A 115,343-nucleotide genomic window follows, 5' to 3' on the forward strand; every position below is an offset into this window, starting at 1 on the left:
GGCCAGCGCCGACCGGCCAGAGCCCTGCAGCCCGCCGACGCCGAGCACCTCGCCGGCCCGCAGCTCGAGGTCGAGCGGCCGCAGCCGGGCGTTGCCGGCGCCGGTCAGCGTGACCAGCGCGGGCCCGGCGCCGTCGGTCTTGGGCGGGTAGTAGCTGGCCAGCTCGCGGCCGACCATGTGCCGCACCAGCGCCTCGGGCGTCGCGTCCGCGGTCCGCAGGGTCGTCACCCGGCGGCCGTCCTTGAGCACGGTGATCCGGTCGGAGAGGTCGAACACCTCGGCCAGCCGGTGTGAGACGTAGAGGATGCCGATGCCGCGGGCCTGGAGGCGGCGGACCAGCGCGTAGAGGAGCTCGACCTCGTGGTCGGCCAGCGCGGCCGTCGGCTCGTCCATGATCAGGATGCGAGCGTCGAGGGAGAGCGCCTTGACGATCTCGACCACCTGCTGCTGCGCGATGCCGAGCTGGCCGACCCGGTCGGTGGGGCGGACCGTCTCGGCGCCGACCGCGGCGAGCAGCTCGCCGGTGCGCTCCCGCATCGCCCGGCGGTCGACCAGCCCGCGGCGGGTCGGCTCGCGGCCCAGGAAGACGTTCTCGGCGACCGTGCGCTCCGGCAGGAGGTTGAACTCCTGGTGGATGATGCCCACGCCGGCGGCCTGGGCAGCGCGCGGGTTCGGCAGCGTGACCGGTTGGCCGGCGATCGTCAGCGTGCCCGCGTCGGGTTGGTGCACACCCGAGGCGATCTTCATCAGCGTCGACTTGCCTGCGCCGTTCTCGCCGACCACGGCGTGCACTTCGCCGGGATGCACGTCAATGTCCACATTGGACAATACGGACACACCGTAGAACGACTTGCCGACGCCGGCCATCGCCAGGAGCGCGTCCGGTGGTTCAGGTGAGTCCATTGGTGATCACCAAAACTTTCGCTTGCCAGGCTTGAGCTTTTGCTGAGCCGACCGAAAGCGCCGTTGGCGTCGCATCGTAAGCGGCTGACGACAGACCGATCAAGACCGTAACTTGCCTGAACCGATCACAGTTCGGCATTGATTCATTGCCATTCGCGATTGCTCGACCGTTGACGCGCCGAAGGGTTCCGGCGCAGACTCATCTGCGTCGATGCTCAGTCGCTCGACCACGCGTTTTTCGGCGGACGCGTTGCACCGCAAGCCTCCTGCACGCCCTCGCACGGCATCTCGAAGGAGACCGCATGCGCCGCCGCAGACCTGTCCTTGCCCTGCTCACGATCGCCGTCACGCTGCTCGGACTTGGCATCGTGCAAGCCCCAGCCCAGGCCGCACCGGCCTTTCGCGCCTTGGTGTTCAGCGAGACCGCCGGCTACCGGCACGACTCGATCGCCGCCGGCGTCACGATGTTCAACCAGCTGGCCGCGGCCAACAACTTCGAGGTGGTGTTCAGCGAGGACTCCACGGTGCTGAACACCGCCAACCTCAACACGTTCGACGTGCTGGTGATGTTCCAGACCTCGGGCATGGTGTTCGACAACGACGCGCAGCGCACCGCGGTGCAAAATTACCTGCGCTCCGGCAAGGGGATCGCGGCCATCCACAACGCGACCGACATGGGCATCGACACGACGTTCCCGTGGTGGGACCAGACGATCAACGGCGGCGCCCACATGCCGTCGCACTCACCGGGCTCGTTGCAGGGCTTCGCCCGCGTCGCCGACAAGGTGCACCCGTCCACAGTGGGCCTGCCGGACAACTGGCAGCGCACCGAGGAGTGGTACAACTTCGACGTCAACGCCCGGGGCAACGTGCACGTGCTGGTCACGGCCGACGAGCGCACCTACAACCCCGGCTCCGACGCGATGGGCATCGACCACCCGATCTCCTGGTGCCGCGAGACCGAGGGCGGCAAGGTCTGGGCGACCGCGATGGGTCACGACATCGCCTCCTACAGCGAGACGAACTTCCGCAACCACATCCTCGGCGGGGTGCGGTACGCGGCCGGCAACCTGGCCGGTGACTGCGGCGGCACCGTCTGGGGCAACTTCGAGAAGGTCAGCCTCGACTCCAACACGGTGGACCCGATGGCGCTGGACATCGCGCCGGACGGCCGGGTGTTCTACGTGCAGCGGGCCGGTCAGATCAAGATCTTCAAGCCGGCGCAGCAGAGCACGGTCACCGCGGGCACGCTGTCGGTCTACACCGGTGGCGAAGACGGCCTGGTCGGGATGGCGCTGGATCCGAACTTCGCCAGCAACGGTTGGATCTATCTCTACTATTCGCCGTCCGCCTCGTCGACCGACGTCAACCGGCTCTCGCGCTTCACGGTCAGCGGTGACACGGTCAACCTGGCCAGCGAGGTGGTGCTGCTGAACGTGCCGGCCTACCGCGACCGGACGTACCCCGAGCCCGGGCACACCGGCGGTTACGTCGCGTTCGGGCCCAACGGCAACCTCTACCTGTCGACCGGCGACGACACCCCGCCCAACCTGGACCCGGCCTGGCAGGGCTACGCGCCGCTCGACTGGCGGTCCGGCAAGTCCTACCTGGACGCCGCCCGCAGCGCGGGCAACACCAACGACCTGCGCGGCAAGATCCTGCGGATCCACCCCGAGAGCAACGGCACGTACACGATTCCCAGCGGCAACCTGTTCGCGCCCGGCACCGCGCAGACCCGGCCGGAGATCTACGCGATGGGCTTCCGCAACCCGTTCCGGTTCGAGGTCGACAAGCAGACGGGGTGGATCAACCTGGCCGACTACGGGCCGGACCGCGGCGCGCCGACCACCAACCGTGGGCCCGAGGGACTGGTCGAGCTCAACGTGATCAAGCAGGCGGGCAACTTCGGCTGGCCGTTCTGTCACGGCAACAACCAGGCGTACGCGCCGTACAACCCCGACACGGGTGTGGTCGGCGCGAAGTTCAACTGCAACGCGCCGGTCAACGACTCGCCCAACAACACCGGCTTGCGGGTGCTGCCGCCGCTGGTGCAACCCCAGATCTGGTACGGCTACGGCGCCTCGCCGCAGTTCCCGGAGATGGGCTCGGGCGGCGCCGCGCCGATGGGCGGGCCGGTCTACCGCTACAACGCGGCCAGCACCTCGACCACGAAGTTCCCCGCCTACTACAACGGCGTGCACTTCTTCTACGAGTGGGCGCGGAACTACGTCCAGGAGATCCATTTCGACTCTTCGGGTGGTTTGGTCAAGATCAATCCGTTCCTGCCCGGTGAGTTCTTCAACAAGCCGATGGCCATGCGGTTCGGGCCCGACGGGTCGCTCTATCTGCTCGAGTGGGGCGCCAACTTCGGTGGCGGCAACAACGACTCGGGGCTCTACCGCATCGACTACGTCAAGGGCGGCCGGGCACCGGTCGCGGTGGCCACGGGCACGCCGACCAACGGGCTGGCCCCGTTGACCGTGCAGTTCTCCAGCGCCGGGACGCACGACCCGGACACCGGCGACACGATCAGCTACGCGTGGGACTTCGAGAGCAACGGCAGCACCGACTCGACGGCGGCCAACCCGTCGAAGACGTACACCGCGAACGGCAATTATGTGGCGAAGTTGACGGTCACCGACAACACCGGCCGGTCGTCGTTCGCCAACGTGCCGATCACCGTCGGCAACAACGCGCCGGTGGTCACGATCACCGGTCCGCCCAACGGCGGCATGCTCGACTTCGGGCAGAACGTGTCCTACTCGGTGTCGGTGACCGACGCCCAGGACGGCACGGTCAACTGCCAGCAGGTGTTCACCAACCCGGCGCTCGGGCACGACGACCACGAGCACGGCACGACGGACCTGCCGGGCTGTTCGGGCACGGTGTCGACCGGCAACCTCGGCGGTCACCCCGACGGCGCCAACCTGTTCTATGTGCTGAACGCCCGCTACCAGGACAACGGCAACGGTTCGGTGGCCCGGCTGACCGGCTACGCCAAGGCGATCCTGCAGCCCAAGCACAAGCAGGCGGAGTACTACACGGCGCAGTCCGGCGTCCGGATCGTCGCGCAGGGCGGCGCCGAGAGCGGCGGCCGGATCGGCGACGTCAGCAACAACGACTGGATCATGTTCGACCCGATGAGCCTGCAGGGGATCAGCACGGTCAGCTACCGCCTGTCATCGCCGAGCGGTGGCGGCAGCATCGAGCTGCGGGCGGACTCGCCGACCGGCACGCTGCTGGCCACCAACCCGGTGGCGGCGACCGGCGGCTGGGACACCTACGTGCAGCAGGCGGCGGTCAACGTCGCGGCGCTGTCTGGCACCCACAAGCTCTACATGGTGTTCAAGACCAGCTCGAACAACAGCTTCGACGTCGACTCGTTCACCTTCGGTGGCAACGGGGTCGGCAGCACGCCGTCGGGCGGGATCGCCGGCCGGACCTACACGCTGACCGCCAACCACAGCGGCAAGCTGGCCGACGTCAACGGAGTGTCGACGGCCGACAACGCGGTCGTGCACCAGTGGGCCGCGACCGGCGGCGCCAACCAGCGCTGGCAGGCGGTCGACGCGGGCGGCGGCAACGTTTATCTCAAGGCCGTCCACAGTGGTAAGTGCATGGCGGTGTCCGGTGGCTCGACCGCCGACGCGGCCGGGGTGGTCCAGCTGACCTGCAACGACCAGGCCAACCAGCAGTGGACGCCGGTGGCCGGGTCGGGGGTCTACCAGCTCCGGGCCGTGCACAGCGGCAAGTGCCTCGACGTCAACGGCGCCTCGACGGCCGACGGCGCGGCGCTCATCCAGTGGCCGTGCCACACGGCGACCAACCAGCAGTGGCGATTGATCCAGCAGTGACGTCAGTAGCCCGCACGGCGGCGTAGGCCCGGCGTGATGGGCATGTCGAGCCGGATCGGTTCGGCCCCCGGGGCGGCGAAACCCGCCGCGGCCAGGCCGACCGGTTCCGGCTCGGCGGCCGTCACGGTCGCCGGACCTTCGCCGCCGAACTCCTCGGTGGTCATCGCCTGCAGCGCCACGGTCGCCATCACCGTCATCGTGACGGCGGAGACCAGGGCGACGGCGACGATCAGCCCCAACGGGCGTACGCCCTCGACGCTCGCGAGGCCCGTCAGGTCGAGCCGCACGCCGACCGCGGCCATCGCGATGTAGTGCATGCCGCAGACCCCGGCGGCCAGCAGACCCGAGGCGATGGCGATCGGCAACCGGCCGTCGACGGTGACACTGCCCCACAGCGCGCCGGTGGCCGCGACGACCGCGATCAGCGCCGACAGCGCGACCAGCTGCGGCTGGTAGACGATCTCGCCGGCCACGTCGATCGCGGCCATCGCGGTGTAGTGCATGCCGAGCAGGCCGGCCGCGGTGATCCCGCCGGCCCTCAGGATCTGCGCGGTGCTCGGCTCGCGGTAGCCGACCAGGAAGAGGCCCACGCCGGTGGCGCCGAGCGAGAGCGCGAGGCTGGCCGCGGTCAACCCCGGGCTGTAGCGCACCGGGCTGTTGACCACGTCGAAGCCGAGCATCGCGGTGAACTGCGCGAGCCAGATGCCGGCGCCACCGATCGCCACGGTCGCGATGGTCAACCACTTCACCCGGGCGGCCCCTTCGCGCAGGCTCCGGGCGCGGGCGGTGCAGTAAAGGCCGATCAGGGCGCCGATCACCGAGACGGCGTACGCGAAACCGGGGTTGAGCCAGCCGTGCGTGAAGTGGTGGACCTCTGCCATGCGGAGAGTACGCCAGCTGGATACGGTTAGGAGTCGCACATCTCGTCCGTCACTCACCCGATCGAGGTGGCTTGTACTAGATGTCCTTTTGGCCCGTTGACCCGCGCAAGTGGCCGCGCCTACGGTCGCTCGCCGTGGGACGTTTCAGGTACGGCTGGCCCTTGACCGCAGTGCTGGCCGGCGCGGCGGTGATCGCACTGGCGGGCACGCTCGCCGCGCACGCCGACCGGTCGCCGGAACGCACCGGCACGGGCTGGAGCTCCGAGGACGGTGGCTGGTCGCAGCCGGCGACGCCGCCGACCGGACTGTCGTCGACGACGCGCCCGGCGCCGCCCGCCGCGCCGCAGCGGTTCCGCACGCTGCCGCCCGGCGCGGCCCTGCCGACCGGCGCGCAGTGCGCGACCTGGGTGCGAGAGCGGCCGTCGCCGGAGAACAAGCGCATGAACCTGATGGCCAACGCGGCGACCGGACACAAGATCGGCCCGGACATCCTGGCCGACAGCCGGGCCAACGCCACCTTCGCGCCGCGGGTCGACGGCGCCTTCACGGGCTCCACAAAGGACATCCTGCGCTGGGCGGCCTGCAAGTGGGGCGTCGACGAGGACCTAGTCTTCGCCCAGGCGGCGATCGAGAGCTGGTGGCGCCAGACGGTCTTCGGCGACTACACGTCGGACCCGACGCGCTGCGCCCCGGGCCACGGGTTGGGTGTCGACGGGCGGCCGGGCCAGTGCCCGGAGAGCTTCGGCATCCTGCAGGACCGGCACCCCTATCAGAAGTCGGCCTGGCCGGGCGTCTCCCGCTCGACGGCGATGAACGCGGACCTGGCGTACGCGATCTGGCGGAGCTGCTTCGAGGGCCACGAGGGCTGGCTGAACGACGAGGAACGCGGGCGGCCGTACGTCCCCGGCGACCAGTGGGGCTGCGTCGGGCGCTGGTACAGCGGGCGCTGGCACACGCCGGACAGCGAGGACTACATCAACCGGGTCAAGGACTACCTGAACCGCCGCATCTGGGAAACCCGCGACTTCCAACAACCGTGACAGAAGCCGCGCCCGGGGTAAGGGATGGGCTATGACTGTCGACGACGTCACCCTCGACGCCGCGGTGGAGCCGCTGGTCGTGGCGGTTGACATCGGGTCGACCGCGACCCGTGGCGGGGTTCACGACGGGTCGGGCCGGCGGGTCGCGGGGCTGCAGCACAAGGTGCCGCACGCGTTCACGGTCGCGCCGGACGGCACCTCGGTCATCGATCCCGAGCAGGTGACCGCGGAGGTCGAGCAGGTCCTCGACGCGGTGACCGGGCACTCGCGGCTGCGGACCCGCGTCGCCGGCGTCGCGATCGACACCTTCGCCGCCTCGCTCATCGCGGTCGACGCGGCCGGGCGTGCGCTCACCCCGTGCCTGACCTACGCCGACTCGCGCAGCGCCGACGCGGTAGCGGCGCTGCGGAAGGAGCTCGACGAGCACGCGATCCAGCAGCGCACCGGCACCCGCCTGCACACCAGCTACCACGCCCCGCGGCTGCGCTGGCTCGCGGCCACGCAACCGCGCGTCGTCGCCGGGGCCGCGGGCTGGTGGTCACTGGGCGAGTACGTGCTCGCCCGGCTCGTCGGGCAGCCGCTGGCCGGGACGTCCACCGTGGCCTGGACGGGCCTGCTCGACCGGCGCACCGGCGAGTTCGACACCGAGCTGCTCACGGCCGCCGACATCGCCCCGGAGCAGCTGACCCCGCCACTGGACCCGACGCGGCCGCTGCCGTTGGCCAGACCGGCGCGCTGGCCCGCCCTCGCCCGGGCGGCCTGGTTCCCCGTCATCACCGACGGCTTCGCCAGCAACATCGGATCCGGGGCGACCGACGCCACGGTCCTCACCGCGGCCACGGCCACCAGCGGCGCCCTGCGGGTGCTGCTCGACGGCCCGGCCGACCCGCTGCCGTTCGGCTTGTGGAACTACCGGGTCGACGGGGGACGCACGCTGCTCGGCGGGGCGATCAACGACGTCGGTCGCGCGTTCAGTTGGGCGCAGGACTCGTTGCGGGTGAGCGGGACGCTCGCCGACGTGCTGACCGCGCCGCCGAGCGACGCCACGCCACTCGTGCTGCCGTACCTCACCGGTGAACGCGCGCCCGGCTGGGTCGGCGGCGCCCGCGCCGTGTTGGGCGGGGTCTCGGCCGCCACGGACGCCGACGCCCTGTTCCGCGGGATCGTCGAGGGCGTGGCGATGACCTACGCGCGCGTCGCCGACGAGCTGGGGCCGGCGGCCCCGCAGGTCGTCGAGGTCGCGGCGGCGGGTCGGGTCAGCAACGACCAGCCCGAGTGGCTCCAGGTCCTCGCGGACGTGCTCGGCCGGCCGGTCACCCACGTGACCCGGCAGCGCGCCACACAACGCGGCACGGCCCTGCTCGCCCTCGACGTGCTGGCGCCCGAGGTCCCGCGCGCGCCCCGCAGCACCGGGGCGACCTTCGAGCCGCGACACAAAGACCACTACACGGCCCGCCGAGCCCGCTTCGCCGACGTCTACGACGCCCTCCTGCGTGGCTGAGGCGCGGGCCGGCCAGTTCAGCGCAGCGCCGTCGCGACCAGGGTGGCGAACGAGCGGGCGGCTTCTGGGTCCGGCCGGCGGGCCGGGCCGTTCATGTGGCCCAGGAACGCGTGTTGGAAGCAGGCGCCGACGAGGAGGGCGGCGGCCGCGACCAGGTCCGCGTCCGGGCGGACGGCGCCGCGGTCCTGCTGCAGGCGCAGGTAGTCGACGACCGCCTCGTTGACCCGGTGCGGGCCGGCGCCGACCTGGCGGAGGCCCGCCGTGTGGGCCGCCAGGATCGACGGGTCGCCGAAGATCGAGGCGAGCATCGGGAACGCCTCCGTGTAGAAGGCGATCGCGGCCGTCGCGATCGCGGTCAGGCCCGTCGGCAGGTCGTCGTCCAGGACGGCCAGGGCGCGGTTGAGTCTGGCCAGGCCCGGTGAGCGCTCGCGGAGCACCTCGACCAGCAGCTCGACCTTGCCGGTGAAGTGCTTGTAGAGCGTGGCCTCCGAGTAGCCGGCCGCTTTCGCGATCTCGCGGGTCGTGGCGTTGGCCATGCCGCGGCTGCGGATGACCTCGGCGGCGGCGTCGAGGATCACGTCCCTGGTTCCCACTGCGGCTCCCCTTGACAGGTTAGTAAGCGTTCACCATCCTAGAGGTGAGTGAGCACTTACTAACCACACGGGTGGAGGCAACTCATGAAACTCACGGTGCTGGGCGCGACCGGGGGGACCGGGCAGCACGTCGTGCGGCGGGCGCTCGACGCGGGCCATCACGTGACCGCGGTCGTACGCGACCCGGCGCGGCTGACCGTCGCCGCCGACCCGCGGCTCGAGGTGGTGGTCGCCGACGTGTTCGACCCGGAGTCGATCGCGGCCGCGGTCACCGGCCGGGACGCGGTGATCGACACGCTCGGACCGCGGCCGGGCACCGAGCCGACGGTCTGCTCGCGTGGCGCGCAGGCGGTGGTGGCGGCGGTGGCCGCCAACAACTCGGCGGCGCGGCTGCTGGTGGTGACCGGCAGCGGGCACGCGCGGGACGCGGGCGACGGACCGGTCACCCGCTACCTGCTCAAGCCGCTGGTCGGCGCGCTGGCGCTGCGCAAGCAGTTCGCGGACTTCGGGCGGGCCGAGCGCGCGGTCTTCGACAGCCGCCTGCGGTGGACCGTGCTGCGCCCGCCGCAGCTCACCGACGGCGGGCGCAAGCCCTACCGCACCGCGCTCGACCGCAACGTCCGCGGCGGCTTCCGGCTGTCCCGCGCGGACCTGGCCGACGCCATCATGGTCGCCCTCGACGACCCGAAGACCGTCGGCCACGTCATCGGGCTCGGCTACTGAAGCTACTGAGAGCCGTAGGTGTCGCGGTAGTAATGGGCCAGCCGGTCGCGGTAGTCGGGCGCGTCAGCGTGTTCCGGTGCGTCCTTGATCTGGTCCTTGGTGCGGTCGACGTGCACCGTGCGGGACTGGTGGTCGACCCGGTCGACGACGCCGGCCGGCAGCAGGACGGAGCGGCCGAAGATCCAGGGGCCGGTGTCGACCACCAGGTCCGTGTCGGTGGCCTTCTCGACCTTGCCGATCTCGCCGTCGACCGCCGCTACCGCGTAGCCGGTCAGGTCGATCGAGAAGCCCGGACCGCCCTCGTCGGCGGCCTCGACCGTGCGGCTGCGGGCACGGTCGAGATCCGGGTCGTCGGGGTCGCGGTCCGGCGTGGTCTGGTCGTGGCCGCCCCCGAGGGCAGGAGTGCGCCACGACCACGCGTTGAAGACATCCACGCCTTCGCGTTACCCAGGAATCACCACGCCAGAACCCCGTTCTGGTCGCCCTCGAGGGTGATCAGGTGGCCCCAGAGCAGGCCCGACGGGCCGTCCGCGGGCAGCGTCGCGAGGTGCACGTTGACGGCGGCGGCCTGCTCGGGCGTACGGAAGCCGTGGTGGTCGTTGAAGTCCGTCGCGGTGTAGCCGGGGTTCGCCGCGTTGACCTTGATAGCGGTGTCGCGGAGCTCCTTGGCGTACATCGCGGTGATCATGTTGAGCGCCGCCTTCGACGCCGGGTACGGCACGGAGGTCAGCACGAACAGCGGGCTCGCCGGGTCGGTGAGCGAGGTGATCGAGCCGACCTCGCTGGACACGTTGACGATCCGGGCGGCCGGGGCGCGGCGCAACAGCGGCAGGAACGCGTTGGTGACCGTGACGACGCCGTACACGTTGGTCTCGAAGACCTCCCGCAGCGTGCCGATCGTCGTGCGGCTCGGCTCGCCGGCGGCGCCGTCGGCGCGCAGGATGCCCGCATTGTTGACCAGCACGTCGAGCCGGCCGAACTCCTCCTCGACGAGGTCGGCGGCGGCTCGCACGGTGGCGGCGTCGGTGACGTCCAGCAGCACGAACTTGGCGTCCAGCCCAGCGCCGGAGAGCTCCTTCGCCGCCGTCCGGCCGCGGTCGGCGTCCCGGGCGGCGACCAGCACCGTCATGCCCCGCTCGCCGAGCGCCCGCGCTGTCGCGTACCCGATGCCCTTGTTGGCGCCGGTGATCAAAGCGATCTGTGTCATGCGGTCGAGCCTGCCGGCGCCCGGGCGGTCGGCGGCAGGACCGGTGTTGCCTGGTACCGGCCGTACCACCCAGGTCGGCGCGGGTTGCGGCACCCTTGAGTCGTGACGGTCAACCGGCAGGAGCTCGCGGCCTTCCTGCGCAGCCGGCGCGCCCGGCTGCGGCCCGGCGACGTGGGCCTGCCGGCGGGTGGCGCCGGCCCCCGCCGCACGCCCGGCCTGCGCCGCCAGGAGGTGGCCGAGCTCGCCCGGATCTCGATCGACTACTACATCCGGCTCGAGCAGGGCCGCGGTCCGCAGCCGTCCCGGCAGGTGCTCGGCGCGCTGGCCCGGGCGTTGATGCTGACCGCCGACGAGCGCGAATACCTGTTCCGGATGGCCGGCGAACCGCCGCCGGTGGTGGTCGGGCCGAGCCGTGAGCTGCTGCCCGCGATCCGGCACCTGCTCGACACCATGCCGCTGACCCCGGCGTACGTGGTCGACGCGAAGTACGACCTGCTCGCCTGGAACGCCCTGGCGACCCGGTTCATCGGGGACCTGTCGGCGCACCCGCCGGCCGACCGCAACATGCTGCGCTGGATGTTCCGCCAGTCGGTCGACGACCCGCACTGGCGCGACGAGGACGCGCTCGCCTTCACGGCCGCCTCGGTCGCGGACGTACGCGCGGCGTACGCCCGATATCCCGGCGACCCCGGCATCGAGGCGCTGGTGACCGAGCTGCTCGGGCTCTCGCCGCAGTTCGCCCGGATGTGGCACAGCCACGACGTGGCAGTGCGCCGCGGCGTACGCAAGCGCGTCGTCCACCCCGACGTCGGCCCGCTCGAGTTCGAGTGCCAGGTGCTGCACATCAGCGACAGCGACCAGCGGATGATCGTCTACTGTGCTGAGCCCGGCTCCCCGACCGAAGCCGCCTTCCGCCGCCTGACCGAACTCCCCGCCCTGCGACCCTAGAGCGCCAGCAGCCGGCGCAACCCCTGGTCGACCTGGCTCATCAGCGCGGCCGACAGCCGGGCGTGCCGGTGACCGAACGCCGCCGGGTCGGCGTACCGGATGCGGGACAGGTCGATCGTGCCGCCACCGGCGATGTCCTTCGGCAGCGGCAGCAGGATCCCGGGCACGTCGCCGTCGGCGCGATCGTGCACCAGCACGATCACCGGATAGTCGGCGCTGAACGTGTTGGCGCTGACCACCAGCACGCGGACCCGGCGGCTGCCGATCGTGTAGTCGAAGACGTCGCCGCGCCTCACCATGTGGCGTCGAAGTCGGCCAGCGCGGCCGCGTCGTCACCCTCCAACGAGGCGTGCCAGGCCTTGGCGGCGGCGATGTTGCGCCGGTCGAGATATTCGCGGATGGCCTCCGCGACCAGCGCGGACCGGTTGCCGCCGCCGACGGCGGCATTGAGCGCCTGCGCGAGATCGTCGTCGAGCGTGATCGACATGGCCGCCGTCATGCCGGGGACACTATCAATGATCGTATTGGGGATGTTGTCACTGCCGGCGTGTCGATGCTCGGCGTGTCGGATCAGCCGCTGGTGGTCGCGCCCCAGTCCTCGGGCTTGGTGTCGCGGAGGTGTTGGCTGAACATCCAGCGATGCCCTTCCGGGTCCTCGACCCGGTAGCTGCGCACGCCGTAGGGCTGGTCCTCCGGCCGGCTGAGCAGCCGGGCGCCCGCGGTCTCGGCCCGGGCGGCGTGGGCGTCCACGTCGTCGACGTAGATCATCACGCCGTTGATCACCCAGGGCTGTTCGGTCCAGCGCATCGCGATGGTGCAGTGTTCGCGGTGGTGTTTCGGGCTCTCGTAGCCGATGCCGGCCGGCATGGCGATCGCGACGACCGCGTCGCCGAGGGCGAGCTCCGCGTGGCCGATCGAGCCGTCGTCGGCGGTCAGTCGCATGCGCTCGGTGAAGCCGAACGCGTCGCGCAGGAAGTTGATGGCGGCCACGCCGTCCTCGTACGCCAGCATCGGCACGATCGCGGCCGGATAGTCCGCGGGCCGGGTGTTGCGTTCGGGCCCGGCGTCGATGTCGTTGGTCATGTGACCGACCGTATCGACGCGCGCCGCGCTCCGCTTGGACAAATGGGAAGGCGGCGCAACCCGCGCTCCGTCCGCGCGTTAGCCGAGGCGTGGGTGTGGCCGGCACGCTGACCGCGCGCCTGGTCGAGGTGGTCCTCGCCGTGGGCGGGCTGCTGTTCACCGTCGTGGGCAGCGAGAGCGAGCCGGTCGTCGTGCTCTTCCTGCTCTTCTGGGGCCTGCTCGCGTTCGCCTACCTGCTGGTCGGCACGGTCTGGGTGCGCCGGGAGCGGTTCATCGACCCGCACCTGCCGCCACCGCCGATGACCGGTTGGAACGCCCGGCTGACCGGCCGCCGGTTCAGCTTCTTCTTCACCGCCGCCGCGAGCATCACGGGGCTCGGCGCGTCGCTGGACGTGCTCGCGGTCGACGAGAGCAGCGACTTCAGCGGTCTGGTGCAGGGGCTCGGCGCGTTCGTCACGTTCTGCGCGTGGCTGTTGCTGCAGGTCGGGTACGCCCGCTTCTACGCACAGTGGACCGGCTGGCGGTTCCCGAAGTGCCCGTACCCCCGGTTGATCGACTTCCTGTACTTCTCGGTCACGGTGGGCGTCTCGTTCGCGGCGTCCGACGTGGAGGTGCAGGGTCGGGTGGTCCGCTATCACGTGATGGTGCACAGCGTGATCAGCTTCTTCTACAACGCGATCGTGCTGGCCATCGCGGTCAACATCATCACTGGATAGTTGTCCTCCGATCAGGGGATTCCATTCGGGCTTATTGGGTGTGTTCCGGCATACCGGTCGGTTGACGAGTATGACTGTCCGGTGACGTCAGAACCCCCCAAGACGCCCAAGCCGAAGCCCACACCTGAACCCGAGCCCGTCCCGGCGCCAGGAAAGCCCTGCGCACGGGTGGTCGGCGGCTGCTACGAGCTGGTCGAACAGATCGGCGGCGGCGCCAGCGGCACCGTCTGGCGTGCCCGCAGCCAGGCCACCGGCGAAGCGGTCGCCGTCAAGCTGCTGCGCGACGAGCTGGTGCCGCAACCCAAGGCCGTGATGCGCTTCGTGCAGGAGCGCGCGATCCTCGCGGCCCTCGAACACGAGAACATCGTGCCGGTGCGTGAGCTGCTCACCATCGGCGACTCGCTCGGCCTGGTGATGGAGCTCGTCGAGGGTGGCAGCGCGCGGGCGCTGCTGCGGGAGCGTGGCACGCTGACCCCGGCTGAGGCCGCCACGGTGATGGCCGGCGTGGCCGACGGGCTGGCGCACGCGCACCACCTCGGTGTCGTGCACCGCGATCTCAAACCCGACAACATCCTGGTGGGTACGCCCGAGGCGCTGGACAGCGATCCCGGTGTGCGCCTGACCGACTTCGGCATCGCCCGGGTCGTCGACGCGCCGCCGCTGACCACCACCGGGGCGCTGCTGGGGACGCCGAACTACCTCGCGCCCGAGGTGATCAACGGTGCCAAGCCGTCGCCCTCCTCCGACGTCTACGCGTTCGGCATGGTGCTCTACGAGCTGCTGACCGGGCGGCCGCCCTACGCGGGCCACACCCCGCGCTCGGTGTTCCGCCGGCACGTGGAGACCCGGCCGCGGCGCAACCCTGGCATCCCCGACGTGCTCTGGCGCATTGTCTCGTCCTGTGTGGACCGCAACCCCGCGTGCCGGCCGTCGGCGGCCGGGCTGGGCGAGGCGCTGCGCCTCGCCGCCGTGCGGTTGGGCGCCGCGCCGGCGCTGCCCAAGCCGCCCCGGCTGCCGATGCAGTCGGCGCTGACCGGCCGCCCGTGGATACCGACCCAGCGTCGCCGGGTGCCGGCCTGGCACGCGATCACCACGGTCGTCTCGGTGTTCGTGCTGCTGACCGTCGCGTTGGTGGCGCTGGACTGGCCGGGCGGCGGCGACGGGCAGCGGGCCGACGCGAGCCGGCCGACCGCGTCGCCCGGACCGTCCCGCAGCGGTGGTGGCGGCGCCAAGCCGCAGCGGGCCGGCCGGCCCGCCTCGACCGAGATCGCCGAGTTGACCGCCAACCGGATGGCCAAGCCGGCCCCGGCCAAGGCCGCCCGCCCGTCGGAGGCCAAGGTGGCGCCGGTCCCGACGGCGTACGGTCCGGTCAAGTGCACCGGCTACCAGTGGAAGTTCCTGCAGCCGGCGTTCTCCAACACGTGCTTCGCGACCGGCCCGGGGATCCGCGTGTCCGGGGGGCTGAAGTCCAAAGAGGTGCTGGCCGACATCACGCTGACGCTGAAGGACACGGCCGGCAACCGGGTCGGGCAGCCGTACACCTGCCCGGGTCTGCGCTTCGGTCCGGAGATGTCCGAGCGGGTCTGCGGCGCTTTCGAGCTGACCCCGCCGCGTGGCCGGCGCTACGTGCTCGTGCAGAGCTGGCGGGTCTACGACGGCGACGGCACGGCGATCCACGGCGAGGCCAAGAGCGCGGAGTTCGCCTACTGACGAGGGGCAGCGAGCGGCGGTGGCTTTCGCTATCGTCGGCGCTCTTCCGTCGTCGTGAGGAGTTCTCGCCGTGCGCCGCATCCTGGTCGCTGCCGTTGCTGTTTCCGCCCTGGCCCTCGCCGCGTGCGGGTCCTCCGACGACGACGCCGGCGGCGCGGGTGCGGCCCCGGCCGGCGCCAGCCCGACCGCCGCCGCGGCAGCCGGCGGGTCCGACGACACGACCGTCTGCCGGGAAGCCGTGCAGATCAGCAAGGACGGCGCCGCCGGCTTCGGGGCGGGCGTGGAGAACCTTTTGAAGCTCGCCATCGAGGGCGACGAGGCCAAGGTGGACGCGGCGGAGAAGGAGTTCCGCGGCACGTTGGGCGCGTGGTCCGACAAGCTCGCCGAGCTGTCGGGCAAGCAGGTGTCGGCCGAGGTCAAGTCCGCCCTGACCGAGGGCGCGGCCACGGTCGAGAAGATCGCCGACCCCGCGGACAACACCCCGGTCAACGCGGCCAAGGAGGCCCTGACCGGCGTCGCCGACAAGGTGCGGGCCGCCTGCTCCTAACTTTTAGCGGCGGCTCGTGGTCAGGTCGCGTTGCGCCAGCCAGCGGGTGTATTCCGTGCGGTCCAGCGGGTTGCCGTCGGTGCGGGCGCGGTGGGGTGGGCGGCCCTCGACCGGGCGGTCCCCGGCCGGGGTCGAGGTCCAGAGGCCCTCGCCGTTGGTCAGGTCGGGCAGCCGGCGCTGCGCCTGCGTGACCGCGCGGGCGGGGATCGAGCCGGCGATCCGCCAGCTCTCGCCGGCCGGGGTGGTCTCGTCGACGCGGCCACCGAGGTGCGCCAGGGCGCCGGTGACCGGGCCGAGGGCCGTGGCCGGCACGTCGACCTCGAAGCGGTGGCACGGCTCGAAGACCCGGGTGCCGGCCGCGGCCAGGGCCTGCAGCAGCACGTGCGGCGTGAGGTCGCGGAAGTCGCCGGCCACCGTGATCGGCGACCAGTAGCCACTGTGCGTCAGCGTCACCCGCACGTCGGTCACCGGCCAGCCGCACAGACCCTGCTCCAGCGCCTGCACGACCGTTTCCTCGATCGCCTTGTGGTAGGCCAGCGGCAGGGAACCCAGTTCGACCGCGAGGTCGTACTCGATGCCGGTGCCCGGACCGACGCGCAGCCCGACGGTGCCGAAGAAGCCGTTCCCGATGATCTCGACGGCGGTGCCGACGCCGGTGGGGCGTTCCAGGTGGACGAGCTGGCTCGGCGCGAACTCGGCGGCGATGCCGAAGGTCTCCGCCAGCGTCGAGGCGATGACCTCCTTCTGCACCTCGCCGTAGAGCCGCACGCCGGTCTCCCCGGATGCGGTCACCCGGGTGTGGATCAGCGGGTCCTCGTCGGCCATCCGCAACAGCGCGGCGTGCAGGTCGCCGGCCGGTCCGCCGTCGCGCCGCCGGACCACCGCCTCGAGGCTAGGGCGCGGGAAGTGCGCGTCCACCGCCAGGCCGTCGGCCGCGCCGATCTGGTCGCCGATCCGCACACCGGGCAGGCCCTGCACCGCCGCGATGTAGCCGGCGGTCAGCGCGGGCGCCGCCGGATCGCCGACCACCGCGACGCTCGTCGGCTGCGCACGATAGGACTGGACCCGGCCGTCCGCGCCCCGGCGGAACACCTCGACGCGCTGGCGGGCCGCGAGCGCGCCGCCGTAGGAGCGGGCGTAGGCCACCTTGCCGCCGCCTGGGCCGCGGCTGATCGCGAAGACCCGGGCCCGCGTCGCCGGCTCGGCGTTCGGCGCCGCGGGCAGCAGGTCGCGGACCGCGCCGAGCAGCTCGGGCACGCCGGCGCCGGACATCGCCGACCCGAACAGCACCGGATGCGCCAGCCCGGCGGCGGTCTGCGCGCGCAGCGCGGCCCGCAGCTCCGGGGCGGCCACGGGACGGTCCTCGACGTACGCCGCCAGCAGTGCCTCGTCGTGCTCGGCCAGCACCGGCAGCCAATCACCGGCGCCGGCTTTCACCGCGGCGCCGGCGGTACCGATGCCCGTGACCGTCCCGAGCGGCGCGATCGACGGCGTCAGGAGGCGGCGGATGTCGGCCAGCAGGTCCGCCTCCCGCGCCCCGGCCCGGTCGATCTTGTTGACGAAGAGCAGCGTCGGCAGCCGCATCGCCCGGCACGTGCGCATCAGCAGCCGGGTGTGCGGCTGCACGCCTTCGACCGCGGAGAGCACCAGCACCGCGCCGTCGAGCACGGACAGGGCCCGTTCGACCTCGGCCATGAAGTCGCGGTGGCCGGGGGTGTCGATCAGGTTGACCTGGCGGTCGCCGGTGCGGAACGCCGTGACGGCGGACCGGATCGTGATGCCGCGCCGGCGCTCGATGTCGCCGGTGTCGGTCTGGGTGGTGCCCGAGTCGACGCTGCCGAGCCGGTCGATCACCCCGGTGTCGAACAGCAGGCGTTCGGTCAGGCTGGTCTTACCGGCGTCGACATGCGCCAGGATCCCGATGTTGACGGTTGACAGAGACATAGGCGGAGGCGTCCTCGAAAACTCGCACGGATGGGCGGAAGTTTTCGCTGCCTCGCATTGCCTCGCTCCTGTCGTCGGGTGCGCCTGACCCGCCCAGCCTCCCACGCCGGACGGGTCGGGCCCAGCGAATTAACCTTGGTCGGCCACCCACGCGCCGACGAGGCCGCGGAAGTGCGCCAGGAACCGCTCGTGCTCGTTCTCCGGGTACGTCGTCCGCACCGTCTCCACGAGCAGGTTGTCGAACTCCGGCGAGCGCACCCAGTCGTAGACCATCTCGTCGACGTGGCCGAGCCGGGAGGCGCAGAAATCGGCGTACCGCTCGGTCTCGAAGTATTCGTCGGCGAGCTTCCGGTAGGCGGCCAGCTTCTCCCTGTAGGACAGGTCGGTGCGGTCGGCGATCTCGAAGTAGCGCCGGGTGTTGAGGTCGACGTTGAACCGCCGGTCGGTCACCACGCAGAACGTGGTCCACCGCAGCAGCGCCTTCATCGCCCACGGGAAGTAGTAGTGCAGCGAGGTCAGGGCCACGTCGGGGCAGGCGTTGGCGTAGTCGATCGGGTAGACCTCGGTGCCGCGGACCAGCGACTCGCACGAGTTGAACTCCCAGCCGAAGAACGCGTTGACGAGGCGCGAGATGGTGACCACCTCGTCGCCGGTCTCGGCCGACAGGAACCCGTGCTCGACGGCGTACCGGTCGTGCATCGGCAGCTCGGGCCGGAACTTCATCACCATCGTCTCGGGCCCGATCGACAGCGACCGGCTGAACACGTCGTAGCCCTCCACGGACTGCTGCAGGTGCATCAGCCGCTCGCCCGACGCGTCGTAGGCGGCGTGCAGCTCGGCGCTGTCGCGGATCTTCGAGACCCCGACCCAGGCGCCACCGTCGTACGGCTTCATGAACAGCGGATAGCCCAGCTCGTCGGCGATCGCGTCGAGGTCGAACGTCTGGTTGTAGCGGGCGGCCGTGTAGGCCCAACGCGAGTTCTCGACCGGGTGCTTGTAGGGCACGAGCACCGTCTCGGGCACCTTGAGCCCGAGCCGCATCATCGCGCAGTACGCCGCGTGCTTCTCCATCGACTGGAAGGTGAACGGGCTGTTGAGCAGGTAGACGTCGTCCATCATGGACACTTTCTTGAGCCACTCGCGCGGGTGGTAGTACCAGTACGCGAGCCGGTCGATGACCAGCGAGTGGCGCGGCTTGTCACGCAGATTGAACGGCTCGATGGTGACCCGGGCGGTCTTCAGCCGGTGCTTGCGCCCCGCGCCGTCGACGACCGGACCGAGCCGGTCGACCAGCGCCTCGTAGGCCCGCGGCCAGTCGTCCTCCGTGCCCAGCAGCATCCCGATGATGTGTTCCACGTCGGCCACGTGCGAACCTCCCCAGTCAGCAGAAACGCGGCAGGTGATGCGCCCATTGCGCCCGCCACGACGGCCAGTCGTGCGGCACGTCGTAGCCCCACAGGTCCAGCTCGTGCCGGATCCCTTTTGCGGCAAGCAGTCCGGCCACGTGCCGCGTCGAGTCGAGAGCACCGGTGGTGTCCTCCCACTGCCCCTGGCCGCAGACCAGGAGCACGGACAACCGGGTGCGCAACCAGTCGAGGTGGTCGCCGTGCAGGTGTCCCAGGTAGTCGGCGGGGCTGTTGAAGTAGGCGGCGTCGCCGCGCTCGCCCCAGCCGTGCCAGGCCGACGGGTCGTAGTTGCCCGAGAAGCACATCGCGAGCGGGAACAGGTCGGCCCGCTTGCACGCGAAGTTGAGCGCGTGGAAGGCGCCCATCGAGCAGCCGGCCACCGCGATGTCGGCGCCGTCGCCGCCCTGGTCGTCGTGGATGAAGGGGACGACCTGGTCGACGATCCACGACTCGAACGCGCCGTGCCGCCGGGCCCGTTCCTCCAGCGGCAGGTCGCGGGAGGCCCAGGAGGCCGCGTCGTAGGAGTCGACGCAGAACAGCTTGACCCGCCCGGCGTCGATGAGGTCGGCGACCGCGCCCACCATGCCGTTGCCCGCGAAGTCACTCGCGCGGCCCTGCTCGGACGGGAACACCAGCACCGGCCGGCCGTAGTGGCCGTAGCGCACCACGGAACCCGCCGTGCCGATGGCCGGGGAGAACAGCTCGACCCAGTGTTCCCGCACGCTCAGCCTCCCGACTGCCCACGCCGCCACGGCCCCGGGCCCCACGAGCCGAGGCTCCAGGACCGCTCTCCCCACGACCGGGCCAGCAACCGGGTCAGGTGCGGGTCGAACGCGTCCCGCCAGGCGGTGAAGTGGTGCCCGTCGGGCACCTCGACGAGCTCGGCCGGATAACCCTGCCGCGCCAACGCCTCCGCCATCTCCCTGTTGTTGGCCAGGTTCTCCTCGACGGTGCCACAGGTGAGCAGAGTCGGCACGGGATGCGCGGCGAACGCGGACGCGACGACCGGCTCGGTGAAGCGGGTGATCCGGTTGAAGTAGGGGAAGCCGGACTCCTGCGGGTCGAGCCGCGGCCGGAAGAAGCTGGCCGACTGCAGGAACAGCCCGCCGAACGCGGCCGGCGCCCGGCGTTGCGCGTGCAGCATCGCGAGCCCGCCGAGACTCGCGCCCATCCCGGTGACTTTCCCGGTGAAGCCGAGCTCCGCGCGCAGCCGTTCGAGCACCGGGCCGGTGAGGGCCGCCATGTAGGCGTTGTTGGCGGAGTACCAGTCGTCGCGGTTGCCGGGGCCGAGCAGCACCAGGTGGAACGGCGGCAGCGAGCCGGAGCCGACCATCGCCGCCGCGTAGTGACCGAGGTCGGCCAGCTTCTCGAACTCGGGACCGTCGTGGGCGATCAGCACGCGGTCGCCGGCGCCCGGTGGCGACCAGGTCTGCGCGGTGACCTTGGCGCCCAGCGTCTGCGCGGGGACGGTCAGCTCGCGCCACGTGCCACGGGCCGCCGGCAGGTCGAGCCAGAGCGGCTCCGTGTAATCGGCGCGGTGCAGCACCGACTTGTCACCGAACGCGCCGCCGACCCGGGCCGGGTTGTCGGGGTCGTTGACCCACTCCCGCCCGCCGTCGAGGTGCCGGAGCTCGAACTGGTATTCCAGGCGCCACGCCGCCGGGGCCGGCACGTCCAGGATCCAGGCGCGGTCGCGGTAGGTGAAATTCAGCTGGTCGCCGGGCAGACCGGCATGCTGCGCGAGGCGTACGCCGGCCAGCCGCTGCTGCGGATCGGCGTAGCGGAACGTCAGCCGGCCGTCGACCCATCCCATCGGAGAACTTTAACGGCGGTCATGGTCGCACCGCGAGGAACACGAACGCGGCCAGCAGAGAAAGGTGCACGCCGCCCTGCAGCGGATTCGCCCGCCCCGGCACGACGGTCAGGATGCTGACCAGCACGGTCAGGGCCAGCAGCACGAGCTGGGTCGCCGGCAGGCCGAGCGTGAGCGGACCGTCCAGCCAGATCGACGCGACGGCGATCGCGGGGATGGTCAGGCCGATGCTGGCCATCGCCGACCCGTACGAGAGGTTGAGGGCGGTCTGCACGCGGTCGCGCAGGGCCGCCCGGACCGCGGCGAGCGTCTCCGGCAGCAGCACGAGCAGCGCGATCACCACGCCGACCACGGTGGGCGGGAAGCCGACCGCCGCGACGCCGCGCTCGATCGTCGGCGACACCGACTTGGCGTTGCCGACGACGGCGATCAGGGCCACCACGAGCAGGCTGAGGCTGATCAGCGCGGCCCGGGTGCTCGGCGGGTCGGCGTGCTCCTCGGCGTCGACGACGTCGCCGCTGGTGGTGATCGGCAGGAAGTAGTCGCGGTGCCGGACGGTCTGCACCGCGACGAACAGGCCGTAGAGGCCGAGCGAGGCGACGGCGGCGAAGGTGAGCTGGGCGGGGGAGAACTCCGGGCCGGGCTCGCTGGTGGTGAACGTCGGGAACACCAGGCTGAGCGTGGCCAGGGTCGCGACGGTGGCGAGCGCGCCGCCGGTGCCCTCGGGGTTGAACACGGCGACCCGGCGGCGCAGGGCCCCGACCAGCAGGCAGAGGCCGACGATCCCGTTACAGGTGATCATCACGGCTGAGAACACGGTGTCGCGGGCGAGGGTGGCGGTCTTCTCGGGCGTACCGCTGATCATCAGGGTGACGATCAGCGCGACCTCGATGAAGGTGACGGCGACGGCGAGCACGAGGGAGCCGAACGGCTCACCGACGCGAGCGGCGATGACCTCGGCGTGGTGCACGGCAGCGAGGACGGCGCCGGCCAGGCAGACGGCGACCACCCCGACCATCCAACCGGCGAGGTCGCGGTTCCAACTGAGGAAAAGCACGACCAGCGCGATGACGGGTACGCTGACCGTCCAGTTTGTCAGGTATGTGCGTCTGGTAACTCCTGCTGCCATGCGTTCAAAGGTGCCAGACGTTTCACGTTGCCTTCGGCGTCGGCGCCTTCGGCCTCGTCAGCATCGACCCGATGAACCGGAAGGCGTCGGGGATCTCGCTCCGCCAGTAGCTCATGTTGTGGCCGCCCTCGTCGTAGCCGCCGGCGATCGGGGGCAGGGGTAGCGCCAGCTGGAACGCGCGGACGTTTTCCAGGAGCCGGTCGTCGAGCCCGCACCAGAGGCCGAGGGGGTGGTTGCGCAGCCGGCCGACGCCTTCGAAGACGTCGTCACCGGGCGCGATGGCCGGGGAAAAGGCGGCGGTCGCGCGGACGAACCCACGGAAGGTCTGCGCCAGCCGCAACGCCCCGGCGCCACCCATCGACCAGCCCCACACCGCGAGCCGGCTGATGTCGAAACCGCGTTCGGCACACCAGTTCGGGATCTCCTCGTACGCCATCCGCTGTGGATCGTCGCCCTCGTGCGGCCGCCAGCCGCGCCGCCCGCCGTCGGCCCCCGCCAGCACGAACGGCGGCGCGCCTTTCTCGACGACCCGGGTCAGCGCGCGCCCGAACCCGAGGTCGGCGAAGTCCTCGGGCCGCCGCGAGGCCCCGTGCAGCACGATGCAGACGGGCAGCCCCTTGCCGTCGCCGTGCCCGGCCGGGACGGCGGTGTAGAAGTCGACGGCCTTGCCGCGGGATCTGGACTGCCTGCGCTCGAGCCGCTCATCCCCGGCGGCGGCCTCGGCCTGGGCGGTGCCGGCGCTGGAAAGCCCACTCACCGCCGCCACCCCGATCCCGGCAGCGGAGGCCACAACACCTTTGAACAACGTCCGACGTCTCACATCACTGATCAACGCCTCGCCATGAGGTGCCGTTATGCACCGATTTGGACGGTCTCGCGGGAAGGCCGAGTGCACTGAAACGGCGTCGACATCACCGGCCGAGTCGGGCCAGCTAGGAATGCCGGTCGCGAAGGAGAGATGCGCCAAAAGATCGTCGGTCGTATCTGAACGGGACGGAAACTGCGACGTGCTGGCCAACCGATCGGGCGTAGGTGCCTGTGTTCGTCCGTTGGTCTCGACTCGCATAATGCGGCGATGGAGCGCAAGGTCAGGATGTTGGAAGTGTTTCGCTACGCCCAGGGCGCCAATCGCATCGATGTGCTCATCGACGGCTACCCGAATCATCACTTCGTCACCGCCAGCCCCGGGGTCTCGCAAGCCAAGATCATGCTCGAGCGGGGCATCAACCCCTCGGCCAGGATCACCGGCCCCGACGGTATACGTCGTCCGGTCATCGCCATCCGGTCGAGCCCATGGAAGGCAGGACACGCGACCAATCCCTGGCATGACGAGTTCGACCTCGACCACGGGCACGTGCGCTACTTCGGCGACCACAAGCCAGGCATAGTCGGCATGCCTGGCGTCACGGCCGGCAACGGAGCGCTGCTGCAAGCCTGGGAGCAACATGGCGCGCCAAGCGAAGCGGAGCGCCGACTAGCCCCGCCGCTCCTGCTCTACCGGTCAATCACGGTGTAGCGGGGCGGCCAGTCCGTGCCCAAGGGACACGTCGAATTCTGCGGTGTCGCTGTCATCGAGCGACTCGAGTACGTCATCCAGCGTGACGCTGCAAGTGGATCAAGCTTTCCGAATCTCGTACTCGATCTCGCGGTTCTGGACCTGGCCGATCGGGGGGACGGTATGGATTTCCGCTGGATCGACGATTACCGCAACCCCATCCTGACGTCCGTCGAAAGGTTGCGGCATGCTCCGGAATCCTGGAGGCGCTGGGTCGTCGAGGGGCGTGGCGCGATACCGCAGATCAGACGTCGAGTTGTCAGCTCACGAGTGAGGTCGACAAGTGACCAGCTGCCACTGCCCGGGTCCAAGGAGGAGGCCATCCTCGAGAAGCTCTATCACCACTTTGACGGCCGCAAGCATGCCTTCGAGCTGCTTGCCGCGCGGCTGGCGTCGCGGATTCTCGGGGGCTCGGGGGCGGTGTACCGCGACGGCTGGCTTACCCGGTCCGGTGGGGACGGCGGAGTTGATTTTGTAGGTCGCCTTGACGTCGGGACGACTGGCAGCAACACTCCCTTGGTCGTGCTTGGGCAAGCGAAATGTGTGTCTTCCAAGACTTCGATCGGCGCTGATCAGGTTGCTCGCGTGGTGGCGCGGCTGCGTCGCGGGTGGATCGGCGTCTACGTGACGACCGGCGTCTTCTCCAGGCAGGCCCAGATCGAGATCATCGATGATCAGTATCCGTTGGTGCTTGTCAACGGCCGCGAGCTGGTGGAACAGGTGGTTCAGCTCGCGGCGACCGACCACGGCACCGACATCGACGCATTGCTCAGCCGCATCACCGACGAGTATGAAGGTGCGGTGACCCACCGCCGGCCTGAGGAGATCCTGTTCGCCTAGGGCGGGATGTCCCTAAACTCGACCCTTCACCTGACCCTCATCGGGAGCTTTGAGGGTTCAGCCCGCGTCTATGCGGACCATAGTCTGCCGTCCATGTTGGGCATCCCTCGTGCCGGGCGGCGTCGCTCGGCGGCTGCGCTGGTCGCTGCGGCGACCCTGTCCGCCTTCACCTTGACCAGCGCGCACGCGCAGGCCGCACCACCCGTGGCGGCCGCGGCGGCGGGCGCGCCGACGCAGACCTATCTCGTGCAGACCACCGACGCGCCGGCCGCCACCTACAACGGTGGTGTGGCGGGCCTGGCGCCCACCCGCGCCGCGGCCGGTGGCAAGCTCGACGCCACCGACAAGAGCGTGAAGGCGTACCGCCAGCATCTGGCGCAGGCCAAGAACCGCGTGCTCGACCGGGCCGGGGTGAGTGCCAGCAAGGTCAAGTTCGACTACACGCTGGTGTTCGCCGGGTTCTCCGCCGAGCTGACCGCGGCCGAGGCCGAGCGGCTCAAGCGGACGCCGGGGGTGGCCCACGTCTGGAAGAACGAGATCGTGCACGCCGAGACGTTCACGACGCCCGAGTTCGTCGGGCTCGACGGGCGTGACGGGGCCTGGCGCAAGCAGTTCGGGAGTCCCGAGCGGGCCGGCGAGGGCATGATCATCGGCGTCATCGACTCCGGCTTCTGGCCCGAGAACCCGAGCTTCGGGCCGCTGCCGACGCCGCGCCGCGACCAGGCGACGATCGACGCCAAGTGGAACGGCAGCTGTGACCCGGGCATCGAGCGGCCGGTGTCCTGCAACAACAAGGTCATCGGCGCCCGGTGGTACGCGTCCAACAACATCTCCAAGGCCAACCCGGGTGAGTTCGACTCGCCGCGGGACTACTACGGCCACGGCTCGCACACCGCCAGCACCGCCGGCGGCAACCACAACGTGACCGCGACCATCAACGGCGCCGTCGCCGGTGTCATCTCCGGCATGGCCCCGGCCGCCCGGCTCTCGATCTACAAGGTGTTGTACGCGAACGCGGCCGGCACCCAGTCCGTCGGCAACAGCGTCGACATCGTCAAGGCGATCGACCAGGCCGTGGCCGACGGCGTCGACGTGATCAACTACTCGATCGGCGACAACAACGACAGCTTCGGCGCCGTCGAGCTCAGCTTCCTCAACGCCGCCAACGCCGGTGTGTTCGTCGCGGCGTCGGCCGGCAACAGCGGGCCCGGCGCGTCCACTGTCGACAACGGCATGCCGTGGACGACGACCGTCGCGGCCGGCACCCACGACCGCTCGGCCACCAAGACCCTGACGCTGGGCAACGGCGAGGTCTTCGACGGCGTCGGCACCGGTCCCACCGCGGTGACCGCCCCGGTCGTCGACGCCCGCGCCAGCGGCCTGCCCGGCACCGCCGAACTCGCGGCGGCGCAGTGCATCAGCACCCCGCCCACGCTCGACCCGGCCAAGGTGACCGGCAAGATCGTGCTCTGCGAGCGCGGCAACAACAACCGCGTCGACAAGAGCCTCGCCGTCAAGAACGCCGGCGGCGTCGGCATGATCCTGTTCAACCCGACGCAAAACACGCTCAACGCGGACTACCACGCGGTGCCGTCGATCCACGTCGACCAGAACGCGGGCGCGGCCGTCAAGGCGTACCTCGCCGCCGGTGGCACCCCCACCGCCACCATCTCCGCGGCCAGCAACGCGAAGGTCCGCGCCCCCGTGGTCGCCACCTTCTCCAGTCGTGGCCCCGGCACCTCCAGCGGCGGTGACCTGCTCAAGCCCGACATCATGGCGCCGGGCGTCGACGTGGTCGCCGCGACCGGACCCGACAGCCACAACGGCAACCTGTGGGACACCAACAGCGGCACCTCGATGGCCAGCCCGCACATCGCCGGCATCGGCGCGCTGATCAAGGCCAAGCACCCGAACTGGTCGCCGATGATGGTCAAGTCGGCGCTGATGACCACGGCCGGCGTGCGCGACAACGAGGGCCAGCCGATCCAGGACGAGGCCGACAGCAGCGACGCCAACCCGCTGGAGATGGGCGCGGGCCAGGTCGCCGCCAAGAAGGCGTTCGACCCCGGCCTGGTGTACGACTCGGGGCTGACCCAGTGGCTGCAGTACTCGTGCGGCATCGGCGTGCACCTCACCTCGGGCGGCCAGGACGTCTGCCCGAGCGTCGGCACCGTCGACCCGAGCGACTTCAACAGCCCGTCGCTGGCCGTGGGCGACCTGGCCGGCAAGCAGACCCTGACCCGCACGGTGACCAACGTCAGCAAGCTGCCGGCCCTCTACCTGCCGACCGTGCAGGCGCCGGCGGGCTTCAAGGTGGACGTCTCGCCGAAGATCATCGCGCTGCTGCCGGGCAAGAAGCAGACGTTCAAGGTGACGATCACGCGTACGACCGCCGCCTTCGGTGAATGGTCCTTCGGCTCGCTGCGCTGGCGCGACCTGCTCGGCCACGACGTGCGCAGCGCCATCGCGGTCCGGCCGGTGCCGGTCGCGGCGCCGCTGGAGGAGAGTGGGACCGGCGTCTCCGGCCAGGTCACGCTGCCGGTGACGGCGGGCTACTCCGGCACGCTCGAGGCGGCCGGCCACGGCCTGGTCGCCGCGAAGGTCGACCAGTGGAACCTGACGCCGAACCCGGCGACGGCGTTCAACGTCAACGCGCCGGCGACGGCGAGCGACACCGTCTCGGTGACGGTCGACGTGCCGGCCGGCACCAAGGTCGCCCGGTTCGCGACGTTCGACGCGGACTACCCAGCCGGGACCGACATCGACGTGTTCGTCTACCAGCAGGGTGCCAACGGCGCCCTGACGCTGGCCGGGCAGAGCGCGAGCGGCACGTCGGAGGAGTCGGTGACGGTCACCGAGCCCGGCACGTACGTCGTCTTCGTCGACCTCTTCGCCGCACCCAGCGCCGTCGACGTCAAGCTCGACAGCTGGGTCGTCCCGTCCGGCAACGCCGGCAACCTGACCGTCACCCCGCCCAGCCAGCCGGTCACGGTCGGCGGCGCGGCCACGGTCACGGCGTCGTGGAGCGGCCTGTCCGCGGGGCAGCGCTACCTCGGCGTCGTCGAGTACACCGACGGCACCACCATCTTGGGGACCACCAATCTCCTAGTAGTGGCGTAGCCCAGGGTGCGAAAGGACGCCCCGGTTCTCCGGGGCGTCCTTTCGCTTATACGGTTCTTCGATGGCGCTGGACATCTCGATCGCTCGCGACGCCGACGACGCGTTCGTCAACCGCGTTGCCGAGTTGGTCAATCAGGTTTACGCCGATGCCGAGAAAGGGATCTGGCAGCCCGGTGCGCTGCGCACCAGCGTCGCCGAGATGGAGTCGGTGGTGCGGGCCGGCGAGCTGGCCGTCGCCCGGCTCGACGGCGAGCTGGTCGGCGCGGTGCGGCTGCAGCGGCTCGACAGCGGCGAGGGCGAGTTCGGGATGCTGGTCGCCGACCCGGCGCACCGGGGTCTCGGGATCGGGCGGGCCCTGGTCGCCTTCGCCGAGGACTGGGCCCGCGACCGCGGCCTGCCCACCATGCAGCTCGAGCTGCTCGTGCCGCGCGGCTGGACCCACCCGGTCAAGGAGTTCCTGCGCGACTGGTACACCCGGCTCGGCTACCGCGCGGTCCGCAGCGACCCGTTCGAGGAGGCGCACCCGGCGCTCCAGCCGCTCCTCGCCACCGGCTGCGACTTCGTCGTCTACCACAAACCGCTGCGTTGACCACTGCCGGCGAGGTGGGCGGCTACCGCTGGCGAAGGCGGCGGCTAGCCGGTGCGGAGGCGGCGGACCAGGGGGAGGGTGGCCGCCACGATGCGTTCGCGGTCATAGCAGACGCCCGCTTCGAAGCCGCCGTCGGACTCGCGGGCGAAGACCCCGCTCGCGTAGTGGCTGCCGATGAAGAGCACCGAGCGTTCGTGCGCCAGCGGGTCGTCCGCCGCCAGTGGTACGCCGCGGACCCGGCCCGCCGGGGCCACCGGCACGTCGCGGCCGAGCACGTAGACCTCGACGCCGCGGGTGGTGATGTAGCCGTACCGCAGCCGGGCCTCGTCGTCGAGGTTGCGGGCGTCCGCCAGGTTGACGACGAGGATGGCCGAGTCGTCGGTGTGCAGCGCCTGGTTCTCGATGTGGCCCGTCATCGCCGTGAGCAGCGCCTCGGTTATCGGGTTGGTCGGGTCCGTCTGGGAGAGCATCTCGAACGGCGTCGCCTCGGGCACCATCCGCGGCGTGACCCGGACCAGCTCGACGGACGTGGTCGGCACCGACGTGGGCAGCGGTCCCGGCACACCGAAGTGGTAGCCCTGGGCCAGCGTCGCGCCGAGGGAGCGGGCGATCTGGAGGTGGTGCTCGTCCTCGATGCCCTCGGCGAGGATCTGCGCGCCGCTGCGGGCGGCCTCGTGCAGGACGGCATTGACCACATGGGACACCGCCCACGTCGGGGAGTGGGCCTGCACCACCGTACGATCGATCTTGATGATGTCGGGGTTGACCAACGGCATCGCAGCCAGGCTCGACGGTTCGATGCCGACGTCGTCGAGCGCCACCCGGGCCGACAGCCTGCGGGCCTGGATCACGGCGTCCATCAGCGCCGGCGGGTCCTGGGTCACCGCCCGCTCCGTGATCTCGATGACCACCTGACGCCGTTGCATGAGGTCCGCCAGCACGTCCAGCAGGCGCTGCCGGAACGGACCGCGCAGGGTGAACGGATCCATGTTGATGAACAGCGCGGCGTCGCCGAGGTTCGCCTCCAGGAAACGCTCGGCCGCCACGCCCGCGCACAACCAGTCGAGGTCCGGTGAGCGGCCCAACCGGGCCGCGGCGGCGAACAGGGCCGGCGCCGACTCGAACTGGCCGCGCGGACCCCGCGCCAACGCCTCGAAGCCGACCACACTCCCGTCGGCGATCGAGACGACGGGCTGGAAAACCGGATAGATGGAGCGGTCCCGGAGGATCGCCTCGAACACGTCGTCCGGTGACGGCTGCGCACCCATGGCGACCAGGCCCCCTTGCGCGCCGGTGAAGACCTTCGCACTGGCGACGCTACCCAAGGGCCAGCCGCGGGTCCGGCGAATGGCTATGCCGGTGGTGAGCCGCCGAGCGCCCGGGTGAGCTGAGCCCGGTTGCGCACGCCGTGCCGCCGGTAGAGGCGGGTCAGCTTGGCCTCGATGGCCTTCACGGACAGGTGAGTGGCCCGGGCGATCTCCCGGTTGGTCGCCCCGCCGAGCACGAGCTCGACGATCCGTCGCTCGGTATCGGAGAGCCCCGGACCCTGGCCGCCGTCGAGGCGGGCCAGCTCGGCCTCGGCCTGTGCCAGCCACGGCGCCGCGCCGATGGCCGCGTACCCGGCGACCGCCTCGACCAGCGCGGACCGCGACGCGCCGCGGCGGTGCGCGCGGCGCTCCAGCGTCGCGAGGGTGTGCCAGGCCCGGGCGACCTCCAGGGGGTACGGGTGCTCGCCCGCCTCGGCCAGCGCCTCCGCCAGCCCGATCGCCGCCTCCCGGGGCTCACCGCTCGCCGCCCGCACCAGCGCGCCGGCCCGGGACAGTCCGAGTTGGACGACATCGCGGTTGAACGAGGTGGCGACGGCGCGGGTCTCGGCCAGCACCTCGCCCGCCTCGGCCAGCTCGCCGACGGCGGCCAGGGCCTCGACGAAGTCGGCGTGCCAGAGGAAGATCGCCGGGTCGTTGCGGCCGTGCCGGCGTTCGAGCTCCTGCGCCTTGCGGAATTCGGTCACCGCGGCCTCGGGGGCGCCCTGGAAGAGCAGCACCTGACCGTGCGCGGCGTGGCAGAGCCGGAGCCAGTCCTCGTCGCCGGCCGCCGAGCACGCCTCGATCGCCTGCCCCAGCAGGCTGGCCGCCACCGCGGGCGAGCCGGCCAGCATCTCGCCGAGCGCGCCGACCACCAGGCCGTGCCCCGGGGTCGCCTCCATGTCGAGGATCAGCCGCATGCCCTCGCGGCCGGCCCGCAGCGCGTCGGGGCCGCGGCCGGCGCGGAAGTAGATCGACGCCGACGCCAGCAGCACGCTGGACAGGTCGCGCAGGGTGCCCGAGCGCAGCACCGCGTCGCGCTGGGCCTCGATCACGCGGGTCGCCTCGCCCACGTCACCGGCGTACGCCCGGCCGCGCGCGTAGGTCGCCGCGGCGTGCACGCTCTCGGTGCTCGGCGGCAGGTCGGCGGCGAGCGACGCGGCGTGGCTGAGCAGCCGGACACTCTCGGGGTCGTGCGCGCCGCGGATCAGCGACCGGGTGGCCAGCAGGGACACCAGCTGGTCGGTCGCGCCGGCCTCGCGGGCCTCCTCCTCGCCCCGCTTGAGCTCCGCGTCGGCGAACTCGATGTCGCCGTCGTAGTAGGCCTTCAGCGCCCGGTAGTGCCGCACCCGGCAGAGCAGCGCCGGGTCGTGGCCGGCGTCGGCGAACGCCGCGTCGAGCACGGGACCGACCGCGGACTGGTCCTGGCCGGCGAGGTCGACGATCAGCAGCCGCCCGCCGACGCGTACCGCCGGGTCGTCGGAGGCCGCCAGCGCGGCGGAGGCGAGCCGATGCGCGTCGGCGGTCAGGCCCGCGGCGTGCGCGTGCTCGGCGGCCGCGTAGCGGCGTGCGGCGCCGACCCCCCGCAGTTTCGCCGGCGTGCGCTCGGCGGCGCGCTCGGCCAGGTCGGCGGCGACGGCTGGGGCGCCGCGCATCCGGGCGGTGGTGGCCGCCTCCATCAGCTGGTCGGCCAGGTCCTCGTCGGCGTGCGGCCGGGCCAGGGCCAGGTGGCGGGCCCGCTCGACCGAGTCGTCGGTGTGCGCGGCGATGTGCTCGTGCGCGGCGGCGCGGGCGGCCGGGGTGGCGTCGGCGTAGACCAGCTCCCGCAGCAGCGGATGGGCGAACCGCACGGTCTCGTCGGGGCCGGCGGTGGCCAGGCCGGCGTCCATCGCCGCTTCGAGACCCGCTTTGGCGTCGCCGTCGCGGCCGATCAGCGCGACCGTGGGGCGGGCGGCCGCCGCGGCCCGCAGCAGCACCGGGCCGCTGTGCGCGGGCAGGCTGGCCAGCCGCTGGGCGAGCAGCGGGCGGAGCCGCTCGGGCACGGGGAGGGGCTGGTCGACGCCGATCGTGCCGCCGCGGGCGACCAGGGTGCGGCCCAGCTCGACGGCGAGCAGCGGGTTGCCCTGGCTGGCCTCGTGCACGCGGGCGATCGTCGACAGCGACAGCACCGGGCCGAACTGCTCGCGGAGCAGGTCGGCGGTGTCGTATTCAGTCAGCGGGGCCAGCAGCAGCTCGGTGACCGGCGCCGGGCACAGGTCGGTGTGCCGCGGGGCGGCCGACTCGACGCGCTCGGCGCCGAGCACCCGGACCCGGGCGCCGCCCAGCCGGCGCGCCACGAACCGCAGCACGCCGGCGCTGTGCGGGTCGACCCACTGGAGGTCGTCGACGAGCAGCAGCACGGTGCGGTTGGCGGCCAGCCGGCGGAGCACCTCGAGCGTGGCGAGGCGCACGGCCAGCTGGTCCTGTGCGGTGACCGGGGTGGCGCCGCGGAGCAGCGCGCCGTCGAACGCGGCACGCAGGTGGCGCGGGAGGCCCTCGCCGCTGACCCCGTCGAACAGGTCGACCAGCGTCAGGTAGGGCAGGCCGGACTCGACCTCGGCCGCGTTGGCCCGCAGCACCAGCGAGTCGCCGGCCCGCGCCGGGTAGGCCGCGAGCACGGTGGACTTGCCGATGCCGGCCGGACCGTAGACGACCACGCTCTCGCCCGTGGTGAGCCGGGCGTGCAGCTGGTCGAGCACGTCGGACCGGCCCACCGGTGCCGGGTCGCGGTTGACTGCCACGCAAGCGAGTCTGCCTTGCGTTTTGCGCGCTGTCGGTCGGCGGTCCGGCCTTTTTTGCGAAAGCGAAACCTTGCCCCTAACGGCGATCTTGGATGGTCACGCAGTTTCCCGTTTCGTAGCCACCCTCGGTGTCCTTGACGAGAACGTCGGCGGCGTCCGCGATCCGGGCGCAGACCTTGGGGTTGTCGCCGATGACGTCGCGATAGTTGCTGCCGTCGACCGCGCGGACCGACGGCTCTTTGTCTTCGAGATAGAAACGCCCTGGCTGGTCGGACTGGTTGCCCATCTGCGCGGCCGGCGGGTTCTGGCCGTCACCGCCGTAGATGTGCAGATGGAATCCGCCGCTGTTGCGTGGGGCGGCGCCTTTCCATTGGGCGTCGTATTCGACGACGAACTTCTCGTCGTCGACGAACGCCTGGGTGATGCAGACCCAACGCTCGTTGGCCTGGATCGCCGCGGTGCACTGCTCGTCGGGCGGCAGCGGCGGCGCGGTGACGCCGGCGGCGTTGGTCGGGTTCGTCGGGTCGGCGCTGCCGAAGCCGAAGTTGTCGCGGTTGACCCACAGCGCGGCGCCGGCGAGGGCCAGCACGACCACCACGGCCGCCGTGACGAGCAGGGCACGGTTGCGCGGCCGCGGCGGTGCTTGCGACGGGGCGGCCGGATACGCGTATTCGACCCGGTGCGGTCGCGGCGCCGGCGAGGTCGGTGCGGCCGATCCGGCCCGGCCGGGCGCGAAGACCTGCTGGGGCATGCGGGCGGTGGGCTCGTCGGCCGGCGCCGTGACGGGCGACCGGTGCGGCTGCGCGGGCGGCGCGGAGGCCGGCCGGACCGGCGCGCCGGAGGTCGGACGGCCGGTGGGCGGCGCAGCGGCGGCCCGGGCCGGCGGCGCGGAGGTGGGCCGGGCCGGTGGCCCGGAGGTGGGCCGCGCGGGTGACGGGCTGACCGGCGCGCTCGGCATCGGCGTGGGGCTGACCGGCGCGTTGGACATCGGTGGGGCGCTGACCGGGGCCGAGCCGGTGGCCCGGGTCGGCGGGTGGTGGATGACCACGGTGGCGGAGCCGCGGGCCGCGCCGGCGTCGGGCGCCTGCCCGGTCAGGCCCGCGCCGGCCAGCCGGGCCGCGCCGAGGGCCACGGCGTGCTTGGGGTGGGCGTCGACCGCGACCGGCCGGTTGAGCTCCGCCGCCACGAGCTGGGCCACGATCGGCATGCGGGACGAGCCGCCGACGAGCAGCACCGAGTGCAGCTGCTCGGGCTCGACCCCGGCCGAGCGGACCGCCCGGCGCAGCGCCTCGATCGAGCCGTAGAGCGCCGGCCGCACCATCGCCTCCAGCTCACCGCGGGTCAGCCGGATCTCGGTGGAGATGGTCGGCAGCAGCACCGGGATGGAGACGTCGGTGTCGGCGGAGAGCGCCTCCTTGGCCGCCACGCACTCCTCGCGCAGCCGGGCCACCGCGGCGATCGCCGTCGGGTCGTCCTCGTCGAGCTCGGCCAGCTTGCCGCCGAGGGCCTGGGCGACGTGGTGGAAGACGGCCGCGTCGAAGTCGATGCCGCCCAGCCGCTCGATGCCCTCGGGCTGGCCCAGGATCTCGAAGCCCTGCGCGGTCTTGCGCAGCACCGCGGCGTCGAACGTACCGCCACCCAGGTCGTAGACCGCCACCACGGCCCCGGGGTCGATGCGCTGCTGGCTCGCGTAGAACACCGCCGCCGCCTCGGGCTCGGTGATGAACGAGACCGGCTCCTCGATCCCGGACAGCCGCACGGCCTGCCGCAGCAGGTCGGTCTTGTAGGGACCCCAGTTGGCCGGGTGCGAGACGGTGATCGCCCGCGGCGCACCGCCCTCGCGGCTGGCCACCTCGTCGAGCGTCCAGCGCAGCAGGCGGCCCATGAGCGCCTCGGCGGAGTACGGCACGCCGCCCAGCAGGATCGGCGTGGTGTCACCGAACCGGCGCTTGAACTCGCGCGCCACCCGGTGCGGCTCGGTCAACCCGCGCCGGTTGGCGGGCTCGCCGGTCAGGAACGTCTCATCCTCGCGCAGCAGCACCACCGACGGCACCGCGGCCGCTCGGCTGCCCAGCGAGGCGATCTCCGCATGACCGGTGCGCCAGGTCGCGGCCGCCGTGAACGTGGTGCCGAGGTCAACGCCGAGTGCGTACATCGCGGTCGCTCCGGTGATCGTGGGCAGGTGCTGGATCGAGTTTTCTTGATGGCACGACGGCGCGCCGGTTCCTGTCGGGAGTCCGACCACGCGCGGGTTGGGGGATGGGCACGGGGAAGTCCCCGACGGCGCGGGCGCGCCGCCGCCCTAGGGTGAGGACATGGACGCGCGACCGCTCAAGGACGTTCTCACCGACCTCGTCGGTGACCCGTCCGCGGCCGCCGACGCGCTGGCCGGCGCCGGGCACGATCTGCCGCCGGAGCTGGTGGCCGAGGCCGTGGTGAGCTTCGCCGGCACCGCGCCGGCGGAGGTGGCCGAGCATCTCGCGCCGTTCGTCACCGCGCACAGCGGCGTCCCGGTGGAGTCCGAGCTGGACGCGCCGGCCGACTGGTTCGAGTTGCTGGCGACCGCGCCCGAGACCGGCGCCGAGCTCGACGAAGGGCTGGCCGCGGCGCCGGACAGCGCCGACGGGCCGGGCCTCGGCGAGTTGGACTTCGGTGCCGGCGCCGATGCCGCCGACGCGGACCTCGACCTCGACCCGAACCCCGGCGGCGACCTGGACGACGAGCCGGTCGCCGCCGGCGGGGTCGACGAGACCGACCTGGCAGAGCCGTCGACCGACCTGGACCAGGTCGACCCCGACCCGACCGACGCCGGCTTCGACGACGGCGACGCTGACGAAACTGACCTCGACGACCTCGACGGCTGAGCGGCGGCGCGACATCAGCGGCCCCGGCCGTTGAGGTCGGCCAGCAGGCCCTCGCACGACCGCACCGCGACCCGGGCCGCCACGGCCATCTCGTGCGCGGTCATCGGGTTCTCCGCCCGACGCTGCCAGCGCATCAGCGCATCGGCGGCCGCGGAGCGCAGCTGGCCCGCGGCGGCGTCCGGCGGCAGGTCGAGGCGGACGTGCGGGGCGGTGCCCGTACCCCCGATGACCCGTTCCAGCTCCTCCACCACCGCCGGCTTGCCGCCCAGCCAGCCGGCCCGCAGGGTGGCGAGCACGCGCAGCTCGTTGAACGGATGGGCGGACGCGACGATCTCCTCGACCTCGGCCGCCACGGTCGCGCTGCCGGGCCGGGGCCAGCCGCGGGCGAGGGCGTCGAGGGCGAGCAGCGCCGAGCGGGCCTTGAGCACCTCGCGCCGCTCGAAGAACAGCGAGCCGAGCACCTCCTGCAGCTCGGTCAGCCCGCTGCGCTCGGTCAGCTCGCGGGCCAGCCCGGTCGCCGTGACCTGCGCGTCCTGGCGCAGCAGCGTGCTGGCCAGCCGGATGCCGTAGAGGCCGAACCGGGCCAGCAGCGACTCGCGCTCGATCGAGGTCAGCCCCAGCTCCGGCAGCGTGTTGACGAACCGGTCGGCGGTCAGCAGCAGCTCCTCGGCCGGCTTGACCTCGAGCCCGGCGACGGCGCGGAGGTGGCGCACCTCGGTCTCGGTCAGGGTCGCGGCGGTCTCGGCGAGCAGACCGGCCACGGGTACGACGGTCTGCACCACCCGCCGCACGTTGGCGTCACCGGCCAGCCGGCCGGCGATCCGCCGCGCCGAGGCCATCGCGTCCAGCCGCCCCACGCCGATCTCGTCGGCCCGGGACAGCACGCCGATCGCGTTGACCGGGTTGGGCCGCGACACCTCGGTGTCGTGGAACGCGTGCAGGAACTCGAGGTCCTTGGCGTGCAGGTGGCGCATCAGATAGAGCACCGCGTCCGCCGGCGTCTCCTCGTCGTCGGGCGCGAGCAGCTCCCAGGCGCGCCGCGAGACCCGCTCCGACAGCGAGCCGATGCCCGGTGTGTCGATCAGTGTGGCCTTGCGCAGCGCCTGCGACGGCCAGGTGATGTCGAGCGAGTGCACGTCCTGCGGCGCGGTGCCGCCGAGGTCGACCTCGATCGCGCCGTCGTCGCGGGTGAACCGCAGCTGCCGCGGGGCGCCGGAACGGGGGTGCAGGGTGACGCGGTAGGTGTGGCCGTCCCGGTACCAGGTGACGATCCGGGTGCACTCGCCCGCGTCGGTGGGCGCCAACCGGTCGGCGACCAGCGCGTTGAGCAATGTGGACTTGCCGGACTTGATCCGCCCGGCGATCGCCACGCGCAGCGGCTCGTCGAGCCGTTCCCGCACCTCGGCGATCCGGGCGTCGAACCCGCTGCCCCGGTAGACCCCGGCGGCCCGCGTCAACGCCGACCGGGTCCGGTCCACGAGCGTCATGCGGCACCGAGCTTGAGCGCGCGGTCGCGGAGCTGGCCCAGCCGGGTGAGCTCGGCCTCGAGGTCCTTGAGCCGCTTCTGGCGGTCCGCCTGCGAGCGCTTGGCCGTGTCGGTGGCCGCGGCCAGCGCGGTCGCGGTCGACCGGTTGAGCTCGTCGGCGAGCTGCGTGTAGTGGTCGCGCAGCTGCCGCTGCACCCGGCGCACGGTGTCCCGGCTGTCCTTGCCGGTCACGAAGCTGATCTCGTCGCAGTAGCGGCGCATCGCGTTCTTGCCCTGGGCCCGGCGCCTCTCCAACTGCCGTTTCTTCTCGTCCTTGAGGCCGCGATGGCCCATCACGACGCCGATGCCGATGCCGATCGGACCCAGCGCGACGCCCATCAGGCTGCCCAGCATGGTGAACATCAGGGCGCCGCCGTACGCGCTCTTCAAGGCGACCATCACCTGCTTGCCCGCGGTCATCTTGGCCAGCTCGATGCGGTGCTCCACGTCGCGTTCCTCGACGATCGGCGTCGGGTTGTAGACCTTGAGCATGCCGATCGCCTCACCGGAGGCCTCCTGGAAGTGCTCGGCCACCTGCTCGCTCAGCTCGGTCGCCCGGCGGCGCAGGTAGGTGTAGTTGCCGAGCAGGTCGTAGGAGATCCGGGCGCGCAGCCACTCCTCCATCTCGGGCCACATGTCGGCCGGGTCGACCTCGTCGATCGCGTCGTCGGCCTCGGTGGTGATCTTGCGGATCCGGTCGCGCAGGTCGAAGTCGACGTCGGCGGTCAGGTCGGCGGTGCCGTCGTTGAGCGTGACGCTCCACCGGGCGGCGGCCGTCTTCAGCTCCTCGACCCGGCGCTTGGCCGTGTTGAGGTCGTCGACGATCCGCTGGGCGTTGGCGGGGTCGGCGAGCGTGTCCCGCTCGGCGGTGAACTGCCCGCGCAGCTGGTCGCAGACGGCCAGCACCTCGGCCGCGGCGTCCTTGGTCCGGCGGGCCGCGGCGCCGCCGCCGACCCGTTCCTGCACGAACTTGACCAGGTCGGGGAACCCGGACTCGACGTTGAGGGCCTGGTTGTTGGCGCGCACGGCACGGGCGCGCAACGGCGACGAGACCGGCAGCAGCGGGATCTCGCCGACCATCCGGAGGTGGCCGGCGTTGAGGTCGCGGATCCGTCGCCAGGCCGGATAGAAGTCGATTTTGGTGAGTACGCAGACCACGGTGGAGCACAGCTCGCGGGCCTGCCGGAGGAACTCGACCTCGCTGCGGGTCAGCTCCTGCGCGGCGTCGGTGACGAAGAGGACGGCGTCGGCCAGCGAGATGGCGGCCAGTCCCGCGGCGGCGTGCGCGGAACCGAGGCCACCGACGCCGGGGGTGTCGACCATGACCAGGCCGCCGCTGAGGATCTTGCGCGGGACGGTCACGTCGACCCGGGACGCCCGGGCGCCCTCGTGTCCCTCGACCACGTGCCGGCGCAGGTCCGCGAAGTCGACCTGCTCGCGGCGGGGCGGGTTGCCCTCGTGCACCACGGTGGCGGTCTTCTCCGCGCCGTGCCGCACGAACGTCGGCACCGCCGTGGCCACGTCGTCGTCGACGGGGCAGACCGCCGTGCCGAGCAGCGCGTTGATCAGTGAGCTCTTGCCCTGCTTGAACTCGCCCGCGACGACGATGTGCACCGCCGGGTCGGCCAGCCCGGCCTGGAGCCGGCCCAGCCGCGCGGCGAGGTCCTCCCGCCCGTACGCCGTGCACGCCTTGATCCCCAGGTCGACCAGGGCGGTCGCCGGGGCGGTGGCGGTGGCTGGCTCGGTCATCGCTGCGTCCCTCCGGTGTGGACGGCGCAGCGGGCCGGCCGGGCCTAGTGGCCCGACCGCCCGCTGTCGGCGAGTGGTGTGTAGTTGGGTGGATGGATCAGGCGGGGGCGTCCTCGGGCTCCGGCTCGCGCATCGAGGGCTCGTCGTGCTCCTCGAGGGTCCGCGGCGGCGGGACGCTGAAGTCCTGGTCGAAGTCGGCGTCCTGGTCGCCCGGGCCCTGCTCCGTGTTGACCACCGAGTCCTCGGCGTTGACGTTGGTGTTCTCCGTGATCGTGGTGTCGTTGTCCTCGTTGGTGGTGTCACCGTCGCCGAGGCCGATCGCGGAGTCGTCGTTGTCGGCGATGTTGGTGCCGGAGCCGACGTTGGAGTTGTCGAGCGTCGAGTCGTTGACGTTGTTGACGTCGCCGTCGCCGAAGTTGATGACGCCGTCGTTGTCGCCGTCGACGTCCACGTCGTTGGCTTGCTGGTCGTTGTTGTTGCCGACGATCGAGTCCTCGACGTCGCCGTCGGCCACGATGCCGGTGTTGGTGCCGGTCACCACGGGCGCCTCGAGGTCGCCGTCGACCGAGACGGCGCCGTCGCTGTTGAACAGGTTGTCGCCCTCGATGTCGCCGTCGACGACCTGCGAGTTGGCCCCGGTGGCGGCGTTGACGTCGTCGGCCTCGCCGACCGCCACGGCGCCCGCGCCGGACGCGTTGGCGTTGTTGCTGTCGATGTCGAGCTCGCCGTCGAAGTCGTCGCCGACCTCGACGTTGGTGCTCTGGTCGACGATCTCGTTGATGATGTCGTTGTCGTTGGTCACCTGGTTGACGTAGGTCAGGTGCTGCACGACCTGCTCCATCGACTGCGGCCCGGAGGTCACGTGGTGGGTGGGCGGGGTGTAGCCGCCGCCACCGCCGCCGCCGCTCGTGTAGCTCTGCAGCGCCCGCGCCGCGTCGGCCGGGAAGCCCGGCTCGCCGCAGGCCTGCTGCACGATCGCCGGCATGTCGAGGCCGGACAGGTCGTGCTCGGTGATGCCCTGGGCGACGAGCTCGCCCTGGGGGTTCTGCGCGAACTGCAGAGCCTTGGTCGGGTCCGTCGCCAGCTGCTTGACGAGGTTGACCAGGAGGTTGGTGAGCTCGAGATTCTGCATTTCCCTTGCCTCCTTCTGAGGAGTTCTCCCGGCCTGTCTGGCGGGTGTGCATACAGCGTCGCCGTCGGCCCACCCCCCGGACATCGGGAAGACCCCCCTGGTTGGGGGGAGGGGATAGGGGGTGCCGGCCGGTACACAGCAGACCGCGAAACAACCCGCTGATGACGCGGAGTGTCAGGAATTGAGCAGGGATTTCAACGCGGCGACGAATTCCGCCCGGTCGGTGGCGCCGACCTTGACGCGGATCCGGGCCACGTGATGCTCGACGGTCTTCGGCGAGATGAAGAGCTGAGCCCCGATCTCCTTGTGGGTACGCCCGTCGAGCACCAGCCGGGCCACCTCGACCTCCCGTTCGGACAGTCCGGCCGCGTTGCCCTCGCCGGCCCGCTCCGGCTCGGCGCCCGACAGCTCGCGGGCCACCTCCAGCAGCCGGCGGGCGGCGGTCGGGTCGGTGGTGCGGATGGCGGCGTGCCCCGCCAGGCGGGATGCCTCCCACGGCAGTTCGGCGGCGCCGAGCGCGTCGGCCGCGGCGAGGACGGCGTCGAGGTCGACCGCGCCGGCCAGCGAGCGCGTCCACGCCGCCGCGGCCGCCGCCTGGGCCCGCTGCCGCTCGCCGCCCGCGCCGGCCGACCCGACCGCGTCGGCGGCCGCCTTGACCGCGGTCGGGTCGTCGGCCGCGACGCCGATCTGCAGCCGGATCCAGGCGAGGGCGACGGTCCAGGCCGGCGGATGGCCGAGCCCGGCGACGACGCCGTCGAGCGCCGCCAGCACCGGCGCGATCCGTCGTGGTTGCCGCAGCCGGGTCGCGGCCACGGCCAGCTCCTCCACCTGCTCCAACTGGAACAGGTCGACCGCCTGCCGGGCCAGCACGGGCTCGACGCTCACCCACGCCTCGCGCAGCTTGGCGATGTCGCCCGACCGGCGGGCCAGCCCCGCCCGCAGCGCGGCCGCCAGCAGCACCTCGCGGCCGGGCAGCCCGTCGCCGAGCCGGCGCAGCTCGGCCAGCGCGGTGTCGTAGCGACCCGTGCGCAGCCGGGTCCAGGCCAGCAGCAGGCGGTGGCGCTGGGTGAAGACCGGGCCGCCGACGCCGCGGTCGAGGGCGCGGTGCAGCAGGTGCTCGGCGGTCCCCGCGTCGCCGGCCGTGACGGCGACGATCGCGGCCAGCGCGTGGGGCGTATCCGGCAGCACCACCGTGGGCGGCGTGCGCTCCACGGCCTCGGCGGCCTCGATCAGCAGCGGCACCGCCGCCCCCGGCTCGCTCGCCGCAGCGACCACTGCTTGCGCAAGAAGGAACGGCCCGTTGTTAACGCTTTCCGCAGAGGAACGGTCCGTTCCTAACGCGGCGCGGGCGTCGGCGAACCGGCCGAGGGCGACGAGCGACGGCACTGCGAGCAGCGGCCCGGGCGAGGCTGCGGTGGCGGACGGGGCGGCCGGGTGGCCCGACCGCCCGTCGGCGGCGGCGAGCGTTTCGACGGCGCGAGCCGGCCGGCCGTCGTGGGCCGCGACTGCGCCGGCCACCAGGGCGAACCGGTGTCGGTCGGCCGGACGGGAGGCACCGGACGGCTCGACGGGGAGTCCGACCAGCGCGGCCGCCTCGGCCCGGCCCGCGGCGACCGTCGCGGGATCGGCGCCGGCGTCGACCGCGTCGGCGTACCAGGAGATGGCGGCGGCCGGGTCGGTGAAGCGCAGGCGGTCGCCGGCGGCGCGGAACACGTCGGCGCCGGTGCGGATGCGGGCCGCCCGCAGTTGGGTGGCGGCCGCGACCGGGTCGGCGCCCGAGGCGGCCAGGGCCGTGGCGACCCGGGCGTGCACCCGGCGGCGCTCGGCCGGCGCGAGATCGTCGAGCAGGGCCGCCGCCACCGCGGGCACGAGCCGCTCGGTGTCGGGCGCCAGGAAACCGAGGTCGCGGAGGGCACGCAGCGCCCCGGCGAGCGCGTCGGGCGGCTGGCCCGTGGCGCCGGCCAGCACGTCGTCGGCCAGGTCGAGGCCGAGCGCCAGTGTGCGGGCCACCTCGATCACCATCGGGTCCACTGTGGCCAGGCGACGCTGCACCCGGCCGAGCAGTCCGCCGTCGGCCAGCAGCGCGGCGATCGCCGGCCAGCCCGCGCAGGCCTCGTGCAGGTCGGGCCGGCCGGTCAGGGCTGCGATCGCCGCGGCGTCGAGCGGCGCGAGCCGGGTCAGGCCGTCGTGGGCGGCCAGCTCGTCGAGCTCCGCCAGCGCCGGCCGGTCCAGCGTCGGGCGGCGGCCGAGCAGCAGGGGTATGCCCCGACGGGCCACATCGGACAGCGCTGCCAGGATCGCGTCGGGCAGGCGATGCGGGTCGTCGACGACCACGGCGGACGGGGCCGCGGGCACCTCGGGCCGGTCGGGCGTCACCCACACGGCGTGGGGTGGGGCGAGCGCGCGCAACCGGTGCGTACGCCCGGCTCCGTCGACCCCCACCACGACCGCCATGCGACGCAGCGTGCCATCACTCGAGCCGCGCGACCAGTCGCCCGGTCGCGACTGTCCGGTAGGCGTCTGTGCGTTAGGTGTGCACGGCCGCCTCGCCGGTGCGGCGGAGCTTGTGCCAGCGCAGCCGGCCGCCGGTCAGGGCGGTGACCAGCGACTGGATGAGCACGAGATACATGAGCTGGCGGTACGCGAACTGCTGCAGCGGCAGTGTCCAGAGTGGCGTCAGGCGCTCCTTGTCGAGCTTGAACGCCACCACGCCCGTGATCAGCTGTAGGCCGAGCATCGCCAGCCAGGCGAGCGCGGTCTCGCCCCGGCCCGCGAACAGCACGCCGTAGACGGCCAGCAGGTCGATCACCGGGGCGAGCAGCGGCAGCGCGATGCCGAACAGCGCCAGGAACGGCAGACCGCGGCGGCCGAAGCGACCCGAGGGGCCGTCGTCGACCAGGGACCGGCGGTGCTTCCACATCGCCTGCATGGTGCCGTAGCTCCACCGGTAGCGCTGCCGCCAGAGCTGGCCCAGCGACGCGGGGGCCTCGGTCCAGGCGCGGGCGCGGCCCTCGTAGACCACCTTCCAGCCGGCCCGGCAGAACGCGATCGTGACGTCGGTGTCCTCGGCGAGCGTGTCGTCGCTCATCCCGCCGATCGCCAGCAGGGCGTCCTTGCGCCACGCGCCGATCGCGCCGGGGACCGTGGGCATGCAGCGCAGCGTCTCGTAGAGGCGGCGGTCGAGGTTGAAGCCGATCACGTACTCGATGTGCTGCCAGCGGGCGACCAGGCTGGCCCGGTTGCCGACCTTGACGTTGCCGGCGACCGCGCCCACCTCGGGGTCGGCGAACGGCTGCACGAGCTGGCGCACCGAGTCGGCCTCGAAGATCGTGTCGCCGTCGACCATCACGATGATGTCGTGGCTGGCCGCCGCCACACCGGTGTTCAGCGCGCTCGACTTGCCGCCGTTGGGCTTGCGGATCACGCGTACGTTCGGCAGGTTCAGGCTTTCCGCGATGTCGGCGGTGTCGTCGGTCGAGCCGTCGTCGACGACGATCACCTCGATGCCGCCCGGATGGTCGCCGCCGGCCAGCGAGCGCACCGCCGACTCGATGCCCTCGCGCTCGTTGTAGGCGGGCACGATCACCGACACCGGAGCGGTCACCGGCGGACCCCACGACCAGTCGCCGCGGCGCCGCCGTGCCTGGCGACCGGAGAGCACGAAGAGCAGCAGCGTACGGGCGAGCGTCAGGATGCCGACGATCAGGAACAGCACCGCGACGAAGTCCAGTGACCAGTCGGCGATCCGGATCGCCGTCGCCAGGGCCAGGCCGCGCTGCTGCTCGGCGGCCGCGGCGGGCGGATTGCGCAGCACGGTCGGCGCGGCGCCGGTCTCCGGGTCGGTCAGCGCCTGGCGCAGGCCGTCGGTGACCGTCACGAACGAGTAGCCCCGCGCCTGCATCATCGGGACGAACCGCTCCAGCGCCTGCACGGTCTGCTCGCGGTCACCGCCCGCGTCGTGCAGCAGGACGACCGCGCCGGCGTCGCCCTCCGGCATCATGTTGGCGATGATCCGGTCGACGCCGGGCCGGGCCCAGTCCTGGCTGTCGCGGTCGTTGACCACCGTGACATAGCCGAGCCCGCCGGCCTGGTTGACCAGCTTCCAGGCCGCGTCGTCGATCGCGTCGGCCCGCGACGAATAGGGGAAGCGGAGCAGCGAGCTGCGCACCCCGGCGGCGTCGGCGAGGGCGAGCTGGGTCTGCGAGTACTCCATCCGGCGGCGCCACTCGGGGAGCGTCGCGACGTCCGGGTGGGTGAAGGTGTGCACGCCGAGCTCGTGGCCGTTGTCGACGAGCTGCCGGGCCAGGCCCGGGTGGCGGACGACCTGCGAGCCGACGACGAAGAACGTCGCGTCGGCGTGGTAGCGGTCGAGGGTCGCCATCACCCGCGGCGTCCACACCGGATCGGGGCCATCGTCGAACGTGAGCGCGATGGTCTTCGGCGGCATGCGGTACGAGCGGGGATCCTGGCCCGGCACCGCGTTGATGATCGGCCCGCCCTCGAGGATCTGGTCCGGGACCGTGGTGGTCGGGCCCGGCTCGCTCTGGTGGTCGGGGGTGAAGCGCGCGTTCGCGTACGCCTCGACGAGCAGGAGGCTGACGAAGACGAAGACCAGGACGGCGGCGACGACCCATTTGGGCTTGGGTACGACCCGGCGTGCGCTGCGGCGCGGCGGCGCGTCGTCGGCGGCGACGGTGACCGGCGGTGGTGGCGGTGGGATCGGAGGCTGGTTGGCGAGGATCACGGCGGTGTCGGTGGCGGCGGTGCGTTGGTTCGGGAGGGGGGTCCCGACGACGGCGCGGCCGGTCGCCGGTGGGACCGGGATCGGCTGGGTGTCCTCGTCGGGGTCGACGTCCTGGTCGGCGTCCTCGTCGTCCAGCAGGGGGTATTCCGGTAGCTGCGGGGCGATCTTGAGGCCGGCGGGGATGCTGGCGCGGCCGAGGACGGGCTCGCCGGCGGTGCCGGCGAGCCCGTCGTACGGGTCACGGGTGGGTGCGCTCATGCGGCCGCGGTGGTCGGGGTCGGCGTCCGGGCGCCGGTGGCCGTCGTCGACGCGGTGACCGGTGCGGCGCTCGACGACGTGCCGCCGGTGTTGTCGCCGCCGCTCTCGTTCGCGCCGTTGCCGCTGGAGCCGCCGCCGGTGTCGCCCGATCCGCCGCCGGTGCCGCCGGTGTTCCCGGTGCCGCCGCCGGAGCCGCCCGGGTCGCCGGTGCCGCCGCCGCTGCCGGACCCGCTGCCGGATCCGCCGCCGCTGTCCGAGCCGGATCCGTTGCCGGAGCCGCCGCCGTCGGAGCCGCCACCGCCACTGCCGGTGCCGCCCCCAGCGCCACTGCCGGTTCCGCCGCCACTGCCGGTTCCGCCGCCGCTGCCTGTGCCGCCACCGTCGCCGGTGCCGCCACCGCTGCCACCGGCGTTGCCGGTGCCGCCGCCGGTGCCGCCACCGCCGTTGCCGGTGCCGGTGCCGCCGCCGTTGCCGGTGCCGTTGCCGGTGCCGCCGTCGCTGCCGTTGCCGGGCTGCGGGCCGGCGGGCTGACCGCCGCCACCCCCACCGCCGGCCGGCGGATCGACGGTCGGCGGCGCGGTCGGATCCTCGGTCGGTCCGGGCGGTGCGGTCGGCGTGCCTTCCGGCGGCCGGGTCGGTGGGTTCGTCGCGGGCGGTGGCGAGACGGGCGCGGTGCCCTTGGTCGGGCTCGGCGTGGGCCGGGCGGCGACGGGCAGGGTCGAGGTGCGCAGCCCGCTCGGCGCACCGGGCGCGGTCGGCGGGGGCAGCGGCGCCACGAACGGCCCGGGGTCCGGCGGGCGGAACGCGGTGCGCAGCGGGTTCTGCGCGGGCCGGTCGTCCTGTTCGGGTTCCTGCACCCGGTCGGGGAACGGCATCAGCGCGTGCGGCAGCGCGGGGCCACCGGCGATGCTGACGCCGACCAGCGCGGTGTAGCCGAGGCACACGGCGCCGATCCCGTACGCCGTCCAGCGCACGAGCCGCCGCCGCCGACCGGTCTCGTCGACGAAGATGGGCGCCGCGGGGTCCTGCCCCAGCGTCACTCCAGGCGCGTCGACCGGCTCCGCGGCGCTGACGATGATGTCGGTTTCGGGTTCCTGGTCCGGAATCACGCCGGGAAGCGTAGAAAGCACGCTGCGCGATGAGGAGACGTCAGTCACCCAGCCGGGCGTCGTCGGCCCAGTCCGTAAAACTGCCCGAACCGGCCGCAACCGACCGGCCCACCCCGCGCCGCCGACGCGCGTCGGCCACCGAAACGCCACTGTGACCAGCATTGATGTCAAGCGTCAAGGCCGGTAACGGAAATCTTGTGCGACGCTCACTGTCCGGTACGCGACAACTGCGCAGGTTGTTCGACGATGCTCGCGTCGGGAATCCGACCACATTTCTGGACCCCATCACCCGTTGTGCCGGTGATCGCCGCTCGTTAAGCTCTCATGTGCGCGCCCCTATCGCCCGCTTCCCCCGTGGCAGGCGATCGGGGCGCGCCCTATTTGCCGGTTGCCCGCGACCCGGTCGCACCTAGGCCGGCCCGTCGCGTGATGACCCCGCCGCAGACCGCCCTTCACCCGCCGGCCGGCAACTCTCCGCAGCCCGCGTTCCACGATCGGAAAGCGCCGCCTCCGGCGTTAGGAACGGTCCGTTGTTCTGCGGAAACCGTTAACAACGGACCGTTCCTTTCAGCTCAGGCGGGCTGTCACCGACGTGCCGTAGCGCTCCGCGACGAGCGCCTTCAGACCGGCCGGGAAGCGATCCTTGGCCCGCAGGTGCGGCTCCAGCAGCGCCCGCTGCGCGGCGGCGTCCCCGTCGAATGCCGCCACCGCTTGGCCCGGCGCCGCGTTGGCGACGGCGAGGATCGCGCCGGCCGCTCCCACCGCGCCGGCCATCAGCACCAGCGCGCTCGACCCCACGTAAACCGCGCGGTCCCAAACCGCCAACTCCTGGAGCAGGCGCTCTGCCGAGCCGGTCGAGTCCTTGAGGCCGGTGAGGGGAAGATCGGGCAGCGCCGGCACCGGGACGTCGCCTCCGGCGACCCCGGGGAAGTGGTACGCCAACACCGGGGCACCGCCGGCCGCCTTGGCGGCGGCGCCGTAGAAGGCCGCTAGATCGGGAACGCCGCGGCGGGGCGGGGCGACCAGCACCGCATCCGCGCCGGCGCCGACCGCGGCCTCGATGCGGCTCACGGCCGCCCTGCGCCACGCGCCGCTGGCCCCCGTCACCACGGGAATCCCGCCCGGCACCGCGGCGCGGACCGCAGCCGTCAGGCCGGCGAGCTCCGCGTCCGTGAGGGTGTCCGCCTCGCCCGTGCTGCCGCCGACCAGGACCGCGCGGATCCCCTCGTCGGTCAGGCGGGCAGCGTGGGCGGCGGTGGCGCGCTCGTCGACCGCGCCTTCGTCGTCGAACAGGGTCACCAGCGCCACCGCGACGCCGGTCCACAGCGGATCGGTCACGACCCCCACGCTATATCCAGCGGGAGCCCAGCCACATCCGAGCGGACCAGTCCCCGTAGGGCATGACGTCGCCGACGAAGACCTTGAAGAAATAGGCGAAGCAGAGGACGACCAGCACCAGGTACGCGCCCGCGACGACGCCCCCTACCAAGCGGCGGTCGGCGAGTTTGCGGGCGTTCTCCGGGGTCGGCGCTGGCCGGCCGGCCGGATACATGATGGCGCCGAGCACGTACACCACCGCAAGGATCATGAACGGCAACGCGGGGGCCGTGTAGAAGGAGAACATCGTGCGGCCGTTGTCGATCGCGTAGTAGAACCACGGCGCCAGGCCCACGAAGACCATCAGCAGGATCGCGCCGGCGCGCCAGTCGCGGCGGGCGATGCCCAGCCAGGCCAGCGCGGCCAGCGCCGGGATGAACGACCACCACAGCAGCGGCGTGCCGAGCAGCAGCACCTCGGACGCGCACGAGTCGGTGCCGCAGGTGCCGGTGTTGGACCAGTAGAACGCGACCGGCCGGCCCAGCAGCAGCCACTGCCACGGCCACGACTGGTAGGTGTGCTTGGCGTCCAGCCCGGAATGGAACTTGAACGCTTCCTGGTGGTAGTGCAGCAGGTTGTGCAGCGCCCCGATGACCGGCGGCTCGGACCGGCCCGAGTCGGCCAGCCAGTGGCGGTAGAACCCGTCGTCGGTCAGCAGCCAGCCGCTCCAGCTGCCCACGTAGACCACGAACGCGACCACGACGAACAGGCCGACCCAGCCGAGCTCGTCGAGGAACGTGTCGCGGATCGGGTGCCGGGCGCCGACCGTGCGCCGCACGCTGTATTCCCACCAGAGGATGAGCAGCAGGAACGCCGGCAGGAAGAACAGCGCGCTCCACTTGACCGAGACCGCGCAGCCGAACAGCACCGCCGCGGCCAGCCGCCACCACGGGAACGCGAACGGCAGCCGGCCCGCGCGGCCAGCCCGGGTCGGGTCGAGGCCGCCCTCCATCGCGGTCAGCCAGCGGCGCCGCCGGCTGTCGCGGTCGGCGACCAGCGCGGCGAACGCGGCGAGGATGAACAGCAGCAGGAAGATGTCGAGGATGGCGGTACGCGACAGCACGAGGTGGAAGCCGTCGAGCGCGAGCAGGAGGCCGGCCGCGGCGCCCAGCACCGTGGAGCCGAACATCCGCCGGGCAACCCGCACCATGATCAGCACGGAGACGGTGCCGGCGACCGCCGCCGAGAACCGCCAGCCCAGCTCGGGCGCGGCGGTCCAGAGGTGACCGGCGGCCCGCACGTTGCCGTCGGCGTCCTGGTAGCCGAACATCCACTCGCCGATGGCGATCAGCCACTTGCCCAGGGGCGGGTGCACGACGTACGACGCGACGCCGTCCTTGTAGTTCCATTCGACGCCTTTGGTGAGCAGACCGTAGGCGTCCTTGGCGTAGTAGGTCTCGTCGAAGATCTTGCCCGGCGGGTGGGACAGCCCGACGAACCGCACGAGGGCCGCGACCGCGACGACGAAGCCGGTGACCGCCCACGACCACGGGTCGCGGCGGGCGTCGAACGGCTGGAGGCGGCGCCGGATCTGGTCGGAGACCGTATCCCGCCGCGCGGGTATGGAGGACGGGAGCTCCGGTGCCTCGGCCTCCTCGGGCCCGGCCTCGGGGCTCGCTACGCTCGTCGCCGCCAGGGTCACCCCGCGATCGTAGGCTGCCAGGACCGAATTGGGGGGTTCGGCAGGCTGGCTTAATTACGCATAAGGGGCTATGAAGTGCCGGAGAACGGCGGGATTGGGCGTTTGGTTCTTGTTGGCGCGCCGCTCGGCAACCCCGGCGACGCGTCCACCCGGATGCGGGAGGCGCTCGAGACCGCCGACGTCGTCGCGGCCGAGGACACCCGGCGACTGGTCCGGCTCGCCCGCGACCTCGGCATCACGGTGCCCGGCCGGATCGTCTCCTACTTCGAGGGCAACGAGGAGCGGCGTACGCCCGAGCTCGTCGAGACCCTGCGGGACGGCGCGCTGGTCGCCCTGGTCACCGACGGCGGCATGCCGAGCGTCTCGGACCCCGGCTACCGGCTGGTGCGGGCCGCCCTCGACGCCGGCCTGCCGGTCACCGCGGCCCCCGGCCCGAGCGCGGTGACCACCGCCCTGGCCCTCTCCGGCCTGCCCACCGACCGGTTCTGCTTCGAGGGCTTCCTGCCCCGCACCGGCAGCGCGCGGCGCGCCCGCCTCGCCGCCCTCGCCGCCGAGGAGCGCACGCTGGTCTTCTTCGAGGCGCCGCACCGGCTGGCCGCGATGCTGGCCGACCTGGCGGGCGCGTTCGGCCCCGACCGCCCGGCCGCGGTCTGCCGCGAGCTGACCAAGACCTACGAGGAGGTCGTCCGCCGACCGCTCGGCGGGCTGGCCGAGTGGGCCACCGACGGCGAACCCAAGGGCGAGATCACACTGGTGGTCGCCGGCGCCACCGCGACGCCGGCCAGCCGGCCGCCCGACGACGAGCTCCGGGACGAGGTCGCCGCCGCGGAGCGGGCCGGCAGCTCACGGCGCGACGCGATCACCGCGGTGGCGGAGCGACACGGCGTACGCCGGCGCGAGGTCTACGCCATCGTCCACGCCAGTGGTCAGTAGCTGGCGGCCAGGAATCCGACCGTGACCAGCAACGGCGCCGCCAGCCCGCAGACCGTGGCCGTGCGGCGGGCCCAGCGTTCCTCCAGCCGCCGGGCGCCGGTGGCGAACACGATGCCCACTCCGCAGAGCAGCACCAGCAGCAGGCCGAGCAGCCAGCGCAGCGTCAGCACCAGCCGGTCGTCGAGATAGGTCGACGTGCTCCCGGCGTGCACCATCTGCGCCCGCACCTGGGTGCCGGGCGCGGTCTGGGCCTCGTCGACGCCGAGCACGCGTACGCCCTGGGTGGTGTAACGCCCGTCCGCGGCGGTGAACGAGCCCCGGCAGCGCTGGGTGAGCCCCGAGCCGACGCAGCCGGCCACCGTCGCGGTGCCGGAGTCGCCCCGGCCGACCGCCAGCCAGATCGGCTCGGCGGTGACCCAGGCGAAGAACGTGCCCGTGAGGGCCAGCACGATCAGCATGGCCAGCCCGACCCGGACCCCACGTGGCTTGCGCGGCCGCCTGCCCCGCTTCGCCGCGTGGCGGGCCGGTCGGGCCGCGGACCGGGCCTTGGCGGCCAGCCGGGTCGGCGACCACGCGTCCCGGTCGACCTCCTCGACGACCAGCGGCTTCGGCGGCGCCGGCGGGGTGGCGTCCCGGAGCGTGTCGACCCGCCCGCCGCTGCGGGCCACGCTGGCGCCGTGCACGGCGGCGGCCAGGCCGTTGACCGCGGCCGGCTCGCGGGTCGGGGCCGGCACGTGCGCGACACCGACCGCATCCCGCACCGGGTGCGGCTCGTTGGCGGGTACGGCGATTTCCACCTCGTGCGCCAGCGGCTCAAGCTCGCCGGTCGTCTCGGGTCGTTCGGCGGTCACAAATCTCATTGGACAACGCCTCACGTCACGGTTCGTGCAGGCAAAGGGCGTGTCGGCCGATAAATCCGGACAATGCGGCACCGGCCGGTACGGACTCGCTGGCCGCCCTCCGCGCCGGGTCACTACCCTTGCGCCCATGAGTCACGTTCTCGCCGCGGTCGCCTGGCCCTACGCCAACGGCCCGCGTCACATCGGCCATGTGTCCGGCTTCGGGGTGCCCTCCGACGTGTTCAGCCGTTACATGCGCATGGCCGGGCACGACGTGCTCATGGTGTCGGGCACCGACGAGCACGGCACCCCGATCCAGGTGCAGGCCGACAGCGAGGGCGTGACCGCCCGCGAGCTGGCCGATCGCTACAACCGGGTGATCGTCGAGGACCTGCACGGGCTCGGGCTCTCGTACGACCTGTTCACCCGCACCACGACCGGCAACCACTACCAGGTCGTGCAGGACCTCTTCGACGGGCTCTACCGCAACGGCTACATCGTCGCGAAGACCACGCTCGGCGCGATCTCGCCGTCGACCGGCCGCACCCTGCCCGACCGCTACATCGAGGGCACCTGCCCGATCTGCGGGTACGGCAGCGCGCGCGGCGACCAGTGCGACAACTGCGGCAACCAGCTCGACCCCGAGCAGCTGATCAACCCGCGCTCCCGGATCAACGGCGAGACGCCGGAGTTCGTCGAGACCGAGCACTTCTTCCTCGACCTGCCGGCCGTGGCCGAGGCGCTGGCCGCCTGGCTCGACACCCGTGAGGGCTGGCGGCCCAACGTGCTGCGGTTCTCCCGCAACCTGCTCGACGACCTGCAGCCCCGGGCGATCACCCGCGACCTCGAGTGGGGTGTGCCGATCCCGCTCGAGGGCTGGCGCGACCGGTCCGACAAGCGGATCTACGTCTGGTTCGACGCGGTGATCGGCTACCTGTCGGCCTCGATCGAGTGGGCCCGCCGGTCCGGCGACCCCTCGGCGTGGAAGCGGTGGTGGTCGGCCGACGGCGAGGGCAAGGACGCCGCGGCGTACTACTTCATGGGCAAGGACAACATCGTCTTCCACTCGGTGATCTGGCCGGCGATCCTGCTCGGCTATTCGGGCCAGGGGGCGCGCGGCGGCTCGCCGGGCGACCTCGGCTCGCTCAACCTGCCCACCGAGGTGGTCTCCAGCGAGTTCCTCACCATGGAGGGCCGCAAGTTCTCGTCGTCGCGCCAGGTCGTGATCTACGTGCGCGACTTCCTGGAGCGCTACGACGCCGACGCGCTGCGCTACTTCATCGCCGTGGCCGGGCCGGAGAGCCAGGACACCGACTTCACCTGGGCCGAGTTCCTGCGCCGCAACAACGACGAGCTCGTCGCCGGCTGGGGCAACCTGGTCAACCGGTCGATCTCGATGGCCGCCAAGAACTTCGGCGAGATCCCGCCGGCCGGTGAGCTGACCGAGGCGGACGAGGCGCTGCTGGCCTTCGCCAAGGCCGGCTTCCGCACGGTCGGCGAGCTGATCGAGAAGCACCGGCAGAAGCAGGCGATCGGCGAGGCGATGCGGGTCGTCGCCGAGGCCAACAAATACCTGTCGGAGCAGGCGCCGTGGAAGCTCAAGGACGCGGCCGACAAGCCGCGGATGGGCACCATCCTGCACGTCGCGCTCCAGGTCGTCAGCGACGCCAACACGCTGCTGACGCCGTTCCTGCCGCACTCGGCGCAGAAGGTGCACGAGCTGCTCGGCGGCGCGGGCGTGCACGCGCCGATGCCCGTCATCGAGGAGGTGTCGGACCTCGACGGCGGCCCGTCCTACCCCGTGCTGACCGGTGACTACTCGGTCGGCGCGCGGTGGGAGTCGGTGCCGGTCGAGGCCGGCCGCCCGCTGGCCGCCCCGAAGCCGGTGTTCCGCAAGCTGGACCCGTCGATCGTCGACGAGGAGCTCGCGCGGCTCGGCTGAAAGGAACGGTCCGTTATTAACGCAATAGCGTTAATAACGGACCGTTCCTTTCTTAGATCTCGTAGTGGTTGTCGACCACCTGGCGGTCGGTGACCTCGCTCAGCGGCGCCCAGGTCTCGTAGACGCCACGCTCGTAGCACTGGGCCGCGAGCCGGGCCACCGACTCCGGGTCGGGGCGGCACAGCCGCAGTCGCAGCCAGCCCGACTCCTGCCGGAGCACCAGGCAGGGCGCGTCGCGCCAGCGCCCGTACTCGTTGCGGCGGGCCAGGGTGTCGACCGGGTAGCGGGCCGCGCGGGTCATCGCCAGCACGCGGAACTCGCCCGGCGGGTCGGCAACCGCGACGCACTCCTCACCCCGGCAGGTGCCGACCAGGTGCACCGCCGACTGCTGGTCGCCGATCTGCACGTACTCCTGGTCGGGGGAGATGCCCGGCAGTTCGGACAGCAGGGCGCGCCAGCGCGGGCCGGCCATCCGCAGCCACCCGCGCTGCTCCGGCTGGAACGAGTAGAGCATCGCCTCGTCGCCGTCGGCCGTGTAGGCGACCAGCGTCGCGTTGGCCGGCATCGGCAGCTCGGTGAAGTTGCTGGTGACGAACTCGGGGATGACGTGCCGGCCGCTGGGCGCGAACCCGGTGCCGAGCACCGGCGCGCCCATCCGGTCATGCGCGGGCATGGTCACCAGACCCGGATAGCGGTCGTACGAGGGCACGTCGTAGTCGGACGCGTCGACGGCCCGCCAGCGCAGCGCGAACGCGATCTCCTCGCGGTCCCGCCCGTTGTCCGCCTCGGTGCGCAGCAGTTGCAGGTCGCCGGGGGTACGCAGGTGGGCGACGTCGTACTCGCGGTAACAGAACCCGTGCGGCAGCCGCCCCTTGAGGTAGGCCGCGACCTGGTTGGCCGACAGGTGCTTGACCATCCGGGTGCCGCGCCGGATGTGCGCGCTGGCCCGCACGCCGAGCAGGATCGGGTCGTTCGCCGAGCCCGGGTTCTGGCTGCGGTGGTGCACCTCGCGCCAGCCGACCGCCCGGCTCAGCGGCAGCATCAGCGGGTCGTCGGGATCTTCGGGGTTGTTGTGGTGCGCCTGGTCCGGGTGGTGCGGGTCGGCCGGGCGGCCGTTGACCGCGGTCAGCTCCGTGACGTGGGCGAACCGGTGGTACGGGTAGCGCGCGCCGGTCCGGGGATCGCGCTCGAAGCCGTCACCGTCCTCCGCGCTGAACAGCTCGTACGCGGCGCCCCGGGCGATCTCCACAGCCGGGTAGCTCGTGTCGCCGAGGGTGACGCGCAGATCGGTGGTGGCGGTGCCGCGCTCTGGGTTGGTGACCTGCACCAGGCCGACCTTAGGGGCGCGTCGTGAGCCGCTCATGAACAGTTCGTGAACATCGGCGATGCGGCGTCGCGCGCGGTGGCGCGGCGTCTATGTGTGATGCTGACCGGCGATGACCGAGCAGTCGCAGTCACGTCAGGAGCGGGCCGCCCGCCGCGCCGGGGAGTTCCCGCCGCCGCCGCTCCCGCTGGCGGTGCCGGTGGCCGACAGCCACACGCACATCGATATCACGGTAAGCGAGGCCGCCGGCGGCGGACGCGACGTCTTCGGCCCCGACCCGGTCTCGGGCGCGATCGCGGCGGCGGCCAACGCGGGCGTCGACCGGCTGGTCCAGGTGGGCGTCGACGTCGAGTCGTCCCGCTGGGGTCTGGCCAAGGCCCGCGAGCACTCCGCCGTGGTGGCCACCGTGGCGTTGCACCCCAACGAGGCGCCGCGCCTGCCCAACCTCGACGAGGCGCTGCGGATCATCGAGGGGCTCGCGGCCGACGAGCGGGTGCGCGGCATCGGCGAGACCGGTCTCGACACGTTCCGCACCGGCGCGGAGGGGCGGTCGGCCCAGGAGGCCAGCTTCCGGGCGCACATCGCGATCGCGAAGCGGTACGGCAAGACGCTGGTGATCCACGACCGCGACGCCCACGACGACGTGCTGCGCGTGCTCGACGACGAGGGCGCACCGGACACGGTCGTGCTGCACTGCTTCTCCGCCGACGAGGCGTTCGCGGCGGAGTGCGTGCGGCGCGGCTACCTGCTCTCGTTCGCGGGCACGGTGACGTTCGGCAGCGCGGGCGCGCTGCGGGCCGCGGCGGCGATCACCCCGGCGGAGCAGATGCTGGTGGAGACCGACGCGCCCTACCTGACGCCGATGCCCTACCGCGGCCGCCCGAACGCGTCCTATCTCATCCCGTTGACGGTGCGGGCGCTGGCGCAGGCCAAGAACGCCGACGTCGACGAGCTGTGCGCCGCGATCTCGGTGGCCACGGAGCGCGCCTTCGGGCAGTGGTGACTCAGCGGTCGGAGAGCACCGAGAGGACGTTGCCGGCCGGGTCGGTGAACCAGGCGATGTCGGGACCGTCGCCCCGCACGATCCCCTTCTCGTCGTGCGGCATGCCCTCGTAGCGCTCGAACCTGATGCCCCGGCTGGCCAGGTCGTCGACCGCGGAGTCGATGTCGGCGACGGGGAAGTTGAGGATCGTGAACGTGGCCGGCTGGTGGTTGGCCTTGGGATAGACCAGCACCTCGGCCCCGGCCCCGATGTCGATCATCAACATGCCGTTGAGCTCGGAGACCGGCAGACCGAGCGTCTCGCCGTAGAACCGCTTGGCGGCCGGGATGTCGTCGACCGAGAAGCCACTGAACGGCCGGGTGGGGTTGAACATCGCTGTCGCCTCCTGCTCGGGTCGTCACCCCGATCGTCACATGCTCAACCCGGCCGCCGCACCGCCGCCACGCCGCGGGTCCGCCGTGCCAGGCGTTAGGAACGGACCGTTCCTATGCGGAAAGCGTTAACAACGGGCCGTTCCTTTAAGCTCGGCGCCGTGACCGAACTGCTGGGACCGGCCGAGATTCGTGCGCTCGCGGCGCGGCTCGGGGTGGCGCCGACCAAGCGGCTCGGGCAGAACTTCGTGCACGACCCCAACACCGTGCGGCGGATCGTCGCGGCCGCCGAGCTCGCGCCCGACGAGGTCGTCGTCGAGGTCGGGCCCGGGCTCGGCTCGCTGACGCTCGGGCTGCTCGCGGCCGGGGCCCGGGTGCAGGCCGTCGAGGTCGACCCCGTCCTGGCCGGCGCGCTCGCCGCGACCGCGGCCGACCGCGGCGCCGCCGACGGCAGGCTCACCGTGCACGCCGCCGACGCCCTGCGGATCACCGCGGCGGAGCTGAGCCCGGCGCCGACCGCGCTGGTGGCCAACCTGCCCTACAACGTCGCCGTGCCGGTGGTGCTGCATCTGCTGGCCGAGCTGCCGACGCTGCGGCACGGGCTGGTGATGGTGCAGAAGGAGGTCGCCGACCGGTTGACCGCCGGGCCCGGCAGCAAGGTCTACGGGGTGCCGTCGGTCAAGCTCGCCTGGTACGCCGCCGCCCGCCCCGCCGGCCGGGTGCCGCCGAGCGTGTTCTGGCCGGTGCCCAACGTCGACTCGGGCCTGGTCGCGTTCACGTTGCGGGAGCCGCCGCGGGCCGATGTACCCCGGGCGGATGTTTTCCGGGTTGTCGACGCGGCCTTCGCGCAGCGCCGCAAGACGCTGCGGGCGGCGCTGGCCGGGTGGGCCGGTGGCGCCGAGCGTGCCGCGCAGGTGCTGGTAGCGGCCGGTGTCGATCCCGGCGCGCGCGGCGAGGCGCTGGGCGTCGAGGCGTTCGCCGACATCGCGGCGGCGGCCAACGTGCCGGCGACCGCTCCCGAGTAGGCTGACCGGGTGCTGAGCCGGGACATCACTCCGTGACCGAAGCGTGGGAGCCGGAGGGGGAGGAACGCCCTCGGCTGGGCGCATCCGGCCCGGTCAAGGTCCGCGTTCCGGCGAAGATCAACCTGCACCTGGGCGTCGGGCCGGCGCGCGCCGACGGTTACCACGAGCTGAGCACCGTCTATCACGCGATCGCGCTGCACGACGAGATCACCGCCCGCCGCGGTGACACGCTCGCGTTGACCATGGAGGGCGTCGGCGCCGGTGAGCTGGCGCTCGACGAGAGCAACCTGGTGATCCGCGCGGCCCGCGCGCTGGCCCGGCACGCCGGCGTCCCCGCACACGCCCGCCTGCACCTGCGCAAGCAGATCCCGCTCGCGGCCGGGCTGGCCGGCGGCAGCGCCGACGCGGCGGCCGCCCTGGTCGCCTGCGACGCGCTGTGGGGCACCGGGATGACCCGCGACGACCTGGCCGCGATCGCCGCCGAGATCGGCTCCGACGTGCCGTTCCTGGTCTACGGCGGCACCGCGCTGGGCACCGGCCGCGGCGAGACGGTCAGCCCGGTGCTGGCCCGCCCGACCACCTGGCACTGGGTGGTCGCGGTGGCCGACGGCGGCCTGGCCACGCCGGCTGTCTACGCGGAGCTCGACCGGCTGCGCGCGCTGCGGGCCGCCCCGCCACCGCTCGGCAGCACCGACGACCTGCTCGCCGCCCTGCGCCAGCGCGACCCCGAGGTGCTGGCCGGCGCGCTCGGCAACGACCTGCAGGCCGCCGCGCTCTCCCTGCGCCCGCAGCTCGCCGACGTGCTCAAGGCCGGCCGGGCCGCCGGCGCGCTCGCCGGCATCGTCTCGGGCTCGGGACCGACCTGCGTCTTCCTGGCCTACGACGCGGGCGAGGCCAACATGATCGCCGGCGCCCTCGAGCAGGCCGGTGTCTGCCGCGAGGCCCGCACCGCCACCGGCCCCGTGGCCGGCGCCCGAGTGATCTAGAAATGGTCAACATCGTCAACCTGGACCGGGTGTCCAAGGGCTACGGCGCGGCCGGGCCGCTGCTGACCGGCGTCTCGGCGGGGATCGACGACGCCGACCGGATCGGCGTGGTCGGCCTCAACGGCGCCGGCAAGTCGACCCTGCTCCGGCTGATCACCAGGCAGGAGGAGCCGGACGGGGGCCGGGTGACGCTCCGCCGCGACCTGCGGGTGGCCGCGCTGCCGCAGACCCTGTCGTTCGCGCCGGACGACACGGTGCGCGACGTCGTGATCGGCACCGCGTGGCTCGCCGAAGGCCTCGGCGCCGAGCACGAGTGGGCCGGCGACGCCGGCGTACGCGCGATCCTCGACGGTCTCGGCATGCCCCACCTCGGCCTCGACCAGCCGGTCGGCCCGATGTCCGGCGGCGAGCGGCGCCGGGTCGCGCTGGCGGCGCTGCTGGTCCGCCCGGCCGACCTGCTCGTGCTCGACGAGCCCACCAACCACCTCGACGTGGCCGGCGTCGACTGGCTGGCCCGGCACCTGCTCGGCCGCAAGGGCGCGCTGGTCGTCGTCACCCACGACCGGTGGTTCCTCGACGCGGTCTGCACGACGACGTGGGAGGTCGCCGACCGGACCATCCGGGCGTACGAGGGCGGCTTCGCCGCGTGGACCCTGGCCCGGGCGGAGCGCGAGCGGATCGCGGCGGCGACCGAGGCGCGCCGGCAGAACCTGCTCCGCAAGGAGATCGCCTGGCTGCGCCGCGGCCCGCCGGCCCGCACCTCGAAGCCCCGCTTCCGCATCGACGCCGCCAACGCGCTGATCGCCGACGTGCCGCCGCCCCGTGACACGCTGTCGCTGCAGCGGCTCGCCACGGCCCGGCTCGGCAAGCAGGTCTACGACCTGGAGAACGCCTTCCTGACCGCCGGCGCCAAGCCGATCCTCGACGACCTGACCTGGCAGGTCGGGCCCGGCGACCGGATCGCGATCCTCGGCGCCAACGGGGCCGGCAAGACCACGCTGCTGCGGCTCCTGGCCGGCCGGTCCACACCGCACGCCGGGCGGTTCACGGTGGGCGCCACGGTCAAGCCGGCGTTCCTCTCGCAGGAGCTGGCCGAGCTGCCGGGCGACCTGCGCGTGCTGGAGGCGGTCGAAGAGGTGGCCCGCCGGGTCAACCTGGGCGGCCGGGAGCTGTCCGCGGCCCAGCTCGCCGAGGTCTTCGGGTTCGTCGACCGGCCCTCGGGCGGTGGCACCCGCACGTCGAGCCTGTGGACGCCGGTGAGCGACCTGTCCGGCGGCGAACGGCGCCGGCTGCAGATGCTGCGGCTGCTCGCCGGCGAGCCCAACGTGCTGCTGCTCGACGAACCGACCAACGACCTCGACACCGACACCCTGGCCTCGCTGGAGGACCTGCTCGACTCGTGGCCCGGCACGCTGATCGTCGCCTCGCACGACCGCTACCTGGTCGAACGGGTCACCGACGCCGTTTACGGCATGTTCGGCGACGGCCGCCTGGTGCACCTGCCCGGCGGCGTCGACGAATACCTCGCCCGGGTCACCGGCGCCCCGGCCGTGGCCGGCCCGCCGATCACCGAGCCCACGGCGGCGCAGGAGCGGACCGGGATGTCGGCGGCCGAGGTCCGCGCGGCCCGCAAGGACCTGGTCCGGCTGGAGCGGGCGGTCAGCCGGCTGACCGAGCGCGAGGCGGCGCTGCACGACCAGCTGGCCACCCACGCCACCGACTACGCCAAGGTGGCCGAGCTCGACGGTCAGCTCCGGGAGCTGCGGGCGGAACGCGAACGGGTCGAGGAGGAGTGGCTCGAACTGGCCGAGCAGGTCGACGCGTCGTAACCCCCGGTGTGTGGGCGGCCGGCAGGTTGGGCACAATGCAACTCGACCGACGAAGCGCTGGAGGCAGGCAGACCATGCACAACCCCATCAACCACCCCGCGCGCTCGACCTATCGCGTGCTGGCCGGGCTTGTCGGGCTCTACCTGGTCGTCTTCGGCGGCATCGGCCTCGCCACGACCGGCGGCGACGGCCTGTTCGCGCAGGACGCCGGCCGGGCGCTGGGCCAGGGCACCAACCTGGCCAACTCGCTGGTGAGCATCGTGATCGGCGCGATCGTGCTGATCGCCGCGGTCGTCGGGCGCAACTTCGACGTCACGGTCAACCGGCTGGTCTCGTACTTCCTCATGGCCCTCGGCCTGCTGACCCTGGCGCTGCTGCAGACCGACGCCAACTTCCTCGGCCACACGCTGGCCAGCAGCATCGTGATGATGAGCCTGGGCCTCGTGCTGCTGCTCGCCAGCATGTACGGCAAGGTCGGCTCGGCGGACGACCACGAGGCGTGGCAGCGGGCCCGTCTCGAGTTCTGATCCCGAACAAAGCGGCTTAGCCCCACAATTGGGGCATGGCGCACTTCCCGCTCAACCACCCGCTCCGACCCCTCTACCGGGCGCTGGCCGGGCTCACGGGCACGTACATCCTGATCTTCGGTTGTGTCTCGTTGACCAAGACGGTCGGCGAGACGCTGTTCGCGCGGGAGAGCAACTGGGCGCTGGGCCTGCGCACCAACCTGGCGTTCGCCATCGTGTCGGTGATCTGGGGCCTGATCGTGCTGGGCGCCAACCTGATCGGCGGCAACGTCGGCCACTACATCAACCTGGCCGGCGCGGTGGTCTTCATGGTCACCGGCATCTTCATGCTGGCGTTCATGCAGACGGCGGCGAACTTCCTCAACTTCTCGGTGTCGACGGCCGTCCTGTCGTTGATCTTCGGCGTGGTCCTGCTGCTGGCCGGCATGTACGACAAGACCGGCTCGGCCGAGTCCCAACGGGCCGAGCAGGCCTACAAGAGCACGTCGATCCCGCGCACCGCCCCCCGGCGGTGACCTCAGCGGTGGTCGCGGACCACCAGGGCCGGCTTGGACTCCAGGTGGGACAGGCCGTTCCAGGCGAGGTTGACCAGGTGGCTGGCGACCACGTCCTTGCGGGGCTTGCGCACCTCCAGCCACCAGCGGCCGGTCAGCGCGACCATGCCCACCAGCGCCTGTGAGTAGAGCTCGGCCAACTTCGGGTCGAACCCGCGCGTCTTGAACTCGGCGCCCAGGATGTGCTCGGCCTGGTGCGCCAGGTCGTTGAGCACGCTGCTGAAGTTGCCGGTCGACGACATCACCGGTGACTCGCGCACGAGCACCCGGAAGCCGTCGGTCTCCTGCTCGATGTAGTCGAGCAGCGCCAGCGCGGCCTGCTCGAGCAGCTCGCGCGGGTGGCCCGCGGTCAGCGCGTTGGTGATCCGGTCGAGCAGCGAGCGCACCTCGCGGTCGACGACGACGGCGTAGAGGCCCTCCTTGCCACCGAAGTGCTCGTAGACCACGGGCTTGGAGACCTTGGCCCGGGCCGCCACCTCTTCGATCGAGGTGGCGTCGAAGCCACGCTCCGCGAAGAGTTGACGCCCGATCGCGATCAGCTGCTCACGACGCTGGGTCGCGGACATCCGGACTCGGGACCGGCCGCCCGCCGGGTTGGTCGGGTCGGCTACCACGCGAGCATCCTGCCAGGCGCCCGGTGCGGGCCGCTGACCCGCACCGGGGGCGTCATCAGATCAGGCGTTCGTCTTGACGAGCTTGGCGGCGATCCGCTCGGGCTTCGGCCAGCGCACGTTGGACACCCAGCCGAACTTCTCGAACAGCCAGATCGTCCGGGCGGAGCTGTCGATCTGGCCCTTGAGGACGCCGTGCCGGGCGCAGGTCGGGTCGGCGTGGTGCAGGTTGTGCCAGCTCTCGCCGAACGACAGGATCGCCAGCGGCCAGAAGTTGGCGGCCTTGTCACCCTGGCGCACCTCGAACGGGCGCTCACCGTAGACGTGGCACACGGAGTTGATCGACCAGGTGACGTGGTGCAGCACCGCGATGCGGACCAGGCCGCCCCAGAAGAACGCGGTCAGCGCGCCCTGCCAGGACCAGGTGACCAGGCCGCCGACCAGGGCCGGCGAGAGCGTCGAGATGACCACCAGGAGCGGGAACAGCGCGTCGACCCGGCGGATGTCCTTGTCGGCGAGCAGGTCGGGCGCGAACCGCTGACGGTTGCCCAGCTCGCGCGAGAACATCCAGCCGACGTGCGCGAAGAACAGACCCTTGGTGAGACCCCAGACGCCACCCCCGAAGCGCCACGGGGAGTGCGGGTCGCCCTCCACGTCGGAGAACGCGTGGTGTCGCCGGTGGTCGGCGACCCACTGGATCACGTTGCCCTCGATCGCGAACGAGCCCGCCACCGCGAGGGTCACCCGCAGCCAGCGCTTCGCCTTGAACGAGCCGTGCGTGAAGTAGCGGTGGAACCCGACCGTGATGCCGAGGCCGGAGACCACGTAGAGGACCAGCGCGATGGCCGCGTCGGTCCAGGACAGCCAACCGCCGACGACGGCCACCGGAATCGCGGCCATGACCGCCAGGAACGGCAGGACCACGAAACCCCAGAGGGCGACGAGCACCCCGGTTGACTGCTTGCCCTCGGTGAGTGGCTTAGGGCCTGTCGATGTCGTCTCGGTGGGGGTCGCGGTGATGGTCATGGCACCTCGCAGCGGGTGGGGGTGATCAAAAAGTTACGCTTACGTCACCGTAACTTACGGACCCGTAGTGACGCATCCGCTGGCACGCGGAATTTAGGTTGGGCTAACCCCGTGGGGGTACCACGTCAACGTGTGTCCCAAACAGCGCGACAGGCTAGGCTTACCCGGCTGTAGTGGGACGTGGGGTAACGGCAGCCCGCCGGACTTTGAATCCGGAAGGTCCTGGTTCGAATCCAGGCGTCCCAGCACTCTCTTTCGGGTGAGCACGGACCACTCGCGAACGGCCCGACTAACATGAGCGGGCACGCCGCACGCCGTCCGACGGGAGCCCCCTCGTGACCGAAGTCCGCACCGTCGTCATCCTCGCCGCGGGCGAGGGAAAGCGGATGAAATCGGCACTGTCGAAGATGCTGCATCCGTTGCTGGGCCGCACGTTGCTGGGTCACGTGCTGACCGCGGCGGCGCCGGTCGGCGCCGAGCGCACGCTGGTCGTCGTCGGCCACGCCGCCGACCAGGTCGAGGCGCACCTCGCCGAGGTCGCGCCGCACGCGACGCCGGTGCTCCAGGCCGAGCAGCACGGCACCGGCCACGCGGTGCGGATCGCGCTCGAGGCGGCGCCCGACGCGACCGGCACGGTCGTGGTGCTCAACGGCGACGTGCCGCTGCTGCGCGGCGAGACGGTCACCGCGCTGGTCGAGGCGCACGAGCGGGCCGGCGCCGCGGCCACCGTGCTGGCGGCCGAGGTGCCCGACCCGAAGGGGCTCGGCCGCATCGTCCGCGATGCCACCGGCGGCCTCGAGCGGATCGTCGAGGAGCGCGACGCGACGCCCGCCGAGCAGGCGATCCGTGAGATCAACGCCGGCATCTACGCGTTCGACGCCCGCCTGCTGCGCGCCGCGCTGGCCAAGCTCACCAGCGACAACGACCAGGGCGAGGAATACCTGACCGACGTGTTCGGCCTGCTCGCCGCGGCCGGCGAGCCGGTGGCGGTGCACGTCGCGGCGGTCGCCGAGGAGACGCTCGGCTGCAACGACCGGCTCGAGCTCGCCGGGCTGCGGGCCCGGCTGCGAGACCGGGTCAACGCCGACCTGATGCGCTCCGGCGTCACCATCCTCGACCCGGCCACGACCTGGATCGACGTCACCGCCACGGTCGAGCGCGACGCGGTGATCGACCAGAACACCCAGCTCCGCGGCGCGACCCGGGTCGGCCCCGGCGCCACCGTCGGCCCCGACACGACGCTGATCGACACGGTCGTCGAGGCCGGCGCCACGGTGCTGCGGGCCCACGCGGTGCAGGCCGAGATCGGTCCGGGCGCGAGTGTCGGGCCGTACGCCTATCTGCGCCCCGGCAGCCGGCTCGCCGACAAGGCCAAGGTCGGCACGTTCGTCGAGACCAAGAACTCCGAGATCGGCGCGGGCTCGAAGGTGCCGCACCTGTCCTACGTCGGCGACGCGACGATCGGCGAGCACAGCAACATCGGCGCGGCATCGGTGTTCGTCAACTACGACGGCGTCGAGAAGCACCGCACGGTCATCGGCAGCCACGCCCGCACCGGCTCCGACAACATGTTCGTCGCCCCGGTCGAGGTGGGCGACGGGGCCTACACCGGCGCGGGCACGGTGGTCCGCCGCGACGTGCCGCCCGGCGCGCTCTCGGTGTCCGGCGGGCCGCAGCGGATCTTCGAGGGCTGGGTCGAATCCCGACGTCCCGGCACAGCTGCGGCGGAAGCGGCCCGCAGGGCGCGTGACCAACTGCACGAGAGCCAAGACGGTCATGCCGCCGCCGACGCTCCGGGTGATACTTCAAGCGAGTAAACATCCGCCGAACTCACGGAGCGCCTCACCCATGGGCAGCATCGTCGCCGAAAACCGCAAGAGCCTGATGCTCTTCTCCGGCCGGGGGTTTCCCGAGCTGGTCACCGAGATCGGCGAGGTGCTCGGCGTGGCGCCGACGCCGACCGACGCCTACGAGTTCGCCAACGGCGAGATCTTCGTCCGCTACCGCGAGTCCGTCCGGGGTTCCGACGCGTTCGTCGTGCAGTCCGCCGGCGAGGGCGTCAACAAATGGGTGATGGAAACGCTGATCATGGTCGACGCGCTCAAGCGCGGATCGGCCAAGCGGATCACCGTGGTCCTGCCCTTCTACCCGTACGCCCGGCAGGACAAGAAGCACCGCGGCCGCGAGCCGATCTCGGCGCGGCTGGTCGCCGACCTGCTCAAGCAGGCGGGCGCCAACCGGATCCTCACGGTCGACCTGCACACCGCCCAGATCCAGGGCTTCTTCGACGGCCCGGTCGACCACCTGTTCGCGATGGACACGCTGGCTGGCTACGTCGAGCGGAAATACGCGGGCCGGCCGATGACCGTGGTCGCGCCGGACTCGGGCCGGGTGCGGGTCGCCGAGCGGTGGACCGACCGGCTGGGCGGCTGCCCACTGGCCTTCATCCACAAGACCCGTGACCCGCTCAAGCCCAACCAGGTGGTGGCCAACCGGGTCGTCGGCGACGTCGAGGGCCGGGTCTGCCTGATCGTCGACGACATGATCGACACCGGCAGCACGATCTGCAAGGCGGCCGAGATCCTGCACGACAGCGGCGCCGCCGACGTGCTGGTCGCCGCCACCCACGCGCTGCTCTCCGACCCGGCGACCGAGCGCCTCAAGAACAGCCGGATCAGCGAGGTCGTCGTGACCAACACGCTGCCGCTGCCGCCCGAGAAGCGGCTCGACAAGATCACTTCGCTGTCGATCGCCCCGCTGCTGGCCCGCGCGATCCGCGAGGTCTTCGACGACGGGTCCGTTACCACCCTGTTCGGCGGGTTGAGCTAAATACGGCGGGGCCGGCGGTAAGGTGTCGCGCCGGCTCGGGTAGAGTACTGAGGTTGCCACGGCGAGGGTGACCCAGCTGGTTCTCAACATAGCCACGGGCGCCGTCATCGACGCGGTGTCCGGGCCAGCCCGCGCGCCTCTCGCCCGGCACCGCCGCCGACTTACGCAGCCCAGACCAAGATCCAGGAGTTCTCCCGTGTCCGAGGTAAAGATCGCCGCCGAGCCCCGCACCGAGTTCGGCAAGGGTGGTGCCCGCCGCACGCGCCGGGCCGGCCTGGTGCCCGCCGTGCTCTACGGCCACGGCGAGAAGCCCAAGCACATCGCGCTCCCCGCGCGTGAGTTCGCCGCCGCGATCCGCCACGGTGGCGCCAACCAGCTCTTCGCGATCGAGATCAGCGACGGCACCCAGGCCCTGGCCCTGCCGAAGGCGATCCAGCGCGACCCGGTGAAGGACAGCTTCGAGCACATCGACCTGCTGATCGTGCGCCGGGGCGAGAAGGTCACCGTCGACATCCCGGTCCAGCTCCTGGGCGAGGCCGCCGCCGGCACCCTGGTGGTGCACGAGAGCGACACGCTGTCGGTCAGCGCCGACGCGACCCGCCTGCCGGACCACTTCGAGGTCTCCATCGAGGGACTCGAGGCCGGTTCGAAGATCACCGCCGCCGACGTCCCGCTGCCCGAGGGCACCGAGCTCGTCGCCGACCCCGAGACCACGATCGCCGTCATCAGCGTCGCGCCGAGCGCCGAGGCGCTCGAGGGCGAGACCGCTGAGGGTGAGGCGGCCGAGGGCGAGGCCGCCGAGGGTGAGGCGCCCGCCGCCGAGGCGAGCGAGGAGTCGGCGAACGCCGCCTCCTGACGATCAGGTCTGCGTCTGCGCGAAAGGCCCCTTCCGGTGCACACCGGGAGGGGCCTTCGCCAACTCTGTTGCGTCAACCGGGAGAATGACAAGCGTGGAAGCGACAGCGCCCTTCCTCGTGGTGGGACTTGGCAACCCCGGCAAGGAATACGCCAAGAACCGGCACAACGTGGGCTTCATGGTCGCCGACCTGATCGCCGAGCGGATCGGCGCGCGGTTCGGCCGGCACCGGCGTGCCGTGGCCGAGGTCGCCGAGGGCCGCATCGGGTTCGGCGGGCCCCGGCTGGTGCTGGTCAAGCCGCTGACCTACATGAACCTCTCGGGTGGCCCGACCGTCGCGCTCGCGCAGTTCTACAAGGTGCCGCCGGAGCAGATCATCGCGGTGCACGACGAGCTCGACATCCCCTACGGCCAGATCCGGGCCAAGCTCGGCGGCGGCGAGGGTGGCCACAACGGCCTGCGCTCGATCTCCAAGTCGCTGGGCACCAAGGACTACGCCCGGGTGCGGTTCGGCATCGGCCGGCCGCCGGGCCGGCAGGACCCGGCCGACTACGTGTTGAACGACTTCTCCTCGGTCGAGCGCAAGGAGCTCGAGTTCCTGGTCGACCGGGCTGCCGACGTCGCGGAGGCCGTCGCCGGTAAGGGCGTCGAATGGGCGCAGAACGCCTATAACGGATCCTGATCAAGTCCGTATCGCTTGCCCGGTTCCGCCCGTTGTGTCTTAGGCGGAGGTTAAGTCGGGGAGGCGCGGGTGGAGCGAGGGCGGTTCGATCCCGCGGCGGTACGCGACCTGATGGACCGCGGGCTCGACGCCCGCGAGCGGCCGACCGCCAACCGCCCGCACAACCTCACCTCAGCGACACGCACGCGGCCGCACCGCAGCGCGCCCGACCGGGGACCGAAGGGCGCGACGCCCGACCACGGCCGCCCGGGCGCGACGGTGCATCGCGGTCGCACCACGGTGGAGCGCGGCCCGACCGAGACCGCCCCGCCCCGCCGGCCGCTGCTGCGCCGGATACCCGGCCGGCACGCCGCCCTGTCCCGCCGGGCCGCCTGGGAGTGCCGCTACCTGCGCCTGTTGCTGCTGGCCGACCTGGCCGTCGGTGGCGCCGCCGGCGGGCTGGCCTTCGAGCTGCGGTTCGGCGACGGGCTCACCGCGTACAACCAGGACTATCTGGTGTTGTCGGCGCTGCTGCCGGTCGCGCTGGTGGCGTCGCTCGGGCTGGCCCGGGCCTACGAGGCGCGGTTCCTGTTCGTCGGCACCGACGAGTACCAGCGGGTGATCCGGGCCGGGCTGGGCCTGATCGCCGGCGTCGCGATGGTCTCCTACGCCCTGGAGATCCAGCTCGCCCGCTCGTACGTGCTGATCGCCCTGCCCGCGGCCACCTTCGTCACCGTCGCCGTCCGGTTCGGCCTGCGCAAGCGGCTCCACCGGGCCCGCAAGCGCGGTGACTGCCTGCGCCAGGTGATCGTCGTCGGCCACGAGCTGGCCGTCATCCACCTCGCCCGCCAGCTGCGCCGCGAGCGCTACCACGGGCTAGAGGTGGTCGGCGCCTGCCTGCCGCCGAAGCACGACGGCGACGTCGGCCTGCCGGTCTACGGCACGTTCGACGACGTGGCCCAGGCGGTCGAGCTGTCCGGGGCCGACACGGTGATCGTGCTGTCCTGCCCGGAGATCGACGGGCAGACGCTGCGCCGGCTGGCCTGGCGGCTGGAACGCGACGAGATCGACCTGATCCTGGCCAACGCGCTGATCGACGTGGCCGGCGACCGCACCACGATCCGGCCGGTCGACGGGCTGCCGATGCTGCACGTCGAGCACCCCCGGCTGGAGGGCGCGGCCCGGTTCGTGAAGGAGATCGTCGACCGGGTCGGCGCCGCGGTGCTGGTGGCGCTGCTGTCACCCGTCCTGCTGGTGGTCGCCCTCTGCATCCGGATCGACTCACCCGGCCCGGTACTCTTCCGGCAGGTGCGCACCGGTCGCGACGGCCGGGAGTTCCTGATCTACAAGTTCCGCAGCATGTACCTCGACGCGGAGGCCCGGCTCGCGGAGCTGCGACACCTCAACGAGCACGACGGCGTGCTCTTCAAGATTCGCAACGACCCGCGGATCACCCCGGTCGGACGCCGACTGCGCCGGTTCTCGCTCGACGAGCTGCCGCAGCTGTTCAACGTGCTGCTCGGCCACATGTCGCTGGTGGGACCGCGGCCGCCGCTGCCGCAGGAGGTCGCGCAGTACGCCGACGACGTGCGGCGCCGGCTCGCGGTCAAGCCCGGGATGACCGGGTTGTGGCAGGTCTCGGGACGGTCCGACCTGCCGTGGGAGGAGGCGGTCCGGTTGGACCTGCGCTATGTGGAGAACTGGTCGCTCTCCCTCGACCTGGTGATCCTCATGCGTACGCTGGCCGCCGTCGTGCGCCCGAGCGGCGCCTACTGAAGGAGCACCCCCTCATGACTCCGCCGGTGATCGACGGCGCGTTCGCCCGCTGGCTGGCCGGGCGCGCCGGGGACCTGCTGCTGCGCACCCGGGCCGAGGTCGGCTTCGCCGATCCGGACGCGCTGAAGGCGGCCGGTGACAAGCTGTCACACGAGCTGATGCGCACCGAACTGGCCCGCTGGCGGCCAGCCGACGCGGTGCTGTCCGAGGAGGACAAGGACGCCAAGGCCACCGGCACCGACCGGCTCGGCGCCGAGCGGGTGTGGATCGTCGACCCGCTCGACGGCACCCGGGAGTACGCCGAGGAGGGCCGCGACGACTGGGCGGTGCACGTCGCCCTCTGGGGCCGGCACGGCACCAGCCCGCACAAGCTGCTCGCCGGCGCCGTGGCGATCCCGGCCCAGCACCGGACGCTGGCCACCGACTTCCCGCCCGCGTACCCGCCGATGGGTCCGCACCCGCGGCTGCGCCTGGCCGCGAGCCGCAGCCGGCCGCCGGCCTTCCTGGCCGACCTGGCCGCGGACCTGGGCGCCGACCTCGTGCCGATGGGCTCGGCCGGCGTGAAGATCGCGGCGGTGGTCGGCGGCGAGGTCGACGCCTACGTGCACGCCGGCGGCCAGTACGAGTGGGACTCGGCCGCCCCGGTCGCTGTGGCGACGGCCACCGGGCTGCACGCTTCACGTATCGACGGATCTGCGCTGGAATACAACGAGACCGATCCGCGCCTGCCAGATCTCGTGGTGTGTCGCAAGGATCTGGCTCCCCGGTTGCTCGCGGCGCTGCGGCAACACATCCCGGGGTAGAGTCGCTCGGGAAAAACCCAGTGGTCCACTAGACAATCCGAAGGGGTTCCATGCCGCCGGCTTACCGGGTCTCCCACCTCGCGGCGCTCGAGGCGGAGAGCATCTTCGTCATGCGCGAGGTGGTCGCCGAGTTGGAGCGCCCCGTGCTGCTCTTCTCCGGCGGCAAGGACTCGATCGTGATGCTCCGGCTCGCCGAGAAGGCGTTCGCCCCGGCGCGCATCCCGTTCCCGGTGATGCACGTCGACACCGGCCACAACTTCCCCGAGGTGCTCACGTTCCGTGATCGCCGGGTCGCCGAGCTGGGCCTGCAGCTGCTGGTCGCCAGCGTGCCCGAGGCGATCGAGTCGGGCCTCGTGGTCGAGCCGGGCGACGGCATGCGCAACCGGATCCAGACGCCGGTGCTGCTCGACGCGGTGGAGAAATACCGCTTCGACGCGCTGTTCGGCGGCGCCCGGCGCGACGAGGAGAAGGCCCGGGCCAAGGAGCGGGTGTTCAGCTTCCGCGACGAGTTCGGCCAGTGGGACCCCAAGAACCAGCGGCCCGAGCTGTGGTCGCTCTACAACGGCCGGCACCACACGGGCGAGTCGATCCGGGTGTTCCCCCTGTCCAACTGGACCGAGCTCGACGTCTGGCACTACATCGCGCAGGAGCGGCTCGACCTGCCGTCGATCTACTACGCGCACGAGCGCACGGTGCTCTCCCGCGACGGGATGCTCTACGCGGTCAACGAGTTCATCCAGCCGCGTGGCGCCGAGGAGCCGTTCACCGCCAAGGTCCGCTACCGCACGGTCGGCGACGCCTCGTGCACCGCGGCCGTCGAGTCGCACGCCGACACGGTGGCCAAGGTGATCGACGAGGTCGCCGCGACCCGGATCACCGAGCGCGGCGCGACCCGCGGCGACGACCGGGTCAGCGAGGCGGCGATGGAAGACCGCAAGCGGGAGGGTTACTTCTGATGTCGGCTCCGACCCTGGCTGCCACCGAGCAGCGCGCGATGGACCTGCTCCGGTTCGCCACCGCGGGCAGCGTCGACGACGGAAAGTCCACGCTGATCGGCCGGCTGCTCTACGACACCAAGTCGCTGTTCACCGACCAGCTCGCGGCCGTCGAGGCGGTCAGCGCGGCCCGCGGCGACGAATACACCAACCTGGCGCTGCTCACCGACGGCCTCCGCGCCGAGCGGGAGCAGGGCATCACGATCGACGTCGCCTACCGCTACTTCGCGACCCCCCGGCGGAAGTTCATCATCGCCGACACCCCGGGCCATATTCAGTACACGCGCAACATGGTGACCGGGGCGTCCACCGCCGACCTCGCGCTGATCCTGGTCGACGCCCGCAAGGGCCTGGTCGAGCAGTCCCGCCGGCACGCGTTCCTCTGCTCGCTGCTGCGGGTGCCGCACCTCGTGCTCTGCGTCAACAAGATGGACCTGGTCGACTGGTCGCAGGAGGTCTACGAGCGGATCGCCGACGAGTTCACCGCGTTCGCCGCGAAGCTCGAGGCGCCCGACCTCTCGGTCATCCCGATCTCGGCGCTCAAGGGCGACAACATCGCCTCGCGATCCGAGAACATGCCGTGGTACGAGGGCCCCTCGCTGCTGCACCACCTCGAGCGCGTGCACATCGCCTCCGACCGCAACCTGGTCGACGTGCGCTTCCCGGTGCAATATGTGATCCGGCCGCAGTCGACCACCGTGACCGACTACCGCGGCTACGCCGGCCAGGTCGCCTCGGGCGTGCTCAAGCCCGGCGACGAGGTGATGGTGCTGCCGTCCGGATTCACCAGCCGGATCGCCGCGATCGACACCGCCGACGGCCCGGTCGCCGAGGCATTCCCGCCGATGTCGGTGACCGTCCGGCTGGAAGACGAGATCGACATCTCCCGCGGCGACCTCATCTGCCGGCCCAACAACGCGCCGGCGGTCGCCCAGGACATCGAGGCGATGGTCTGCTGGATGGACGAGAGCCGGCCGCTGCGGGTCGGCGGCAAGTACTCGCTCAAGCACACGACCCGGTCGGTCCGCGCGGTGGTCCGCGACCTGCACTACCGGCTCGACGTCAACTCGCTCCACCGCGACGAGGAGGCGGGGGAGCTCAAGCTCAACGAGATCGGCCGGCTGCGCCTGCGGACGACGGCCCCGCTGCTGGCCGACGAATACCGCCGCAACCGCACGACCGGCGGCTTCATCCTGATCGACGAAGCCACCAACCGCACGGTCGCCGCGGGCATGATCGTCGAAGCGAGCTAGCGCCGGGACGCCGCATAGGTGAGGGCGGCGCCGAGGAGCAGCGGCGGGCCGTGGATGTTGCGCAGGGCCGTGAGGGTGATGCCGACGGCCAGTGCGCCGGCCGCGACGATGCGGCCCAGGGTGCGGTTGCCGCGGCCGGTCTCGCCGCCGGCCACCAGGGCCACCTGGACCGCCGCGCCGGCGGCGACACCGATGTAGAGGGCGAGCTCGGAGACCGTGCCCAGCAGGGCCACCGACCACCAGGCGACGCCCGCGGGCAGCCACAGGTGGCGGGGGTGGAGCGCCTCGCCGGTGGCCTCGGGCCGCCAGGCGGTGGACGGGCGCAGCGGGCGGGTCAGCAGGGCCACCGTGAGCGCGCCGGCCAGGCCACAGATGGCGATGGAGTTGCCGCCGCCGGTCGGTTCCCAGGCCAGCGCGATGCCTTCGGCCACCAGCCCGCAGCCGACGTAGCAGGTGGCCCAGAGCCAGCGGCGCAGCGTGAGCTCGGCCAGCGCGCCGACCAGCAGCAGGAAGAACAGGTTGGAGGCGGCACCGAACCAGCCGCCGTCCTGGACGACCAGCGACGTCACCAGCCGCCAGACCTGGCCGTCGCGGATCGCCGGTGTGCGCTGCAGCGAGGTCAGCACCCCCGGGTAGGCGAACTGCAGCAGGCTGGGCACCGCGGTGATGACGAAGACGGCCAGGGTGAGCGGGATCCGCCGCAGGACGGTCACTCGATGCGCTCCGCGCCGGCGCCCGGCCGGGCCGCGAACCAGACCGGGGCGGTGAACCCGCGCTCCGCGTAGGCGGCGGCGACCGCGGCCGCCACCCGGTCGGTCTCGGCGGCGTCGACCAGGGCCAGCACACAACCGCCGAAGCCACCGCCGGTCATCCGCGCGCCGTAGGCCCCCGCGGCCAGCGCCGTCGACACCGCGACGTCGACCTCCGGCACGGTGATCTCGAAGTCGTCGCGCATCGAGGCGTGCGAGGCGGTCAGCAGCGGCCCGATCTCGCGGACCCGGCCGGCCCGCAGCACGTCGACCGTGTCGAGCACCCGCTGGTTCTCGGTCACCACGTGCCGGACCCGGCGCCGCATCACCTCGTCCGGCAGCTTGGCCAGGGCGGCGTCGAGGTCGTCGACGTCGCGCAGGGCGGCCACGCCGAGCAGCGCGGCCGCCTCCTCGCAGGCCCGGCGGCGGCTCGCGTACTCGCCCCCGGCGTGCCGGTGCGGCGCCCGCGTGTCGACCACCAGCACCGCGAGCCCCGACGAGGAGACGTCGAAGGGGATCTGCTCGATGGCCAGCGACCGGCAGTCGAGGAAGAGCGCGTGCCCGGCCTCGGCCCGGATCGAGGCGGACTGGTCCATGATCCCGCAGGGCATGCCGACGTAGTCGTTCTCGGCCCGCTGCGCCAGCCCCGGCCGCTCGTCGACGGGCACCCCTAGGTCGCCGAGGTCGTCGAGGGCGGTGAGCACGGCCGACTCGAGCGCCGCCGACGACGAGAGGCCGGCGCCCGCCGGCACGTCCGAGGCGACGGCCAGGTCGGCGCCGGGCACCGCGTACCCCTTGGAGCGCAGGGTCCACACCACGCCCGCGACGTAACCCGCCCATCCTTCGACCCGGCCCGGCTCGTCGGCCTCCGCCGCGCCGAACTCGACCGTCTCCTCGGTCTGCTCGGACCACACCCGCCACCGGGGTTCCGCCACGGGCGCGGCCGCGACCACGACCCGGTGCGGCAGCGCGAACGGCAGCACGAAGCCGTCGTTGTAGTCGGTGTGCTCGCCGATGAGGTTGACGCGGCCCGGCGCGGCCCACAGACCGGTCGGTTCGGCGCCGAAGGCGGAGGCGAAACCCGCGGCCGCGCGGGAGGGGACGTCGCTCATGGCCTGCATCCCATCACAAGTGCTCGGCGGGAGGGGCGCTACGTGTCTACGATCGCTGCATGCAGGACCAACCCGGCACAGCCGGGCCCCGTCGGCGCGGTCCGACGGGGCGTCCCCAACGAAATCCAGGCCCGGTCGCCCGCCGCCTGGCCCGCCTCGTGGTGCGGACCGCCGACGGGCTGACCGCCGCGCTCGGCGCCGACCCCTCGGCCGGCCGCGAGCAGATCAGCGAGGCCGACCTGCGCGACCTGGTCGCCGCCAGCACCCGCCTCGACCCGGTGGAGCGCCGGATCATCGACGAGGTGCTGGTCGCCCGCGACACGATGGTCCGCGAGGTGATGCGGCCGCGCACCGAGGTGACGTTCCTGTCCGCGCGGCAGACGTTGGTCGAGGCGGCCGAGCGGGCCCGGGCCGAGACGCACACCCGCTATCCCGTGGTCGACGGCACCCACGACGACGTGGTCGGCTTCGTGCACCTGCGCGACCTGCTGATCCGGCCCGAGGGCGACGGCCGGGTGACGATCGGCGAGCTGACCCGTGAGGTCAAGCGGATCCCGGCCAGCAAGCGGGTGCTGGTCGCGCTGACCGAGATGCGTCGCGAGCGGCACCACCTGGCGGTGGTGATCGACGAGTACGGCGGCACCGCCGGCATCGTCACCCTCGAGGACCTGATCGAAGAGGTGGTCGGCGAGATCCACGACGAGTACGACGTCGAGCCCGACCCCGTGCCGGGCCGCCCGACCGACCTGGACGGCCGGCTCAACCTGGCCGACTTCGCCGAGCGCGCGGGCTTCGCGCTCCCGCCGGGCCCCTACGAGACGGTCGGCGGCTACGTGATGGCCAGCCTCGGCCGGGTGCCCCGGATCGGCGACGAGGCCCCGGTGCCAGGCCGCGACCCGGACGAGGGCTGGGTGCTGCGCGTGCTGGAGCTGGACGGCCGCCGGGTCGCCCGGGTCGGCATCCGCGCGGTCGAGCCGCCGCCACCGCCCCCGGCGCCGGAGGCCGAGGCGGCGCAGGTGATCGCCACGATCCCGATGCCCATGGTCCCGCGCCGCGAGCCGAGCGGCTCCGCGGTCGACTAGTGCACCTGGAGCTTCTGCCAGTTCGTGCCGTTCGGTGAGTACGCCGTCCAGCTGCTCTCGAACAGGTTGTAGGCGACGTAGCCGACGTGCGTGCGGCGGATGGTGCCGACGGCCGGCAGGTCCGCGATCGGGCTGAACGTGCGGCCGGCGTCCGTGCTGACCCACCACGAGCTGGGCGTCCCGCCCGGCTGCGCGAGCAGCAGGCGTCCGTCGAGCAACGGCACCGCGTCGCCCGCGAACGGCGGAGGGCCGTCGACGTCGCCGGACGGCGCCAGGAAGGTCGCTTCGAAGCTGGTGCCGCCGTCGGCGGAGTGGTAGATCCCGAGCACCTCACCGGTGTTGCCGCGGGCGACCGCGTAGACCTCGGCGCCGAGCGTGCTCACCGACACCGCGTCGGTCGGGCGCCCGGGAGCGGGAAGGGAGGTCGTCTTCCACGTGCGGCCGGAGTCGCGGCTGACGGCGACCGCGGGCGCGGCGCCGGCCACGCCGCCGACCCACCAGGCACCGTCGCCGGCCGCGGCGGGCGCCACCCAGCGGGCGTAGAGGTCCGGCTGTTGCGCGAGCGGCCCCAGCGGCCCGTGGTTCCAGCTGACCGCCACCACGGCGCCGGTCGCCGGGTCGATACCGGGCAGCTCGCCGGGCCCGATCACCGTGCGGGGGCCGGCCTTCATCGGCGTGACGGGCTGCCAGCTCGAGCCGGTCTGCGACGACCACCAGCCGCCGGCGGTGCGCGCCAGCCAGTGGCCGGCCGGGAAGGCCAGCACGTCCGTCGGGCCGTCGCCCTCCGGCGACGCCGGCACCGCCTGCCAGGTCAGCCCGCCGTCGGTGGTGTGGGCCAGAGCCGGGCAGCGCCGATCGCAGCCGGGGGCCGCGATGCCGTGCGTGCTGTCGACGAACTCCACGTCGGCGGTCTCGCCGGCGATGTCGTGGACCGGGTCGCCGGACAGGCCGGTGATGACGATGCCACCGCCGCCGTAGACCGGTGCGGTCGGCGACGTCGGCGCGGGTTCCGTCGCGGTGACGGTCGGCGGGCCGTCCTGCTCCCAGGGGCGGGCGCCGATGCCGATGACACCGAGCAGCGCGAGGGCGGTGGCGCCGGCGGCCGCGGCCCGGCGCCGGCGGATCCGGCCGGCGCGCCGCCGCACGTCGGCCAGCGGTGGCTGGTCGATCTCGTCGAGCAGGGCCGAGCGGGACCGGGCGAGCCGGTTGTCAAGATCGGGCACGGGTCACCTCCGTCCGGTAGCCGTCGAGCCGGCCGGCCAGCGCCGCGCGGGCCCGGGACAGCCGCGACTTGACCGTGCCGGTGGGCACGCCGAGCAGCGCGGCGACCTCGTCGACCGGCAGGTCGGCGTAGTAGTGCAGGACCACCACCTCGCGGAACGCGGGTGGCAGCGCGGCCAGGGCGTCGCGCAGGTCGGCCCGCTCGGGACCGGGCGCCGGCTCCACGGTCTGCGTCACCGGCCGGTCGCGCAGCAGGATCGTGTCGAGCAGCTTGCGCCGCCGCCAGCGACGCCGGACCACGTTGATCGCGACCGCCCGCAACCACGCCTCCGGGTTGTCCACGTCGGCGAGACCGCGCGGCCGGGCGATGGCCCGGGCGAACGCCTCCTGCACCACGTCCTGTGCCTCCGTCAGGTCGGTGGTGAACGCATAGACCTGCGTGACCAGGCGGCGGTAGCAGGCGTGGTAGATCTCCTCCATCGCCCGCTCGCCCTGGTCCCGGGTCACCCGTGCACCGTCGTCGCGCGCCAATCCCCGTCCTTCCGGTCTGGCCACAACCTACGAGTTCCGAGGGGCCCATGGGGTTCCCAGGGGCGGCTGGCAGAATTGCGCCCATGACCGCCGCCGCCGCTGACCGGCCCCGGGTGCTCTCCGGCATCCAGCCCACCGCCGACTCGTTCCACATGGGCAACTACCTCGGCGCGCTGCGGCAGTGGGTGGCCCTGCAGGAGACGCACGACGCGTTCTACTGCGTGGTCGACCTGCACGCGATCACGGCCGGCCACGACCCGGCGCTGCTGCGGTCCCGCAGCCGCGTCTCGGCGGCCCAGCTGCTGGCGCTCGGCCTCGACCCGGAACGGTGCACGCTCTTCGTGCAGTCGCAGGTGCCCGAGCACCCGATGCTGTCGTGGGTGCTGAGCTGCATCACCGGCTTCGGCGAGGCGAGCCGGATGGTCCAGTTCAAGGACAAGTCCGCGAAGCAGGGCGCCGACCGGGCCAGCGTCGGCCTGTTCACCTACCCGATCCTGCAGGCCGCCGACATCCTGCTCTACCAGGCCGACGCGGTCCCGGTGGGCGAGGACCAGCGGCAGCACCTCGAGCTGACCCGCGACCTGGCCGGCCGGTTCAACACCCAGTTCGGCAAGACGTTCACGCTGCCGGCGCCGTTCATCGTGCGCGACACCGCGAAGATCACCGACCTGCAGGAGCCGACGGCCAAGATGTCGAAGTCGTCGTCCTCGCCGGCCGGCATCATCGAGCTGCTCGACGACCCGGCGCGGTCCGCCAAGAAGATCCGCTCGGCGGTGACCGACACCGGTCGCGAGATCGTCTACGACCCCGCCAACAAGCCGGGCGTCTCCAACCTGCTGACGATCTATTCGGTGCTGGCCGACCGGCCGATCGACGACCTGGTCGCGGCGTTCGCGGGCAAGGGCTACGGCGACCTCAAGAAGGAGCTCGCCGAGGTGGTGGCCGAGTTCGTCCGGCCGATTCAGGAGCGCACCAAGGCCTACATGGACGACCCGGCGCAGCTCGACAAGCTGCTCGCGATGGGCGCCGACAAGGCGCGGACGGTGGCTTCGGCGACGCTGGCCACGGCGTACGACAGGGTGGGCTTCTTCCCCAGTCGGGGGGCCTGACGCCGCGCCTCGCGGATTCAGTTGATCCGCAACAATGAGCGTTGTGAACGCGCTCACCCGGCTCGAGGCCGGCATCAACCGGGGGCTCGACAACCTCCGGGCCCGGTCCGGCGCGTTCGACCACTTCTACCGGGCGGCCGACCGGTTCGGGTTCGTGCTCGGTGGGCGGCTCGCCGCGGCGATCGCGTACTACGGCTTCTTCGCGATCTTCGCATTCGCTCTGGTCGGCTACGCCGTCTTCGGCTTCACGTTGAGCAACGCCGAGGTCAACGAGGCGGTCGTCAGCTTCGTCGCGGGAAACCTGCCCTTCCTCGACATCAAGAGCGTCGAGGACGCGGTCAGCGGCGTGCAGACCTCCGGGCGCCCGATCGGCATCGTCGGCCTGATCGGCCTGGTGTTCACGGGCATCGGCTGGGTCGAGGCGATCCGGTCCTCGCAGCGCGCCGTGCACGGCTTCCAGCAGCAGCCCGGCAACCTCGTGGTCCGCCGGTTCATCGACATCGGCGTGCTGCTGATCGTGCTGGCCATGGTGATCGCCTCGGTGGGCGCGGTCGACGGGCTCAAGACGCTGCTGACCTGGGCGATCGGCGGCGGCGGAACGTGGTTGATGGTGCTCACCTACGTGCTCACCGTGCTGGTCAACCTGGTGATCGCCTTCGCGCTGCTGTGCGCGATCCCGCGGATCCACATGAGCCCGCGGCGGCTGGTGATCCCAATGATCATGGTGGCCGGCGGCCTGACCGTGCTGAACTCGGTCGGCCGGCTCTACGTCAACTGGGTGCGGGCGAACGCGGCGTACGCGCTGATCGGTCCGGTCGGATTGTTGATCTATCTCTACATCTACAACCAGATCATCATCTGGGCCGCCGCGGTGGCCGCCACGGACCGCCACGGCACGGTCCGCGACCTGGGCGGCGGCGAGCCTCAGACGGGGCCCCAACACACCGTCTCACCCGTCGACCATGACGAAGATGACCAGGAGAACGGTCACCAGGGAAGCTGACGCGGCGCATGATGGTCGGATGGGTGCACTGGTGACCTTGCGGCTGCCCGACGACTCGCCGCTCCACGAGCTGCCATGGATCATCACGTTCGGCCCGCTGGGCGACGAGGAGGACTGGGAGCCGGTGGTGAGCGGGCCCTACGAGCGCCCGCACGCGCTGGCGCTGGCCCAGTCGGTGGTCGCCGACGAGGAGCTGATGGCGGTCGTGGAGCCGTGCATGCCACACATCTCCACCGACGAGATCCGTGGTGAGATAGAGGCGGCCCGGATCGCGGCGTTCCGCGACGAGCGGCCCGCCGACGGCTCGCTCGACGACCTCGACCTCGAGGAGGCCGAGGACGTCCCCGAGGCCTTCGGCGAGAACGACGCCGGATATGCGGCACCGCCGCCCACGCCGGACCAGGTGATGGCCGGCTGGGGCCGGATCGCCGCCAAGCTCACCGCGCCGCGCTCAGACAACCCCTGAACGTATTGGTGCCCCGGCGGACCGAAGTCGACGCCGGGGCACCGTACCCACCACACCCCCACCACAGGGGCCTCGTGGACACCTCTCTACCCAAGCACCGCGCTGTTCAACCATGCGGCGCTGTCGACGGGCAGGAATTGTCCGTCGAGGTCGGCGCTGGCGATGATCGGGGTGCCGTAGCGGCGCACGTCGACCGGCTCGCTGCCCAGGTTGACCACGCAGGTCAGGTCGCCGCGACGGAACGCCAGCACGTTGGGCTCGGCCTCCAGCCAGGTGAGGTCGTCGGCGCCGCCGAGCGCGGTGCGCCGGGTCCGCAGCGCTGACCGGTAGAGCTCCAGCGTCGAGCCGGTCACGTCGAACTGGGCGGCCACCGTGCAGGGCGCCCAGCCGGTGGGCGCCGGCAGCCAGCTCGGGTCGGCGCCGTCGGGGCTGAAGGCGTACGGCGCGGTGTCGCCCGCCCACGGCAGCGGCACCCGGCAGCCGTCGCGGCTCTCGCCGGTGCGCCGGAACGCCGGGTCCTGGCGCAGCTCGTCGGGGATGTCGAGCACCTCTTCGAGGCCGAGCTCCTCACCCTGATAGAGGTAGGCGACCCCGGGCAGGGCCAGCATCAGCAGCGCGGCCGCCCGGGCACGGCGCAGGCCGGCCGCGCCACCGCCGTACCGGGTGACGTGCCGTGGCTTGTCGTGGTTGGACAGCACCCAGGTGGTCGGTGCGCCGACCTGCGTGGCCTCGGCCAGCGCCGTGTCGATCACCTTGCGGAACGAGTCGACGTTCCAGGTGGCGTGCAGGAAGTCGAAGTTGAAGACCTGGTGCAGCTCGTCGGGGCCGACATAGCGCGCGAGCCGCTCCGGCGTCGACGCCCACGCCTCGGCCACCGCCATCCGGTGACCCGGGTAGCTGTCGAGGATCTTCCGCCAGGACCGATAGATCTCGTGTACGCCGTCCTGGTCGAAGTAGGGCAGCGTGGTGCCCTGCAGCAGGCGGCTCTGGCGCTGGTTGCGGCCGGTCTTGCTGCTGTAGCCGACGTCGGGCAGCCCGGGGGCCTTGACGTTGCCGTGCGCCACGTCGACCCGGAAGCCGTCGACGCCCCGGTCGAGCCAGAACCGCAGGATGTCCTCGAACTCTCCGCGTACCTCGGGCTGCTCCCAGTTGAGGTCGGGCTGCTCGGGGTCGAAGATGTGCAGGTACCACTGTCCGTCGGGGACGCGGGTCCAGGCGTCTCCGCCGAAGATGGACTCCCAGTCGTTGGGCGGCTCGGCGCCGTCCGGGCCACGGCCGTCGCGGAAGATGTAGCGCTCCCGCTCGGGCGAGCCGGGCGCCGCGGCCAGCGCCTCCTGGAACCAGCGGTGCGCGCTCGACGTGTGGTTGGGCACCACGTCGACGATCACCCGCAGGCCCAGCGCGTGCGCGTCGGTGGTCATCGCGTCGAAGTCGGCGAGGTCGCCGAACATCGGGTCCACCTGGCGGTAGTCGGCGACGTCGTAGCCGCCGTCGATCATCGGCGAGCGGTAGAAGGGCGTCAGCCAGATCGCGTCGACACCTAAATCGCGCAAATACGGCAGTCGGCCACGAAGGCCGGCGAGATCGCCGATGCCGTCGCCGTTGGAGTCGGCGAAGCTGCGCACGTAGACCTGGTAGACGACTGCGCTGCGCCACCAGTCTGCGCCTGTTTGATCCGCAATGGTCGCGGAATGACCCCGTTCCTTTGGCACCGCAGAAGCATGCCGGATCAGGCGGCGCCTCTGCAAGGACCCGTCAGACCTTGCGCAAGCTTCGCAAGGAGCGCGTTCAGCGCGTTTTGGCGATCGCGGTCGACGACCGGACGACCAGCTCCGGACGGAACAGGTACTCCGAGTGCGGTGCCGCGTACCCCTCGATCTCGTCGACCAGCGCCCGCACCGCGGCGACCGCCATCGCCTCCACCGGCTGCCGGATCGTGGTCAGCGGCGGATCGGTGAAGGCCATCAGCGGCGAGCCGTCGTAGCCGACCACGGACAGGTCCTCGGGCACGGTCAGCCCGCGCCGGCGCGCGCTGCGGATCGCGCCGAGCGCCATCATGTCGGAGCCGCAGACGATGCCGGTCACGCCGGCGTCGAGCAGCCGGTGCGTGGCCGCCTCGCCGCCCTCGACACCGAATAGCGACAACGAGATCAGCCCGTCGAGTTCGTGGTCCGCACAGCCGACCAGGGTCCGCATCGCGGCGCGGTAGCCGGCGATCTTGCGGCGCACCGGCAGGAAGCGGTCGGGGCCGCTGATCAGGCCGATCCGCCGGTGGCCGAGGCTGGTGAGATAGGACACCGCCAGCTCCGCCGCGGCTGCCTCGTCGGGCGAGACGAACGGTGCCGGTAGCCCGTCGACGTAGCCGTTGACCAGCACGATCGGTAGCTCGCGGGCGACCAGCCGGCGGTAGCGCTCGTGGTCGCCGGTGGCGTCGGCGTGCAGCCCCGAGACGAACACGATGCCGCTGACCTGGCGGTCCAGCAGGATCTCGACGTACTCGTCCTCGGTCACGCCGCCCGGGGTCTGCGTGCACAGCACCGGCGTGTAGCCGCGCTGGGCCAGCGCCGACTCGATGGTCTGCGCGAACTCCGGGAAGATCGGGTTGTTGAGCTCCGGCACCACCAGCCCGACCAGGCCCGCGCTGCGTCTGCGCAGTCGGGCGGGGCGCTCGAAGCCGAGCGCGTCGAGCGCCGCGAGGACGGTTTCCCTGGTGTCGGGGGAGACACCCGGCTTGTCGTTGAGCACCCGGGAGACGGTCGCCTCGCTGACCCCCGCGCGGAGCGCGATGTCGGACAGGCGGGCACGCATGGCTGCACGATATCCGCTGCTCTTTCGTGTCTTGCGCAAGCCCTTGCTGCCCGGCAACAAATTCGAAACATGCTCGCTTACGTCGTGAGGGTGCGTACGCCGTCGAGGTAGGCCTTGGGGCCCGGGCCGGCGGAGAGGATGCGTTGCAGGGCGTAGCCGGGGACCATGCCGAACAGCACGGCGCCGACCGCGTCGACGTCGGCGTCGGCCGGCAGCTTGCCGGCGTCGCGGGCCCGGGTGGCCAGCAGCACGAAGTGGCCGCGCATCCGGCCGTAGGCGTCGGCGACGAACTCGGCCAGCACCGGGTCGCGCATCGCCTCGGCCCAGACCTGCAGGGCGATCCGCAGGAGACCGTCGGGGCCGGTCTGCCGGTCGACGAACTCGATCGCCCGCTCGACCGCCTCCGTCGGCGACAGCGCCGGCTCGTGCCGGGCCAGGTCCTCGAACATCGCCGACGCGTCGCCCAGCACCGACTCGGCGATCGAGGTGATCAGGTCGTTCTTGCTCTTGAAGTAGCGGTAGACCGCGCCGACCGACAGGCCCGCCTCCGCGATCACGTCCTGCATCGACGTGTTGTGGAAGCCGTCGCGCATGAAGCACCGCCTGGCGGCGTCGAGGATCTGCTGGCGACGGGCGGCGAGGTGGGCTTCCGAGACGCGAGGCATGACCCACATCATAAAACGAACGCTCGTTCTTGACTACCGACACCCATCGATGGGAACCTTGGGTCAACAAAGAAGAACGAGCATTCGTTTTAAGGAGATGGTCATGTCTCGCCAGGGTCGCCCGCCGCTCCTCCTCGCCGTGCTGATCGGCATCGGCATCGTGGTCGTGCAGGCGTTGCTCGTCCCGCTCTTCGCCGCGCCGGCCGCCAACCTCGGCCCGCGCGACCTGCCGGTCGTGGTGGCCGGCCCGGCGCCGGCAGCCGACGCGCTCGCCGCCCAGCTCCAGCAGAAGGAGCCCGGCGCGTTCGAGATCACCCGCGCGCCCGACGAGGCGGCGGCCGACGCGATCCTCCGCGACAACGCGGCCTACGCGGCCTTCGTCATGGGCCCGACCGGCCCCGCCGTGCACACCGCCAGCGGCGCCAGCCCGACCGTGGCCCAGCTCGTCGGCCAGGCCGCGGCGGGGATGAACGCCCCCGTCACCGACGTCGTCCCGGGTTCGCCCGACGACCCGCGGGGCGCGGGCTTCGCGTCCGGCTTCCTGCCGCTCGCGCTGACCGCGCTGGCCGCCGGCGCCGCGCTCGCCCTGCTGGTCGGCGCCCGGTGGGCCCGGTTCACCGGCGTGCTGGTCTTCGGCGTGCTGGCAGGCCTCGTCGGGCCGCTCGTGCTGCAGCAGTGGCTCGGCGTGCTGACCGGCGACTACCTGCTCAACGCGGCCGCCATCGGGTTGTTCGCGGCCGCGGCAGCGGGCATCGTGGCCGGCCTGGGCGCCGCCCTCGGTCGGCCGGGCATCGCGCTCGGCGTGCTCACCGTCTTCCTGGTCGGCAACCCGCTGTCGGCGGTCAGCGCGGCTCCCGAGCTGCTGCCGCAGCCGTGGGGCACCATCGGTCAGTTCCTGCCGGTCGGTGCGGGCGGCTCGCTGCTCCGGTCGACGGCCTTCTTCGACGGCGCGGGCGGCGCCGGTCCGGCCTGGGTGCTCGCCACCTACGCGGTCGTCGGCCTGCTGCTGACCCTCGCCGGCGCACCCCGTCGGCACGCGCCCGCGGCGAACGCCGTGGAGCCGGCGGAACGTGTGACCGCCGCGGCCTGAGCGGCATCGGTCAACAAGGGTCCCTTCCTATGCGGAAAGCGTTAGGAAGGGGCCCTTCATTACTGGCCGGGCGATTTCGCGCAGGCGTTCATCACGCCTGCGTAACGGCCATCCAACAGTCGAGTCTGGATTTTCGTTCCGGGCTGTAGTCGCGCGTACAGTCCCGAGCAACGTGAACTCACCGCGTATCCCTTGCGGTGTGTAATGGGAAGGAGACCGTCTTGCGCTCTGTGCGTGGGATGCGGATCGTCTCGATACTCGCGGTGGGTGGCCTCGCAGTGGGCCTCGCCGCTTGTGGTGACGCTCCGGAAAGCAGCAGCGGCACCGGCGACAGCAGCGCCGCCCCCGCCGCTGGCACCTATAAGGCGTGCATGGTCACCGACATCGGCGGCATCGACGACCGGTCGTTCAACGCCTCCGCTTGGAAGGGCCTCGAGGAGGCCAAGGCCGAGAGCGACAAGCTGGCCGACCCCAAGAACGTCTCGTCCAAGGCCGAGGCCGACTACGTGCCCAACCTGACGCAGTTCGCGCAGCAGGGTTGCAACTTCACCCTCGCCGTCGGTGGTCTGATGGGCGACGCGACCAAGCAGGTCGCCGCGGCCAACACCGACAAGCAGTTCGCGATCGTCGACGCGGCGATCCCGGGCGCGACCAACGTCTACCCGATGCAGTTCGACACCGCGCAGGCCGCGTTCCTCGCCGGCTACCTCTCGGCGGGTTACTCGAAGAGCAAGAAGGTCGCCACCTACGGCGGCCTGAAGATCCCCCCGGTGACGATCTTCATGGACGGCTTCGCGGACGGCGTCGCCTACTGGAACCAGCAGAAGAACGACAAGGTCCAGGTGCTGGGCTGGGACAAGGCCGCGCAGAACGGCTCGTTCGCCGAGAGCTTCACCGACCAGGGCAAGGGCAAGGCCCTCTCGGACGGCTTCGTGGCGCAGGGCGCTGACGTCATCATGCCGGTCGCCGGCGGCACGGGCCTCGGCACCGCGGCCAACGCGGCCGACAAGTACGCGGTCGTCTGGGTCGACGTCGACGGTTGCGAGAGCGCGCAGCAGTACTGCTCGTCGTTCCTGACCACCGTCGTCAAGAACATCCCCGAGGCGGTCAAGGAGGCGGCGGTCAAGGGTGCCGACAGCACCGGCATGCTGACCGGCTCCTACCTGGGCACGCTCGAGAACAACGGCGTCTCCATCGCGCCGTACCACGAGTTCGACAGCAAGGTCAGCCCCGAGCTCAAGGGCGAGGTCGACAAGCTGAAGGCCGACATCATCGCGGGCACCGTCAAGGTGACCTCGCCGGCCCAGCCGAAGTGATCTGATCCCGGCCGAACAGCCGGTCCCACCACTGCGTGGGGCCGGCTGTTCCCCGGCCGGGACCGATCGTGAACAATGCTCCGCACCGTCTGAAGGAGGTCACGCTGAGACTCGAACTGCGCGGCATCACCAAGCGCTTCGGCGACCTCGTGGCCAACGACGACATCCATCTCACCGTCGAGCCCGGCGAGATCCACGCCCTGCTCGGCGAGAACGGCGCCGGCAAGTCGACGCTGATGAACGTCCTCTACGGGCTGCTCCAGCCGGACGAGGGCGAGATCCTCGTCGACGACAAGCCGGTGCAGATCCGCGGTCCGCGCGACGCGATCAGCGCCGGCATCGGCATGGTGCACCAGCACTTCATGCTCGTCCCGGTGTTCACCGTCGCCGAGAACGTGATGCTGGGCGCCGAGCAGACCAGCGGCGGCCCGGTCGGCTTCCTCGACCGGCGCCGGGCCCGCAAGCTCGTCCGCGAGGTGTCCGACCGCTACCGCCTCGCCGTCGACCCCGACCGCACGGTCGAAGACCTCCCGGTCGGCGTGCAGCAGCGGGTCGAGATCGTCAAGGCGCTGACCCGCGACGTCGACCTGCTGATCCTCGACGAGCCCACGGCCGTGCTGACCCCGCAGGAGACCGAGGACCTGCTCGAGGTCATGCGCACCCTCAAGGCGGCCGGCAAGTCGATCGTCTTCATCACCCACAAGCTCAAAGAGGTCAAGGCGATCGCCGACCGGATCACCGTGATCCGGCGCGGCCGCACCGTCGGCACCGCCGCCCCCGACACCAGCGAGGAGGAGCTCGCCTCGTTGATGGTCGGCCGGTCCGTGCTGCTGCGGGTCGACAAGGGCGCGGCCGAGCCCGGCGCCGCCGTGCTCGAGGTCGCGGGCCTGGCCGTCAACGACGACCGCGGTCACCGCGCCGTCGACGGCGTCGACCTGACCGTCCGGGCCGGCGAGGTGCTCGGTGTCGCGGGCGTCCAGGGCAACGGGCAGACCGAGCTGATCGAGGCGATCATGGGCCTGCGGCCGGTGGTCGCCGGCAACGCCACCCTCGACGGCCGCCCGATGCAGGGCCTGACGACCCGCGAGATCCTCCGCGCCGGCGTCGGCTACGTGCCCGAGGACCGCAGCGTCGACGGCCTGGTCAAGGACTTCACCGTCGCCGAGAACCTGGTCCTCGACATCTACAACACCGCGCCGTACGGCACGCGCTGGGTCGTCCGCCCGGAGGCGATCGCCGAGTCGGCCCGCGCCCGGATCGAGCAGTTCGACGTGCGCACCGACGCGGCCGGGCAGGCCACGGTCGGCACGCTCTCCGGCGGCAACCAGCAGAAGGTGATCGTCGCCCGCGAGTTCTCGCGACCGCTCAAGCTCTTCATCGCCGCCCAACCGACCCGCGGCGTCGACGTCGGGTCGATCGAGTTCATCCACCGGCAGATCGTCCACGAGCGCAGCGAGGGCACCGCGGTGCTGCTCGTCTCCAGCGAGCTCGACGAGGTGCTGGCGCTGGCCGACCGGGTCGCCGTGATGTACCGGGGGCGGGTGATCGCCGTGGTGTCGCCGGACACCCCGCGCGAGGAGATCGGTCTGCTGATGGCCGGCGTCGCGACGGCGGGCGCCGGCAGCGCGAAGGACGGGGTCGATGACTGAGCAGACGACGGCCACCGCGGAGGACCTGGCCGCGGCCGGTGCCGACCAGCTGCCGCCGCCCAAGACGTTCGCCGGGCGTTACCTGCGCGCGCTGTGGACCGCCAACACCTTCACCGTGACCGTGCTCGCCGTGCTGCTGGCCCTGGTCATCGGCGGCATCCTGATCGCGGTCTCCGACGAGAACGTGCGGGCCACCTTCTCCTACTTCTTCAGCCGGCCGTCGGACTTCTTCAGCCTGTCCTGGGACAAGGTCAGCGACGCGTACGCCCAGTTGTTCAAGGGTTCGATCGTCGACCCCGAGGCGGTCACGGCGGCGGCCAACGGCACCGGCCCCTGGGAGCGGGTGTTCTTCCCGATCTCGGAGACGCTGACCTACGCGGCGCCGCTGGCGCTGACCGGTCTCGCGTTCGCGCTGGCGTTCCGCGGCGGCCTGTTCAACATCGGCGTGCAGGGTCAGGCGATCATGGGCGCGGTCGGCGCGGCCCTGGCCGGCTTCCTGCTGCCGCTGCCGGTGGGCATCCACCTGATCGTCGCGCTGATCGCCGGCGCCGCGTTCGGTGGCGCCTACGGGTTCGTGCCCGGCTTCCTCAAGGCCCGCACCGGCGCGCACGAGGTCATCACGACCATCATGCTGAACTACGTCGCGCTCTTCTTCCTGGGCTGGTTGATCATCCAGAAGGGCATCCAGGACCCCGAGCGCAGCGACGCCATCAGCAAGCCGGTCGACGAGTCGGCCCAGCTGACCCACCTGCTCGGCTTCCTCGGCCCCAGCCTGCGGGTCAACCTCGGCATCGTCGTGGCCATCCTGGTCGTCGCCGCGATCGCCTGGATGCTGCGCCGCTCCACGTTCGGCTTCGAGTTGCGCGCGGTCGGCCTCAACCCCGAGGCGTCGCGCACCGCCGGCATCGGCGTCGGTTCGACGTACGCCATGGTGATGACCGTGGCCGGCGCGCTGGCCGGCCTCGGTGGCGCCACCATCGTGATGGGCACGGCGGTCAGCCTGACCGGCGCCGTGATCGGCAGCGTCGGCTTCGACGGCCTGCTCGTCGGCCTGCTGGGCCGGGCCAAGCCGTGGGGCGTGTTCTTCGCGGCGCTGCTGTTCGGCGCGCTGCAGGCCGGCGGCAACCGCATGCAGTCGTTCTCCGGGATCTCGCTCGAGCTGGTCAGCGTGATCCAGGCATTGATCGTGATCTTCGTCGCGGCGCCCGCGTTGGTGAAGACCGTGTTCCGGCTGCGGCCGGCCAAGGTCAGCGGGCTCGGGACCGGCATGTCCAAGGGATGGTGAGACCGTGACGGCCAGCACCGTCGACACGGCCCCGGCGGTCGTCGAGCCGGTCCGCTACTGGACCCGGCAGCGCAAGGTGGGCGTCGGCCTCGCGGCCGTGGGCCTGCTCGCGGCCGTGCTCTTCGGCGCGCTCGCAAGCGGCCGCCAGGCCGAGTTCACCCTGGCCGAGACCATCAGCGGCAGCGCGGCCGGGATCAACGGCCGGGTCGGCGCGATCGTGTTCGGCGCGATCGCGGCCCTCGCCGGCGCGGCGATGCTGGTCACCGCGCGCCGGTGGTTCGCGTGGCTGCTCGGCCTCGGCATCGTCGCCGCGCTCGTCTCGTTCCTCTGCTGGCAGCTCTCCCAGGCGCCCGACAACCTCAACACGATCCCGCTCGGCAGCGTCGCCCGCAGCTCCGTGACGTTGGCCCTGCCGCTGATCCTCGGCGCGCTGGCCGGCGTGCTGTGCGAGCGGTCCGCGGTGATCAACGTGGCCATCGAGGGCCAGTTCCTGATGGGCGCGTTCGCCGCGGCGATGTTCGCCACGCTGGCCGGCAGCGTCTGGGTCGGCATCCTGGCCGCCGGCGTCGGCGGTCTGATCATCGGGCTGCTGCTCGCGGTGCTGGCCATCCGCTTCCTGGTCGACCAGGTGGTGCTGGGCGTCGTGCTCAACGTGTTCGCGCTGGGCCTGACCGGCTTCCTCTACGAGCAGCTGATGGCCCAGGACCAGTCGAAATACAACCAGCCGAGCTTCGTGCCGGAGTGGGACATCCCGCTGCTGTCGAAGATCCCGCTGCTCGGCCCGGCGCTGTTCAAGGGCAACATCTTCCTGTACGGCGCGATCGTGCTGGTGATCCTGATCCACGTCGGGCTCTTCTACACCCGGTGGGGCCTGCGCACCCGGGCGGTCGGCGAGCACCCCGCGGCGGCCGACACCCTCGGCGTGAAGGTGCTCGCCCTGCGCTACCGCAACGTGCTGGTCGGCGGTGTCGTGGCCGGCTTCGGCGGCGCGTACTTCACGCTGCTGTCGACCACCAACTTCAACAAGAACATGACGTCGGGCCTGGGCTTCGTGGCGCTGGCCGCGCTGATCTTCGGGCGGTGGAGCCCGATCGGGGCCACCCTCGCGGCGCTGTTCTTCGGCTTCTGCAGCGCGCTGGCGTTCAGCCTCGGCTCGATCAACAGCCCGATTCCCAGCCAGTTCCTCAACATGCTGCCGTACATCGCCACCATCGTCGCGGTGGCCGGGCTGGTCGGCCGCGTCCGTGCGCCGGCAGCGGACGGAACGCCCTACATCAAGGGTTAGGGTCTGCTCATGGAGATCGACTGGGTGGCGCTGCGGGCGGCCGCCGTCGAGGTGATGGGCAACGCGTACGCGCCGTACTCGGACTTTCCGGTCGGTGCGGCGGGGCTCGTCGACGACGGTCGGGTCGTGGCCGGCTGCAACGTGGAGAACGCGTCTTACGGGGTGACCCTCTGCGCCGAGTGCGGGATGGTGTCGGCCCTGCACGCCTCCGGCGGTGGGCGCCTGGTCGCGGTCTCCTGTGTCGACGGCGCCGGCCAGCCGCTGATGCCCTGCGGCCGCTGCCGCCAGCTCCTGTTCGAGCACGGCGGCCCCGACTGCCTGGTCGAGGCCGTGCCGGAGCCGCTGCGGGTGGGCGACCTGCTGCCGCACGCCTTCGGGCCGGCCAACCTCGACCGCGGCCGCGCCGCGATCCCGGAGGTCCCGGAGCGGCTGGCCCGGTGGCGCGGTCGCGGCACGGTCTTCGTGCACACCGACAGTGCGGGCGGCGCGCTGGTCTGGACCGGCTACTGGGAGCGCTCGGCCGGCGAGGGCGAGGAGACCGGCATCCTCGAAGAAGCGCCGACGTGGGCGGACCCGACCGCGGGCATCGAATGGGCGCGCGCCCGCACGGCCCGCATCGTGATCGTCGACGAGGCCGGCGAGACCTGGTGGGCCGGCGAGGGCGAGCCTCCGGCCGAGATCGGCAAGCGGTGGGAAGCGTGACTTTCGCGGCGGTCGATGTCATCCGCACCAAGCGCGACGGCGGTGTGCTCTCCGACGCCGCCATCGACTGGGTGGTCGACGCCTACACCAGGGGCGTCGTCGCCGACGAGCAGATGTCGGCGCTGGCGATGGCGATCCTGCTGCGGGGGATGACGCCGGCCGAGATCGCCCGCTGGACCGCCGCGATGATCGCCAGCGGCGAGCGGCTGGACCTCTCCGCGGTCGACCGGCCGACCGCCGACAAGCACAGCACCGGTGGCGTCGGCGACAAGATCACGCTGCCGCTCACCCCGCTGGTCGCCGCGTGCGGCGTGGCGGTGCCCCAGCTGTCGGGCCGTGGTCTCGGGCACACCGGCGGCACGCTCGACAAGTTGGAGTCGATCCCCGGCTGGCGGGCCCAGCTCGACAACGCGGAGTTCATCGCCCAGCTGCGCGACGTGGGCGCGGTGATCTGCGCCGCCGGCGAAGGCCTGGCGCCCGCGGACCGCAAGCTGTACGCGCTGCGCGACGTCACCGGCACGGTCGAGGCGATCCCGCTGATCGCCAGCTCGATCATGAGCAAGAAGATCGCCGAGGGGACCGGCGCGCTGGTGCTCGACGTCAAGGTCGGCTCCGGCGCGTTCATGAAGTCGCTCGCCGACGCCCGCGAGCTCGCGCGCACGATGGTCGACCTCGGCACCGCGCACGGGGTGCGCACGGTCGCCCTGCTCACCGACATGTCCACCCCACTCGGCCTGGCGATCGGCAACGCGGTCGAGGTCACCGAGTCGGTCGAGGTGCTGGCCGGCGGCGGCCCGCGGGACGTGGTCGAGCTGACCGTAGCGCTGGCCCGGGAGATGCTCGACGCGGCTGGGCGGCCCGACGCCGACCCCGCGGCCGCGCTGGCCGACGGCCGGGCGATGGACGCCTGGCGGGCGATGGTCCGGGCGCAGGGCGGTGACCCGGACGCGGCTCTGCCGGTCGCGCGGGAGACGCACACCGTCACCGCGGAGGCCGACGGCTTCGTGGCCGCCGTCGACGCGTACGCCATGGGCATCGCCGCCTGGCGGCTCGGCGCGGGCCGGGCCCGCAAGGAGGATCCGGTCTCGGCCGCGGCGGGTGTCGTGCTGCACCGTCGGCCCGGCGACGCGGTGCGGGCCGGGGAGCCGCTCTACGAGCTGCGGGCCGACGAGTCCGGCCGGTTCGCCGCGGCGATCGAGGCGGCCGCCGGCGCGGTGTCGATCTCGGCGGAACCGCCGGCCGCGACGCCACTGGTGATCGATCGGCTCGCCTGACATTCCGCTGCGCGCTCGGAGCCGCTATCCTCGCTGGCCAGGGGGATCACCGACGCCAGAGGAACGAACGCCGTGTCCGTGTCTGCTCCCGACCCCCGGCCCATCCGGGCTGCCAGCGTCGATGAGCTGCGCCGACTCCGGCTGCCGGTCCCACCGACGGGTTATCCGCTGGTCTGGGAGCCGGGCGACGCCGTCGAGCTGCGGCCCACCGGTGACATCGAGGCCCGCACCGCGATCCTGCACCTCGTGCTGGCCCGCTGCTTCGGCATGCCACCCCAGGCAGCGATGAGCTGGCTGCTCACCTCGCACCTGGTCGAGCTGGTCACGCCGCCGGAGTGGCAGTTCGTGGTGGCCGAGCGGGGCGACCGCCGGTCGTTCGTGCTGCACCACGACGCCATCTTCGCGCTCGCGTGGCTGCTCGGGCTGAGCAAGCACCTCGACCCGACCGCGCCCACCGACGAGCGGTTGATGGATGCGTTGCCGCACCTACCGGAAGGCGAGACATTCCGGGCATGGCGTTCACGGATCCTGGCCGCGCCCCGGGACGCCGCCGAGGCCGCCGCGATGCTCGACTTCTACTACTGCCTCGACTGGAGCTATCTCGAAGCCGAGCGCCGGGGGATGACCCTCCCCGGCGTGATCGACGCCAACGCGATCGGGCAGCGGCGCTGGGCACTGGAGTGGGCCGTCGTCTTCAAGGGGCCCTATCACGACCCACCGGGCGGGTGGGAAGAGGTCGACCTCTCCACCTGAGGGCTCTCCGGCCGTGGGCGGTACACGTCCAAGCGGACCGCGGCGGTCACCTCGACCGGGGTGGGAAGGTCGATGGTCGCCGCGTCGCGGTGCCAGGCGCTCGGGCCCATGCCGACCACGGTCGCGACCTCGGCCCGGTCCAGCCGCATGGTGGCCCGCAGCGAACGCCGCCGCAGCAGCGTGAAGTGAGTGTCCAGGCTGGCCGCCAGCCGCTCCTCCTTGGCCGGGTCGACGCGCAGCAGGCCCAGCCCCGTCACCAGCTCGCTCAGGTGGTCGGGCTCGGGAGTGACCACCAGCAGCCGGCCGTCGGGCCGCAGCACCCGGTGGAACTCGGCGCCGTTGCGCGGCGCGAACACGTCGAGCAGCACCGCCGTGTCGTGGTCGGCCAGCGGCAACCGGCCCCACGCGTCGGCCCGCACCGCGCCGGCCCGCTCGTGGGCCCGGGCGGCCCGGCGCAGCGCCGGCTTCGACGCGTCGAGCACGAGGCCGATCAGCCCGGGGTCGTGGTCGAGCACCGTCGCCAGATGCGCGCCGGTGCCACCGCCGACGTCGACCACGAGCCCACGCGCGCCGGCGGCCGCCTCGGTCAGGGCCGCGGAGACGAACGCGTAGTGCCCTGCCGCGAGGAACGTGTCGCGGGCGGCGACCATCTCGGCGGTGTCACCGCTGTGGGGCGAACGGCCCGCGCTGAGGTCCGCGTACCCCTGTCGGGCCAGGTCGAAGCTGTGGCCCCGCGGGCAGCGCAGCGTCCGGGCGTCGGGGGCGTCGAGTGTTTCGCGGCACACCGGACAACGCAGGTGCGCCACAACGTCACGGTTCATCCATTCCCAGCCACTAGGGTCTTTCCATGGTCGCAATCGGCATGGAAGAGATCGTCAAGGCCCCCAAGGCGCTGCTGCACGACCACCTCGACGGCGGGTTGCGGCCCGCGACGGTCGTCGAGCTGGCCGCCGACGTCGACCACGCCCTGCCCACCACCGATCCGGGCGAGCTGGGCCAGTGGTTCGTCGAGTCGGCCGATTCCGGCTCGCTGGAACGCTACCTGGAGACGTTCGACCACACGGTCGCCGTGATGCAGACCCCCGACGCGCTGCACCGGGTCGCCGCCGAGTGCGCGCTCGACCTGGCCGCCGACGGCGTGGTCTACGCCGAGGTCCGGTTCGCGCCCGAGCAGCACCTCGAGCGGGGGCTGACGCTCGACGGCGTGGTCGAGGCGGTGCTGCGCGGGTTCGCGGCGGGCACGCAGGAGGCCGCCGCCAAGGGTCAGCAGATCCGGGTCGGCACGCTGCTGACCGCGATGCGGCACGCGGCCCGCTCGCAGGAGATCGCCGAGCTGGCGGTCCGCTACCGCGACACCGGCGTGGTCGGCTTCGACATCGCCGGCGCGGAGGCCGGCTTCCCGCCCACCCGGCACCTGGACGCGTTCGAATACCTGCAGCGGGAGAACTTCCACTTCACCATCCACGCGGGCGAGGCGTTCGGCCTGCCGTCGATCTGGCAGGCCATCCAGTGGTGCGGCGCCGACCGGCTGGGGCACGGCGTGCGGCTGGTCGACGACATCACGCCCGGCGGCGAGCCGGTGCTCGGGCGGCTGGCGGCCTACGTGCGTGACAAGCGGATCCCGCTCGAGCTGTGCCCGTCGTCCAACGTGCAGACCGGCGCGGCCCCGTCGATCGAGCAGCACCCCATCGGCCTGCTCCGCGACCTGCGCTTCCGGGCCACCGTCAACACCGACAACCGGCTGATGAGCGGCACCTCGATGTCGCGGGAGATGGCGCTGCTGGTCGATGCGTTCGGTTACGGCTGGGCCGAGCTGCAGTGGTTCACCATCAACGCCATGAAGAGCGCCTTCATCCCGTTCGACGAGCGGCTCGCCATCATCAATGAGGTGATCAAGCCGGCGTACGCGAAATTGGCGTGATGGCCGTCTTCGCTTCATGCACAATCCGGCTTATCGGAAGTCCAATTCAGACGTAACGGATATTTTCCATCGGCTCTTCGGGCTAATCCACCGTGCGCTTCCCCTATAAGGGGCATTGCGGTGGGGGTGGCGCCGGTCGCCGGCACCGGAAGAAGGAGCCGCCGCCCGAGATCGACGCTCACCTAGGGTGACGCCGGGCGAACGGCGTGCTGACAAACGGTCTGAACATCGCATCAGTACGGCTATCGCGGACAGGGTGGGCTTTCTCTTTGCCCGGCCGACGTGATGGAATGCCGGGGGTCCGACCCGCCCGGGTCGGTCGATCGGCGGTGCCCGTGCGCAATTCCCTGACGGCGCCGAACCGGAGGGCGGTGACGTGAGCAAGCGGCCGAAGACGGCGAATTCCTTCATGTCGCGTCTCCGCCGGCCAGCCGGCCGGCTACGTGATCTGCCGATCTGGTCGAAGCTCGGCCTCATCATGATCGTGCCGACCCTGGCGACGATCGTGGTTGGCACCAACGGCCTGATCGATCACATCGAGACGTCGGAGAACGCGGACCAGGCACGTGACCTCGCCGTGGTGGTGGAAGCGTCCGGGGATCTCGTCCAGAACCTGCAGAACGAGCGGGCCGCGGCGGCGATGCTGCTGGGTGCCGAGTCCGAGTCGAAGACGGCGCAGGCCAAATACCGCTCCGCCTTCGAGGCCTCGTCGCAGGCGGTCGACCGCGTGGTCAACAACTACTCGACGCAGCGGGCCTCCCTCAACGACCTGCCCGGCAACTTCGTCGGCACGCTCGGTCAGATCGACGACGGCCTGCAGGGCCTCCCGGGCGTCCGCAGTCAGGTGACCGGCGGCAAGTTCGCCTTCACGGACGCGGCCCGGGCCTACAACGCGCTCGTCGACAACCTGCTCAACCTCCGTGACGGCGCCGCCCAGCTGGCCGCCAACACGTCACTGAGCGAGCGGATGCGGGCGGTGGCCGCCGTCGCGCGCCAGAAGGAGTTCCTCTCGCAGGAGCGGCTCGTCGTGCTCCAGGCCTACAGCGCCGGCGCGATGAACCAGAACCTGAAGAAGGAGTTCATCGCCTCGCAGACCGGCCAGCTGCAGGCCTCCGAGACGTTCCTGTCGGTCGCCACGGTGACCGAGGAAGAGCAATACAACCAGACGGTGGCCGGCTCCGACCTGCGGTCGTCGACCGCGTTCGCTGGCTGGGTCACCGGCAACATGCCCAGCGACGGCCAGCTCGGCAACGCGCCGTTCACGATCGACTCGTGGGACAGCGCGCTGCTCGGCCACAGCCGGTTGATCCGCAGCGTCGAGCGCCGCTTCGACAACTCCGTGGTCGATGTCGCCACCACCCTGCGTGACGACGTGCAGCGCCAGGTCCTCATCGAGACCGGCCTGCTGCTCGCCATGCTGCTGCTGGCCATCCTGTTCGCCTGGTTGGTCGCCCGGTCGATGGCGCGGTCGCTGCGTGAGCTGCGGCACGGCGCGCTCGCGGTCGCCCAGTACGGCCTGCCGCAGGCGGTGTCCCGACTGCGTGACCCGGCGCTGTCCACCCAGATGTCGCCGGCCCAGCTGGCCAACCAGATCGCCGAGCCGCTGCCCGTCCGCAGCAAGGACGAGTTCGGCCAGGTGACCGAGGCGTTCAACGCGGTCCACCTCGAGGCCGTCCGCACCGCGGCCGAGCAGGCCGCCCTGCGCGCCTCCGTCGGCACGATGTTCGTCAACCTCGCCCGCCGTTCGCAGATCCTGGTCGACCGGCTGATCGGCCACCTCGACCGGCTCGAGCGCGGTGAGGAAGACCCGGACCGCCTGGCCGAGCTGTTCCAGCTCGACCACCTGGCCACCCGGATGCGCCGCAACGACGAAAACCTCCTGGTGCTCGCCGGCGCCGACTCGACCCGTATCCAGCGGGAGCCGGCCGCCCTGATCGACGTGCTGCGCGCCGCGCAGTCCGAGGTCGAGCACTACACCCGGATCGAGTTCGGGGTCATCGACCGCGACATCGAGGTCGCCGCCCACGCGGTCAACGACCTCGTCCACCTGGTCGCCGAGCTGTTCGACAACGCGACCGCGTTCTCCCCGCCGGACTCGCACGTCATGGTCGAGGCCCGCCGGATCGGCGAGCACGCCGTGCTCTACGTCGAGGACCGCGGCATCGGCATCACGCCCGACCAGCTCAACGACATCAACGAGCGGCTCGCCACGCCACCGATGGTCGACGTGGCGGTCTCCCGGATGATGGGCCTCGTCGTGGTCGCCCGGCTCGCCGCGCGGCACGGCGTCAAGGTCGAGCTCCGGCCCGCCGCCGACCGCGGCACCGTCGCCGACGTCTCGCTGCCCACCTCGGTCCTGGTGCCCCGGGCGCTGGCCGGTCGTGGCCCGCAGGCCGGCGCCTTCGAGGTGCCGGTGCAGCAGCCGCCGGCCCAGGTCGCCCGCTCGCCGTTCCCCGCGCCGCTGGCGCTGGAGAGCGGCCCGGTGGCCCGGCCCGACCGCGACCTGGCCGGTGCCGGCGCGGGTGGCGGCCTCGCCAGCGCGTTCGGCGGCAACCGGCCGGGCGACGCGCACACCAACGGCTTCAACGGCGCCAACGGCAACGGCAACGGTCGCTCCGGCGCCGCGATGCCGGCGTGGTCCGACCTCACCGGCGCCGGCCCGCAGGGCGGCCGCGGTGACGACCCGTTCGGTGGTCCGCGCGGCGGCAACGGCCAGCGCCACGACCCGCTGCCGCAGCGCCGGGCGAGCGACGGCTGGGCGATGGAGGGCGAGGTGACCGCGGGTCCGCAGTCGCCGGCCATCCCGCGCCAGACCCCGCGCGACGACGTGGCCTCGCCGTTCTCGGCGCCGCCGGTCATCTCCGTGCCGCCGGTCATCTCGGTGCCGCCGTCGTCGAGCCCCTCGTCCGCACCGCGCCAGCCCGAGCCGTGGGAGCAGGGCGGCCCGACGCTGCCGCCGAGCGCGCCCGCCGGCCCGCCGATCGCGATGCCCGACAGCCCGATCGTTCCCGGCCGCTCCGGTGGTCTGCCCGGTCGCCAGCCGGGTCAGCCGACCGGTCCGAGCGTGCCGCTGCGCCAGCCGCAGGCCATGACGCCGCCGCCGGCGTCGGCCCCGCCGGCCGCTCCGCCGCAGGCCAGCCCCGCGGCGCCCTACGGTCTCGCGGGCGCCGGCACCCCGGCCGGTGGCCAGGCGCCGCCGGCTTGGCCGCCGGTCGCGGCCGAGCCTCAGCCGGCCGCCGACCACCTGTCGGCCGGCCTCGACATGACCGCCGAGCTGCCCCGGGTCGAGCGCCCGGCGGCCGCCGAGGCGGCATCGGCCCAGCCCGCCGTCCCGCCGATCATCCCGGCCACCAACAAGGCCCGGTTCGCCGACGAGACGATGGAGCTGCCGATCTTCCGCGAGCTGGAGTCGGCGTGGTTCCGCACCCGCCGGTCCGCCGCGGAGGAGTCCTCGCTCACGCCGACGCCGAGCGCCGCCGCCGCCCCCGCGGCTGCCGCGCCGGCAGCCACCGCGGCGCCGGCGCCCGCCGACGCCCGGGTGGGCGCCGCCGGCGCGCCGACGCAGCAGTTCGCCACCGTCGAGGCCAGCCAGCGGCTCACCAGCTCGCCGCAGTCGCGCACGGCGCCGCCGGCGGCCAGTCCGGTCGGTGGCGGCGGCCTGGGCGGCGGCGGTCTGGGCAGCGGCCTGCCGACGCGCCCGACGGCGCCGAGCGGTCCGGCGCCGAGTGGCCCGCCGCCGAGCGGTCCGCCGGCCCAGCAGCCCAGCGGCCTGTCCGGCAACGGCAACGGTGCCGCCCGTCGGCCCGAGCCCGAGTCGTGGCAGACGGCCGCTGACGAGGGGTGGCGGGCAGCGTCCGCCGTCTCCGACATGCAAGTGAACGAAACCACGCAGGCCGGCCTGCCCAAGCGGGTTCCGATGGCGCAGCTCGTGCCGGGCGGGGTCGACAAGGCGGCTTCCAACGTGCAGAAGCGCACGCCGGAAGCGGTACGCGGGCTGCTCTCGGCCTACCACCGAGGTGTGCAGCGCGGTCGCACCCAGCCCAAGGACGAAACTTCGGATACGACTCCGGCCGGGCAGCCCTCCCAAGCTGGCCACGGTCCGGGTGCCGGGAGCGGTCAGAAGGAGCACGAACGATGACAACCACGCAAGATCTCGGCTGGCTGCTCGCCAACTTCGCCGACCGCGTACCGGGTGTCGCACACGCGATCGCGGTCTCGGCCGACGGTCTGCTCCTCGCATCGTCGCGGGACCTGCCGCGCGACCGGGCCGACCAGCTGGCGGCGATCTCGTCCGGCCTGGTCAGCCTGACCCAGGGCGCGGCGCGGTGCTTCGAAGGCGGCGCCGTCCTGCAGAACGTGGTCGAGATGGACAACGGCTTCCTGTTCCTGATGTCGATCTCGGACGGTTCGTCGTTCGCGGTCCTGGCCGCCCGCAGCTGCGACGTGGGCCAGGTCGGCTACGAGATGGCGCTGCTGGTCGACCGGGTCGGCGACGCGCTGACACCGGCGCCGCGCACCGCCGCGGGCATGCTCGGCTAGTCGTTCCCCGGAACGGCGCACCACACAACAACACACAGACGCGACGAGTCCCGAGCGGTCGGGCCGTGCGGAACGGATGCGAAGGGGGTGAGCGGCGATGACCGACAGGGACGAGCCGACCGGCGCGTTGGTGCGGCCGTACGCCGTCACCCGCGGCCGCACCCGGCCCCGGCTCGAGATCGCCCTCGAGGCACTCGTCGAGACGACGGTCCGTGGCCGGACAGCCAACTCCACCAAGGGTGGGCACGGTCGCGAGCACCAATACATCGCCGCGTTGTGCGACGGCCGGTTGCAGTCGCTCGCGGAGATCGCGGCCCGGATGCAGCTCCCACTGGGTGTTGCCCGGGTCCTGATCGCCGACATGGCCGCCGACGGGCTCGTCGCGGTCTACGAACCGACCTCACTGGAAGACACGAACGATGCGGTGGGCACTGAACTGCTGGAGAGGGTGCTGAGTGGACTTCGCAGGCTCTGACGTGACGCACCGCCCGAGCGCTGGTCGTGTGACGTCGGCGAAGATTGTCATCGCCGGCGGATTCGGCGTCGGCAAGACCACGCTGGTCGGGTCGGTGTCCGAGATCACGCCGCTGACCACCGAGGCCATCATGACCTCGGCCGGCGTCGGCGTCGACGACACCCGGCAGGTGCCGGGCAAGACGACGACGACCGTCGCGATGGACTTCGGCCGCATCACGATCGACCGTGACCTGATCCTCTACCTGTTCGGCACACCCGGCCAGACCCGGTTCTGGTTCATGTGGGACGAGCTGGTTCGAGGCGCGATCGGGGCGATCGTGCTGGTCGACACCCGTCGACTAGCCGACTGCTTCGCCGCGATCGACTTCTTCGAGCATCGCCGCCTGCCCTACCTGGTGGCGATCAACTGCTTCGACGGCGTGCAATACCACGACCCCCAGGACGTGCGCGACGCCCTCGCGATCTCCAGCGACGTCCCGGTCGTGGCCTGCGACGCCCGCAACCGCGAGTCGACGAAGCACGTGCTGATCAGCCTCGTGGAATACGTGCTCAGCATGCGCCGGTCGCGCGCGGTCGCCCCGGCCTGACCGCCGACTCCGCAGCACCCACCCACTGCGCGAAGAAGCCCCACCGCCTCGGCGGTGGGGCTTCTCGTGTGGCCTCGGTAGACGACCCGTCAGCTGACGCGGATCCAGGCGTTCTCGACGACCTGGAAGACCGCCAGCGAGTCGGCGGTCATGCCACCGTGCTTGATCGGCTGGAAGTCGTAGGAGCCGGCGATGCCCTCGGTGATGAGGTTTTCCAGGTAGACCCGGATGCGGCCCCGGTCGACGCTGCGACCCAGGCGGGCGGCGTTGGCGATCAGGCGCACGGCGTCGGAGGTGTAGGGCGCGAAGCCCCGGAACGCACCGTGCTTCTGGATGTAGCGGTAAATGAAGTCACGCCGGTCGAGGTCGGCCATCGTCGTGTCGGTCAGCGACGTGCCGGCGAGCGAGGCCGGGTGGATCGCGTAGGCGCCCCGGACGGCGATCTCGTTGTCGCCGGCGAGCGTGTCGTCGGCCACCGCGCCCGGGTCGAAGATGAACATGCCCTCGAAGCTGGAGTCGCGGGCCGCCTGCGCCGCGGCGCCGGAGTCGGGCGCCTGGGCCCAGATGATGATGGCGTCCGGCCTCTCGTTGGTCACCTTGCGGACCGCCGAGGTGACGTTGTTGCCCGTGTTCGGCAGCTGTGACTCGATGAGATTGTTGCCGAAGGCCCTGCGCAGAGCGGCGATGCCGGCCGCGCCGTAGGCCCCGTCGGCGTAGATCACGCCGAGTTTGGTCGGGCGGTCCTTCTCGGGCAGGTTGTTGCGCAGGTCGACCATCGCCCGCGCCACGTCTTCGGCGTTGGGCTGCAGCTTGTAGATGTAGGTGCGCGCGGTCAGCGGCGTGACGATGCCGTCGGCGGAACCCAGCGAGATGAAGGGGACCTGCTCCTTCTGCGCGACGTTCAGCATCGCCAGCGAGGTCTCGGCCAGGATGCCGCCGAGCATCGCGTGCACGTTCTCCTTCTGGATGAGCTCCGTCGCCTGCTGCGCGGCGGTCTCGGGCCGGCTGCCGTTGTCGCGATAGATCATCTTGATCCGGCGGCGCAGGTTGCCGACGGGCACGCCCTCTTCGTTGAGCGTGTCGACGGTGATCCGCAGCGCCCGCTCCTGCAGCACGCCGTGCGCGGAGCCGGGGCCGGTCAGCTCCAGGCTGGCGCCGATGATGAGCTCCTCGGAGCCGCGCGTGGTGGGGCCGGGGCTGTCGCGCTCGTCATCGGCACCGCAGGCGGCGGTGAACAGGGTGCCGGCCGTGGCGACGAGGAGACCGCGCCGGGACAGCTGGACCCGGCTGAGCGCCGGCTTCGACATCTGGTGCCGCCTTTCCACAGCCCGGCGACGCCCGTCGCCAGACACCACGCGGGTATGCTCCCGGGCCGGCGGGCCCGCAGTCAAATCGCCCTCATATCCGGCCGGAAGGTCACGTCCGGGCAGACCGGTATTCGTATTCCTGGCTCTCGTCACGGCCACCGTGGTCGCGGCTGAAGTCCCAGCCACCGGCGGATTCGCGGCCGGGACGGCCGCCCACGGCGTAGCCACCGATCTCCTGACCGCGACGCCAGCCGCGGAAGTAGCCGGTGGTGTGCGCGGCGATGCTCGCGGCGTCGCGGACGATGCGCAGTGGCCGCTCCTCGCGCAACGGCGAGCCGGGCACGAGGTTGGCCTGCGGGACCCGGCGCGGGAGGCCCGACTTGGTCTCGACGCCCACCGCAGGCGAGGAGGCCTTCTCGGCGGCCTGCCAGCCCGTGTCGGCGACCGACGCCCAGGCCAGGTCTTCGCTCTCGTCCGGGTGACCGGTGAACCACGCCGAGCGGGCGGCCGCGAAGATCAGCAGGTCGCCGTCGCCCTCGTCGGAGACCGGCGGCGCGCTGATGCCGATCGGGAGCTGGTGGCTGCCGGTGTCGGACGGGCTCTCCACCAGCCGCAGCGGCGGCGCGTCATAGCGGGCGGCGTAGTCGTCGCGGTTGCGGCGGTCGCGGTTGCGGGTCTCGCGCGGGCTGTCGTCGCGCAGGGCGCGGTCGGCCAGCGGCGGCGGCTCCACCAGGCGCAGGATCGGCGGCTCCGGCGGCATGTCGTCGGCCAGCCACGGCGGCGGCACCCGGTCGTCGCCGACGGCCGAGTAGGTCGGCCGGTCGAGCTCGCTCGGCGGCAGCTCGCTCAGGTCGGGGAAGCGCGAGTCGCCGTTGGCCCGGTCGTCGCTGGTGTTGTCGACCAGCGGCCAGTTGGCCCGGGCGCCCGGCTCCGGTCGCGGGGCAGGCACCGGAACGCTCAGGTCGGTGGCCTGGAAACCGGTGACCGGCGGCTGCGGCGGAGGCGGCGTGCCGGCCGCGCGGCCGTTGGCGCGCGGCGGGATCACGGTCGGCCGCTTGCGCTCGGCGCGGGCCGAGTTGAGGGCGGCGTTGGTCAGCGTGGCCCGGAACGGCTCACCGGCCTCGGCCGGCGGCACGGTCGGCCGCTGCGCCGGGATCGGGGTGATGCCGGGCGGCGGGGGCGGCACGGAGACCGGCTTGTTGGCCGGGCTGGCCGAGACCGGCCGGCCGGGCAGCGGCGTCGTCGAGGCGGCGGGCGACTGCGGCGTGGCCGGCAGCCGGGGCGCGGTGGAGTAGCGATCGGCCGGCGACTGGGACGCGGCGGGCAGCTGCGGCGCGGCCGGCAGGTGCGGTGCGGCCGGGTAGCGCTCGGTGGCCGGCGTCTCGGGCGTGGCCCGGTAGCGGTCGGCGGCCGGGGAGTGCGGCGCGGCGGGCAGGTGCGGTGCGGCCGGGTAGCGCTCGGCCGCGGGTGCCTCGGGTGTGCTCCGGTAGCGGTCGGCGGCCGGTGCGGCGGGCAGGTGCGGCGCGGCCGGGTAGCGCTCGGTGGCCGGCGTCTCGGGCGTGGCCCGGTAGCGGTCGGCGGCCGGGGAGTGCGGTGCGGCCGGCAGGTGGGACGCGGCCGGGGAGTGCGGTGCGGCCGGCAGGTGCGGTGCGGCCGGGTAGCGCTCGGCCGCGGGCGCCTCGGGCGTGGCCCGGTAGCGGCCGGCCGCCGGTGACTGCGGCGCGGCCGGCATGCGCTGGGCGGCGGCCGGCGACTCGGGCTGCTGGTGCGGCGCCGCCGGAGAGTGCGGTGCGGCCGGCAGTGGCGTCGGGGGCTGCAGCGTGGCCGGGGTCGGCGGCTGCGGTGTGGCCGATCGCGGCTGCTGGTAGCGGCTGGTGCCGTCGAAACCGGTCGACCAGGCGTGACCCGGGCTGCGGGACGGCATCGGCGTGCCGCCGCTCGGCGTCGGCGTGGTCAGGCCCGGCGCGGCCGTCTCGGCGGACCGGTTGGGGTTGCGCTCGGTCGAACGGCTCGTGCGGGACTCGGTCGACCGCCCCGGTGTGCGCTGGTCGGCGGCGCGGGCGGCCGGGTTGCGCGGCTCGGCGGCGCGTCGCCCGGCGTTCGGGGGCCGGGCCGGGCTGGCGGCCCGGGCAGCCGGCTCGGCTGGCTCGGCGAACGGCGTGGCCGAGGTGACCGGGGCCGGCGCGGTCGGCGGCGGCGTCACCGGGGTGGGCGCGACCGGCGGGGTCGTCAGCGCGCGCGGCGTGGTCGCCGCGGCGGCCGGCTCGGGGCGGTGCCGGCGGCCGGTCGCGCCGCGCTCGGGCAGCGGGACCGGCAGCGCGTGCAGCCCGGCCGGCGTCGCCGCCGGCTCGGTGGTCTCGGTGGTGGCGGCGGCGCGGCGCATCGGGCGGCGCGGGACCGCGGTGATCGGCGTCGTGCGGGCGGCCAGCGTGGCGACCAGCGCGGCGCAGCCCTCGTCGCAGGAGCGCACGGCGGCGACGGCCTGCCGGACGGCATCGGCGGACGCGCTGGCGAGCGCCTTGCTGATGGTGCCGCGGCGCGGCGTCTCGGCGATCGCGACCCGCAGCGCGGTGATCGCCTCGGCCACCTCGGCCTCGTCGCCGAGCCCGTCGGCGGCCAGCCGCTTGACCACCGCTTCGGCGGTCGCGGGCAGGTCACGGCCGCGGGCGGCCACGCCGGAGACCAGGCCGGGCTCGGGCAGGGCGTCGAGGACGGCGAGCGTCAGCGGCTCGGCCGGGTCGGAGTAGGCGCGCAGCGCGGCCGGGTAGAGCTCCCGGAGCACCTCACGCAGCGTCGCCGCGGCGGAGTGGCGGCCACCGGCGAGCGCGGAGTGCGCGGCCAGGACGGGCCGGTAGGGCGCGAGGTCGCGGGGCACCGGCAGGCCGACGGCGAAGATCGCACCCGCCTGGAGCGCCCGGGCCAGGCCGACCGCGCGGCGCTCGGCGGCCGGGGACTCCATCTCCTCGAGCGACTCGTCGTCGGCGAACCGCTCGGCGAAGTCGTCGACCGCGTCGTCGTCGGCGATGGCCAACGGCCGGCCGGCGGCGGACAACAGGGAGGTCACCTCGTGGTCGTCGCTGTCAGCGGCGATGGCGGCGGAGCCGGGGCCGTTGGCCCGCTCCGCCAGCAGGGCGCCTAGCTCGGCGTAACCCGCCGGGTCGTCGGTGATCTCGCAGACGTCGAGCAACCGCCCGGCGTCGTCGACGACGGCCGCCGTCAGACCAGTGCCGGCAGTAGCCGGCCGACCCGTCGGTTCCGCCGATGCGAGACCGCAGTACACCCGCACGAGCGCCACGGCGTCGTCCTCCTCCCCGGGCACAAATGTGCCAAGGACTGATGTTCCCTGGTTAGGGGTCAGTCGCGCCAGTCCACAGCGGCAGAGATCTTGCCGATAATCGTGCGCCAGCCCAAACTTGCGGTTTGTGCCCCGATTTTCCGGAGTCGGCGGCGTGCCATGAACCCGCCGATGCCGCCGTCCACGACCCCACGCAGGGCTTCGTCGAGGTCGTCGAGGCTCGAACCGGGAGACAGCATGTCGAGAACAGCGGGCAGGCGCAAGGCGTACGCCAGGTCGCGGGCCACCTCGCCGGCTTCGATGATCAGCGGCGGGTCCCAGCTGTCGTGGCCGCCACGCAGGTTCTCCACCACGAGGTCGAGCTCGTAGGAGTCCTCGTCGAGCGGCGCCACGTTGACGGGCTCGATGCGCTCGGCGAGGGTCGCCCAGGCGTCGACCTGAGCCAGGTCGTGGGGCGCGCCCGAACGGATGAAGCTGACCAGCCCCTCGGGGCTGCGGAAGAGCAGCAGCTTGCCGCGGTGGGTGAGGAAGACGGGGACCTCCTCGGCCGCCTCCTCTTCTTCCTCTTCCTCTTCTTCTTCGGCGTGCTCCTCGGCCTCGACGTCCGCCTCGGCGTCTTCGTCGTCCGCCCGGTCGGTGTCGGCCTCGTCGTCGTCCTCGTCGGCGTCGCGGGCGCCGGCGCGGGCCTTGCGGCGCTCCTCGCGGCCGGCCGCCTCGGCCTGCTCGGCCAGCTCCTCGTCGGTGAAGACGAGGTCGTCCTCGTCCTCCTCGGCCAGGCGCGCCCGGGCCGAGAACGGGTCGTCCTCGTCGCGGTCGGAGGTGTCGGTCGGCGTGAGCTCGTTGGACATCCGGTAGGCCCGCAGCGTGTAGCCCGTGCCCGCCGGAAGGGCGATCTCGACCGGGTCGATCCGCAGGTCTTCCCAGAAACCTCGGTGGTCGGCGGGGTCGACACCGACCTCGTCGGCCTCGGTCGCCTCGTCGGTCACCTCATCGGCCTCGTCGGTCACCTCATCGGCGGCAACGGCCTCGTCGGTCACCGCCGCTTCGGGCGTGTCGGCGCCGGGCGTGGTCTCCTCGACCTCGGCCACGGGCTCGTCCGGGGACGGCGACTTGGCCTTGGACCGGTTGGACTGGCGCGCCACGCTGACCTCCGGGAGTGGTGTGTTTCGGGCGTGCGTCGGTGAACTCGCGCACGAACACCCTAGTGTGCTCCGGCCGCGTTGACCGCCCGCACCCCGGGTGGCGAGTTCCTGGCGTCGCGGCGCGCCTACGAGTAGCCTTCCTACCTATGAAGGCGCAGGCGCTGCACGGCCACCTCGACGCGCTCCTGCTGTCGGTGCTCGAAGGCGGTCCGCTGCACGGCTACGCCGTGATCGAGGCGCTCAAGGCCCGCAGCGGCGGCTCGCTCAACCTGCCCACCGGCACCGTCTATCCCGCGCTGCGCCGGCTCGAGCGGGCCGGCTTCGTCGACAGCAGCTGGAGCACGGTCAACGGCCGCGAGCGCCGCACCTATGAGTTGACCGGTTCGGGCCGCCGTGCGCTGGCCGGTGAGCGGGCGAGCTGGACCGAGTTCAGCTCCACTGTGGGCCGTTTCCTCGGCGCGGAGTCCTAGTTACCGCGCCGAGCCCGGTGACCGCAGCCCGGCCGATCCAGGCCGTCGCGATCGTCATGGCGGCGCCGCCGACGAGCATCGGTGGCCAGGTGAGGGCGCCGGACCACATGCCGGCGGACCAGCCGTAGAGAGCCGTGCCACTGGCGGCGATCAGGCCCAGCACCACGACGAGAGCGACCATGGCGCCGCGCAGCAACCGCGGTGACACCGCCCGCCCGCGCCGGGTGGCCAGCCACAACGCGAGGCTGCCCAGCAGCGCGCCGGCGATCGCGACCCGGCCCAGCCAGTCGACGCTCTCCGAGAGGAGCAGGTAGCCGGCCGGCGGCTGCGGGCCCGTCCACGGCGCGCCCTGCCACATGAGGTCGCTGCAGAAGGCGGACACCCCGAAGACGGCGACCACCCGCAGCCCGAACACCCGGGCCGCGGAAGCGGCCAGCTCCGCCTGGAACGCCGGCGCCACCTCGTCGACCGAGCCGAACTCGGCGACCGCCCGGCGCTGCGCCACGACCCGCGGCTCGCCGGCGTCGCACAGGTCGCGCACCGCGTCGTCGAGGCCGTCGCGGGCCTCGGTCAGCATGCGTCGCTTGACCGCCGACGGTCCCGACAGCGCCCGGTCGAGCCGGTGGATGTGCTGGTCGACGAGGCTGTCCGGGCGCATGCGCCAACACTGCCACGGCCGGGCCCGGGTCACCTCCGGTGCTTGCCCCTAAGTAAGGGCGAGGTAGCCCCGCTCGTCGGCCTGCTGGCTGCGCCACTGGTCGCGGTACCAGCCCGGCTGGGTGACGAGGTCGGCGTGCCGGCCGCGCTGGACCACCCGGCCCGCGTCGAGCACCAGGACCTCGTCGAACGCGTCGAGCCCGTGCAGCCGATGGGTGACGAGCAGGACCGCGCCCGGCGTGGCGGCCACGACGGCGGCGAGCACCGCGTCGGCGGCGGCCGGGTCGAGGCCCTCGGTCGGTTCGTCGAGTACGAGCACGTCGGGGCGCAGCAGCAGGGCGCGGGCCAGGGCCAACCGCTGTCGCTGGCCGCCGGAGAGCTGGCCGCCGTCCTCGCCGACCTCGGTGTCCCAGCCGGCGGGCTGGTCGCGCACCCAGTCGAGGAAGCCGGCGGCGGCCGCCGCGGCGGTGAGGTCGTCGTCGGTGGCGTCGGGGCGGGCGAGCAGCAGGTTGTCGCGTACCGGAGCGTGGAAGACGTGGGCGTCCGCGAACAGGCCGCCGACCCGGTGCGGGTCGCCGGCGCCGACCACCCGGCCGGCGTCGGGCCGGACCGCTCCGGCCAGCACGGCCAGCAGGGTGCTCTTGCCGGCGCCGCTCGGGCCGACCACGGCCACCCGACGGCCCGGTGGCAGCCGCAGCGTGACTCCGTCCAACGCCGGCGCCGCCCCCGCCCGGTAGGTCACCGACACGCCCTCGACCCCCGGCACCCCGCCGGCCGATGGGGCGGGCTCCGGTTCCGGATCGGCCGGTGTGAGGAGGGCGGCGACGCGGCTCAGCGCCGTGCCGAGCTGGGCCCGCTGGCGGGCCGCGCCGACCAGGGCGAGCGCCGACTCCACGGCCGCGAGCGTGCCGACCGCCAGCACGCCGACCAACGTCCCGGACGTGCCGCCGTGCAGCGCGGCTAGCACCACGAGCGCGGCGGTGGCGCCGGCGAGCAGCACACCGGCCCCGTCGACGGCCCAGCCAACCAGGGCCAACCGCCGTTCGAGCCGGGCCAGCGCGGCGGCCCGGCCGGCGGCCTTGGCCAGCGCCGACTCGGTGGCCCCGAACGCCGCCAGGTCGGCCGCGCCCGCGGTCAGGTCGATCGCGTCGACGGCCAGCGCGCCGCGCAGCGGCGCCACCTCGGCCGCCGTGCGCCGGGTGAGCCGGGACGCCAGCCAGGGCAGCCCGACGCCGGCCAGCAGCAGCCCGGCCGCGAGCGGCAGCGCGGCCAGCGGGCTGATCAGCGCCGCGCCGCCGACCGCCAGCACGGCGACCAGGCCGGCGGCGGCCCCCGGTACGAGCACCCGCAGCAGCAGGTCCTGCACCGCGTCCACATCGGACACCAGCCGGCTGAGCGCGTCGCCGGAGCGGTCGGTGGCGCGGGCCGGGCGGGCGGCCAGCGTGGCGAAGATCCGGGTGCGGACCTCGGTGACGATCCGGAGCACGGCGTCGTGGCCGGCCAGCCGTTCGGTGTAGCGCAGCACGCCGCGGGCGATCGCCAGCGTCCGCACCGCGACGATGGCGACCGTCAGCGCGGCCACCGGCGGTTGCCCGGCCGCGGTGATGAGCAGCCAGGTGGCGGTCGCCATCAGTGCCAGGGCGGCGAGTTCGGTGCCGGCGGCCAGCAGGCCGGCGCCGACGAGCCGGCTCAGCCAGGGGCGGGCGACGCGCAGGACGGCGCGTTCGGCGACGGTCACGGCCGACCACCGACCGTGGCCGGCGTGGGCAGCGCGAGCTCGGTGACCACGCCGTCGTCGACCCGCAGCACCCGGTCGGCGACCGCCAGCAGCGCCGGCCGGTGCGCGACGAAGACGCTGGTGCGGCCGGCGAGCAGGCCGATCGTGGCGTCGACCACGGCGGCCTCGGACGCCGCGTCCAGCCGGGCGGTCGGCTCGTCGAGCAGCACCAGCGTGGCCTCCGACCGGAGGAAGGCGCGGGCGAGCGCGATCCGCTGCCGCTGGCCGGAGGAGAGCCCGTGGCCCCGCTCGCCCAGCATAGTGTCCCAGCCCTCCGGCAGGGCGGCCACCACCTCGTCGAGCGCGGCGGCGGTCGCCGCCTCGTGGAGGTCGGCAGTCGAAGGTGCGCCGAGCCGGACGTTGTCGGCGACGGTGCCGGCGAACAGGTGCGCGCGCTGTGGCACCCAGGCGACCTGCCGGCGCCAGGCGCCGAGGTCGGCGGCGGCCAGGTCGACGCCGGAGACCAGGACCTGGCCGGCGGTCGGCTGGACGAAGCCGAGCAACAGGCCGAGCAGGGTGCTCTTGCCGGCGCCCGACGGGCCGACGATCGCCACCCGCTCGCCCGGCCGGATGGTCAGCGAGACGTCGCGCAGGGCGGTCGTCCGGTCGTACGCGACGGTCACGCCGGACAGCACGATGGGCCCCGGCCGCGGCACCGCCGTGCCCACCGACGACGCCGGCGGTGACGGGAAGCTGAGCGCCTCGTCGAGGGCGGTCAGCCCTTCGAGGCTGGCGTGGAACTTGCTGCCGGCGGCGCGCAGCGGCAGGTAGGCCTCCGGCGTCAGCAACAGCACGAGCAGCGCGACCTGGAGCGTCATCCCGCCGGAGAGCAGGCGCAGGCCGACCGGCACCGCGACCAGGGCCACCGAGATGGTGGCGACGAGCTCGAGCACCAGCGCCGAGAGGAACGCGATGCGCAGGGTCCTCATCGTGGCGGCGCGATGGGCGTCGGCCATCCGGCGCACCACGTCGACCTGGGCCCGGGCCCGGCCGAACGCGCGCAGTGTGGGCAGCCCGCTCAGCATGTCGAGGAAGTGGCCGCCGAGCCGGGACAGCCGCCGCCACTGGCGTTCGGTGGCCGCCTGGGCCTGCCAGCCGACCAGCGCGCCGAAGATCGGGATCAGCGGGATGGTGACGGCGACGATCACCGCCGAGGTCCAGTCGGCGAACACCAACCGGGCCAGCACCGCGATCGGAATGGTCACGCCGAGCACGAGCTGTGGCAGGTAGCCGGTGAAGTACGCGTCGAGCCCGTCGAGACCGCGGCCCACCAGCGTCGCCAGCGAGCCGCCGCGCTGGCCGGCGAGCCAGGCCGGGTCGCGACGGGTGACCGTGCCGAGCAGCTCGACCCGGAGGGCCTCTTTGACCGCGGCCGCGCTCCACGCGGTGACCGCGCCCTGGGCCCAGGCCAGCGCGGCGCGGCCGGCGACGAGGGCGACGAAGAGGCCGAGGGCGACGCGGTCGAGCCGGCCGCCGGCGGCCGCGGCGAGCACCGCCGCCAGCGCTGTGGCCTGGAGCACGACGACGACCGCGGTCGCCACACCGCACAACCCGAGCACGGCGAGATGGCGCCGGGTGGCAGGCACCCGGCGCAGCAGCCGCGGGTCGAACGGTCGTCGGCGGCTCACCAGTAAACCGGCGCCTTGCCGTCGATCCGGCCGCGGAACACCCACCAGCACATCGCCTGGAAGCCTATAAGCACCGGAACGAACGGTGCGGCCACCCAGCTGAGTAGGCGGAGGGTCGAGGGCGCGGCTGCGGCCTCCGTCACGGTCAGCGTCGCGGCGGGGTCGATCGTGGAGACCAGCACCGCCGGGTAGCGGCCCAGGCCGACCACCAGCACCGGGGCGACCAGAGCCAGCGAGCTGGCGACGAACGCCCAGCCCGGCCGGCGCGGCGCGAGCGAACGGACCGCCATCAGGGCCGACACCAGCACCAGCAGTGGCGCGGCGACCCAGAGGCGCTGCCCGGCCCGGACGTCGGCGGAGAGCAGGCCCAGCAGCGTCGCCACCGCCACGGCGCCGAGGGCCACCCCGACGAGTCGGCGGGCCAGCGCCGCCCACCGCGCGTCCGGCATGCGCAGCGCGAGGAACGTCGCACCCTGCACTGCGACGAGGCTCACCAGTGTGATCGCGGTCGCGGCGACGAACGGCGTGGCCAGATGCCCGATTCCGGCGACGTGCCCGCCGGCGTCGATCGGCAGGCCCTGGAGCAGGCCGCCGAGCAGCGCGCCCCAGCCGGCCGCGGCCAGCGCGCTGCCGGCCACCACGGTCCGGTCCCAGCGCGCCCGGGCGGCGACGTGCTCGGGCCGCCCACGCAGCTGCACGGCCACGGTCACCAAAATCACGCCGACCAGCGCCGCGACCACCGCCGGGTAGTAACCGGACAGCAGCTCACCCTCGAGCCGGGGGAACGCGCCGAACAGGATGCCGACGGCGGCGACCAGCCAGACCTCGTTGCCGAGGAAGTACGGCCCGACGGCGGTGAGCACGGCCCGGCGGTCCCGGTCGTCACGCACGCCGGAGAGCAGCAACCCGACGCCGTAGTCGTAGCCGCCGAGCACGAGGTAGACGGCGAAGGCGAGCCCGAGGGCGGCGTACCAGATGAGTTCCATGGTGTGGCTCCTATCGGGCCAGGACCGGCTCGGGCCGGCGCTCGTCGTCGTCGGAGGCGGTGACGTCGGCCAGCGACCGGCCGAGCGCCGGGTCGCCCACGCCGCGGGCGGCCCGTTTGGCGATCAGCACCCAGTTGGTCACCGCGAGGGTGAGCAGCAGGGCGGTGAAGCCGAGGAACGACGCGAGCATGACCCCGCCGCTGACGGGACTGACGGCGTCTTCGACCTTGAGCAGCCCGTACGCCGCCCAGGGTTGCCGTCCGCCCTCGCGGGTGAGCCAGCCGAGGATCGCGGCGACGAACGGCAGCGGCAGCGCGAGGACGACGATGACCAGCGGGAACTTTAGCCGCACGATCCAGTCGCGATAGAACAGCGGCAGCATGACGAACGCCCAGGCCAGCGTGAAACCGATCAGGATCATGAAGCCGAGACTGACGTTGGCGTACGCCGGTGGCAGGTAGTCGCCTGGTCCGAAGCGGGCGGTGAAGTCGGCGACCGCCTGGGCCCGGGCCGCTTCGTCGCCGAACTTGGTCGGCTGCACCGCGCCCACCACGCCGAACTGGGCGAAGCCGAAACCCATCAGCGGCACGCCGGCGATGGTCACGGTCACCAGGCCGATCCACAGCGACTTGCGCAGCAGCTCGTAGTCGGGTGTGCGGCGCAGCAGCAACCACGCGCTGATGCCGGCCAGCACCATCCCGCCGGTGAGCAACGCGGCCGCCGTGACGTGGCCGAGGGCCATGGTGAACGTCGGGTTGGTCAGCAGCGCGGTGAAGTCGGTGAGGTGCGCGATGCCGTCGCGCACCTCGTAGCCCACCGGGTGCTGCAGCCAGGCGTTGGCGGCCATGATGAAGAACGCCGAGAGGTACGCGGTGATGGCGACGCCGTAGAGCAGGGCGAGGTGGACGCCGCGGCGGAGCCGGTGCCAGCCGAAGATCCACATGCCCAGCAGGGTCGACTCGAGGAAGAACGCGAGCAGCGTCTCGAGCGCGATCGGCGCCCCGAACACGTTGCCGACGTAGCGCGACAGCCCGCTCCAGTTGAGCCCGAACTGGAACTCCATCACGATGCCGGTCGCGATCCCGAGCACGTAGTTGATCAGGTAGATCGTGCCCCAGAAGCGGACCATCCGCTCGTAGACGGGCTTGCGGGTGACGTAGGCGGCGGTCTGCAGGTAGACGAGCAGCGTCACCAGGCCCAGCGTCACGAGCACGAACAGGAAGTGGATCGAGGTCGTGGTGGCGAACTGCAGGCGGGCGAGCGGCAAGGGGTCCATGGCCACCCCTCCGAGGGGATAGTGAGCTTCGCTTGTTATAGCGACTCTACACGTAGCGTACCTACCTATATGTCCTACGTCTTGTAGTAGTCATGGACATGACTCTACTACGTCGTGTCGTAAATGGGTGCGCTCAGGAAAGGAAGAGCGCGATGGGGAGCGCCGCCAGCACGGAGGTGACGGTGAGGGCGACCATGGCCGCCAGCGGGGTGGGGCCCAACGGCGCGCGGAGCCGGCGCACGCGGGCGACGATGTCGTGGTCGGCCGCGGCGAGCATGCCGGCGGGCGTCACGCGCGACGGCGCGGTGGCGAACCGGGCCAGCGCGGCGGCCAGCAACGCGTCGGTGTGCTGGCGGCGGGCCCGGTCGTCGGCGCGCATCTCCACCAGCAGCGCGACGGCGGCCATGGCGCGGACCACCCAGCTCACCCCCGGCAAGGCGCGGACGAGGGCGGAGAACGGCAGCAGCACCAGGTCGTGCCGCTCCTTGGCGTGCGCCTGCTCGTGGCTGAGCACGGCGGCCAGCTCGTCGCGCGGCAGCAGGCTGAGCACGCCGGCGCTGATCACCACCCGGGGGCGCAGGCCGGGCACGCAGTAGGCGGCGGCGCCGGGATGGTCGAGCACCAGGGCGCCGGGCGCCGCCGGATCGGCCCGCGCGACCAGCGCGAGCAGGTCGCGTTGGCGCTGCCGGGCCTTGACGGCGTGCCGCAGGCTGGCGCCCGTCGACCAGAAGAGCACCGCCCCGATGCCGAGGCCGATGCTGATCAGGGCGAGGTGACCGAGGCCGAGCTCGGCCGGGAGGCGGCCGCCGGCCAGGTCGTGGGCCAGCGTCCGAATGGCCGTGCCCGGTGGTTGGCCATAGGGCTGGAGGCCGATGGAGATCGGAATGCCGATCGCCGAGAGGCCGACCGCGAGGCCGATGCCCTGCCAGCAGAGAATCGCGATGGTCGGGCTGGTGGCCGGCCAACGGGACCGGAACATCACCAGGGCGACCAGATAGCAGCCCAGCACCGCCGCGCCGAAGTGTGCGGTGTAGAGCATCGGATCAGCCTTTGTCCTTGTCGAGCGCCGCGCGCAGCACGTCGGCCTCGTCGCCGGTCACCGACCGGGCGAACCGCACGAGCGCGGCGTCGCGCTCACCGGCGAGGTCGAGCGCGTCGAGCATGAGCTGCGCGATGTAGGCGTCGCGGCCGGCCACCGGCTGATAGCTCCAGGCCCGCCCGGTGCGCTCGCGGTTGACCATGCCCTTGCCGGCGAGCCGGTCGAGCACCGTCATCACGGTCGTGTAGGCCAGGTCACGCCCGTCGAGGCCGTCGACGACTTCGCGGACCGTGGCCGGCGCGGAGCGATCCCACAGGACGTCCATCACCGCCCGTTCGAGATCTCCCAACCGTGTCACGCGTCGATCCTACCTTCCGTAGTAGCGAATGGCTGTGCCCCCTGCCACTGCCGCGACGAGGCCGGCGGCCAGCGCGATCAGCGGCAGGTTGGTCGGGATGCCGAGATAGACCGTGATGCCGAGGATCCGCGACAGGCCCCAGGGGAGCAGGGCGAGCTGGTCGTTCCAGATGGTCAGGGCGCGCTCGAGGCCCAGCGCGGCGATGCCCGCGGCGACCGTGGCACAGGCGGTCCCGGCGGCCGCCACGGTGGTGGCGACGGCACGCCTACCGCCGTTCTGCGCGAGTGTGGTCGCGACGAAGAGCCAACCGAAGGCCGCGAAGGCCACGGTGATGTACGCGGCCCGGGCGCCCGGCGCAGTCCAGAACTCGAGCCAGTAGTGGCCCGGGCCACGCACGGCCAGGACGGCGAGCAGCAGGACCGTGCGGAGCAGGATCACCCCACCGACGGCCGCCCAGACCCGCGGGCCGCCGAGCAGCCGGGCGGCGACGGCGAACACCAGCCAGGCGGTCAGCACGAGGACGAGGTGGGCGGGCGCGGCGAACCAGGTGTAGACGAGCCGGCTGGCGACGAGGGCCACGGCGGGGATCGCGATGACGAGCCAGCCGGGTTTGTCGGGGGCGCGCCACGGGCGGGTGGCGCCGAGCCAGAGCGCGCGGCAGGCGGCATTGCGGTTGAGGGCGCCGGCGGCGAGGACCAGCAGGACCAGCGCCAGCAGCACGCGGGCCAGCCAGGCCATCGCCGGGTCGCGGTCGGCGCGCTGCGCGCCGAGGTCCGCCGCGGTGAACTGGAAGGCCGGCAGGTCGCGGTCGGCGGCGTACCGCGTGAGGTGTCGGGTCCGGCGCTCCGTGTAGGTCTCGGTCGCCGCCTGCCACTGCGCCCGGGCCGTGGCGCTGCCGGTGTCGAGCCATTGCGCGTGCCGCAGCACGGTGGTCCGGTAGGCGGCCAGCGTCTCGAACAGGTCGACCTGGTAGTCCAGCGTGTCGGTCAGCCGTTGCCGCAGCGCCGGGTCGTGCCAGGTCGTCGGGTCGGTGCCGGCGACCAGGTCGCGCATCTCCTTGGCCAGCGCGACCGCCTGTTCGCCGCCGGCGATCGCCTCGTCGAGCCGGTCCTTGCTGACGGCGTAGATGCTGTCGAGGGCGGCCGAGTCGCCGGTGACGATGTCCCACTCGAAGATCCACATCATCGGCGGCGGCTCGAGGCCGAGCGCCTTGACCTGCTTGTCGGCGTACGGTCCGATGTAGAGCCCCGTGGTGACCGCCGCCCGGGACCGGGCCAGCATGTCCAGCACGGCCCGCTCGGTGGCCGGGTGCGTGGTGAAGGTCTGGCGGACCCAGTCGCGGGTGATCTCCTCGGCCGGGGTGCCGGGCCGCCACGCGAGGCGCGCGGCGGCATAGGTGTTGAGGTCGTAGAGCTGCCAGAAGCCGTCCCGCAGATAGAGCGACATCGGCCCGGCCCGCAGTGGTCCGCCGTCCTGGGTCCAGGTCCAGATGCCCTCGACGTTGGGGTTTGCGGCGAGGAATGTGCGCAGGGCCCGCTGGTGCAGGGCGGTGAGGTCGTTGGGCAGGGAGCCGAACGCCTCGAACTCGCGCCGCGACTGGAACTCGACGATGCGCCGCTGCGGGCCGCGGCTCAGGGTGGGGTTCAGCGGGAGGTGGCTGTAGAAGTCGCCGGCCGTGTACTTGGTCGAGACGATCAGGTTCGGTTGCGTCAGGCCCGCCAGGACCTCGTCGTACGAGTCGGGGTTGGTGTGCAGGTCGCCGACCGCGCCGACGCCGACCGTCCAGCTGCGGAAGATGATGTCCCGGTTGCCGTTGGCCGCGGTGTCCAGCAGCGCCGTCAGCATCGCCCGGACGGCCTCCGGCGTGGTGACCGCCAGCCGCGACTCGTAGTCCCAGCCCTGCTGCTTGTACACCGCCCCGCCCTCGCCGACCCGGATCATCAGACCGCTGGCGTACGGCATGCGCGCGAAGAGCTCGGCCAGCCCCTGCTGGTAGACCGCCCAGAGCTGCGGATCGGTGGTGTCGAGGCCGCCGGTGGTCCGCTTCAGGTAGCGCTCCAGCGGTGGCGACAGGGCGAGCATGTCGGTGAGCAGGTAGACCCGCATGCCGCTGTCGGACGCGTACCGGAAGATCGGGGCGAACGCGGTGACCAGGGCCTCGTTGCGGCCTCGGTGGTCGTCGTCCGGGGCGTAGACGTCGAGGCCGTCGAAGGTCACGTATTCGAGGAAGCCGGGGATGACGATGCCGTTGTAGCCCTGGCCGCGCGAGTGGTCGACGAACTGCCGGAACTGTTCGTCGATGCGGCGGACCGCGGCCTGGTCGACCCAGGGCGCGGTCGGCAACAGCGCCTCGCCGACGACGTCGGTGTTGAGCGAGTAGTCGGTCGCGTCGGCGATGGCTTCGCGGCCGACCGAGCCGGCGTCGGTGAGGCGGAGGCCGAGCCTCGGCGTGACGGTCCCCTGGCTCGGCAGCGCGGCGCCGGACCGGATGCGGTCGGCGACGGCGTAGAGCCCGGCGGCGGCGCCGGCCGCGCTCGTGCCCTCGATGGTGCCGTCGGCCGTCACCCGGTAGGTCTCCGGCGAGGTGTTGCCGGGCACCGTCACGATCCGGGCCCGCAGCTGGGCCGGGCCGGTGTCGTCGTCTCGGGTGATCGCCGGCCGGGTGCGGCCCCGGGCCGCGAGGGCGTCGGCGACCTGCTCGGCCGCGCGGGCGATCTGGCCGTCGTCGGGGATGCCGATCGTGGTGATCGCGGGCGGGGGCGCGAGGGGTGCTGATGTCGTGTCGTTCGGTGGGTGCTCGACGGGCACGTCCGCGTCGGCATAGCTCAGGCCGAGCGCGCCGTCGACGCCATAGGCCACCACGCCACCGGCCGCGAGCAGCACGGCGACGGCGACACCCACGACCCGACCCGCTTTCACGGCGGTCATATTAGGTACGGACGGCGGTCCTGGCGATCATCAGTTCTTGATCTCGTCCTTGATCTCGTGGAGGCACACCGTTTCGCGTCGATGAACTACGTTCTCTCCCGTGACGGGCGATGGCGTACGGGTGGGC

Annotated in this window: 94 protein-coding genes, 1 tRNA gene and 3 pseudogenes (2 of these 98 only partly in view); 49 read left to right on the forward strand and 49 right to left on the reverse strand. The window is 72.5% G+C overall.

All coding sequences use genetic code 11. From position 1 onward, the window contains the following. On the reverse strand, positions 1-903 hold the 5' portion of the coding sequence (locus tag O7635_RS12645; protein WP_278080601.1) for a sugar ABC transporter ATP-binding protein. Its footprint begins 606 nt before the window's first position; 903 of the gene's 1,509 nt are visible here — the first part of the coding sequence; its start codon is at positions 901-903; its stop codon lies beyond the left edge, outside the window. 302 nt (positions 904-1,205) lie between these two features. Here O7635_RS12645 and O7635_RS12650 point away from each other — a divergent pair, with 302 nt between their 5' ends. After that, on the forward strand, positions 1,206-4,757 hold the full coding sequence (locus O7635_RS12650; RefSeq protein WP_278080602.1) for a ThuA domain-containing protein: 3,552 nt from the start codon (positions 1,206-1,208) through the stop codon (positions 4,755-4,757). Between the two features lie 2 nt (positions 4,758-4,759). Here O7635_RS12650 and O7635_RS12655 read toward each other — a convergent pair whose 3' ends face one another. Continuing rightward, positions 4,760-5,638, reverse strand: a complete 879-nt coding sequence (locus O7635_RS12655) for an MHYT domain-containing protein (protein ID WP_278080603.1) — start codon at positions 5,636-5,638, stop codon at positions 4,760-4,762. A gap of 134 nt (positions 5,639-5,772) precedes the next feature. Here O7635_RS12655 and O7635_RS12660 point away from each other — a divergent pair, with 134 nt between their 5' ends. Both O7635_RS12660 and O7635_RS12665 read left to right on the forward strand, forming a co-directional pair. Then, positions 5,773-6,678 carry a hypothetical protein gene (locus tag O7635_RS12660; RefSeq protein WP_278080604.1) on the forward strand — a complete coding sequence of 302 codons (906 nt, stop codon included), beginning with the start codon at positions 5,773-5,775 and terminating at the stop codon, positions 6,676-6,678. A gap of 31 nt (positions 6,679-6,709) precedes the next feature. Further along, positions 6,710-8,179 carry a gluconokinase gene (locus O7635_RS12665; protein ID WP_278080605.1) on the forward strand — a complete coding sequence of 490 codons (1,470 nt, stop codon included), beginning with the start codon at positions 6,710-6,712 and terminating at the stop codon, positions 8,177-8,179. A 17-nt stretch (positions 8,180-8,196) separates the two neighbouring features. On the opposite strand, the gene O7635_RS12670 is transcribed toward O7635_RS12665, so the two are convergent. Beyond that, entirely contained in the window at positions 8,197-8,772 is a 576-nt protein-coding gene (locus O7635_RS12670) for a TetR/AcrR family transcriptional regulator (RefSeq protein WP_278080606.1), read from the reverse strand. Positions 8,773-8,856: 84 nt separating this feature from the next. Here O7635_RS12670 and O7635_RS12675 point away from each other — a divergent pair, with 84 nt between their 5' ends. Next, entirely contained in the window at positions 8,857-9,495 is a 639-nt protein-coding gene (locus O7635_RS12675) for an NAD(P)H-binding protein (RefSeq protein ID WP_278080607.1), read from the forward strand. Between the two features lie 2 nt (positions 9,496-9,497). Here O7635_RS12675 and O7635_RS12680 read toward each other — a convergent pair whose 3' ends face one another. Further along, the gene (locus O7635_RS12680; protein WP_278080608.1) at positions 9,498-9,929 is read right to left on the reverse strand and encodes a PRC-barrel domain containing protein; all 432 of its coding nucleotides are present in this window, start codon (positions 9,927-9,929) and stop codon (positions 9,498-9,500) included. Positions 9,930-9,949: 20 nt separating this feature from the next. Then, positions 9,950-10,702: an SDR family oxidoreductase gene (locus tag O7635_RS12685; protein WP_278080609.1), complete on the reverse strand. Its 753-nt coding sequence runs from the start codon at positions 10,700-10,702 to the stop codon at positions 9,950-9,952. 102 nt (positions 10,703-10,804) lie between these two features. Here O7635_RS12685 and O7635_RS12690 point away from each other — a divergent pair, with 102 nt between their 5' ends. Continuing rightward, a complete protein-coding gene (locus tag O7635_RS12690) occupies positions 10,805-11,650 on the forward strand; it encodes a helix-turn-helix transcriptional regulator (protein WP_278080610.1) in 846 nt (281 codons plus the stop codon). Here the strand turns inward: O7635_RS12690 and O7635_RS12695 are convergent. From O7635_RS12695 to O7635_RS12705, 3 genes are all read right to left on the reverse strand, one after another. Beyond that, the gene (locus O7635_RS12695; protein WP_278080611.1) at positions 11,647-11,949 is read right to left on the reverse strand and encodes a type II toxin-antitoxin system PemK/MazF family toxin; all 303 of its coding nucleotides are present in this window, start codon (positions 11,947-11,949) and stop codon (positions 11,647-11,649) included. The genes O7635_RS12690 and O7635_RS12695 overlap by 4 nt on opposite strands. After that, a complete protein-coding gene (locus tag O7635_RS12700) occupies positions 11,943-12,149 on the reverse strand; it encodes a ribbon-helix-helix domain-containing protein (RefSeq protein WP_278080612.1) in 207 nt (68 codons plus the stop codon). Before O7635_RS12700 ends, O7635_RS12695 begins: the two co-directional genes overlap by 7 nt. Before the next feature lie 71 nt (positions 12,150-12,220). Then, complete coding sequence (locus O7635_RS12705; protein ID WP_278080613.1) at positions 12,221-12,733, reverse strand: VOC family protein; 513 nt, start codon at positions 12,731-12,733, stop codon at positions 12,221-12,223. Positions 12,734-12,828: 95 nt separating this feature from the next. On the opposite strand from O7635_RS12705, the gene O7635_RS12710 reads away from it, so the two are divergent. From O7635_RS12710 to O7635_RS12720, 3 genes are all read left to right on the forward strand, one after another. Then, a complete protein-coding gene (locus O7635_RS12710; RefSeq protein WP_278080614.1) occupies positions 12,829-13,449 on the forward strand; it encodes a DUF1345 domain-containing protein in 621 nt (206 codons plus the stop codon). Between the two features lie 81 nt (positions 13,450-13,530). Further along, a complete protein-coding gene (locus tag O7635_RS12715) occupies positions 13,531-15,159 on the forward strand; it encodes a serine/threonine-protein kinase (RefSeq protein WP_278080615.1) in 1,629 nt (542 codons plus the stop codon). A gap of 70 nt (positions 15,160-15,229) precedes the next feature. Continuing rightward, entirely contained in the window at positions 15,230-15,706 is a 477-nt protein-coding gene (locus O7635_RS12720) for a hypothetical protein (protein ID WP_278080616.1), read from the forward strand. A gap of 3 nt (positions 15,707-15,709) precedes the next feature. Here the strand turns inward: O7635_RS12720 and O7635_RS12725 are convergent, their stop codons facing one another. The 6 genes from O7635_RS12725 to O7635_RS12750 all read right to left on the reverse strand — a co-directional run bounded on the left by O7635_RS12725 (position 15,710) and on the right by O7635_RS12750 (position 22,755). Beyond that, the gene (locus O7635_RS12725; RefSeq protein WP_278080617.1) at positions 15,710-17,650 is read right to left on the reverse strand and encodes a TetM/TetW/TetO/TetS family tetracycline resistance ribosomal protection protein; all 1,941 of its coding nucleotides are present in this window, start codon (positions 17,648-17,650) and stop codon (positions 15,710-15,712) included. Between the two features lie 129 nt (positions 17,651-17,779). Beyond that, positions 17,780-19,015, reverse strand: a complete 1,236-nt coding sequence (locus tag O7635_RS12730; protein ID WP_278080618.1) for a hypothetical protein — start codon at positions 19,013-19,015, stop codon at positions 17,780-17,782. 16 nt (positions 19,016-19,031) lie between these two features. After that, positions 19,032-19,778, reverse strand: a complete 747-nt coding sequence (locus O7635_RS12735) for an alpha/beta hydrolase-fold protein (protein WP_278080619.1) — start codon at positions 19,776-19,778, stop codon at positions 19,032-19,034. Positions 19,779-19,780: 2 nt separating this feature from the next. Further along, positions 19,781-20,869, reverse strand: a complete 1,089-nt coding sequence (locus O7635_RS12740) for an alpha/beta hydrolase-fold protein (RefSeq protein ID WP_278080620.1) — start codon at positions 20,867-20,869, stop codon at positions 19,781-19,783. Between the two features lie 19 nt (positions 20,870-20,888). Next, on the reverse strand, positions 20,889-21,998 hold the full coding sequence (locus O7635_RS12745; protein WP_278080621.1) for a calcium:proton antiporter: 1,110 nt from the start codon (positions 21,996-21,998) through the stop codon (positions 20,889-20,891). A 22-nt stretch (positions 21,999-22,020) separates the two neighbouring features. After that, positions 22,021-22,755, reverse strand: a complete 735-nt coding sequence (locus O7635_RS12750; protein WP_278080622.1) for an alpha/beta hydrolase-fold protein — start codon at positions 22,753-22,755, stop codon at positions 22,021-22,023. Positions 22,756-23,205: 450 nt separating this feature from the next. Here O7635_RS12750 and O7635_RS12755 point away from each other — a divergent pair. The 4 genes and pseudogenes from O7635_RS12755 to O7635_RS12770 all read left to right on the forward strand — a co-directional run. Continuing rightward, a pseudogene (locus tag O7635_RS12755) lies at positions 23,206-23,766 on the forward strand (restriction endonuclease); the annotation flags it as partial. A 207-nt stretch (positions 23,767-23,973) separates the two neighbouring features. Continuing rightward, a complete protein-coding gene (locus O7635_RS12760; RefSeq protein ID WP_278085462.1) occupies positions 23,974-24,393 on the forward strand; it encodes a restriction endonuclease in 420 nt (139 codons plus the stop codon). Positions 24,394-24,486: 93 nt separating this feature from the next. After that, on the forward strand, positions 24,487-27,513 hold the full coding sequence (locus O7635_RS12765; RefSeq protein WP_278080623.1) for a S8 family peptidase: 3,027 nt from the start codon (positions 24,487-24,489) through the stop codon (positions 27,511-27,513). A 61-nt stretch (positions 27,514-27,574) separates the two neighbouring features. After that, positions 27,575-28,102: a GNAT family N-acetyltransferase gene (locus O7635_RS12770; protein WP_278080624.1), complete on the forward strand. Its 528-nt coding sequence runs from the start codon at positions 27,575-27,577 to the stop codon at positions 28,100-28,102. Positions 28,103-28,146: 44 nt separating this feature from the next. Here O7635_RS12770 and O7635_RS12775 read toward each other — a convergent pair whose 3' ends face one another. The 3 genes from O7635_RS12775 to O7635_RS12785 all read right to left on the reverse strand — a co-directional run bounded on the left by O7635_RS12775 (position 28,147) and on the right by O7635_RS12785 (position 34,341). Beyond that, positions 28,147-29,370, reverse strand: a complete 1,224-nt coding sequence (locus tag O7635_RS12775) for an EAL domain-containing protein (protein WP_278080625.1) — start codon at positions 29,368-29,370, stop codon at positions 28,147-28,149. A gap of 83 nt (positions 29,371-29,453) precedes the next feature. Then, positions 29,454-32,186 (reverse strand): LuxR family transcriptional regulator, encoded by a 2,733-nt coding sequence (locus tag O7635_RS12780; RefSeq protein ID WP_278080626.1) that lies wholly within the window; start codon positions 32,184-32,186, stop codon positions 29,454-29,456. Between the two features lie 76 nt (positions 32,187-32,262). Beyond that, a complete protein-coding gene (locus O7635_RS12785) occupies positions 32,263-34,341 on the reverse strand; it encodes an Hsp70 family protein (protein WP_278080627.1) in 2,079 nt (692 codons plus the stop codon). Positions 34,342-34,501: 160 nt separating this feature from the next. On the opposite strand from O7635_RS12785, the gene O7635_RS12790 reads away from it, so the two are divergent. Next, on the forward strand, positions 34,502-35,050 hold the full coding sequence (locus O7635_RS12790) for a hypothetical protein (RefSeq protein ID WP_278080628.1): 549 nt from the start codon (positions 34,502-34,504) through the stop codon (positions 35,048-35,050). A gap of 14 nt (positions 35,051-35,064) precedes the next feature. Here the strand turns inward: O7635_RS12790 and O7635_RS12795 are convergent, their stop codons facing one another. The 8 genes from O7635_RS12795 to O7635_RS12830 form a co-directional block, all read right to left on the reverse strand. After that, positions 35,065-36,537: a dynamin family protein gene (locus tag O7635_RS12795; protein ID WP_278080629.1), complete on the reverse strand. Its 1,473-nt coding sequence runs from the start codon at positions 36,535-36,537 to the stop codon at positions 35,065-35,067. Beyond that, entirely contained in the window at positions 36,534-38,324 is a 1,791-nt protein-coding gene (locus O7635_RS12800; protein ID WP_278080630.1) for a dynamin family protein, read from the reverse strand. The genes O7635_RS12795 and O7635_RS12800 overlap by 4 nt, the downstream gene beginning before the upstream one ends. 97 nt (positions 38,325-38,421) lie before the next feature. Further along, positions 38,422-39,456: a hypothetical protein gene (locus O7635_RS12805; protein ID WP_278080631.1), complete on the reverse strand. Its 1,035-nt coding sequence runs from the start codon at positions 39,454-39,456 to the stop codon at positions 38,422-38,424. Between the two features lie 174 nt (positions 39,457-39,630). Continuing rightward, entirely contained in the window at positions 39,631-41,910 is a 2,280-nt protein-coding gene (locus O7635_RS12810; protein WP_278080632.1) for a helix-turn-helix transcriptional regulator, read from the reverse strand. 73 nt (positions 41,911-41,983) lie between these two features. Continuing rightward, positions 41,984-44,458 (reverse strand): glycosyltransferase, encoded by a 2,475-nt coding sequence (locus tag O7635_RS12815; protein WP_278080633.1) that lies wholly within the window; start codon positions 44,456-44,458, stop codon positions 41,984-41,986. After that, positions 44,455-45,567, reverse strand: a complete 1,113-nt coding sequence (locus O7635_RS12820; protein ID WP_278080634.1) for a hypothetical protein — start codon at positions 45,565-45,567, stop codon at positions 44,455-44,457. Before O7635_RS12820 ends, O7635_RS12815 begins: the two co-directional genes overlap by 4 nt. 567 nt (positions 45,568-46,134) lie before the next feature. Beyond that, entirely contained in the window at positions 46,135-46,905 is a 771-nt protein-coding gene (locus O7635_RS12825; RefSeq protein WP_278080635.1) for a dihydrodipicolinate synthase family protein, read from the reverse strand. A 10-nt stretch (positions 46,906-46,915) separates the two neighbouring features. After that, a complete protein-coding gene (locus tag O7635_RS12830; protein ID WP_278080636.1) occupies positions 46,916-48,586 on the reverse strand; it encodes a phospholipid carrier-dependent glycosyltransferase in 1,671 nt (556 codons plus the stop codon). A gap of 93 nt (positions 48,587-48,679) precedes the next feature. Between O7635_RS12830 and rsmI the strand changes: the two genes are divergently transcribed. Next, positions 48,680-49,519 carry a 16S rRNA (cytidine(1402)-2'-O)-methyltransferase gene (gene rsmI / locus O7635_RS12835; protein ID WP_278085463.1) on the forward strand — a complete coding sequence of 280 codons (840 nt, stop codon included), beginning with the start codon at positions 48,680-48,682 and terminating at the stop codon, positions 49,517-49,519. On the opposite strand, the gene O7635_RS12840 is transcribed toward rsmI, so the two are convergent. Continuing rightward, positions 49,513-50,370: a hypothetical protein gene (locus O7635_RS12840; protein ID WP_278080637.1), complete on the reverse strand. Its 858-nt coding sequence runs from the start codon at positions 50,368-50,370 to the stop codon at positions 49,513-49,515. The genes rsmI and O7635_RS12840 overlap by 7 nt on opposite strands. Positions 50,371-50,506: 136 nt before the next feature. Between O7635_RS12840 and metG the strand changes: the two genes are divergently transcribed. Continuing rightward, positions 50,507-52,300, forward strand: coding sequence for a methionine--tRNA ligase (gene metG / locus O7635_RS12845; RefSeq protein ID WP_278080638.1), 1,794 nt, complete (start codon positions 50,507-50,509; stop codon positions 52,298-52,300). A gap of 52 nt (positions 52,301-52,352) precedes the next feature. Here metG and O7635_RS12850 read toward each other — a convergent pair whose 3' ends face one another. Beyond that, positions 52,353-53,627 carry a hypothetical protein gene (locus O7635_RS12850; protein ID WP_278080639.1) on the reverse strand — a complete coding sequence of 425 codons (1,275 nt, stop codon included), beginning with the start codon at positions 53,625-53,627 and terminating at the stop codon, positions 52,353-52,355. 109 nt (positions 53,628-53,736) lie between these two features. Here O7635_RS12850 and O7635_RS12855 point away from each other — a divergent pair, with 109 nt between their 5' ends. Beyond that, on the forward strand, positions 53,737-54,627 hold the full coding sequence (locus tag O7635_RS12855) for a TatD family hydrolase (RefSeq protein ID WP_278080640.1): 891 nt from the start codon (positions 53,737-53,739) through the stop codon (positions 54,625-54,627). 1 nt (position 54,628) lies between these two features. On the opposite strand, the gene O7635_RS12860 is transcribed toward O7635_RS12855, so the two are convergent. Beyond that, entirely contained in the window at positions 54,629-55,000 is a 372-nt protein-coding gene (locus O7635_RS12860; protein ID WP_278080641.1) for a VOC family protein, read from the reverse strand. Positions 55,001-55,159: 159 nt separating this feature from the next. Here O7635_RS12860 and rsmA point away from each other — a divergent pair, with 159 nt between their 5' ends. The 5 genes from rsmA (at position 55,160) to O7635_RS12885 (ending at position 59,880) form a co-directional block, all read left to right on the forward strand. Beyond that, positions 55,160-56,023 (forward strand): 16S rRNA (adenine(1518)-N(6)/adenine(1519)-N(6))-dimethyltransferase RsmA, encoded by an 864-nt coding sequence (gene rsmA / locus O7635_RS12865; RefSeq protein WP_278080642.1) that lies wholly within the window; start codon positions 55,160-55,162, stop codon positions 56,021-56,023. A 32-nt stretch (positions 56,024-56,055) separates the two neighbouring features. After that, positions 56,056-57,009: a 4-(cytidine 5'-diphospho)-2-C-methyl-D-erythritol kinase gene (locus tag O7635_RS12870; RefSeq protein WP_278080643.1), complete on the forward strand. Its 954-nt coding sequence runs from the start codon at positions 56,056-56,058 to the stop codon at positions 57,007-57,009. A 2-nt stretch (positions 57,010-57,011) separates the two neighbouring features. Next, positions 57,012-58,838, forward strand: coding sequence for an ABC-F family ATP-binding cassette domain-containing protein (locus O7635_RS12875; RefSeq protein WP_278080644.1), 1,827 nt, complete (start codon positions 57,012-57,014; stop codon positions 58,836-58,838). A 74-nt stretch (positions 58,839-58,912) separates the two neighbouring features. Then, positions 58,913-59,365, forward strand: a complete 453-nt coding sequence (locus O7635_RS12880) for a DUF4383 domain-containing protein (protein WP_278080645.1) — start codon at positions 58,913-58,915, stop codon at positions 59,363-59,365. A 35-nt stretch (positions 59,366-59,400) separates the two neighbouring features. Next, a complete protein-coding gene (locus tag O7635_RS12885; RefSeq protein WP_278080646.1) occupies positions 59,401-59,880 on the forward strand; it encodes a DUF4383 domain-containing protein in 480 nt (159 codons plus the stop codon). Positions 59,881-59,882: 2 nt separating this feature from the next. Here O7635_RS12885 and O7635_RS12890 read toward each other — a convergent pair whose 3' ends face one another. Both O7635_RS12890 and O7635_RS12895 read right to left on the reverse strand, forming a co-directional pair. Beyond that, positions 59,883-60,485, reverse strand: a complete 603-nt coding sequence (locus tag O7635_RS12890) for a TetR/AcrR family transcriptional regulator (RefSeq protein ID WP_278080647.1) — start codon at positions 60,483-60,485, stop codon at positions 59,883-59,885. Between the two features lie 108 nt (positions 60,486-60,593). After that, positions 60,594-61,556: an acyl-CoA desaturase gene (locus O7635_RS12895; protein WP_278080648.1), complete on the reverse strand. Its 963-nt coding sequence runs from the start codon at positions 61,554-61,556 to the stop codon at positions 60,594-60,596. 174 nt (positions 61,557-61,730) lie between these two features. On the opposite strand from O7635_RS12895, the gene O7635_RS12900 reads away from it, so the two are divergent. The 9 genes from O7635_RS12900 (at position 61,731) to cysN (ending at position 70,729) form a co-directional block, all read left to right on the forward strand. Beyond that, positions 61,731-61,802 (forward strand) — tRNA-Gln (locus O7635_RS12900). 89 nt (positions 61,803-61,891) lie between these two features. Further along, positions 61,892-63,373 carry a bifunctional UDP-N-acetylglucosamine diphosphorylase/glucosamine-1-phosphate N-acetyltransferase GlmU gene (gene glmU, locus O7635_RS12905; RefSeq protein ID WP_278080649.1) on the forward strand — a complete coding sequence of 494 codons (1,482 nt, stop codon included), beginning with the start codon at positions 61,892-61,894 and terminating at the stop codon, positions 63,371-63,373. A 31-nt stretch (positions 63,374-63,404) separates the two neighbouring features. Next, positions 63,405-64,385: a ribose-phosphate diphosphokinase gene (locus O7635_RS12910; RefSeq protein ID WP_278080650.1), complete on the forward strand. Its 981-nt coding sequence runs from the start codon at positions 63,405-63,407 to the stop codon at positions 64,383-64,385. A 196-nt stretch (positions 64,386-64,581) separates the two neighbouring features. Beyond that, positions 64,582-65,241 (forward strand): 50S ribosomal protein L25/general stress protein Ctc, encoded by a 660-nt coding sequence (locus tag O7635_RS12915; RefSeq protein ID WP_278080651.1) that lies wholly within the window; start codon positions 64,582-64,584, stop codon positions 65,239-65,241. 85 nt (positions 65,242-65,326) lie between these two features. Continuing rightward, positions 65,327-65,923, forward strand: coding sequence for an aminoacyl-tRNA hydrolase (pth, locus tag O7635_RS12920; RefSeq protein ID WP_278080652.1), 597 nt, complete (start codon positions 65,327-65,329; stop codon positions 65,921-65,923). Between the two features lie 69 nt (positions 65,924-65,992). Then, complete coding sequence (locus tag O7635_RS12925) at positions 65,993-67,678, forward strand: sugar transferase (RefSeq protein WP_278080653.1); 1,686 nt, start codon at positions 65,993-65,995, stop codon at positions 67,676-67,678. A 26-nt stretch (positions 67,679-67,704) separates the two neighbouring features. Next, a complete protein-coding gene (locus tag O7635_RS12930; RefSeq protein WP_278085464.1) occupies positions 67,705-68,481 on the forward strand; it encodes an inositol monophosphatase family protein in 777 nt (258 codons plus the stop codon). 50 nt (positions 68,482-68,531) lie between these two features. Beyond that, positions 68,532-69,437 carry a sulfate adenylyltransferase subunit CysD gene (cysD, locus tag O7635_RS12935; RefSeq protein WP_278080654.1) on the forward strand — a complete coding sequence of 302 codons (906 nt, stop codon included), beginning with the start codon at positions 68,532-68,534 and terminating at the stop codon, positions 69,435-69,437. Next, entirely contained in the window at positions 69,437-70,729 is a 1,293-nt protein-coding gene (gene cysN, locus O7635_RS12940; protein ID WP_278080655.1) for a sulfate adenylyltransferase subunit CysN, read from the forward strand. Before cysD ends, cysN begins: the two co-directional genes overlap by 1 nt. On the opposite strand, the gene O7635_RS12945 is transcribed toward cysN, so the two are convergent. Together O7635_RS12945 and galK are read right to left on the reverse strand one after the other, a co-directional pair. Next, positions 70,726-71,442: a rhomboid family intramembrane serine protease gene (locus O7635_RS12945; protein WP_278080656.1), complete on the reverse strand. Its 717-nt coding sequence runs from the start codon at positions 71,440-71,442 to the stop codon at positions 70,726-70,728. The two genes, cysN and O7635_RS12945, sit on opposite strands and share 4 nt — an antisense overlap. Beyond that, on the reverse strand, positions 71,439-72,599 hold the full coding sequence (galK, locus tag O7635_RS12950; protein ID WP_278080657.1) for a galactokinase: 1,161 nt from the start codon (positions 72,597-72,599) through the stop codon (positions 71,439-71,441). The genes O7635_RS12945 and galK overlap by 4 nt, the downstream gene beginning before the upstream one ends. Positions 72,600-72,649: 50 nt before the next feature. Here galK and O7635_RS12955 point away from each other — a divergent pair, with 50 nt between their 5' ends. Beyond that, positions 72,650-73,672, forward strand: a complete 1,023-nt coding sequence (locus O7635_RS12955) for a hemolysin family protein (RefSeq protein WP_278080658.1) — start codon at positions 72,650-72,652, stop codon at positions 73,670-73,672. On the opposite strand, the gene O7635_RS12960 is transcribed toward O7635_RS12955, so the two are convergent. Beyond that, complete coding sequence (locus O7635_RS12960; RefSeq protein ID WP_278080659.1) at positions 73,669-74,895, reverse strand: hypothetical protein; 1,227 nt, start codon at positions 74,893-74,895, stop codon at positions 73,669-73,671. The genes O7635_RS12955 and O7635_RS12960 overlap by 4 nt on opposite strands. Continuing rightward, positions 74,882-75,400: a sigma-70 family RNA polymerase sigma factor gene (locus tag O7635_RS12965; protein ID WP_278080660.1), complete on the reverse strand. Its 519-nt coding sequence runs from the start codon at positions 75,398-75,400 to the stop codon at positions 74,882-74,884. Before O7635_RS12965 ends, O7635_RS12960 begins: the two co-directional genes overlap by 14 nt. Positions 75,401-75,507: 107 nt before the next feature. Between O7635_RS12965 and trpS the strand changes: the two genes are divergently transcribed. The 3 genes from trpS to O7635_RS12980 are packed head-to-tail and all read left to right on the forward strand — an operon-like array spanning position 75,508 to position 78,002. Next, positions 75,508-76,533 (forward strand): tryptophan--tRNA ligase, encoded by a 1,026-nt coding sequence (gene trpS, locus O7635_RS12970; protein ID WP_278080661.1) that lies wholly within the window; start codon positions 75,508-75,510, stop codon positions 76,531-76,533. Positions 76,534-76,576: 43 nt separating this feature from the next. Further along, entirely contained in the window at positions 76,577-77,536 is a 960-nt protein-coding gene (locus O7635_RS12975) for a YihY/virulence factor BrkB family protein (RefSeq protein ID WP_278080662.1), read from the forward strand. Positions 77,537-77,555: 19 nt separating this feature from the next. Beyond that, entirely contained in the window at positions 77,556-78,002 is a 447-nt protein-coding gene (locus O7635_RS12980; protein WP_278080663.1) for a hypothetical protein, read from the forward strand. 86 nt (positions 78,003-78,088) lie between these two features. On the opposite strand, the gene O7635_RS12985 is transcribed toward O7635_RS12980, so the two are convergent. The 3 genes from O7635_RS12985 to O7635_RS12995 all read right to left on the reverse strand — a co-directional run bounded on the left by O7635_RS12985 (position 78,089) and on the right by O7635_RS12995 (position 81,475). Beyond that, positions 78,089-79,684 carry an alpha-amylase family glycosyl hydrolase gene (locus O7635_RS12985; RefSeq protein WP_278085465.1) on the reverse strand — a complete coding sequence of 532 codons (1,596 nt, stop codon included), beginning with the start codon at positions 79,682-79,684 and terminating at the stop codon, positions 78,089-78,091. A gap of 106 nt (positions 79,685-79,790) precedes the next feature. Then, positions 79,791-80,810 (reverse strand): LacI family DNA-binding transcriptional regulator, encoded by a 1,020-nt coding sequence (locus O7635_RS12990; RefSeq protein WP_278080664.1) that lies wholly within the window; start codon positions 80,808-80,810, stop codon positions 79,791-79,793. 77 nt (positions 80,811-80,887) lie between these two features. Beyond that, positions 80,888-81,475 carry a TetR/AcrR family transcriptional regulator gene (locus tag O7635_RS12995; protein WP_278080665.1) on the reverse strand — a complete coding sequence of 196 codons (588 nt, stop codon included), beginning with the start codon at positions 81,473-81,475 and terminating at the stop codon, positions 80,888-80,890. 103 nt (positions 81,476-81,578) lie between these two features. Here O7635_RS12995 and O7635_RS13000 point away from each other — a divergent pair, with 103 nt between their 5' ends. The 8 genes from O7635_RS13000 (at position 81,579) to O7635_RS13035 (ending at position 90,829) form a co-directional block, all read left to right on the forward strand. Next, entirely contained in the window at positions 81,579-82,565 is a 987-nt protein-coding gene (locus tag O7635_RS13000) for a hypothetical protein (RefSeq protein ID WP_278080666.1), read from the forward strand. A 239-nt stretch (positions 82,566-82,804) separates the two neighbouring features. Further along, the gene (locus O7635_RS13005; protein WP_278085466.1) at positions 82,805-83,881 is read left to right on the forward strand and encodes a BMP family ABC transporter substrate-binding protein; all 1,077 of its coding nucleotides are present in this window, start codon (positions 82,805-82,807) and stop codon (positions 83,879-83,881) included. 68 nt (positions 83,882-83,949) lie between these two features. After that, complete coding sequence (locus O7635_RS13010; RefSeq protein ID WP_278080667.1) at positions 83,950-85,530, forward strand: ABC transporter ATP-binding protein; 1,581 nt, start codon at positions 83,950-83,952, stop codon at positions 85,528-85,530. Beyond that, positions 85,523-86,815, forward strand: coding sequence for an ABC transporter permease (locus tag O7635_RS13015; protein WP_278080668.1), 1,293 nt, complete (start codon positions 85,523-85,525; stop codon positions 86,813-86,815). Before O7635_RS13010 ends, O7635_RS13015 begins: the two co-directional genes overlap by 8 nt. Before the next feature lie 4 nt (positions 86,816-86,819). Then, entirely contained in the window at positions 86,820-88,100 is a 1,281-nt protein-coding gene (locus tag O7635_RS13020; RefSeq protein ID WP_278080669.1) for an ABC transporter permease, read from the forward strand. 9 nt (positions 88,101-88,109) lie between these two features. Continuing rightward, the gene (locus O7635_RS13025; protein WP_278080670.1) at positions 88,110-88,802 is read left to right on the forward strand and encodes a cytidine deaminase; all 693 of its coding nucleotides are present in this window, start codon (positions 88,110-88,112) and stop codon (positions 88,800-88,802) included. Then, on the forward strand, positions 88,799-90,076 hold the full coding sequence (locus tag O7635_RS13030) for a thymidine phosphorylase (protein WP_278080671.1): 1,278 nt from the start codon (positions 88,799-88,801) through the stop codon (positions 90,074-90,076). The genes O7635_RS13025 and O7635_RS13030 overlap by 4 nt, the downstream gene beginning before the upstream one ends. Positions 90,077-90,148: 72 nt before the next feature. Further along, complete coding sequence (locus tag O7635_RS13035) at positions 90,149-90,829, forward strand: DUF4272 domain-containing protein (RefSeq protein ID WP_278080672.1); 681 nt, start codon at positions 90,149-90,151, stop codon at positions 90,827-90,829. Here the strand turns inward: O7635_RS13035 and O7635_RS13040 are convergent. Next, positions 90,784-91,650, reverse strand: coding sequence for a putative RNA methyltransferase (locus tag O7635_RS13040; RefSeq protein ID WP_278080673.1), 867 nt, complete (start codon positions 91,648-91,650; stop codon positions 90,784-90,786). The two genes, O7635_RS13035 and O7635_RS13040, sit on opposite strands and share 46 nt — an antisense overlap. Positions 91,651-91,676: 26 nt before the next feature. On the opposite strand from O7635_RS13040, the gene O7635_RS13045 reads away from it, so the two are divergent. The 5 genes from O7635_RS13045 (at position 91,677) to O7635_RS13065 (ending at position 98,353) form a co-directional block, all read left to right on the forward strand. Further along, on the forward strand, positions 91,677-92,750 hold the full coding sequence (locus O7635_RS13045; protein WP_278080674.1) for an adenosine deaminase: 1,074 nt from the start codon (positions 91,677-91,679) through the stop codon (positions 92,748-92,750). 376 nt (positions 92,751-93,126) lie between these two features. Then, the gene (locus O7635_RS13050) at positions 93,127-96,888 is read left to right on the forward strand and encodes a sensor histidine kinase (protein ID WP_278080675.1); all 3,762 of its coding nucleotides are present in this window, start codon (positions 93,127-93,129) and stop codon (positions 96,886-96,888) included. Then, positions 96,885-97,289 carry a roadblock/LC7 domain-containing protein gene (locus O7635_RS13055; RefSeq protein WP_089247307.1) on the forward strand — a complete coding sequence of 135 codons (405 nt, stop codon included), beginning with the start codon at positions 96,885-96,887 and terminating at the stop codon, positions 97,287-97,289. The genes O7635_RS13050 and O7635_RS13055 overlap by 4 nt, the downstream gene beginning before the upstream one ends. A gap of 97 nt (positions 97,290-97,386) precedes the next feature. After that, entirely contained in the window at positions 97,387-97,764 is a 378-nt protein-coding gene (locus O7635_RS13060; protein ID WP_203701264.1) for a DUF742 domain-containing protein, read from the forward strand. Then, a complete protein-coding gene (locus O7635_RS13065; protein WP_203709990.1) occupies positions 97,745-98,353 on the forward strand; it encodes an ATP/GTP-binding protein in 609 nt (202 codons plus the stop codon). Before O7635_RS13060 ends, O7635_RS13065 begins: the two co-directional genes overlap by 20 nt. Positions 98,354-98,442: 89 nt before the next feature. Here the strand turns inward: O7635_RS13065 and O7635_RS13070 are convergent, their stop codons facing one another. From O7635_RS13070 to O7635_RS13080, 3 genes are all read right to left on the reverse strand, one after another. Next, positions 98,443-99,660 (reverse strand): ABC transporter substrate-binding protein, encoded by a 1,218-nt coding sequence (locus O7635_RS13070; RefSeq protein ID WP_278080676.1) that lies wholly within the window; start codon positions 99,658-99,660, stop codon positions 98,443-98,445. A 109-nt stretch (positions 99,661-99,769) separates the two neighbouring features. Beyond that, positions 99,770-102,955 carry a transposase gene (locus tag O7635_RS13075; protein WP_278080677.1) on the reverse strand — a complete coding sequence of 1,062 codons (3,186 nt, stop codon included), beginning with the start codon at positions 102,953-102,955 and terminating at the stop codon, positions 99,770-99,772. 59 nt (positions 102,956-103,014) lie between these two features. Continuing rightward, complete coding sequence (locus O7635_RS13080; protein ID WP_278080678.1) at positions 103,015-104,097, reverse strand: DNA primase; 1,083 nt, start codon at positions 104,095-104,097, stop codon at positions 103,015-103,017. Positions 104,098-104,243: 146 nt separating this feature from the next. Between O7635_RS13080 and O7635_RS13085 the strand changes: the two genes are divergently transcribed. Then, positions 104,244-104,567, forward strand: a complete 324-nt coding sequence (locus tag O7635_RS13085) for a helix-turn-helix transcriptional regulator (protein WP_278080679.1) — start codon at positions 104,244-104,246, stop codon at positions 104,565-104,567. On the opposite strand, the gene O7635_RS13090 is transcribed toward O7635_RS13085, so the two are convergent. The 8 genes and pseudogenes from O7635_RS13090 to O7635_RS13125 all read right to left on the reverse strand — a co-directional run bounded on the left by O7635_RS13090 (position 104,527) and on the right by O7635_RS13125 (position 115,207). Beyond that, a complete protein-coding gene (locus tag O7635_RS13090) occupies positions 104,527-105,225 on the reverse strand; it encodes a permease prefix domain 1-containing protein (RefSeq protein WP_278080680.1) in 699 nt (232 codons plus the stop codon). The two genes, O7635_RS13085 and O7635_RS13090, sit on opposite strands and share 41 nt — an antisense overlap. Positions 105,226-105,273: 48 nt before the next feature. Then, positions 105,274-106,941: pseudogene (gene cydC, locus O7635_RS13095) on the reverse strand (thiol reductant ABC exporter subunit CydC); the annotation flags it as partial. A gap of 17 nt (positions 106,942-106,958) precedes the next feature. Beyond that, entirely contained in the window at positions 106,959-108,629 is a 1,671-nt protein-coding gene (gene cydD / locus O7635_RS13100; RefSeq protein ID WP_278080681.1) for a thiol reductant ABC exporter subunit CydD, read from the reverse strand. Beyond that, complete coding sequence (locus O7635_RS13105; protein ID WP_278080682.1) at positions 108,626-109,615, reverse strand: cytochrome d ubiquinol oxidase subunit II; 990 nt, start codon at positions 109,613-109,615, stop codon at positions 108,626-108,628. The genes cydD and O7635_RS13105 overlap by 4 nt, the downstream gene beginning before the upstream one ends. A 10-nt stretch (positions 109,616-109,625) precedes the next feature. Further along, on the reverse strand, positions 109,626-110,891 hold the full coding sequence (locus O7635_RS13110; RefSeq protein WP_278080683.1) for a cytochrome ubiquinol oxidase subunit I: 1,266 nt from the start codon (positions 110,889-110,891) through the stop codon (positions 109,626-109,628). Positions 110,892-111,024: 133 nt separating this feature from the next. After that, positions 111,025-111,930 (reverse strand): M56 family metallopeptidase, encoded by a 906-nt coding sequence (locus tag O7635_RS13115; RefSeq protein WP_278080684.1) that lies wholly within the window; start codon positions 111,928-111,930, stop codon positions 111,025-111,027. Between the two features lie 22 nt (positions 111,931-111,952). Beyond that, a pseudogene (locus tag O7635_RS13120) lies at positions 111,953-112,288 on the reverse strand (BlaI/MecI/CopY family transcriptional regulator); the annotation flags it as partial. A 9-nt stretch (positions 112,289-112,297) separates the two neighbouring features. Further along, positions 112,298-115,207, reverse strand: coding sequence for a hypothetical protein (locus O7635_RS13125; RefSeq protein WP_278080685.1), 2,910 nt, complete (start codon positions 115,205-115,207; stop codon positions 112,298-112,300). A gap of 109 nt (positions 115,208-115,316) precedes the next feature. On the opposite strand from O7635_RS13125, the gene O7635_RS13130 reads away from it, so the two are divergent. Further along, positions 115,317-115,343, forward strand: partial view of an Hsp70 family protein gene (locus tag O7635_RS13130; protein ID WP_278080686.1) — the start only. 1,686 nt of this gene lie beyond the right edge of the window; only the first 27 of its 1,713 coding nucleotides appear in the window; it begins with the start codon at positions 115,317-115,319; its stop codon lies beyond the right edge, outside the window.

Source organism: Asanoa sp. WMMD1127 (assembly GCF_029626225.1).
GTDB lineage: Bacteria > Actinomycetota > Actinomycetes > Mycobacteriales > Micromonosporaceae > Asanoa.

Coding starts and splice junctions, on each gene's coding strand:
- O7635_RS13060 (WP_203701264.1), top strand. CDS start 97,387: ATGACCGACAGGGACGAGCCGACCGGCGCGTTGGTGCGGCCGTACGCC.
- O7635_RS12745 (WP_278080621.1), bottom strand. CDS start 21,998: ATGGCAGCAGGAGTTACCAGACGCACATACCTGACAAACTGGACGGTC.
- O7635_RS13110 (WP_278080683.1), bottom strand. CDS start 110,891: ATGGACCCCTTGCCGCTCGCCCGCCTGCAGTTCGCCACCACGACCTCG.
- O7635_RS12665 (WP_278080605.1), top strand. CDS start 6,710: ATGACTGTCGACGACGTCACCCTCGACGCCGCGGTGGAGCCGCTGGTC.
- O7635_RS13005 (WP_278085466.1), top strand. CDS start 82,805: ATGCGGATCGTCTCGATACTCGCGGTGGGTGGCCTCGCAGTGGGCCTC.
- O7635_RS12675 (WP_278080607.1), top strand. CDS start 8,857: ATGAAACTCACGGTGCTGGGCGCGACCGGGGGGACCGGGCAGCACGTC.
- O7635_RS12955 (WP_278080658.1), top strand. CDS start 72,650: ATGCAGGACCAACCCGGCACAGCCGGGCCCCGTCGGCGCGGTCCGACG.
- O7635_RS13040 (WP_278080673.1), bottom strand. CDS start 91,650: ATGAACCGTGACGTTGTGGCGCACCTGCGTTGTCCGGTGTGCCGCGAA.
- O7635_RS13000 (WP_278080666.1), top strand. CDS start 81,579: ATGTCTCGCCAGGGTCGCCCGCCGCTCCTCCTCGCCGTGCTGATCGGC.
- O7635_RS12775 (WP_278080625.1), bottom strand. CDS start 29,370: ATGGGTGCGCAGCCGTCACCGGACGACGTGTTCGAGGCGATCCTCCGG.
- O7635_RS12800 (WP_278080630.1), bottom strand. CDS start 38,324: ATGACCGAGCCAGCCACCGCCACCGCCCCGGCGACCGCCCTGGTCGAC.
- O7635_RS12765 (WP_278080623.1), top strand. CDS start 24,487: ATGTTGGGCATCCCTCGTGCCGGGCGGCGTCGCTCGGCGGCTGCGCTG.
- O7635_RS13070 (WP_278080676.1), bottom strand. CDS start 99,660: ATGTCGAAGCCGGCGCTCAGCCGGGTCCAGCTGTCCCGGCGCGGTCTC.
- O7635_RS13085 (WP_278080679.1), top strand. CDS start 104,244: ATGAAGGCGCAGGCGCTGCACGGCCACCTCGACGCGCTCCTGCTGTCG.
- O7635_RS12695 (WP_278080611.1), bottom strand. CDS start 11,949: ATGGTGAGGCGCGGCGACGTCTTCGACTACACGATCGGCAGCCGCCGG.
- O7635_RS12795 (WP_278080629.1), bottom strand. CDS start 36,537: ATGACGCTCGTGGACCGGACCCGGTCGGCGTTGACGCGGGCCGCCGGG.
- O7635_RS12890 (WP_278080647.1), bottom strand. CDS start 60,485: ATGTCCGCGACCCAGCGTCGTGAGCAGCTGATCGCGATCGGGCGTCAA.
- O7635_RS12880 (WP_278080645.1), top strand. CDS start 58,913: ATGCACAACCCCATCAACCACCCCGCGCGCTCGACCTATCGCGTGCTG.
- O7635_RS12995 (WP_278080665.1), bottom strand. CDS start 81,475: ATGCCTCGCGTCTCGGAAGCCCACCTCGCCGCCCGTCGCCAGCAGATC.
- O7635_RS12805 (WP_278080631.1), bottom strand. CDS start 39,456: ATGCAGAATCTCGAGCTCACCAACCTCCTGGTCAACCTCGTCAAGCAG.
- O7635_RS13090 (WP_278080680.1), bottom strand. CDS start 105,225: ATGCGCCCGGACAGCCTCGTCGACCAGCACATCCACCGGCTCGACCGG.
- O7635_RS13045 (WP_278080674.1), top strand. CDS start 91,677: ATGGTCGCAATCGGCATGGAAGAGATCGTCAAGGCCCCCAAGGCGCTG.
- O7635_RS12815 (WP_278080633.1), bottom strand. CDS start 44,458: ATGAGCGCACCCACCCGTGACCCGTACGACGGGCTCGCCGGCACCGCC.
- O7635_RS12810 (WP_278080632.1), bottom strand. CDS start 41,910: ATGGCGGTCGTGGTGGGGGTCGACGGAGCCGGGCGTACGCACCGGTTG.
- O7635_RS13015 (WP_278080668.1), top strand. CDS start 85,523: ATGACTGAGCAGACGACGGCCACCGCGGAGGACCTGGCCGCGGCCGGT.
- O7635_RS12910 (WP_278080650.1), top strand. CDS start 63,405: ATGGGCAGCATCGTCGCCGAAAACCGCAAGAGCCTGATGCTCTTCTCC.
- cysN (WP_278080655.1), top strand. CDS start 69,437: ATGTCGGCTCCGACCCTGGCTGCCACCGAGCAGCGCGCGATGGACCTG.
- O7635_RS12875 (WP_278080644.1), top strand. CDS start 57,012: ATGGTCAACATCGTCAACCTGGACCGGGTGTCCAAGGGCTACGGCGCG.
- O7635_RS12685 (WP_278080609.1), bottom strand. CDS start 10,702: ATGACACAGATCGCTTTGATCACCGGCGCCAACAAGGGCATCGGGTAC.
- cysD (WP_278080654.1), top strand. CDS start 68,532: ATGCCGCCGGCTTACCGGGTCTCCCACCTCGCGGCGCTCGAGGCGGAG.
- trpS (WP_278080661.1), top strand. CDS start 75,508: ATGACCGCCGCCGCCGCTGACCGGCCCCGGGTGCTCTCCGGCATCCAG.
- O7635_RS13055 (WP_089247307.1), top strand. CDS start 96,885: ATGACAACCACGCAAGATCTCGGCTGGCTGCTCGCCAACTTCGCCGAC.
- galK (WP_278080657.1), bottom strand. CDS start 72,599: ATGCAGGCCATGAGCGACGTCCCCTCCCGCGCGGCCGCGGGTTTCGCC.
- O7635_RS13025 (WP_278080670.1), top strand. CDS start 88,110: ATGGAGATCGACTGGGTGGCGCTGCGGGCGGCCGCCGTCGAGGTGATG.
- O7635_RS13105 (WP_278080682.1), bottom strand. CDS start 109,615: ATGGAACTCATCTGGTACGCCGCCCTCGGGCTCGCCTTCGCCGTCTAC.
- pth (WP_278080652.1), top strand. CDS start 65,327: ATGACAAGCGTGGAAGCGACAGCGCCCTTCCTCGTGGTGGGACTTGGC.
- O7635_RS12885 (WP_278080646.1), top strand. CDS start 59,401: ATGGCGCACTTCCCGCTCAACCACCCGCTCCGACCCCTCTACCGGGCG.
- metG (WP_278080638.1), top strand. CDS start 50,507: ATGAGTCACGTTCTCGCCGCGGTCGCCTGGCCCTACGCCAACGGCCCG.
- O7635_RS12860 (WP_278080641.1), bottom strand. CDS start 55,000: ATGTTCAACCCCACCCGGCCGTTCAGTGGCTTCTCGGTCGACGACATC.
- O7635_RS12980 (WP_278080663.1), top strand. CDS start 77,556: ATGGGTGCACTGGTGACCTTGCGGCTGCCCGACGACTCGCCGCTCCAC.
- O7635_RS12785 (WP_278080627.1), bottom strand. CDS start 34,341: ATGTACGCACTCGGCGTTGACCTCGGCACCACGTTCACGGCGGCCGCG.
- O7635_RS12855 (WP_278080640.1), top strand. CDS start 53,737: ATGACCGAGCAGTCGCAGTCACGTCAGGAGCGGGCCGCCCGCCGCGCC.
- O7635_RS12990 (WP_278080664.1), bottom strand. CDS start 80,810: ATGCGTGCCCGCCTGTCCGACATCGCGCTCCGCGCGGGGGTCAGCGAG.
- O7635_RS12895 (WP_278080648.1), bottom strand. CDS start 61,556: ATGACCATCACCGCGACCCCCACCGAGACGACATCGACAGGCCCTAAG.
- O7635_RS12700 (WP_278080612.1), bottom strand. CDS start 12,149: ATGACGGCGGCCATGTCGATCACGCTCGACGACGATCTCGCGCAGGCG.
- O7635_RS12790 (WP_278080628.1), top strand. CDS start 34,502: ATGGACGCGCGACCGCTCAAGGACGTTCTCACCGACCTCGTCGGTGAC.
- O7635_RS12650 (WP_278080602.1), top strand. CDS start 1,206: ATGCGCCGCCGCAGACCTGTCCTTGCCCTGCTCACGATCGCCGTCACG.
- O7635_RS12725 (WP_278080617.1), bottom strand. CDS start 17,650: ATGTCTCTGTCAACCGTCAACATCGGGATCCTGGCGCATGTCGACGCC.
- O7635_RS12740 (WP_278080620.1), bottom strand. CDS start 20,869: ATGGGATGGGTCGACGGCCGGCTGACGTTCCGCTACGCCGATCCGCAG.
- O7635_RS12705 (WP_278080613.1), bottom strand. CDS start 12,733: ATGACCAACGACATCGACGCCGGGCCCGAACGCAACACCCGGCCCGCG.
- O7635_RS12770 (WP_278080624.1), top strand. CDS start 27,575: ATGGCGCTGGACATCTCGATCGCTCGCGACGCCGACGACGCGTTCGTC.
- O7635_RS13115 (WP_278080684.1), bottom strand. CDS start 111,930: ATGCTCTACACCGCACACTTCGGCGCGGCGGTGCTGGGCTGCTATCTG.
- O7635_RS12655 (WP_278080603.1), bottom strand. CDS start 5,638: ATGGCAGAGGTCCACCACTTCACGCACGGCTGGCTCAACCCCGGTTTC.